Source organism: Marinobacterium lutimaris (assembly GCF_900108065.1).
Lineage (GTDB): Bacteria > Pseudomonadota > Gammaproteobacteria > Pseudomonadales > Balneatricaceae > Marinobacterium_D > Marinobacterium_D lutimaris.
On record NZ_FNVQ01000001.1, the window covers coordinates 1,254,937 to 1,370,279 of the forward strand.

The window sequence follows — 115,343 nt, forward strand, 5'->3', positions numbered from 1 at the left end:
GAGCAAACTCGGCATGTCGATATTGCTGATCACCCACGACCTGAACATCGTGCGTCGCCACGCTGATCGTGTCTGCGTCATGTACCAAGGCCGCATCGTCGAAGAGCAGCCCTGTCAGCAGCTGTTTAACTCTCCACAGCATCCCTACACGCGCAAACTACTTGATGCCGAACCCACCGGACGCCCGATTCCGCTTAACGATACACCAGCCCCCCTGCTCAGCAGCGATCACCTTCGGGTCTGGTTCCCAATCAAGAAAGGCTTTTTCAAACGCACTGTCGACCACTTCAAGGCGGTAGATGGTGTCAGCCTGAACATCGATCACGGCGAGACCCTTGGTATTGTTGGCGAGTCCGGCTCAGGCAAAACCACTCTCGCCCTGGCGCTGCTACGCCTTACTTCCTCTCAGGGGGCGATCGTTTTCAAGGATGAACCGATCGAGCACCTCAAGCAGAAACAGATCAAACCTCTGCGCCAACGGATGCAGATCGTGTTCCAGGACCCTTACGGAAGCCTTAGCCCGCGCATGTCGGTGGCAGAAATCATCGCCGAAGGACTACTCGTTCAGGGTATGGAGGATGCCGAAGCGAAAGAACAGCGCGTGATTCAGGTGCTTCGCGACGTAGGCCTGGACCCCGAGGTGCGCCACCGCTACCCCCACGAATTTTCCGGCGGACAGCGCCAGCGTATCGCCATAGCCCGCGCACTGATTCTGAAGCCGGAACTGATCGTGCTCGATGAACCTACATCGGCGCTGGATCGCACGGTGCAAAAACAGATCATCGAGCTGCTGCGCGACCTGCAGAAACGCTATCGTCTCAGCTACCTGTTTATCAGCCACGACCTGGCCGTCGTTCGCGCTCTCAGCCACCGGGTGGCGGTGATGCACAAGGGCCGCGTCGTCGAAAGCGGTCCCGCCGATGCCATCTTCGAGCAGGCTCAGCACCCCTACACCCAGCAGCTACTGGAAGCGGCCGGCATCGCTGGTTGATTCCTCCCCGATCACGGCGCGCAGGAGGCACAAAATCGCGCCGATTGGACCAGACATCGTGGTGACTTAATGCCACCGCGGGTGATCGCGACGGGACAACACAACCAAAAAAGCCGGCAATCAATGCCGGCTTTTTATTGCGCTTAAGGCGCGTATCAGTTGGTTTCGACTTCAGCCTGATCGCGCAGGTAATCCGTATGAGCACGGTAGACCTGCTGGCCGCGCTGGGTGGAGATCATCGAAGCCAGAGCTGCACGCTCCTCGTCGCTGAGCTCACCATCACCTGCGTGCACCGCGCGCACCGCCACTACGGAACGAGAACCGTCATCCATCGCTGCGATACCATAGCTGGACTCACCCTCTGCCGGCTTCGGCAGCGCGAAAGCCTGCTGCACCACGGCAGCCGGAAGGTTGCTGTCACCGCGACCAGCGGCCGCAACGGACTGCCATTCGCTGCCAGCTTCCAGATCGGCCAGTGTGCTGCCTGATTCCAGGCCAGCCATCAGGGTCTGTACACGCTCTTCAGCCTGCTGCTGAGCCTTATCGGTGCGAAGCTGCTGTTCCAGCTGATCACGCACCTCATCAAAGCCCAACTGACGCGGCTGCATGTGCTCATTCAGGTGAATAACAACGGTATGACCGGAGTCCAGCTCGATCGGGTCGCTGTTCAGATCTTCCTCCAGAACCGCTTCGCCGTAGGCCGCATCAACCACACGCTGTGAAGAGGTCACATCATCAGAACCACCGTTGCGACCAAAGGGCTGGGAAGTGCGGATCTCAAGCCCCAGCTCTTCTGACGCCGCCTGGAGATCGCTGCTGGAGAAGCTCAGATCAGCCAGGGTTTCGATTGCCGCGACGTAGTCCTGCTCCGCAGCCTCTTCGGCAACCTGCTCACGCAGATCATTCTCCGCTTCCGCCAGAGTCGGAGCAGAGGTTTCGCGGATGTTCTCAAGCTGAATCAGGTGGTAACCAAACTCGGTGCGCACCGGCTCGGAGACTTCACCCGGCTCCAGGTCAAACAGCGCATCTTCAAACGGACCGACGAAAACACCGCGACCGTTGTAACCCAGCTCGCCACCTTCCTGGGCAGAACCCAGGTCACCGGATTCACGTTTGGCCACTTCGGCAAAATCGGCACCGTCAACAATCTCCTGACGCAGCTCCTGGGCCTTGGCCAGGGCAGCATCTTCATCACGATCGGCAGTGATATCGATCAGGATATGGCGCGCATCACGCTCCTCATCAGCTTCGTAACCGGCCAGCATACGATCATAGGCAGCCTGGATATCGGCCTCGCTGACATCGTCCGGACGGGCGAAGTCTTCGCGACTCAGCTCCACGTAATTAACCGATACCTGCTCCTCGGTCATCAATGAGGCAGCCTGCTCGTCGTAAGCGGCCTGCAGCTCTTCATCGCTTACCTCGACGGAGGCCGGATCGACGCTGATGTTGAGGTAGTCGATATCGCGAGTCTGACGATCCAGGGATACCAGGCGTTCCAGCTCGCTCGGAGTGGAGAATTCAGACAGCATGAAGCCCATCTGTGCCTGTTGAATCAGCTGTTCCTTGCGGATCAGATCCCGGTACATCAACGGTGTGAAGCCTGCGCTGCGCAGCACGGCTTCAAACTGGTTGCGGTCGAATTTACCGTCAACCTGGAATTGCGGGGTTGAGACGATAATCTGGTCGATCATCTGCTCGGAGAGATGGAACCCCATCTCATCTGCATTCTGCAGCAGCACGGCGCGCTGAATCAGACCGTCCAACACCATCTGGCGCAGGAGTTTGTCATCGATAGCGGAGGGGTCTGCATTTTCACCCATCTGTGCGAGCAGCTGGCGGCGCTGAAGCTCCATCCCCTGAAACAGGTCCTGCTGGCTGATATCTTCGCCATTCACCTCGGCCGGAGCCGGCTCCTGGTTAGCGAGGCTGATCAGCGATTCCACGCCAAATAGCGCGAACGTGATCGCTATCAGGCCAACGATCACCTTGGCGATGATGCCCTTAGAATTTTCCCTGATGGTTTGAAGCATTGTCTGCGATAGCCCTAAATTTGGTGTCTTGGGGGAAGCTACGAATAGATCAACAGTCTCTCGGCGTTGCCTGCGGCACCCTGGCGTATAGAGTTTACTGCTCGCTACACCGTTCCGTTAGCACCACATGGCGCGTGTCGCAGCTTACAGGCTAACCTGCACTTTGTGTTGAACTTTTTTGAAGCAGGATACTACGCCTGCAAAAGTCCGCCCTGATAGCGGGAACGCCTGAAAGCCTTGGATGCTGTGGACTTATTCGTAGCTTCCCTTAAATCGATCAGCAAATCTGAAATAAGTTCTTAAAAAAAAAGCGCATTCAGGTTGAATGCGCTTTTTCGGATCTGGCGGAACGGACGGGACTCGAACCCGCGACCCCCTGCGTGACAGGCAGGTATTCTAACCAGCTGAACTACCGCTCCTGAACCTGATCAGCACTTTGAACGGCGCGTTTCTTAGTTAACGGCGTCCTTGAGAGCCTTACCAGGCTTGAAAGTCGGCAGAGTGGCAGCAGCGATCTCGATCGGTTTGCCGGTCTGCGGGTTGCGACCGGTACGTGCAGCGCGCTCCTTCACAGAAAATGTACCGAAACCTACCAGCGCAACTGATTCACCCTTCTGCAGAGCACCAGTCACAGCTTCCAGCGCTGCATCCAGCGCACGACCGGCAGCCGCTTTAGGAATATCGGCTGAATCGGCAATTGCGTCGATCAGTTCAGACTTATTCACATTGTTCCCCTTTTATGCATCGAGTCGTTATTTTGCTCTATGTAAAAAATACTTACCCAGCGTGTAGTCACGCACTTTATACCAACTGGCTGAAACGAGTGTCAACTGGCTGGAGCCCTTTTATTCCGGGGCCTCTGGCTAGTGCGTGCTCAATTGACCGGACTCATTCTTGCCGTTCTTCGGCTCGCCTGCAACCACTTTGTCCTCTTCTTCGGTAAGAGGTTTAGGCTGGTATGCCAGCGCAATATCCAGAACTTCATCAATCCACTGAACCGGCTTAATGTCGAGATCAGCTTTGATATTGTCGGGAATTTCCTTCAGATCGCGTTGATTCTCGTCAGGGATGATGACGGTTTTTATTCCGCCGCGGTGCGCCGCGAGCAGTTTTTCCTTCAAACCACCGATCGGCAGAACCTGGCCACGCAGGGTGATTTCACCGGTCATGGCGACATCTGCACGCACCGGAATCTGGGTCAGCGCTGACACCAGAGCGGTGCACATTCCGATACCCGCACTCGGACCATCCTTCGGTGTAGCACCCTCGGGCACGTGGATATGCAGGTCGTGCTTCTCATGGAAATCGGAACGGATACCCAGCGTACGGGCGCGACTTCTGACAACAGTCATCGCCGCCTGGATCGATTCCTTCATGACATCGCCCAGGGATCCCGTATGGATCAGACGGCCCTTGCCGGGCACCACGGCGGATTCGATGGTGAGGATATCCCCACCCACCTGGGTCCAGGCAAGGCCAGTTACATGACCGATCAGATCCTCTTCCTCGGCCATACCGAACTTGTGCTTGTGCACGCCGCAGTAATGTTCCAGGTTCTCGGAGCTGACGGTGACGCCACTCTCGCCACCCAGGGTGATCTCCTTGATCACCTTACGGCAAACCTTGGCGATCTCGCGCTCCAGCCCACGTACACCGGCTTCGCGGGTGTAGTAACGGATCATGTCGATAATCGCGGAGTCATCGATCTCCAGCTCTTTCGCCTTCAGACCGTTCTGCTTGATCTGTTTAGGCGTCAGGTATTTCCGCGCGATATTGAGCTTCTCATCCTCGGTGTAACCCGGGATGCGGATGATCTCCATACGATCGAGCAACGGACCCGGGATATTCATGGAGTTCGAGGTGCAGACAAACAGCACGTCGGACAGGTCGTAATCCACTTCCAGGTAGTGATCGTTAAAGGTGCTGTTCTGTTCCGGATCCAGAACCTCGAGCAGCGCAGACGCTGGATCACCACGATGATCCATACCCATCTTGTCGATCTCGTCGAGCAGGAACAGCGGGTTTTTGACGCCGATTTTGGAGATCTTCTGGATCAGTTTGCCAGGCATCGAACCGATGTAGGTACGACGGTGACCACGGATCTCAGCCTCATCGCGCACACCGCCGAGCGCCATACGTACATATTTGCGGTTGGTGGCACGAGCGATAGAGCGCCCCAGGGAGGTTTTACCCACACCCGGAGGGCCTACAAGGCAGAGAATCGGGCCGCGCAGTTTCTTCACGCGCTTCTGTACCGCCAGGTATTCGATGATACGCTGCTTCACCTCTTCGAGACCGTAGTGGTCTTCGTTAAGGATCTTCTCGGCGCGCTTCATATCCATGCGGACACGGGTTTTGCTGGTCCAGGGGATCTGCAACATCCAGTCGATGTAGCCGCGCACCACGGTAGCTTCCGCGCTCATCGGCGACATCATCTTGAGCTTGTTGAACTCGGCCAGCGTCTTATCAAGCGCCTCTTTCGGCATGCCAGCGCTTTCGATCTTGCGCTGCAGCTCGTCAAGGTCGCTACCGCCGGATTCGTCCATATCGCCGAGTTCTTTCTGAATAGCCTTCATCTGCTCATTCAGGTAGTACTCGCGCTGAGATTTTTCCATCTGTTTTTTGACGCGACCGCGGATCCGTTTTTCAACCTCAACCAGGTCGATCTCCGCTTCCATCAGCGACATCAGGTGTTCGAGACGCTGACGCGCGCCGAGCATCTCCAGCAGGTTCTGCTTCTCATCGAGTTTCAGCGCCATGTGGGCGGCGATGGTATCGGCCAGGCGGCTGACGTCTTCGATGTTCTGCAGTGAAGCCAGAACTTCGGACGGAATCTTTTTGTTGACCTGGATATAGCGCTCGAACTGATCCAGCGCGGTGCGCTTGTAGACATCAGTTTCAGAGGCGCTGATATTGTCGACCTCGAGAACTTCTACGCTCGCAGCGTAGTGATCTTCCTCGTCGGTCAGTTCAAGGATGCGCGCACGCTCCTCCCCTTCCACCAGCACCTTAACCGTGCCGTCCGGAAGCTTGAGCATCTGCAGCACGGTGGCAACGGTGCCGGTGCTGAACAGGTCATCAAAGCTGGGCTCATCTTCGGATGCGCTCCGCTGGGCGACCAGCAGAATCTGCTTGTCGCGCTCCATGGCAAGTTCGAGCGCCTGGATCGACTTTTCCCTGCCGACGAAGAGCGGAATAACCATGTTCGGGTATACCACCACGTCGCGCAACGGCAGTACGGGAAGCTCTACAGTCACCGCTTCGTTTGATTCATGTTGATCCATGATGAGTGCCTCTTAGCAGCGCATCGGGTTCTGCTCCGATGCTGGGTACGACTGGATTTAATGCATCTATGGGGGCCATCAACGGTATTACAACCGGTTAGAGCCAAATTGCTGTTTTCAGCGGGCGGGAGTGGAGTTTGTAAAAGTTATATCAGCTATCGAGGATGCCCACAAACAGGGGCGGACAGAATGTCGCAAAGGGGCAAGAAGACACGCCGGGAGCCAGAGCTTCCCGGCGCGGCAACGCATTACTTGTAGTAAGCGTTGGTGGTCTCGGTATGGTCGGTGACGTCGCGAACACCAGCAAGGCCAGGCACACGCTCCATCAGCGTTTTCTCGACACCATCTTTCAATGTCAGATCGACAGCGCTGCAACCCTGGCAGCCGCCGCCAAACTTGAGTATTGCGACCTGTCCCTGCTCTGCATCCACCAGCTCAACCAGCTTGACCTCACCGCCGTGTGCGGCCAGTCCCGGATTGATATCGGAATAGAGTACGTAATTGATCTGCTCATCGAGCGGGCTGTCCGATGATACCTTGGGCACTTTGGCGTTAGGCGCCTTGATGGTCAGCTGACCACCCATACGATCTTCGGCGAAGTCGATGGTAGCTTCTTCAAGGTAACGGATGCTGTTTTTCTCGATGTAGAAGCGCAGCAGCTCGAGATCATAGATTTCGTCTTCCGGGTTTACTTCATCCGGGCGACAGTAGGCCAGGCAGGTTTCCGCATAAGGCGTACCCGGCTGGGTAACGAAAAGGCGAACAGCGATGCCCTCCACGTTCTGCTTCGCCAGCAGCTCCGCGAGATAGGATTCAGCGCTTTTGGAAACATTAATATCCATCTTTAATAAAACCCTTAGGAACGGACGTTTACTTGCCTTCAGGATACAGTTTTTTAAATCCTGAGTAAATTGATTGGTTATTAACTGCTGCAGTGCAAACAACCTGTCTGATAGACTTATCTCCCCGCAGTAGGAGACGCGCTATGATGGAACACTCGGTTGTCTTTTCTTTTTTTCTAATCTTCAGTGGCGCGGCGGTTCTCGCCTCCATTGCGCTGTATACCCGACAACCGTTGCTGGTCGCTTACGTGGTGCTGGGCGCCGCTCTCGGCCCTTGGGGGCTTCAGGCGGTCTCCGACACCAACCTGCTCTCGGATATCTCCCACGTAGGGATCATCTTTCTGCTATTCCTGCTTGGCCTGGATATGCAGCCATCCCACCTGATTCATATGCTGCGCAAGGCAACACTGGTTGCCGTAATCAGCTCGCTGGCGTTTATGGCCATGGGATACGCAGTGGGCGTACTCTTTGGTTTCAGCCAGACGGAAGCGCTGGTGATTGGCGCCGCGGTGATGTTCTCCAGCACCATTATAGGTATCAAGCTGCTGCCCACCACCGTACTGCACCACCGCCACACCGGTGAGTTGGTGGTTGGTCTGCTGCTGTTGCAGGACGTGGTGGCGATTCTGGTTCTGCTGCTACTCAACAGTGGCTCAGGCGAGAGCCCTGCATTGAATTTCGCACGCTCCATGCTGGCACTGCCGCTGCTGGCAGGTTTTGCCTGGGGTTTCGTGCGCTGGGTTTTGCTGCCGCTGCTGCAGCGCTTCGACCGCTTCCACGAATATATCTTTCTGGTCGCCATCGGATGGTGTCTAGGGATGGCCGAAGGTGCGGTCTACCTCGGCCTTTCCGCTGAAATGGGCGCCTTTATCGCAGGCGTGTCACTGGCAACCAGCCCGATCTCACAATACATCGCTACCAGCCTGAAGCCGCTGCGCGACTTCTTTCTTATCCTGTTTTTCTTCTCGGTGGGCGCCAGCTTCAACCTTACCGTGATCGACGATATTCTATTGCCGGCCCTGGCGCTGACTGCGGCCGTGCTCGCGCTCAAGCCGCTGGTCTTCCGCCTGCTGCTGAAGACGATCAGCGAGCCGTCTGAAACCAGCTGGGAGATCGGTTTCCGTCTTGGCCAGATCAGCGAATTTTCTCTACTGATCGCTTACCTGGCGTTCGCCGGCGGCATGATCGGCACCGAGGCTTCCCATGTCATCCAGGCAACGGCGATCCTCAGCTTCTTGCTCTCCACCTACGTGGTGATCTTCCGCTACCCTTCGCCGATTGCCGTGTTCGATAGACTGCGCCGCGATTAACGCCACAGCCGGCCACAGGTCAGAAGCGGGTCCTGTCCCGCTCTGACCAGATCACCCGGGCCTGCTCGATCAACTGTGCAGGATTCTCCAGTTCGGCCGGGTTAAGCAGTCTCAACACCATGGCCAGGGTCGAAACCACCGCGCCCTCGCCGTAGCTGTGCTCAATCTCTCCGCGCCACAGCCTGAGCAAGTCCTTCGGATCCAGGCTCTCATCCTTCACCAGCCGCTGCGGGTAGATCCTTGGCCAGGTGCCCGTAGACAGTTCGCCATTGACGATCCAGTGCAGATCGCAGTCCGTGTCCGGTTTAATCTCCGCCTCTCCGCCGTCACCGCGTACGGTCACCGCCTGATGGGTGCCTAGTAGCTGGGCGGTTCGCTGATGCATCGGCGCATAGGGTGGATGAAAAACGCCATCCACGGTGACATCCGCCTCCAGCGGGTTGAGCATTCTGCACAGGGTATGAACGGGTGAGCGCAGCCCGAGGATGTTCCGCAGCTGGATAATCTCTCCGAGAGGCGGGCAGAGCTGATCGATCGACATAAACGCAAAACCGCGGCTTTCAAGCTCCTCACCCGCCTGCTGCCAGCTCTCACAGGAGGGCAGGCCAAACTGCGCCAGCATATCCTCGGTGTAGATTCGCCCCGCCGTATGGCCACGAGCGCCATGCATAAATACGGGAATGCCCTGTTCTGCCAGCAGCAGCGCCGAGAGTAAAAACCAAGGGAGATGGCGTTTTTTACCGGCATAGGATGCCCAGTCAACACGGGCTTGAATGCCAGCCAACGGCTGGTAACGTTCGCGTACCGCATCGGCAAAGCCGGCCAGCTCTTCGGGTGCTTCCTCTTTCACCCTCAGCAGCATCAAAAAAGCCCCCAACTGCTCAGGTCGCACCTCGCCATCCAGGATCATCCCCATGGCAGCCCGCGCCTCGGTACGATCCAGCGACCGGCTTCCCTTCTTTCCTTTACCGAGAATACGCACATACTGTGCGAACGGATGTTCCTGAGCCATAAAACCACTCCCAATCTGCCGGACTTATGCGGCAATGTGTAAATTGATTGCAGCCATTCTACACCAGCCGCCATAAACGGATCAGCCTGCGGTTCCGGCACAGCGGGCAAGTTGATAGAATTGCGCCCCTCTAAAACGGGTAGTTCTCATGAGTCGTAACCGCATCCGGTTTGGCGCGCCGTCTAAGCGCCAGAGCCGTCAGTCCATTCCTGATGATTTTGAAGCAGAGATCGAGAGTCTCAGTCTTGAGGGACGCGGCATCGCCCGCATCAGCGGCAAAACCTGCTTTGTCGCCGGGGCCCTGCCGGGCGAACGGGTCAAGGCAAGCATCACCGCGCGCCACAAGCGCTACGATGAAGCCTTGGTCGAGCAGGTACTGGTTGCCAGCGACGAAAGACGGACACCGCCCTGCCAGTACTATGATCGTTGCGGCGGCTGCCAGTTGCAGCACCTGGATCCGGAGCGCCAGCTGGCATACAAGCAGAGTCAGCTACTGGATCAGCTTAAGCGCTTCGCGGGCATCGAACCTCTTGCGGTCGAAACAGCGCTGACTTCTGCAGAACTCGGCTATCGCCGTACCGCCCGTATCGGGATCAATCAGCGTGCCGACGGCGAGGTATTGATCGGCTTCCGGCGCCAGGCCAGCAACAAGCTGCTGGATATTGAGCAGTGCCCAGTTCTCGACGCTCGCATTAACGCGCTACTTGTAACTCTGCGCGATGCTTTGAGCGGACTGGGCGATATCAAGCACCTGACCCACCTCGACATCGCCTGCGGTGAAACCTCTTCAGCGCTGACAGTGCGCGTTACCCGCAAGCTCAGCCAGCCCCAGAGCGACGCCATCGCCAGGGCCTGTGAGGCGCATGAGTTCCAGTTTTATGTCGAGGCTAACAACGGCCAGATCAGCGCCGCCGGTGATACAGCTGCAGCGTTGAGTTATCGCCTTCCCGAACAGAACCTGGACCTCGGCTTCGCTCCCGGCGACTTTCTGCAGGTCAACGCAGAGATCAATCGCCAGATGGTCGAGCGCGCGCTCGACTGGTTGTCACCTAAACAGGATGACCGAGTGCTGGATCTGTTCTGCGGCCTGGGCAACTTTACCCTGCCCCTGGCAAGACACGCAGGCCGGGTGGTTGGCGTCGAAGGCTCAGCAGCGATGGTGGAGCGCGCACGGGAAAACGCACAACGCAACGAGCTTGAGAATGCCGAGTTCTACAAAGGCGATCTGAGCAGCGATATCCGCGAAAGTTACTGGTATCGCGAAAGTCGTCAGAACGGTTTCGATGTGGTGCTGCTCGATCCGCCCCGCGCCGGCGCCGAGGCCTGCGTCCGTGAACTGGCGGATTATGGCGCCCGTGCGGTGCTCTACATCTCCTGCAATCCGGCAGCACTGGTGCGTGATGCCGAGCTGCTGAAAGACGCCGGCTACCGCATGACCCGTTTTTCTGTAATGGATATGTTCCCGAACACCGCGCATGTGGAATCGATGGCACTGTTCGAATGCTGAAACCACGCACACTCTTTGCCGATGACGAGATCGTCGTTATCGAAAAGCCCGCTAACCTGCTCTCGGTTCCCGGCAAAGGCCCCGAGGGGCAGGATTGCCTGTGGCGACGGGTACAGGAGGATTTTCCCACCGCCCGTATCGTCCACCGGCTGGATTACGCCACCTCCGGCGTGATGGTGCTGGCACTGAATGCCACCAGCCACCGCGCCCTGAGCATCCAGTTCCAGGACCGTAAGACGGAGAAGCGTTACCAGGCAATTGTCAGCGGCACTCCCGCAACGGAGTCTGGATCGGTAGATCTGCCGCTGCGCTGTGACTGGGAGCGCCGCCCACTGCAGATCGTCGACCATGAACAGGGCAAGGCAGCACTGACCCATTGGCGCGCCACCGGCAATAGCGAGCTTGGCACCCGAATAGAACTTCACCCGATCACCGGGCGCTCACACCAGTTGCGGGTTCACATGATGGCGATGGGACATCCGATTGTCGGCGATCAATTCTACGCGCCCGAAGCGGTGCGCGATGCCAGCCCACGACTGCTGTTACACGCCGAAATGCTGACCTTCGATCACCCGCTCAGTGGCGAGCGCCTCTGTATCGAAGCGCCCTGCCCGTTCTGAATCCTAGGAGTCGGGATTAGTCGTTCAAAATCCGTTTACACAACGCACCGGTTTACCGGCCTTGAACGCCTCAACGTTTTCAATCGCCTGGCGGATGATCGTTTCCCTCGCCTGCACACTGCCCCAGGCGCTGTGCGGGGTGACGATTAGATTGGGAATATCCCCGGCAAGCAGCACATTGCCGTTGCGCGGCGGCTCCTCAGTAAGCACATCGGTGGCAGCTCCGGCAATGACTCCCTGACGCAAGGCATCCGCCAGCGCAGACTCATTAACCACGCCACCACGGGCGGCATTGATCAGGAAAGCGCCCGGTTTCATCGCGGCAAGCTCCTTCTCACCCACCAGATCCCGGGTGGCGTCGGTCAGCGGACAATGCAGGCTAAGCACATCCGCCTCTTTAACGACGGTTTCAAAACTCACCCGGCCTTCGGAAATCTCTTCAGCTCCAGGCCTTGCCGCAACCAGCACCTTCATGCCGAAGCACTCAGCCAGCCGCGCCACTTCATGACCCAGGGCACCATAGCCAACGATACCAAGCGTACGGCCACGCATCTCGATAATCGGAAAATCCAGCAGACAGAACTGCTTGGCTTCGTTCCATTTACCGCCCTTCACCGCGCAATCGTAGTCCAGCAGCCGGGTATGCAACGCCAGCATCAGGGTAAGGGTGTGCTGCGCAACGGCGTTGATACCGTAACTCTGGGCATTGCAAACCGGAATATTGCGTTCACTAGCCGCGGTGATATCGACGTTATTGAAGCCGGTTGCCACCACGCAGATCAGCTTGATCGATGTGGCCGCCCTGATCTTGTCGGCATCGAGAACCACCTTGTTCAGGATAACCACGTCGAACCCTTCGATACGCTCAGCCACCTGTTCCGGCGCCGTTGTCGGATAAACCACCAGCTCATCAAAGCAGGCCTTCAGTTCAGAAAGGTCCAGATCGTCCAGAGTCACAAGATCAAGAAATACAGCTCGCATACAACAACACTCCAGTAAAACAAAAAAGGGCCGGGCACTCCGGCCCGACCCTTTTATCTTAACGCGCCTGAGCGCTCAATTGTCAGTGATCGATTTCGAATCGCGCACTCAGCTGCAGTGAGCGAGCTCTACCAGCTCGCGGATAGCTACGGCAAACACCGCACTGTCCGGCTTGCTAACCGCGTTCAAATCAGACAACACCTGGCTCCAGCGCTGCAGCAGCACCTCGTTGCTCTCGAGCCAGCCTTCGACACAGGCCCGGCTGGACAACAGCTGTGCTTCAGCCTCCTCCTGCTCGGCCTGCTGGGCACTGGCACGGTTAAGTACACTGACGGTAATCGCCCGTTGCTGAGTGTTTAACTCTTCGCGGAAACCATCCCTGGCCAGCGACTGCCAGTGTGTCTCCTGCTCCATCAGCTTGATCTGACGATCGACACTGTAGAGATCCAGCTCCTCCCCGATCAGGAAGTAGACATCGGCAACCCGATCCAGAGACTCCCCGGTCTGCTCCTCGGTGGCGATAATCCCCAGCAGGGTATAAAGACTGTCGAACGAAGCGGCCTGTACCGCAAGTTCAGCGGGAACCCCCGCCTGCTCGAGCTCGTTATACCGCGCCTGCCAGGCTTCCTTCGGTTCACCTGTCAGCCGCTCGGACAGCGACAGCGCCATGGACTCAACGCCTGGCCGGAAACGTTCGACCAGCGCCTGCGGATCGAGCTGCTGACGGTAGGCGTTCAGTAGCCAGTTAGCGGCACGACGCACCAGTCGCTGCAGATCACTCAGGATCCCCTGCAACATGGCTGCCGGCACCAGGTTGTCCAGCGACTCTACCTGCTCCCAGAGCTGGTCCATATTGAAGATATCCCGCGCGGTAATATAGGAAGCGGCAATATCCGCCATCCCCCTGCCGGTGGCCTGATGCATCCGCAGCGGGAAGGTGATCCCCATGCGGTTGATCATACCGTTGGCGGTCTGGGTAGCGACGATTTCCGCCTGCAGGCGATGGTTCTCGACCTCTTCGGCATAACGCTCAACCAGCGCTGCAGGGAAGGCAGTCTGGACCTCACGGGCGATATAGGGGTTCGACGGCAGCCAGCTGTCCGTCAGTACCTCCTTGAGCTCCGCCTTGACGTAAGAGATCAGTACCGACAGCTCGGGCCGGGTTAATGTTTTACCCTGCTCGGCGCGCGCCACGATCTCTTCATCGGAGGGGATAAACTCCAACGCACGCACCAGACGACCACGCCGCTCCAGTTCATTAATCTGGCGCCGGTAATCGTCCAGGGCACGGCCCACCTGGCCCTGACAGATACTGATCGCGAGCGCCTGGCTGTAGTTATTTTTCAGCACCAGCCTGGAGACCTCTTCGGTCATCTCCTTGAGGAAGGCGTTACGCTGTTTCACCGTCAGGTCGCCATTGCCGACCACGCTGTTAAGCAGGATCTTGATATTGACCTCGTGGTCCGAACAGTCCACGCCACCGGCATTGTCGATAAAGTCGGTGTTACAGGCACCGCCTTTCAGGGCGAACTCTATGCGGCCAAGCTGGGTGAAGCCCAGGTTACCGCCCTCGCCCAGTACACGGCAGCGCAATTCACGCCCATCGATACGCAGACCGTCATTAGCCTTGTCGCCCACATCGGCGTGGGATTCAAAGCTGGCTTTGACATAGGTGCCTATGCCGCCGTTCCAGATCAGATCCACCCGCGCCTTAAGCAACGCGGATATCAGATCGTTGGGTGCCAGCCTGTCTTCTGCGATATCGAAGCGTTTCTTCATCTCCGGCGTGATATCGATCCACTTGGCGGCTCGGGAGAATACCCCACCACCCTTGGAGATCAGCGACTCATCGTAATCGGACCAGCTCGAGCGTGGCAGCTCGAAAAGCCGCTTACGCTCAACGAAACTGGCTGCGGCATCCGGCGCCGGATCGATAAAGATATGCATGTGGTTAAAGGCGGCAACCATCTGGATATGCTCGGACATCAGCATGCCGTTACCAAATACATCACCACCCATATCGCCTATACCGACCACACTGAACGCCTGGGTCTGCGTATCGAGCCCAAGCTCTCGGAAGTGCAGCTTGACCGATTCCCAGGCGCCGCGCGCAGTGATACCCATTTTCTTGTGGTCATAACCCTGCGAGCCGCCGGAGGCGAAGGCATCACCCAGCCAGAAACCAAACTCTTCGGCGATACCGTTGGCGATATCAGAGAAGGTCGCCGTGCCCTTGTCGGCCGCAACCACCAGGTAGGGATCATCCTCGTCGTGACGAACCAGCTCCGGCGGTGGCGCCACCTCGCCATCGACAAAGTTATCGGTGACATCGAGCAGACCCCGGATAAAAGTCTTGTAGCAGGAGATCCCCTCCTCCATCACCGCTTCCCGGCTGGCATTGGCGGGCATCTGCTTAGCGACAAAGCCCCCTTTGGCGCCCACCGGCACAATCACCGCGTTCTTCACCTGCTGCGCCTTCACCAGACCCAGCACCTCGGTACGGTAATCCTCGCGCCGGTCTGACCAGCGCAAACCACCACGGGCGACCTTGCCGCCGCGCAGATGCACACCCTCAACCCGCGCAGAATAAACGAAGATCTCGAACATCGGCCGCGGCAGCGGGATATTGGCGATCTCGTGAGGATTGAGCTTGAACACCAGATAATCCTTGGGCTCACCCGCTGCGTCGTTCTGGAAATAATTGGTTCGCAGAGTCGCCCGAATCAGCTCCAGGTAACGGCGCAGGATCTTGTCATCGTTAAGGTGATCAACCTTTTCCAGCGCATCGATCACACTGCCGCCGATACGTTCGGCCAGCGCCTGAACCTTTGAGCTGCTCTGCCTGCCCGGTTCAAAGCGCGCGCGGAACAGCGCCACCAGCAGCCTGGTGATATAGAGGTGACGTGACAGGGTATCGGCAATATAGGGCTGGCTGAAGCCGAAGCGGATCTGCTGGTTGTAACGGGCATAGGCACGCAGCATCGCCACTTCGCGCCAGTTCAGCCGCGCCCCGATCACCAGACGGTTGAATTCGTCATTTTCGGCACGCCCGCTCCAGATATTGAAGAAGGCATCCTGGAACACCTGCTTCACCTCTTCGAGGTCGACGGTGTCTTCGCTGTTATACAGCAGGGTAAAGTCGTGAATCCAGAAATGATCACCATCACGCCTGCGCACCATGTAGGGATGCTCGCCAACAACGCGCATGCCAAGATTTTCCAGCACCGGAATGATGTCGGACAGCACCAGCGGCTCATTGCGGTTGAACAGCTTGAACTTGAGCAGATCCCGGGATTGCTCGATCTGGCGATAGAAGCTCATCGCGATACTCTTACCCGCATCAAGCTCTTCGATATGATCGATATCGAACACCGCGCTGGCCGGAGAGAAATGCTCCCTGTATGCAGAGGGAAACGCGGTTCGGTAGGCGTTGGCGAGATGGTTGCCGCGCTCCTCGCCGGAGGCATCCACCAGTACGGTGTGAAGCTCGTCGGACCAGGAGCGGGACAGTTCAGCGACTTCAGCCTCGAGCTCCTGAGGGTCGAACGCATTCATCGTCTCCGGGTCAACCGGCAATACAAAGTAAACGCGGGTCAACACCGACTCGCTGTAGTAAGTAGTGAACTCCGAGTCCAGCGCGCCGAGCCGCTCAACCAGCAGATCCTGCACCTGTGTACGCAACACGGTATTGAAGATGTCGCGCGGCACGTAATAAAGGAAGCTATAGAACTTGCCGCAGGAGTCGCGGCGGCAGAGCAACCGGACCTTGCGCCGCTCCTGCAGGTTAAACACGCCCATGGTGTTAACGAACAGCTCATCTTCACTGGAGAGCAGCAACTCATCCCGTGGCAGATCGTTAAGAATCTGACTCAGCGACTTGGCGCTGTGGCCTCCTGGGGTAAAACCCGCCCGCTCGAGAACCTGTGCGACGCGACGCCGCAACACCGGCACATTCGCCGGAGGTTCTGCGTACACCGGCGATGTATACAACCCATAGAAGCGGTGCTCGCCGGTCACCTCTCCCTGATCGTTAAACTGTTTTACGACCACCAGATCGCGATACGCCGGGCGATGCACTTGGGAACGGCGATAGTCCTTGGCGAACATCAGCGACTTATCGACCCGCACCGAGCAGCTGTCGGTTTCCTGTACTTCACGCTCGGGCGGAGCCAAACGGCACACACCCAATACCGATTCATCCACCGGCGCGGTGGTCAGCACATTGCCGGAGACCTCAAAGTTGATCTGCTCGTAGCCAAGGAAGGTAAAGCGATTCTGCAGCAGCCAACCGAGGAAAGCCTTCGCCTCTTCGACCTCGTCCTTATCAGGACCTTTAAGCTCGGCTCTCAGCGACTCGATTCGGGTACGCATGGCATCAAAGTCAGTCACCGCCGCACGTACCTGGGCGAGGACTTCAGCTAAGCTGTGCTCGATATCCTTCAGCTCTTCCTGATTACTGTGGCGATCGACTTCGATGTAGATCAGCGCCTCGCGGTTAGTTCCTTCGCCGCCGGCGGGCCTGACCTCAGCCTTGCGCGCGTCGCGCTGGATATTCAGCACACCGCTGTGAACGACGTGTATTGAGAGGCCACGCCGGTTGAGCTCCATACGCACGGAATCCACCAGGAACGGCATATCCCGATGACTGATTTCGATGACCGTATGTCCACAGTGCCAGCCATGACGCTCCAGATCCGGGTTAAAGACGTGGATCTTCTGGTCCTGACCATCCCACTCCTGCAGGTGCTCCCAGCAGGACAGGGTCGCGCCATAGAGGTTCTGTGGACTGCGCTCTGCCAGCTCTTCCAGCGGAGACACACGGTAATATTGGGTTACAAATTCCAGCACCTTCGCAGTATCTGCTTTGGGTATGCGGGCGGCTATGGTATCGCCCAGCTGCGAAAGGATCTTATTCTTCTGTTCGGTACGCCGTTCGGACATTTGCCTCTTCTCCATCAGGGCTCAGTGTTCCAATTCCCTTAAGGCTAGACCAGGGTGGATGGATTTGCGATGTCAAAATCAACTTATCCAGTTGTATTTTTTACCTTTAACAACTTAACCAGTTTAAATATGACATTCCAACCGCCGTACCAGGTCATTTACCGCAACTTTTGACGACAGGCACAAAAAAACCCGGCAATGCCGGGTTTTTTCCGAGTTTGATAACGCCTTATTCAGTTCAGTCGAACTGGATACCGAGACGCTGACCTACCTCTTCGTAGGCTTCGATAACACCGCCGAGGCCCTGACGGAAGCGGTCCTTATCCATTTTTTTACGGGTTTCCTTATCCCAGATACGGCAACCATCCGGAGAAAACTCATCGCCGAGTACCAGCTGTCCTTCGCTCATACCGAACTCAAGCTTGTAGTCCACCAGCAGCATATCGGCGTCGGAGAACAGCTTTTTCAGTACATCGTTGACCGCGAAGGTCAGTTCCTTGGCGCGCGCAACCTGCTCTTCGGTGGCCCAGCCAAAGGATTTGATATGGTAGTCATTGACCATCGGATCGCCCAGGGCGTCGTTCTTCAGGAAGAACTCGAAGGTCGGCGGGTTCAGATCCATGCCTTCCTGCACACCATAACGACGGCAGATAGAACCTGCTGCAACGTTACGTACCACGCACTCGACAGGAATCATCTCCAGGCGCTTAACCAGGCTCTCATTGTCAGACAGCAGCTTGACGAAATGGGTCGGGATACCCGCCTCAGCCAGCTTCTGCATGATAAATGCGTTGAACTTGTTGTTGACCATACCTTTACGGTCAAGCTGTTCTACTTTCTTACCGTCAAAAGCCGAGGTGTCGTTACGAAACTCCATGACCATCAGCTCAGGGTCGTCGGTGCGAAATACCGACTTGGCTTTACCGCTGTAAAGCTCTTCACGCTTTTCCATCAATCTCTCCAAAACACCCGAATTTCCGGGATTTGTTCCACCCAAGAGCCGCTTATCAGCTCTCAGGCAGGTTGTCTTTGATATTCCAGAGTATCTCTTCCGCCACCACGTTGGGTGCCTCCAGTCCCTGGTCAGTCAATACAGACAGGAATACACCGTTGCGGGTACGGTTCATTTTGAGCTGATAACGGCCGGTATGCTCAAAATTACCGGTTTCCTCATTGTAAGTACCGTTTTCGCTTCCGCCAAAGACATAGATGACCTTGCCGCCGAACCAGATCTTATAACCGTCCTGGTTTGCCGAGTTGTTCGGATCAGCGATATCAGCAGCCACATCCGCCTGTTCTTCACCGGAGGCGTTCGTCTTGCCGGAACTGTAACGTATAGCGTCTGGGGAATCGTCATCCGCCACCCCCAGGGCATCACCGAAGAGATCCATATTGAACTGGATATCCTCACGATCGGAGTTGAGCCATTCGAAGAAGCCCATACGCTCGGTATCATCCACCCGGGTCTGGGTGGTATAAGTCAGGTAAACCATACCGGTTTCCTGCGAACGCGTACCCACATCGATCTCGGAAGCATCAAGTGCTGCGTTCAATTGCGCCCAGGCGTTATCGATCGGCGTCCCCAGCTTCAGCACCGGATTGCCGCGGGAGTCACGACCCAACTGAGGGTCATCCTGGGTCTGCTGCTGCAGAGCCAGCAGGCTCTGGGAATCGGGCTCGGATGCCTCGCTCAGATAGCGCAGCATTTCGAACATCATGTCAGCCTTATATTCCACATCCTTCGACTGGGTATCCCAATCGATGCTGCTGACTTCCTGATCCAGCGGGAAGCCCACGTGCTGCATACGGATAGAAGTACGCTGGTAATCGTCTGGATCGGGACGCAGCGACAGACGCAACTTGTTGCGGCTGGGCCCATCGATATCCTGGAAGGTAAGACGCTTGATCCAGCTATCAATAAAACTGTAATCGGCGCCATCCAGAGTGATCCAGTCGGTTTCCATAACCCCCTGACGCGGATCGGACATGGCCAGGTCGATGTCGTTGAACGTCCAGAACTCCTGCATTTTTACCCAAACATCGGAGATCGGCTCGTCTACGACGATGACCCGCTGGCCATCTTCGCGACGCATATTCACCTTCTCGCTGCCAGATTCCAGATAGAAGAACTCAGGACGCGGCACTTCGAAATCACCCGGACGGGCAATCGCGGTATCACCAGCTTCGGGCACCACCAGTTGTTCCTGCATGGTGCGGGATTTCATGTCCGGCGGCAGCTCCAGGCGCTTGCCGGCCCGAGCCAGTTCATAATCCTGGCCACGGTCACGCACGATGGCGTTGTCACCGTAGATCGGGTTGTCATCGAGACTACTGCAACCACTCAGCACCGCGGCAACAGCCAACGCCATGAGTGTGTAGGAGTTTTTTCTGGTCATGTCCCTCTGCCTGTCAGATTACGCCACATTCGCGAAGCGCATTACGTACTTCCTCGTGATACTGCTCGGCGAGAATCGTCAACGGCAGACGAATACCGTTTTCGATCAAGCCCATTTCATGCATCGCCCACTTCACCGGAATCGGGTTGGCTTCAACGAACAGCTTGGTATGCAGCGGCATCAGCTTCTGCTGCAGTGCGCGCGCTTCTTCCGCCTTACCTTCCAGACCCAGCTGACATAGCTCAGCCATTTCGGCCGGCACCACGTTGGCAGTCACGGAAATATTGCCCTGACCACCGAGCAGAATCAGTTCGATAGCTGTGCCGTCATCGCCGGAGTAGACAGCAAAACCTTCATCGACACCGTCGATCAGAATCTTGGCGCGCTCCAGATCACCGGTCGCCTCTTTGATACCCACGATATTGGGGTGGCTCATCAGGCGGAAAACGGTTTCCGGCTTCATGTCGCAACCGGTACGGCCCGGTACGTTGTAAAGAATCTGCGGAATATCGACCGCGTCGGCAATGGCCTTGAAGTGCTGATACATCCCTTCCTGGGTCGGCTTATTGTAGTAAGGCGTCACCAGCAGGCTGTAGTCGGCACCGGCATCCTTGGCGCGACGGGTCAGTTCGATCGCTTCACGAGTAGAGTTTGCACCGGTACCGGCCACTACAGGAATACGGCCATCAACGCGTTTGATGGTGTGTTTGATCACTTCGAGGTGTTCGTCGTAGTCCAGGGTGGCGGATTCGCCGGTGGTGCCCACGGCACCGATCGCGGCGGTGCCCTTCTCGAGATGGAGATCGATCACCTTATCCAGCGCGTCCCAATCGACGTCACCGTTGGCATGCATAGGGGTCACGAGCGCTACAATACTGCCGCGAATCATTTCTCTCTCCATCTGAATTAAAGCCCGGCTATGGTACGTTTGCGCCACCGGGGTGAACAACCGCCGGCAGATTGTGATCGTACCGGCTTCTGATATCGTAAAAGCCGAATATTTTAAACGATTTGGCGACCGCTAGCGTAGAGGGTCGCAGCTTTTTTCACAACAGATACAACACACAAGGAGTCTTTCCATGCTTGAAGCAGGACAACCAGCCCCGGATTTCAATGCCGTGGACCAGAATGGAGACCCAATCAGCCTGAGCCAGTTCCGTGGCAAGAAGGTTGTGCTCTATTTTTATCCGCGCGATAACACCCCGGGCTGCACCGCCCAGGCCTGCGACCTGCGCGACAATTACGAGCGACTCCAGGCCGAGGGTTACCAGGTGATCGGCGTCAGCACCGACACCGAGAAAAAACACCAGAATTTCATCGCCAAGTACGATCTGCCCTTCCCTTTAATTGCCGATACGGATAACAGTGTTCACGAACTGTTCGGCACCTGGCAGCTGAAGAAAAACTACGGCAAGGAGTATATGGGCACTGTGCGCACCACTTTCCTGATTGACGAGCAGGGTACGATTACCGACGTCATCAAGAAGGTAAAAACCAAGGAACACACAGCGCAGATTCTTACGGACTGACCCCGCTTACCAGAGAACGCCGGGACTCAAGCCCCGGCGTTCTCCTCTTCGGCATGACTTATCGCGATCGGCCAGGCGTTGATTACCGCCTTGACCAGCGTTGCCAGAGGAATGGCGAAGAACAGACCCCAGAAGCCCCAGAGACTGCCGAACACCAGCACCGATACAATGATCGATACCGGGTGCAGGTTGACCGCCTCAGAGAACAGCAGCGGCACCAGAACGTTGCCGTCCAGCGCCTGAATCACCGCATAAGCGATCATCAGCCACATAAACTCGCTGGTCCAGCCCCACTGGAAAAATGCGATCAGCGCAATCGGCAGCGTCACCAGCGCCGCGCCGATATACGGAATCAACACCGATAGACCCACACCCAACGCCAGCAGAGCGGCATAGTTGATCCCCAGCAACACGAACACTACCCAGGTGACACCGCCGACGATAAGGATCTCAATCGCCTTGCCACGCACATAGTTGGCAATCTGAGCATCCATCTCATGCCAGATACCGGTCATCATCTGCCGCTTTGCCGGCATAAACGAGCTGAAGGTTGCCAGCATCGAATCGCCATCCTTAAGGAAGAAAAACACCAGGATCGGCACCAGCACCAGGTAGATCAGCATCGCCGCGATACTGGTCAGGGAGTTCAGCGAGAAGGTCACCACCCACTGCCCCAGCTGACTCAGTTCAGTAGCAGCCACTCCGATCATCTGGCGGATCTGCTCTTCGGAAACCAGGTTCGGATATTTCTCTGGCAAAAGAAGCAACAGGTTCTGCACCTGCACCACCATTCCCGGTAGTTCATTAAACAGATTCACCAGCTGACGCCAGGCGATCGGCATCACAAACAGCAGGAAGCCGGCCAGAAAACTGACGAACACCACGAACACCAGAATCACCGTCGGCAGGTGCGGCAGCCCACGATCCTGCAGCCAGGTGACAAGCCCTTGCATCAGAAATGCGATAATCAGGCTGGCAAATACAGGCGCCAGTGGCGCACCGAGAAATATAATGACCGCCAGCCCGCCAAGCAGCAGCAGGAACAGGAAAAGCGCTTCTTCATCCGAAAAATACTGGTCGATCCACTTGTTGAGAATTTTACGCATTCAGCGATTTGCTCCCTTTCTGCATCACCTTTCCTCGCCTTATGATATGGATATAACATTCGCCTTCTGTGAACGAATCCACCATTTCATGGTCGCTATTATCGACATAGACACGAAAGTCTCGAACAGATCCCGCATCGGTCGCGATCACTTTCAGCACCTCTCCCGGCGCCATCTGACTCAACGCCTGCTTGGCCTTGAGCAGCGGCAACGGACAGGAAAGACCGCTCGCGTCGAGCAGTTCGGTGATTTCCGTTTCAGTCGGCGTATGCTGCATGAACCCAATACCTCCAAAGACTACAGAGCTGTATGCGACGGACTTTATACCAGAAAATCAGACAGAAAAATGCATGGACACAGATAGGAGGACGGCTTCGGTGCGGCATTCTATGCTGCTGCCTTGGATTACTCCCCCTGCCCTTCGCGGCGCAGGCAGCGGATCCTTCACTCCCGATTCTGACCGATTCAACATCCAGCATCATCAGCCTGGAGGAAGAGCATAGACTGGGTCGCGCCTGGGCCCGGGTGCTGCGAGGCCAGGCGATGCTGCTTGACGACCCGATGGTCAAACAGTACCTGCAGGACCTGCTCTGGAAGATCGTCCCCAGCAGCGAACTGAGAGACAGACGCCTTGAGCTGATCGCCCTGGATAACGAAACCTTCAACGCCTTCGCTGTACCTGGCGGTATCGTGGGCGTTCACGGCGGCCTGATTACCGCCTCCGAGTCGGAAGCCGAACTCGCCTCGGTTCTGGCGCACGAGCTCGCGCATCTCAGCCAACGACACTACGCCCAGCAGCTCGAGGAGAGCCGCCGCAACCGCCCACTGGTACTTGCCGGCGTACTTGCAAGCATACTTCTGGGTGCGGCTAACGGTGAGGCCGGCAGCGCCGGCATAGCCTCTACGCTGGGCGGCTCCGCGTCAGCACAGCTGGCGTTCAGCCGCCGTAATGAGCAGGAAGCGGACCGGGTCGGCATGCAGACCCTGGTCAGAAGCGGCTTCGATCCTTACGCCATGCCGGAGATGTTCTCGCGACTGCAGAAAACCTATCGTTTCGCCGGCAACCGCGCGCCCGAATTTCTGCTCACCCACCCGGTAACCGAGTCACGTATCGCCGACTCCCTGAACCGCGCCTCCAACCTCAACCGGCCGGCCGACCAGGCCAACAGCCTTGATTACGACGTGGTCCGCACACGCCTGCTGGTGCACTACGGACAGGATATGAGCGGCTTGAACGCTCAGTTCAGCAATGACGCCAAGTCCTCCCCCCGCGCAACCTACGGTCTATTGCTGACCGCCATAGAGCTCAACAAGCCGCAACAGGCCCAGGCCGCCCTGGAGATGTTGCCGCGGCAGTGGCAACAGCACCTCTATGTAAAGCTGACCACGCTCGATTTTTACCTGCGCACCGAAAAAACCCAGGAAGCGCTGAAACTCGCGAAAGAGCTGCATGATCTCTACCCTGGCAGCATGCCCGCCACCTATTACTATGGCCTCACCCTGCGCCAGGCCAGGGATTTCCGCGGCGCTTCCAATGCCTTCAAGGAACTTACTTCAGACTACCCGGACGATGCCGCTTTCTGGTTTCAGCTATCCGAAACCCAGGGGCTTGAAGGAAACATCGGCGCGGTGCACCGCTCCCGTATCGAATACTTTCTGCTGACCGGCCGCATCGATCGGGCCCAGCGCCAACTGGAGTTCGCACGCCGTGAAAAAGGCCTCAGCCCAATAGATACTGCACGACTGGATCAGATGGAGGAAGAGATCAAAAGGGTCCGTCAGGAGATGGATGACACCCTCTCCTGAGCAGTGAAAGCGTATAAAAAGGCCGACATAGAGTCGGCCTTTTTATACATCAGAGGAAAGGGAAAGTGATCAGCTCGCCTGGAAATCAAGCATCCGCTGCAGCGGAATCTTCGCCTTTTCGATCAGCGCTTCGTCCACCAGCACCTCATCCTTACCCTCCTGCAGCGCCTGGAGAATGTTCTCCAGTCCGTTCATCGCCATCCAGGGACAGTGAGCGCAGCTACGACAAGTAGCACCGCTGCCACCGGTGGGTGCCTCGATAAAGGTTTTCTCCGGCGCTGCCTGCTGCATCTTGTAGAAGATACCGCGATCGGTAGCGACGATAAACATCGGATGCGGAAGCTCCTGCGCCGCCTTGATAAGCTGTGTCGTTGAACCCACGGCATCAGCCATATCAATCACCGATTCCGGGGACTCCGGATGAACCAGTATGCCGGCTTCAGGGTAAACCGCCTTCAGGTCACGCAACCCTTTCGCCTTGAACTCGTCATGAACGATACAGGCCGCATCCCATAGCAGCATATCGGCGTCAGTGTTCTTCTTGATGTACGCACCCAGGTGCTTGTCCGGCGCCCAGATAATTTTCTTGCCCTGGTCGGCTAGATGCTCAACCACCTGCAGACCAATGCTTGATGTCACCACCCAGTCTGCGCGCGCTTTCACCGCCGCAGAGGTGTTGGCGTAGACGACTACCTCGTGGTCTGGATGCGCATCACAGAACGCCGAAAACTCATCGACCGGACAGCCAAGATCCAGCGAGCAGGTCGCTTCCAGAGTAGGCATCAGGATGCGCTTTTCAGGACTCAGGATTTTAGCGGTCTCACCCATGAAGCGCACACCGGCGACGATCAGGGTTTTCGCTTTGTGACGCGCGCCAAACCGGGCCATTTCGAGCGAATCCGCAACGAAACCTCCGGTTTTTTCTGCCAGTTCCTGAACCAGCGGATCGGTGTAGTAATGGGCAACCAGGCAGGCATCCTTCTCTTCCAGAAGAGCCTTAATGCGCTGGGTGTAGTCTTCGATCTGCTCCGGGCTGAGTGCAGAAGGCAGGTGTTCCTGGGCGAAGTGTTCCTGCACCAGGATACGGTCATCGAGTTCCGGTTTCGTCAGCATATTTTCTGTTCTTAACTTGGTTACCAATGTCGACAGACTTGTTTTCAAGGCGCGAGATTATACCACAGCCCGAAAGGTAGACGTTGAGGAAACGATAATTTCCACCTAAGGCGGATGACACGTTCAGAATCTTGATGCAGCAAGCGGGAAAAGTGGTGGGTCGTATAGGATTCGAACCTATGACCAATTGGTTAAAAGCCAACTGCTCTACCAACTGAGCTAACGACCCGGAGTATAGTACAGGCAAACGGCCTGCATATATCGGAAAGGTGGTGGGTCGTATAGGATTCGAACCTATGACCAATTGGTTAAAAGCCAACTGCTCTACCAACTGAGCTAACGACCCGCCGTAGGGCTGCGCATTCTACGTAGCTTTCGCTGAAAGGCAACCCTAATTTTCGATTTTTTTACGCTTCTACGTAGCGAGTCGGATCGGGCACGCCCGCATCCTCAAACCCCTTGGCGCGCAAACGGCAGCTATCGCAGTGCCCGCAGGCCCTGCCCTCTTCGTCCGCCTGGTAGCAGGAAAGCGTTGCACTGTAGTCTACGCCCAGCGCCATACCCGCCTGAATGATCTCCGCCTTGGTCAGATCGATCAGCGGCGTTGCGATACGGATAGGCTCACCACTGACGCCATTCTTGGTCGCCAGATTGGCCATTTTCTCGAACGCTTCGATAAATTCGGGGCGACAATCCGGATAACCGGAGTAGTCCACGGCGTTTACACCGATAAAGATCGCTTCAGCATGCAGTACCTCGGCCCAACCCAACGCAAGCGAGAGAAACACCGTGTTACGCGCGGGCACATAGGTAACCGGAATGCCGTCATCATCCGCATCTTCAGGCACATCAATCGATTTATCGGTCAGTGCAGAGCCACCAAAATCTTCCAGATGGAGACGCAGCACCCGGTGCTCGGCCACATCAAGAGACGCCGCGATCTGGCGCGCCGCATTCAGCTCGGTCAGCGAACGCTGGCCATAATCGAAACTGAGCACGTGGCAGCTGTAACCTTCGGATTTGGCGATCGCCAGGGCGGTTGCAGAGTCGAGACCGCCGGAAAGCAGCACGACGGCACGTTTTTGTGCTTGGGTCATTAAATAATCCGTGTTCTGTGTAACCTGTTTAGCCTGTCTACCATAATTCGCTTACTGGAGATCTTACCCCAGGCTTATCTGTAGCAGGCTTACTGTAGGTAGTTTCGCGCGAGGCCCGCAGCGGAGCTCTGCGGATAGTCCTGAATCAGACGCTGGAATGCCCCCTGGGCCGACTCTTTTTTGCCGAGCCGATCCTGGACCACACCAAGCTTATACAGCGCATCAGGCACTTTCACGTGGCGCGGATAGTCATTCACCACATGATTAAACGAAGCCTGGGCTTCATCAAGGGACTGCTGGGCCAGTTGAATCTCGCCGATCCAGTAGTAGGCGTTGGCGACATGATCGCTATCGGGATAGTCATTGATAAACGCTTCAAACGCGCTTTGCGACTCCGCGAACTTGCGTTCACGCACCAATTGGAAAGCACTTTGATAGGCCTCCTGAGCGTTCCCGCTACTCGCCATCGAAGCCGAATCTGCACTAGTCTGAGGCGCGGTTGCAGCCGCTTCCGCCGGGGCTTCAGCGGCAGCACCGCTCCCCTCGGATGAAGTCGGCGCTACCATTGCAGCACCGCCAGCACCGGCGGTCGCACTGATAATCGCACTGAGTCGACGATCGGTATCGCGGTAGCGATCCAGCTGTTCCTGCTTCATCTTGTTGATCTGGTACTGCTGAGTCTCAACCTGACCACGCAGTTGCCGAACCTCTTCCTGAAGCTGCTGGACCATCATCAGAAGCTGGCTCTGACCGGACTGCAGCCCCTGCTGCATTCCGGCACCCGAGCGCACTTCCGTTACCGGAATCTGGGTGACTTCGGCAGCCACCGCTGACCCAGCCGCGAGGCTGAGGGTCAGAAGTGGCAGAACCTTTCTACGCAGTGAAAGCATCAGCGAGATACGTACTTGAGCTCAACACGACGATTCTGGGCCCAGGAAGCATCCCCACTACCCATTACTGCCGGCTTCTCTTCACCGTAGCTGATCGTTTCGATCTGGCTGGAAGAGGCACCGTTAACAACGAGCAGACGCTCTACCGCGTTGGCACGACGCTCGCCCAGCGCGATGTTGTACTCGCGGGTACCGCGCTCATCGGCATGTCCTTCCAGGCGCACGGATGCAGACGGGTTATTGGCCAGGTAGCGAGCATGAGCCTCCAGATCGGAGAAACCTGCCTGCTTCACGACCGACTGGTCGAAATCGAAGTAGAACACGGTCTGCAGCTGATCGATCGCGCCTGCGCTACCACCACTCACACCAGAACCATCAACACCGTATGAGCTTGCAGAACCAGAACCGTCCTGACCGCCCATCGAACCTTCACCGCCTTCGGTGGTGGTGCTGGTCGTACTACAACCTGCTGCCCAGATGACAGCGGCGCCAAGGGTGGCCGCTTTAAAAACGTTCAACGCTCGCATCGATTTCTCCTGCTTTATTTGGTCAACGATGTGATTTTTTGGTTACGCTAATCCCAGCGATTGCGCTTTGCAATAGAGCCGAGAAAAGATCTCTCGAGCTCTATAAAAACTGCCTCTTTTGCACGACAAGCGAAGAGGCTTTGCACCATTCTTAGTGCAGATAGGGGCTCCAGGCCGGCTCACGCACGTCTCCGCTACGGCTTGGCATACGGAAGCGGACCTGACCATCCAGGGAGACCGCCGACAGTACACCACGTCCGTTCTGCTTGGTTGCATAGATGATAATGCTGCCATTGGGCGCGATACTCGGAGACTCTTCCAGCCCCGCCTCAGTCAGGATATCCAGCCTGCCCGATTTCAGATCCTGAACCGCTATGGTGAAATTACCGCCGGTAGGACGATGCACCATGGCAAGGAAGCGACCGTCATCGGTGAGACGACCCCGTGCATTATAGTTGCCTTCCCAGGTCAGACGCTCAAGATTGCGACTTTCGAGGTCAAGACGGTAAATCTGTGGCTGGCCACCGCGATCAGAGGTAAACAGGATCGATTTTCCGTCCGGCGCCCAGGTCGGCTCGGTATCGATCGCATAATGATGGGTAACACGCTGCAACTGACGGCTGGCAAGGTTCAATACATAGATTTCAGGGTTACCATCCTTGGACAGCACCAACGCCAGTTGATTGCCATCCGGCGACCAGGCAGGTGCCCCGTTCAAGCCCGGGAAGGACTGAATCCGCTCCCGCTTGCCAGTGGTAAGATACTGCACATAGATCGCCGGGCGTCCCGATTCAAATGAGACGTACGCCAGTTTACGGCCATCACGAGACCAGCTTGGCGACATGATTGGCTCATTTGATTCCATGACAGTACGCGGGCGCGCCCCATCCCAGTCAGCCAGCTGCAGCTTGTAATTGTTTTGATCACCGTTGCGCTCCGCCTGGATATAGACGATACGGGTAGAGAACGCCCCCTTGAGCCCCGTCAGCGCCTCAAACACCTGATCCGAAATATAGTGCGCCGCATCTCGCAGCTGACCACTGCCGCTGTTGACGATATCGTTGGCAAGCGGGATACGCTGCTCCTTGAGCACGTCGTAGAGACCTACATCGATCTTTACCTGGCCATCAGCTGTCGGCTCAATCCGACCAGTGAGCAGGTAATCAGCGCCACTGACACGCCAGTCGCGGTAGTACACGTCACCTTCGCGGGTCGGGAAGCTAAGCATGCTCTCGCGCGGAAGCGTGGAGAAGAAACCACTGCGTCCCAGATCCTGCTCAACAATTTTTGCAACATCCTCAGACAGCGCGCCACTTCCGCTCCAGCCAAAGGGCACAACCGCCACAGGCGAGGGCTCGGAGACCCCCTGGGTTACCTCAACTACCAGCTCGGCGCGACTCGCCGTAGCCATCATCAGCAGGCAGAGTGAAATCAGTATCTGTCTCATCCGTTTACCACCTTAATCCTTCGGGCCTAAAAACCACACGGATAGATCTTAGTCGTCGTTCAAAAAGTATAGGGTCTACCTCGGCCACGCGGTCGAACCTCTCGGTCCGCTGGACCGCCTGCACCGCCGAACGATCAAATGCCGCGTCGCCACTGCTCTTCACAATGGACACCTGGTCTATTTCACCGTTCCCAAGCAACCTGATCGAAACTTCAGCCTCCATTCCGTTACGCGCAGTAGCCGGAATGCGCCAGTTACGTCTCAGCAACTCGTTGATGTAGCTCTGAATATCACCAACGACGGATTCAGCACGCTGAGCCGCCTGCTGCCGGGCCTGCTCTGCCTTTGCCGCCTGGGCTGCAGCCTCTTGCTCCGCACGTTTCTTGGCCTCAGCCTGAGCCCGCGCTTTCGCCTCGGCCTCGGCCTTTGCTTTGGCCTGAGCTTCAGCCTTCGCCTTTGCTTCTGCCTCTCGCTTAGCCTGAGCCTTACGCTCCGCCTCCTCGGCCGCTTTCTGTTTTGCCTGGGCTTCGGCTTTTTTCTTCGCCGCAAGTTCCGCTTTTTTTTGCTCCGCGTCTGCTTGCGCCTTACGTTCGGCCTCTGCTTTCGCCTTGGCCTGCTCTTCAGCCTTTACCTTCGCCTGACGATCCGCCTCTGCTTTTTGACGTGCCTGCTCCGCCTGACGAGCTTCTTCACGCTGCTGAGCACGCTCCTGTTCCTGACGGTCAGGCTGAGCCGGCGGCGGAGCACTCTGGGAGCTTTGCTGAGAGAGCGCCTCAAGGTCGATCATCTTCGCCTGGATATGGCGCGGCATGCTACGTTCGGGCTCAGCCTTACCCACCCAGTGGGTCAGCAAAGCCCCGAGTATCACCACATGCAGCAACGTCGCCAGTATCGTCGGCAGGATATATCCGCGAAACTCCACCAAGCTACTCCGTCACCAGCCCAACGCTCGACGCGCCTGCACCCTTGAGCAGTACCATCAACTGGACTACCGCATCGTAGCTGACGTTTTTATCGCCACGCACAAGCAGCAGCTTGTCGGGACTTACGCTCAACACCTTACCAACGCGTGCAGCAACCTCATCCGCAGTGATCGCCTCTGTCTCATCGGCACCACCCACGTTGATGTAATAAGCGCCATCGCGGTCCACCGAGACGATCAAAGGATCGGTATCTTCGGTATCCACCTGCTCGGCACTGGTCTGTGGCAGATCCACATCGACGCCCTGGGTCAGCATGGGAGCAGTGACCATGAAGATGATCAGCAGCACCATGGTAACGTCGATGTAGGGGACCACATTGATTTCAGCGTTGAGCTTTCGCTTTTTACGCACTCTCCTGATCATGCCCAGTCACCTCAGGCCGCAGAGTGAACGCGTCGATAGAGAATGCTGGTGAACTCATCAGCAAAGGTCTCGTAGCTGTTCATCAGCCATTCCGACTTGGCGGAAAAGCGGTTATAGGCGATAACAGCCGGGATCGCTGCGAACAGGCCCATGGCTGTAGCCACCAGCGCTTCAGAGATACCCGGAGCCACTGAGGCCAAGGTCGCCTGATGCACATTGGCCAGGCCACGGAAGGCGTTCATGATCCCCCAGACGGTACCAAACAGACCAATATAGGGACTGGTGGAGCCCACCGTCGCAAGAAACGGCAGGTGGCGCTCGAGGCGCTCTTCTTCACGAGCCAGAGATACGCGCATACTGCGCTGCACGCCGTTCATCACAACCTCGGGGTCTACACCAGGCTGCTTGGTCAGACGGGTAAATTCCTTGAGACCTGCGCGGAAGATATTTTCTGCACCGCAGGTCTGGTTAGGCGTGGCGTTTACTTCACGGAACAGATGACTCAGATCGACGCCGGACCAGAAGCGCTCCTCGAAGTCACGCAGCGAACCCTGCGCCCGACGCAATACCTGGCGACGCTGAAAGATCATCACCCATGACACAAAGGAGGCCAACAACAGCAACAGCATAACCAGCTGCACAACAAAGCTGGCGTTGAGCACCAACCCCCAAATAGACAGTTTGTCTTCCACTTACTGCTCCCGAGATAGAATCAATCAAACCCGTTAAATCAAAGACTTCACCAGATCGGCGGGCCAACGCCTGGGCTTGAAGCCCTGACTGTTGACGCAGGCGACCCGCACCCGCCCTTCGCACAGCAAATCGCCCGAACTGGCATCGACGACTCGCTGCTCGAAAAGAACACTGGCGCCACCCCGCTGTTCGATAGCGGTATGCACAATAAGTTCATCATCAAGTCGTGCTGGTTTTACATAACGCGCATCGATGCTGTGTACGACGAAAAGACAGTGATCAGAGGACAGACGCTGTTGGGAGTACCCCTGCTGGCGCAGGAGTTCGGTGCGGGCCCGCTCCATGAATTTCAGATAGTTTACATAGTAAACAATGCCGCCAAAATCCGTATCTTCGATATAGACACGCACGGGCCATTCGAATGCCATTTCAAGCCCCAACCGGTTGGTGAAGGGCTCACAATAGCAGGAGGAAAATTTTATACAAGCTGGTAAAAGAGGGACTTAGGCAACTCTGAGCCCTTAGTGAGAAAATATATTGTTTCCTCAATAACCATGAGCCAGACGTTTTATCTTAGCCCCGCAGGAAACACACAGATCCACCGCGGGATCAGCGCGCAGATGATTCATTTCGATCTCTTCACCGCAACCGATGCAGTAACCGTAAAGCCCGGTATGAATACGCTCAAGAGCCGCATCCACGCGATGGATATCGTGCTCGATCTGCTCAGCCAGGGCACCCGCATTAACGGCGGCCCGCCCATTGCCAATCATTGCCGGCTTGAGTGAACGCAGATCCCCTTCCAGCTCTGCTCTGAGCTGCTGCAGGACGATGCGCGGATTTTCGCGATTGGATAAAGTCACAGCCAGGCACCCATTGTTATCCGATATTCAACGGGATATTAGGCAAGGATCCTTTTTCTCTCCTTGATTAGCGTCAGGAATAAAGCGAGCGCGACAGGACTTTTTTTCAGCCCTGATCGCGATTGGGTCGGTCAATTCCAAAATGCAGGTAGGCGTGATCGGTGACAACCCTGCCCCGCGGGGTGCGCATAATGAAACCCTGCTGGATAAGAAACGGCTCCAGCACATCCTCAATGGTGTCACGCTCTTCGCTGATCGCTGCCGCCAGGTTATCGACACCCACCGGGCCACCGCCGAACTTTTCAATCATGGCCAGCAGCAGACGACGATCCATGTGATCAAAGCCGCGCTCGTCCACGTTTAGCATATTCAGCGCCAGATCAGCGATATCCCGGGTGATACGCCCTTCGCCCCTGACTTCTGCGTAATCGCGGGCGCGTCGCAGCAGGCGATTCGCAATTCGTGGAGTACCACGGGAACGACAGGCCACCTCCCGCGCACCCGCCTCCTCGATCGGCGTGCCGGAAAGCTCGGCGGAGCGCATGACGATGCGGGTCAAGTCATCAACGCTGTAGTATTCGAGGCGCTGCACGATGCCAAAGCGATCACGCAGCGGAGAGGTCAGAAGCCCCGCCCTGGTGGTGGCGCCAACTAGAGTGAACGGTGGCAGATCAATCTTGATCGAACGGGCCGCAGGGCCTTCACCGATCATGATATCGAGCTGATAGTCCTCCATCGCCGGATAGAGCACCTCTTCCACGTTGGGGCTGAGGCGATGAATCTCATCGATAAAGAGAACGTCGTTGGGCTCAAGATTGGTCAGCAGCGCCGCCACATCGCCCGCCTTTTCCAGCACCGGGCCCGAGGTGGTCTTTATCTGCGACCCCATCTCGTTGGCGACAATGTTCGCGAGGGTAGTTTTACCCAGCCCCGGCGGGCCGAAAATCAGCGTGTGATCCAGCGCTTCACTGCGGTTACGTGCCGCATGGATAAAGATCTCCATCTGTTCACGCACACGCGGCTGGCCATGATAGTCCTGGAGCATTTTCGGACGGATCGCCCGATCCTGAACCTCTTCAGACGGCTGCGCAACCGGGCTGATAAAGCGATCTTCTTCGATCTTCATGAACTACCTCTCAGCCACCGACCATGGACTTGAGCGCCGTGCGGATCAGCTCTTCGACACTAGCACCTTCACCCAGAGCGGATGCCGAGTTCTCAATAGCCTTGGTGGCCTGTGCCGGTTTGTAACCCAGAGCGATCAGCGCACTTTCCGCTTCCTGACGGTTATCGACAGGCTTAGACGCCACCATGCCACTTTCACTGGCAGCCAGCGCGAACTCCGTCATGGTCGGGATTTCAAGCCGGTCGAGCTTGTCCTTCATTTCCACGATAAGACGCTCAGCGGTCTTTTTACCGACGCCGGGGATACGCACCAGGGTTGCGCTGTCTTCGTTGTGTACACAACGGATAAACTCTTCGCTACTGGTGCCGGAAAGGATCGCCAGCGCCAGTTTCGGCCCAACGCCATTGGTCTTGATCAGGGCGCGGAACAGGATTCGCTCCTGCTGGTCGGCAAAGCCGTACAGCAGCTGCGCATCCTCACGGACCACCATATGGGTATAGAGAACCACGGACTGGCCCAGCGCCGGCAGCTTGTAGAAGGTATTCATCGACGCTTCGACCTCATAGCCGACGCCGTTCACATCCAGCAGCAGCTGCGGGGGTTGTTTCTCGGCCAGTTCGCCTGTTAATCGTCCTATCACGGTTCCCTATTCTCCATTTCTCTGGCCTCGTCCGGTGACTCCAGACGATGACCACGAACAATAAACTCCGGCAGCCTAAGACCGGCTACCAGCCCCGCCATGCGGGTTATAAAGATAATGACCATGGCGCTGATATCGAGCCAGGGGCTGGGCTCGTCCAACAACTGATACGCTCCCAGGTAGACCAGCGCCCCGAGCAGGGCCGAGGTAGCGTAAAGCTCGCCACCACGCTGCAGCACCAGCGGGATCTGACCGGTAAGCACATCGCGGATCATGCCGCCGGCCACCCCGGTAATCACCGCCATCATTACCGCCACCGCCTCCGGCGCACCGGCGGCCAGCGCTTTCTGCAGACCCAGGATGGCAAAAACAGAAAGCCCCATGGCATCCAGTACCAGCAGCGCCCTGCGCGGCGACGAGATATAGCGCGAGGCTATAAATGCAACCACGGCACTGACAATGGCGACATAAAGGTAGAGTGTATCTTCGACCCAGACCAGCGGATACAGATCGAGCGTGATATCACGAATGGTGCCACCACCAAGGGCGGTAACAAAACCAAGAACCACTACGCCGAGAATATCCAGACGTTTGCCAGGCGCAGCTATTGCGCCGGTCACGGCGAAGACTGCGACACCAATAAGATCAGCGATATATATAAACTCGGGATATTCCATTACTGCCAGCGCCCCCGAACCACCTTTCTCGCCCCGGCGGTCGCTATCTGCCGGTTTCGGTTATGAGCATGACAGAGCGCTATCGCCAGCGCATCGGCGGCATCCGCCTGCGGGCGTCCCGGCAGCTTGAGCAAGTGGGCAACCATGGTCTGCACCTGAACCTTATCGGCACCACCGTTGCCGACCACCGACTGTTTCACCAGGCGTGCCGCGTACTCTGCCACCGGCAAGCCTGCGTTGGCGCCAGCAACCATGGCGACGCCTCGCGCCTGCCCCAGCTTTAGCGCCGAATCGGCGTTACGCGACATGAACACCTGCTCGATCGCCATCTCCTGGGGTACGTACTTATCGATGATCGCACTGACACCGGCGTATACCTGCTGTAGCCGTTCGGCCAGCACATCCCCCTGGATTCGGATACAGCCACTGGTGACGTACTCATAGCGCGGCCCATCGACATTAATCACCCCGTAACCAGTGATACGCGAGCCCGGATCTATTCCCAATATCAGCATGCGATGCTCAATCCCTACATTGCAGCGATAATAACAAAAAAGCCGGAGCGCTGGCTCCGGCTTTATCGACGGGGCCAAGCCCCAACATAAGCCCGCAGGCAATCAGTCTTCCATCGCCTCTTCAGGGATGTCGGCGTTGTGATAGACGTTCTGGGAGTCGTCGAGATCTTCCAGGGTATCGATCAACTTCATCACCTTACGACCGGTCTCTTCATCGAGTGCTACGCTGGTCTGCGGAATCATACCGACTTCGGAGTGCACCGGCTCGAAACCTGCATCAACCAGGCCCTGCTTCACATCCATATAGTCGTTGGCTTCACAGTAAACATCGATGGAGCCATCATCATTGGTAACGACATCATCAGCACCCGCTTCAAGCGCCGCTTCCATGATTGCATCTTCATCAACGCCGGCTTCAAAGCTGAGCACGCCGCGCTTGTCGAACAGGTAGGACACGGAACCGTTGGTGCCGAGGTTACCGCCATGCTTGCTGAATGCCGCACGCACCTGGGATACGGTGCGGTTGACGTTATCGGTCATGCACTCAACCAGAATCGCCACACCGTTGCTGCCGTAACCTTCGTAGGTCAGCTCGTCGTAATTGTCGCCTTCACCACCACCGGCGCCACGCTGGATCGCCTTATCGATGGTGTCACGCTTCATGTTTGCACCCAGGGCCTTATCGACCGCTGCGCGCAAGCGCGGGTTATCTTCGGGGACGCCGCCACCCTCTTTCGCAGCTACGGTGAGCTCGCGAATCAGTTTGGTGAAGATTTTTCCGCGTTTGGCGTCCTGTGCCGCCTTACGGTGTTTGATATTGGCCCATTTAGAATGACCTGCCATACCACTTCCTCAATCTGACGGGACTGCCCTTAGGCAGTCCCGGAGTGTTGCTGGTTGTTACGATTCAAGCGCCCGATCAAGGCGCCTTGCGCAGCTTGATGTTGAGATCGCGCAGCTGGGCAGCGCTCACCTCTCCCGGCGCATCTGTCAGCAGACAGGCAGCACTCTGGGTTTTCGGGAACGCGATAACTTCACGAATAGAGCTGGAGCCGGTCATCAGCATGATCAGACGATCAAGGCCGAACGCCAGACCACCATGAGGCGGCGCACCGAACTTCAGGGCGTTAAGCAGGAAGCCAAACTTCTCTTCCGCTTCTTCGTCGGAAATGCCCAGCACCTTGAATACGGCTTTCTGCATCGCCTGATCGTGGATACGGACAGAACCACCGCCCAGCTCGGTACCGTTCAGCACCATGTCGTAGGCGCGGGACAGTTTACCTTCCGGCTTTTCGATCAGCTGTTCCGGTGAGCAGTTCGGTGCTGTGAACGGGTGGTGCAGCGCGGTCAGGCTGCCATCGTCCAGCTCTTCGAACATCGGGAAGTCGACCACCCACAGCGGCGCCCAGTTCTTCTCGATCATGTTCATGTCTTCGCCGACCTTGATACGCAGCGCGCCCAGGGCTTCGTTGACAACGTTCATCTTGTCAGCACCGAAGAAGACGATATCGCCGTTCTGGGCACCAAGGCGCTCCATGATCTTCAGCGCAACCTCCTCACCGAGGAATTTGACGATCGGAGACTGCAGGCCTTCGGCACCGCTTTCCAGGGCGTTAACCTTGATCCAGGCCAGACCCTTGGCGCCATAAATACCAACAAACTTGGTGTAGTCGTCGATGATCTTACGGGTCAGCTCAGCACCGCCCGGTACTTTCAGTGCGGCAACACGGCCTTTCGGATCCTTGGCGGGACCTGCGAACACCTTGAAGTCCACGTCGGCAACCAGGTCATTGACGTCAACCAGCTCCAGAGGAATACGCAGGTCCGGCTTGTCAGAACCGAAGCGGTGCATCGCTTCAGAGTACGGCATGGTCGGGAAGTCGCCGAGCTCGATATCCAGCAGTTCCTTGAACAGCTTCCGCACCATACCTTCGGCCAGACCCATGATCTCCTGCTCGCCGAGGAAAGAGGTCTCGATGTCGATCTGGGTGAATTCCGGCTGACGGTCAGCGCGCAGGTCTTCGTCACGGAAGCACTTGGCGATCTGGTAGTAGCGATCGAAGCCGGACACCATCAGCAGCTGTTTGAACAGCTGAGGCGACTGGGGCAGTGCGAAGAAGTTACCTTCGTGGGTGCGGCTCGGCACCAGGTAGTCACGGGCACCTTCCGGGGTCGCACGGGTCAGGATCGGTGTCTCGATATCAAGGAAACCGTTCTCTTCCAGGAAGTTACGCACCGCGTGAGTCACCTTGGAACGGAAACGCAGCTTCTGCTGGATTTCCGGACGACGCAGGTCGATGTAGCGATGACGCAGACGTACGTCTTCACCCACCTGCTGATGTTCATCAAGCTGGAACGGCGGGGTTTCAGACTTGTTGAGAATTCTCAGCTCTTTACCGAGTACTTCGATAGAGCCTGTCGGCATTTCCGCATTATCGGTGCCTGCCGGGCGGGAACGAACGGTGCCGTGAATCTCGATCACGAACTCGTTGCGCACGCTGTCGGCCAGATTGAAACTTTCTTCGCGATCGGGATCGAAAACGACCTGAGCGATACCCTCACGATCGCGGACATCAAGAAATATGACTCCACCGTGGTCACGACGGCGGTGAACCCACCCCATCAGGACCACATCTTCACCGATATGCTCTTTACGAAGATCGCCGCAATAATGGCTGCGCATAGTTACCCTATCCTGTTGTTGAACGTGTTCGCGCCCAGTCCGGGCGCCAGATCAAGACTACAGAGAAGCCTGAAAGACAATCGACAGCACGGCAAAACACCGGCTCCGATGCGGCTCCACTTATTTTAAAGGCGGGAAGTATACTCGATTTGACCAGCCCTGACAGGGCCCTAGGGGCCAAGGCAGGGCTTTTTTAGCGGCAAGCGCAGGCTGATATCAAGGCGATAGCAGCCTGATAACTCAACCCCCTCAGGAATGAGGACAGAAACTCAGCTCTTCGCTCATAAGACGACAAAGGCGCTCACGAATATCATTCAGCTGTTCATCGGTATAGGGAACCGCCGGCACCTTGCCCCACACCGGAGCCGGCCAGGCCGGATCATTCTCCTGACGCACAACGTGATGGATATGCAGCTGGGGCACCATGTTACCCAGCGCGGCAATATTCATCTTTTTCGCCTGAAACAGATCGGCGAGATTCTCCGCCAGAAAACCGGACTCCTTCATCAGCTCTGCCTGATCATCCAGCGAGAGATGATAGACCTCGGTGACATCGGCTCGCCGCGGCACCAGGATAAACCAGGGATAGTTTGCGTCATTCATTAACAGCAACTGACAAAGCGGAAAATCGCCCAGATTGATCGTATCGGCCTTAAGCTGCGGCGCCAGCTCAAATTCAAGCTCGAGTTCGTCCATAATGCTCCTTTCAGACACTGCTAGAAATGGTTAGGCTTTTCGCTTGAGCCATCCTTGCTCCTGCACATCAGGAACAAACACCACCCAGGAAATTATAGGTCACGATGCCGGATATCAGACTGCACAGCAAGATCGAAGAGATCCCGAAGGAAGACTGGAACGCACTCTGCGGCAACGATTACCCTTTTCTGCGTCACGAATTTCTCGACGCTCTGGAGCGCTCGGGCAGCGTTACCGCAAAGGCCGGCTGGCAACCGGTACACCTATCCATTTGGCAGGATGATGCACTGATCGGCGTCATGCCGCTCTACCTCAAGAGCCACTCCTGGGGCGAGTACGTGTTTGACTGGTCTTGGGCGGATGCCTGGTCGCGCAACGGGCTCGACTATTACCCAAAACTGCTGACCGCCATCCCTTTCACTCCAGCCACTGGACCTCGATTTGGCATAAAGCTGCCGGAGAATGAAAGCATCGCCCTGCTAAGCCAGGCTCTGCAGCAGATAGCAGAGAGGTTTGACGCCTCTGGCTGGCACGGTCTGTTTATCGAACCCAGGCTGAGAGAGACCTGCGAACAAAACGGTCTTATGACCCGCCTCGGTACCCAGTATCACTGGTTTAACCGCAACTACCAGTCGTTCGACCATTATCTGGAACACTTCACCTCACGCAAGCGCAAAAACCTGCGTAAAGAGCGAGAGAAGGTCGCGCGTCAGGGGGTTAGCCTGACAACCCTGGAAGGCAGTGAGATTACAGAAAGCCATCTGGACCAGTTCTACAACTTCTATCAACTCACTTACCTCAAACGAGGCCGACAGGGCTATCTGACGCGGGAGTTTTTCACCCTGCTGCGCGAATCCCTGCCCGAACATCTGGTGCTGGTGATAGCCGAACATGAGCAGCACCCTGTCGCGGGCGCACTATCCCTCAAGAGCAGCGACTGCCTGTACGGGCGCTACTGGGGCTGCCTTGATGAATTCGACAGCCTGCATTTCGAAACCTGCTACTACCAGGGCATCGACTACTGCATTCGCAAGGGCCTCCAGCGCTTCGACCCCGGCGCCCAGGGCGAGCACAAGATCCAGCGAGGCTTCGAGCCGGTCGAAACCTGGTCCGCTCACTGGCTCAGGGAAAGCGGTTTTCACCCGGCGCTGCGCAACTTCCTTGCCGAGGAGCAGGAACTACTCCGCGAAGAGATGCTCAGGCTTGCACAGGGACTTCCGTTCCGCCAAAGCGACAACTGAGCGATTGACCCAGATCAACACCCCGCCCCGGCCGCAAAAGCGACCAGCAACCAGGCCTGATGCACCCGCAAAACCACCAACCGTATGATACCGCGGAATTTTTCGAATCAGACCACGGCTATCACCGCATCTGCAGCATGAGACAAAACTAACCTCTGACCTATTTGAATGAAAATTCCTCTACGCAGAGCGCTAGCATGAGGTAGACACTGACCTAGACTAATTAACGCAGAGCAACGAATAACCCTAAAAAGCGCTCAGCGCAAAGGAGGTTTAACGATGTTGACCTATGAAGAGTGCCTTGCGATGTCAGATCTGACCGAAGAAGAGATCGATGCAATCGCGGTGCATGAGCATATGGATACCATGATTGCGATGGCACTGGGTCACTATCTTGTCACCCACGACGGTGAACAGAAGATCCGTCAGATTATTCTTGATGACATCAACGAAGCGCGGAAGGCCGGAGACCCGGCAAAAGAAAGACTGCTTCGGGGCGTATTACAGCACTTTATCACCACTCATCCGGCACACAGCCGGAGCGCGGTCGCCTGAACACACTTCAGGCTATACGCACGCCCCATTGCGGGGCGCGCGCCTTACTACAGCCAATAAAAAATCAGTGAACAGAGACCTCATACTTTTTCTGAATGGCGATCAGAGCAGGCTGGATATCCAGCGGCGCATACTTCATCGCCTCCTCAAACAACTCTTTATTCTCCTCAGACAGCCGCTCCTCTTCAGACATAGCTGAAAGTTTGCGCATGGCTTCCATAAACTTGGGGTGGGGAGTGGTTTCACTCATGATGCGGCCTCCTCGGCTGAGTTAAGGTCTGCGCGGCACCGACCAGCGGCACCCACACCCCTATTTTGCATATGCGTGCCTGCACAGCAATGGGGTTTTATTCATTTTTAACCGATAAAAAAGCTCAACTTTTAGAGAAACACTCGGAATCTACAGTCAACCACACTGCAGAACCCAAGACTAAAAAGCAAAAAGCCCCGCAATTGCGGGGCTTGGCGTCAGGATCTTCGCGGCTTATTTAGCAGCGGCTTTGGCTTCTTCAATCCAGCCATCGAAGACAGACTGGTTGGCCTTGATCCAGCTGGCAGCATGACGTTCCATCGCCTCGGGAGAGTCTTCTCCCTGAGTGATCATCATGTTCTGCGCACTAACCGCATTGATCGGCAACCTCATGATCTCAAACAGCTTCGCCGCAGCCGGGTTCTCTGATGCCCACTCCTTGTTGGCGACGATGCGCTCGGAGTTGATATCAAAGCCGTAGTTCTTGCCATTGGGCAACGCGGTATCAGTACCGTTCGGGTTAGCGGAGTAAGGGACCTCGAGCCATACCACATCCTTACCCGGTACGAGACGCCCAGATACCCAGTATGGCGTCCAGGTGTAATAGAAGATCGGCTCTCCGGCATCGTAACGCGCGATCGTATCTGAGATGATCGCCGCATACTGACCCTGGTTATGGTTGACGCTATCACGCAGACCGAACTCATCCAGCTGATATTCGATCACGCCTTCACAGCCCCAGCCAGCCTGACAGCCCGTCAGATCCGCCTTGCCATCGTTATTGGTATCGAAGATTTTGGCGATCTCGGGATCCTTGAAATCCTCGATATTATCGATGCCGTACTCTTCTGCGGTTTTCTTGTCGATCAGGTAGCCCTGAGCCGCGCCCTCGATGTACTTGCCTTTACGGAAGAAAACATCATCACCACCGGCGTTGTCGTACATCTGGTTATGCAGAGGATCCCAGTTGACCGCCATAAAGGTCGCGTCGCCATTGGCGATCGCGGTGTAACCGGCACTGTAATCTACCTCGCGAATCGGGGCAGCCTCGTAACCCAGCGCTTCCAGCGCCTTGTTAACGATCAGAGTCTGAAAGGTCTCTTCGGTGATGGTGCTCTGCACACCCTGAACCTCAACACCTTCACCCGGCAGCGACTCAGCCATAACTGCCGAGCTGACAGCCAGGGCCAGACCAGCAGCAATAAACTTCGCACTTCGCATAAATCCGCTCCTTAATTGGATTTTGACACAAATCGTTTGTACACCATCCCCACCGGGCCGCTCTCGTACCAGTGGCGCGTGCCACGGCTACGGGCATCCCGACCCAGGGACTGGGTCAAGCGATCAAGAATGATGGCAAGAATAACGATACCGACACCGCCCACAGTGGCGAGACCAATATCCAGGCGACCAATACCCCGCAGAACCATCAGGCCGAGACCGCCTACAGAGATCATCGAAGCGATGACCACCATCGACAGACACAGCATCAAGGTCTGGTTAACACCCGCCATAATGGTTGGCATCGCCAGGGGCAGCTGCACCCGGGTCAGCAATTGGCGTTTACTCACACCAAAGGAGTTGGCCGCTTCAATAAGATCACCCGGTACCTGGCGAATACCCAGATTGGTGAGACGGATTACCGGCGGCACCGAGAAAATAATGGTCACGACGACACCCGGTACATTACCGATACCGAACAGCATCACGATCGGCACCAGGTAAACAAAGGCCGGCGTGGTCTGCATCGCATCGAGAATAGGTCGTACTATTCCGTTAACCCGCTCACTGCGGGACATCCAGATACCGGTCGGAATACCGACCAGCGCACAGAAAAATACCGCCGTCAGCACCAGCGACAGCGTCGTCATCGCCTCCTGCCAGGCGCCAATAGCACCAATGATCGGCAAGCTGATCAGCGCGCCAATGGCCAGACGCCCGCTGGCAAGCTGCCAGGCGAGCAGCGTAAAAATCAGAATAATCAACGGGGCCGGCGCCGCAGTCAGCAGCCCGTCAACGCCGCTAAGCAGCGCATCGATCGGCATTTTGATAGCGGTAAAGAAGGGGCGAAAGTTACTCACCACCCAATCAAGACCGTTCTCGACCCAACCCTCCAGCGGAATCAGAGTTTCCTGGAAGGGATGCAGCCAGTCAAAGCTGGTGGGCTCGTCAATCGCCGACGTATTGGTGAGCCAATCCTGACCGCTGGTATCCGAAGCACCCCAGGGATCAGACTGCTCCGAGGCCGCCCCCCAGGGATCGCTGCTTTGATCGGATGCCGCACCCCAGGAATCCTGGGCCGGCGCACTCTGTTGCTGTTCACTCATCGCCTTCGCCCTCCCGATCCAGGGTTTCCAAAAGAACAGCCTTGCTGATCACTCCCAGGTATTTGCCATCTTCATCAACCACCGGCACGCTGCACGGCGCCTGCGCCACTGTACCGATCAGCTCGCCCACCGGCTGCTTTGCCGGCAGACTCGGAACATTCTCAAGGTAGGAGCTTTCGAGGTTGCCATCCTGCTTGAGCTGCTCGGTCATGGAGCTGACCGAAACGGCACCGATATAACGGCTTTCCCGATCCACCACATAACCGTATTCGCGATCGTTATCCTTAAGCAGCCGCAGTGCAGAGCGCAGCTGATTACCCGATTCCTTGCGAATAATCGTCGCCTGGCGTCGTTTGGCGATATCCTTGGCGCAGAACACGTTGCTCACATCGACGCCACGGAAGAAACTGCGCACATAATCGTTGGCTGGATTATTGAGAATCTCATCCGGCGTCCCTACCTGCACGACGACCCCGCCCTGCATGATGGCGATGCGATCGCCGATACGCATGGCTTCGTCCAGATCATGGGAAATAAATACAATGGTGCGTTTGTGCTGATGCTGGAGGGCGACAAGCTCATCCTGCATACCGGTGCGGATCAGCGGATCCAGCGCCGAAAACGCCTCATCCATCAGCAGGATATCCGGGTCGTTGGCGAGCGCGCGAGCCAGCCCTACGCGCTGCTGCATACCGCCCGAAAGCTCATCCGGATAGGAGTTGGCCTGAGCCTCAAGCCCCACCTGCTTGAGCGCATGCAGCGCTTTCTCATGCCACACGCTGACCGGTTCACCGGCTATCTCAAGCCCAAAGGCTGTGTTGTCGAGCACACTCATGTGCGGCATCAGAGCGAAGGACTGAAACACCATAGCGATCTTGCGGCGACGCACCTGCTGAAGCGCACGCTCATCGATGGCCGCGATATCCTCGCCGTCGATCAGCACCTGGCCGCGGGTTGGCTCGATAAGTCGGTTGAGAAGACGTACGAGAGTGGATTTACCGGAGCCTGAAAGCCCCATTACAACGAAGATTTCGCCTTCGTTGATGCTCAGGTTGGCATCGTGAACACCAACAGTCAGCCCTGTGCGGGCAAAAATCTCGTCTTTGGCGACACCCTGCTCCAGGAGCTTGAAGGCTTCGGAGGGCTCATCTCCGAATATTTTGTAAAGGTTCTTAACTTCCAGTTTGACAGTCATGCAATACCGATCAGGTTTCGAACAGATAAGTTGTCGCCCCGCACGCTGGCGACACCTGAATGCTTCCCTGCTTCGGGTGGTTGACCGACCTTACTGTCGTGAAAAATAGACCATCCGATCAGGAAGCCTTTTTCAAACTAACCGTTTATATCGAAAAGATAAAGATCGTATTGCGATTGATTTTTTTAGGTAAGCCGCTCAATGGCTGGTCGAGAGGATCGAAGAACTTCGAACATTGAGCCTCTCTCGACAACTATGCACCAAGATGCATCACGGCGTAACCACGCGCACCAAAACCCAGCAAAACAGCATATTAGATAGACGGGGATCAGAATTTGCTGCCAGCAGCCAGCTGATCACGAGCCTGGGTATCTGCGGGATCCTCCCCTAGCCAGTCACCTATCTGCCCCCGGACAAGCTGCTCCAATGCATCGATATGCGATACTTCGTCATTCAGTGCAGGAATGTACTGGTAATCCGTGCCACCCGCTTCCAGAAAATAATCTCGGTTTTCCACGCCGATCTCCTCGATGGTTTCCAGGCAGTCCGCAGAAAACCCCGGGCAGTAAATCTGCACCGAACGCACACCCTGTGCAGGTAGCGATTTCAGCGTTTCATCGGTATAAGGCTTGAGCCACTCTTCACGACCAAAACGGGACTGGAAAGTGGTCAAACAAAACGCCTCATCAACCCCGAGACGTTGCGCCAATAGACGAGAAGTAGCCCGACATTCACAGTAGTACGGGTCACCTGAGAGAAGATAGCGCTTAGGAACACCATGGTATGAAAGCAACAGCCGGTCGGGCTGCCCTTTCTCCGCCCAGTGTTTTTCGATCGCCTGCGCCATCGCCTCAATGTAGGGTGGAAAGTCATGGTAATGAGATACGAAACGCAGGTCAGGCAGCCAGCGACGGGCAGAAAAATCAGCAGCAAGGGCATCAAAGGTAGACCCGGAGGTAGCACCGCTGTACTGCGGATATAGAGGCAAAACCAGTAATTTACGCACGCCTCGATCCTGCATCGACTGCAGAACGCTGGCTATAGACGGATTACCGTAACGCATGGCGAAATCGACGATGACCGGCTTACCCGCAGCGCTGGAGAAGCGCACAGACAGCGCCTGTGCCTGATTACGGGTGTGCACCAGCAGTGGCGAGCCCTCATCGGTCCATACCTGGCGGTAAGCCTCAGCAGAGCGCTTGGGGCGGATATTAAGAATCACGCCATTAAGAATCAGCCACCAGATCGGACGCGGCACCTCAACGACACGCGGGTCCCAGAGAAACTCCTTGAGATAGCGGCGCAGCGCTGGCGTTGTCGGCTCATCGGGCGTGCCCAGGTTGGTCAGCAAAATGCCGATGCCATCTTGCTGCAGGTGTTCGAAATTCGTTGCCGACCGGTATTTCATTAGCTGACCTTCTCCGCATAACTCTCTGATAAAACTGCAGTAGCAGTGTACTCAAGAGGCTATACGTGGACCAGCACGAAGCGGCTCACCCCTGATTCTGCGCAACCAGCCTTGCCGGGTTTACCCCGCTGCTTTCAACCACTGACTCCGGATCCCGCGACAGGCGGATCGGCTTTTCATTTTCGTCAAAGAACAGCAGCAGAGCGCCCTCTGGCGTGAAGCGACTGGTGTATACATTCTCCAGCCGGTTCAGCAGCAGGCGCTCCTGCATCATGACCGGGTCGGCACAGATACGTCGCGTAACTTTAATCGACTGCAGCGCAAGCTCTTCGTTGCCGGTGAGCATATAGTCACCAAGAAAACGGTTGCAGCCCGCTAGACCACCGACGCGACTGCGGTCGTCAAAAGCGATAACCAGAGGTTTGGTAGTATCGATGGCGCGATCGCCAATAGACTGGATAAGCCAACGGCCGGACAGCGCGCCCGCTCGCTGGGAATAAAAGACTTCGACAACATCGGCAGAGGTCAAGGCTGACGGCTGATCGGCCACCTGATTCCCGCTGCACGCTGAAAGCACGACGCTCATCGTGAGTACTGAGATATACCCACACATCCTCCTGATCATCATTGTCACCTCCCTGCGACCGAGCTCCGTAAGTAACCACTAATATTATATCTAATTTACGTTTTTACCAGCCTGAACCTTGGTACAAGTAGAAACTCCGTAGCAGGCAAACAAAAACGGCCTCAAAAGAGGCCGTTACGTAGCAAATCTAAAGCGATATCAGATATCGATTACATCAAACTCTACCAGCGGGCTCACATCCGCTTCGTAATCGATGCCGTCGATACCAAAGCCGAACAGCTTCAGGAACTCGTCCTTATAAAGCGCGTAATCGGTCAGATCGAACAGATTCTCGGTGGTCACCTGCGGCCAGAGTTCGCGGCACGCCTGCTGAACCTCTTCACGCAGCTCCCAATCATCCATACGGAAGCGGTTACCTTCGTCCATCTGGGCCTCGGCGCCATACAGACCGGTGTTAAACAAACGATGCACCTGCTCCATGCAGCCTTCGTGCAGACCCTGCTCGCGCATAACGCGGAATACCATGGACAGGTACAGCGGCATTACCGGAATTGCAGAGCTCGCCTGAGTCACGACGGACTTGAGTACAGCCACGTTGGCCTGACCACCTTCGGCGCCCAGCATGGTGTTCAGCTCGCCTGCTGCACGATCGAGATCCTGCTTCGCCTTGCCCAGCGCACCGTGCCAGTAAATCGGCCAGGTGATATCGGTACCGATGTAGCTGTAGGCCACGGTTTTGCAACCCGGCGCCAGCACGTCAGCTTCTTTCAGAGCATTGAGCCAGAGTTCCCAGTCTTCGCCACCCATCACGGTAACGGTGTCTTCGACTTCCTGCTCGGTAGCCGGCTCGATTTCGGCTTCGATGATGCAATCTTTATTGGTGTCGATCGCCGTAGAGCGGTACGGCTCGCCGATCGGCTTCAGTGCGGAACGCACGACCTCACCGCTATCCGGCATTTTACGGACCGGTGACGCCAGGGAGTAAACCACCAGGTCAACCTGACCCAGGTCTTCCTTGATCAGGTCAACGACCTTCTGCTTGGCATCGTGGGAGAAGGCATCGCCGTTCAGACTCTTGGCATACAGCCCCTCTTCCTTGGCGAGACGATCAAAGGCAGCTGCGTTGTACCAACCGGCCGTACCGGTTTTCTTCTCGGTGCCCGGCTTTTCAAAGAACACACCGATGGTAGCGGCACCGCTGCCAAACGCCGCAGCGATACGGGACGACAGACCGTAACCGCTGGAGGAACCGATCACCAGCACCTTTTTCGGGCCGTTTTCGATGCTTCCCTGGGCACGCGTGTATTCGATCTGCTCGCGCACATTGGCTTCACAGCCGGTCGGGTGAGTGGTTGTACAGATAAAACCGCGGATTTTTGGTTTGATAATCATCGTCTATCTATCGGTGTCCGTCAGGTGAATTTCAGAGGCGCTAAGATAACCCATTTTAGCAGGCAACAACAGCAAGGCCCGGGATACCTGCGATACAGGTCATTTTGAGCGCTGAACGCAAGTCTAGAGCCGTAGCTGCTGGTAACGGGTAAAGCAGCGTTTCAGCGCCAGGTTCACGACGATCAATGTCCCCACAGCTGTTGCTCCCACCATCATCAGCATCACCAGAATCTGGTAGCGCACCGCCTGGGCTGGATCCACACCCGCCAGGATCTGGCCGCTCATCATCCCCGGCAGGGATACCAGCCCCACCGTCATCATTGCATTGACCGATGGAATCATACCGGCGCGTATCGCATCCCGCCGCAACCGCAGGCAGGACTCCTGCCAATTTCCACCAAGGCTGAGTATCAACTCAACCTCCGCCCTTTGCTCACGCAAGCTTTTGAATAGACGCTCCAGCGCAATTGAAATCGCATTCATTGCGTTGCCGGCGATCATCCCACCCAGCGGAATAAAGTACTGCGGCGTGTACCAGGGCTGTACCTGCACCACTGCGCTGGTGACAAAAAGGGTAATCAGTGTGAAGGTGACCGCCATGGATACAAAGGTGGGACCCAGGATCGCGACCTTCGACTCATCCACCCGGCCACGAATGGCATGAGCCGCCCAGAACAGCATCCAGAGATAGAGCAGCAGAATGAGCCAGGGATTGTGGAGATCGAACACGAACTGCAGCAGATAGCCCACCAAAGCCAGCTGCGCAAAGGTACGGATAGTCCCGACCAGCAGGTCACGCTCCATCTTAAGGCGGTAAAAAAGGGAGGCGCCGGCGGCGAGCAGAATAAACAGCAGCGATATCAGCAGCTGCCCCCAGCCGATTTCGACCACATTCATGCTGCCGGCTCCAGTCTGTTAGATACAAAACGGTAATGACGCCCCTGGAAACCCTCAAGCGGCTGATGACTGACAACCACCTGCGCCATCCCCTCGAGACTGGCCCGCTCCAGAAGCCGCGCAACCAGGGCGGCATTTTGCTCATCCAGCGCCGCTATCGGCTCATCGCAGAGCAGCACCTCAGGCTTTAGCAGCAGACGCTGCAACAGTGCGACGCGTGCCTTTTGCCCCGGAGACAGATTCCTGGCGTCGGTATCGAGCGAAATATTGAGATCCAGACTTTCAAGCTCCTCGCGCATCGCCTTATCACCGGGTAACGGCGCGCAACTCACCCGCAACGAAAAAGCCAGGCAGAGGTTATCGCGCACACTGCCTTCAAGCATCACTGGCGTCTGCGGCAGGTAAGCCACGCATCGACGCAACTGCGCCGGCGCCCAATCCGCCAGTAATTTCCCCTTAACGCTGATTTTTTCTTCACCGCCTGGCTCGAGCATGCACAGGTGGCGCAGCAGCGTCGACTTACCGCAACCCGAAGGCCCCGTCAGCAAAACGCGCTCACCCGTCTTAATAGAAAGATCCGTGGCTTCAAGCAGCAGAACTTCGCCCCGCTGCAATGTCAGTCCACGACAGCCGATTAATTCCATCCTTTTAACGCCCCCGAGCCCAATTACCGCCACCGTCTTCGCGGTTGCACAATGTTCGTTTACACTTTTACAAAAGCTGAAACAGTCGTTGGTTAAATTATGCTGTCTCAGCTGCTTACTTAACTTGACCCAACCCTGCCTGGACAAGGAAAACACTATGGACGATCTGCACGGATACTATCTCGAAGACCTGGAAGTCGGAATGAGCGCCTCTTTCGCAAAAACAATTTCGGAATCCGACGTTTACCTGTTCGCCGGCATCTCCGGCGATAACAACCCGATGCACGTCAACGAAGAATACGCCAGCCAGACCCCGTTCGGCGGCCGTATCGTCCACGGCATGTTCAGCGCCGCGCTGATTTCCACCGTAGCCGGCACCCGCCTGCCAGGCCCAGGCTGCATCTATGTGGATCAGCAGATCAAGTTCCGTGCGCCCGTTCATATCGGCGACACCGCCCGCGCTTCGATCACCGTTACCGAGATCAACGAGCGTCGCGCACGTATCATCTGCCGCACCGACGTCCATGTTGGCGACAAGCTGGTGGCAACCGGTGAAGCAACCTTCATGGTGGACCGCCGCCCGGTTCCGGCAGAGTAAATCTGCCGGCAACGACGAAAGTCTGCTTTGCTTCGCTGCAACAGGACTTTAAGATCCGCATGCGAAAATAATAAGAACACTCGAACAAATACGGATTTTCATGGAAAAGATTCTGGTAAGCGCCTGCCTGCTGGGCGCTGAAGTACGTTACGACGGTAAGCACAACCTCATCGACCACCCGGTGATCGCCCGCTGGAAACAGGAGGGCCGCCTGGTGGCTCTCTGCCCTGAGGTATTGGGCGGCCTGCCCACCCCAAGGCCTCCCGCCGAAGTTCAGTCCCGCTTTCCGCTTCTCGTCACCAGCCGGGACGGCGAAGATTTTACTCCGCAGTTTCTCTCCGGCGCTGAACAGGCTTCGGATATCGCCCGCGCCCAGGGCTGCTGCTGCGCGTTGATGAAGGCACGCAGCCCCTCCTGTGGCAACCGCTCCAGCTATGACGGCAGCTTTACCGGCCGCCTGATCAGTTCACCAGGCGTCACCGCCAACGAACTTATCCGCGAAGGCACCCCGGTTTTCAACGAAGAAGAGATCGAGCAGCTTATCAGCTTCATCGAGTCCCGTGAGCAGCATCTGGATGCAGAACCGGACCGGCTCCGCTATGCGACTTGTGACTGAGCCCCCTCACCCCTAAAATGAGGGCCATTTTTCAACGGGAACAAGCGGAATCATGCGAGCAAGTAACTATCTTATTGCCACACTGAAAGAGACTCCGGCGGATGCCGAGGTTATCAGCCATCAGCTGATGCTGCGCGCGGGCATGATCCGCAAACTGGCGGCTGGCCTTTACACCTGGCTGCCGATGGGACTGCGCACCCTGCGCAAGGTTGAGCGCGTGGTCCGCGAAGAGATGGACGCCGCCGGCGCCCAGGAAGTGCTGATGCCGGCAATTCAGCCCGCAGAGCTGTGGCAGGAATCAGGCCGGTGGGAACAGTACGGTCCCGAACTGCTGCGTGTCAGCGATCGCCACGACCGCGAATTCTGCGTTGGTCCGACCCACGAAGAAGTGATCACCGACATGATCCGTCGTGAGCTGCGCAGCTACAAACAGTTGCCGGCCAACTTCTACCAGATCCAGACCAAGTTCCGCGACGAGATCCGCCCCCGTTTCGGCGTAATGCGCTCCCGCGAGTTCATCATGAAGGACGCCTACTCCTTCCACGCCGACCGCGACTCCCTGCAGGAAACCTACGACAAGATGTACAACGCGTACATCCGCGTCTTTACCCGCCTGGGCATGGACTTCCGTCCGGTGCTGGCTGACACCGGCTCCATCGGCGGCAGCTCCTCCCACGAGTTCCACGTTCTGGCCGCTTCCGGCGAAGACGACATCGCCTTTTCCGACAGCAGCGACTACGCCGCCAACGTGGAACTGGCGGAAGGGCTGGCACTGGGCGAGCGCGCTGAAGCGACCCAGGAGATGCACCTGGTCGACACCCCGAACGCCAAGACCATCGCCCAGCTGGTCGAGCAGTTCAACCTGCCGATCGAGAAAACCGTCAAGACCCTGATCGTAGCCGCCAGCGAAGAGTGCGAAGCGGACTTCGTCGCCCTGCTGGTACGTGGCGACCACGAACTGAACGAACTCAAGGCGGAAAAACTGCCGCTGGTTGAATCTCCGCTGCGCATGGCCACCGAAGATGAGATCCGCCCGCTGCTCGGCGCAGGCCCTGGCTCCCTCGGCCCGTTGAACCTGCCGATTCCGTGCATCATCGACCGTAGCGTCGCCACCATGAGCGACTTCGGCGCCGGCGCCAACATCGAAGACAAGCACTACTTCGGCATCAACTGGGACCGCGATCTGCCCACTCCGGAAGTCGCCGACCTGCGTAATGTGGTCGAAGGTGATCCGAGCCCCTGCGGTAACGGCAAACTGTCGATCAAGCGCGGCATTGAAGTCGGTCACGTCTTCCAGCTGGGCAGCAAGTACTCGAAAGCGATGGAAGCCACCGTACTCGACGAAAACGGTAAAACCATCGAGATGGAAATGGGCTGTTACGGCATCGGTATCACCCGTGTGGTCGCCGCCGCCATCGAGCAGAACTACGACGACAAGGGTATCGTCTGGCCTCAGGCCCTGGCGCCCTTCTCTGTTGCGCTGGTACCGCTGAACTACGACAAGTCCGACGCCGTCAAAGCCAAGGCGGACGAGCTGTACGAAGCACTGACCAAAGCCGGTATCGATGTACTGCTGGATGACCGCAAGGAGCGTCCGGGCGTGAAATTCGCCGACATGGAGCTGATCGGTATTCCGCACCGCCTGGTGATCTCCGATCGCGGCCTGGGTAACGGCACCCTGGAATACAAGGCGCGTACCGACGCCGAGTCCCGCGACATCCAGGTCGACGAAGCACTGGAGTTTATCCGCTCCGCCCTCGCCTGATCTGGCTATAAGCAATACGAAAACGGCGCCCATCGAGCGCCGTTTTTTTGTTGGGCATCGTTAGGATATGAAGAGCACACGCGGTCAACCACCAAGCCTTAAATAACTACCCTGCCAGCGTCAATCGGCGCGGGGCGCACCTCCTACTGGTCGTAGCGGATAATAAAACCGTGAAAACAACGCATCGGCAGGGTTTCCTGCTCCAGCCTATCGACCTGGGCGTAATCCGGGCCTGTTCTGAGCTCAGCCAACACCTGCTCCACAACGCTTTGCTCACCACAGATCATCGCCTCTACAGAGCCATCAGGCAGGTTACGCACCCAGCCGGTCGCCCCCAAAACCTGCGCCTGCTGCTGGGTAAAACGCCGAAAACTGACTCCCTGAACCCGGCCACTGACTCGGACACGAGCACATAACTCAGACATTCTCTTTCTCCGCTTCGACCTGCTCCCTGGAGGCCTCGCGAGTGACACAACCAGCGCCGGAAAAAAGCGCAGTCAGGGTCAGGTCCAGCTGATGTTTGCGCTCTGTCTGCAGTTTTTCAAGACGTTTGCTAACCACCCCTTTCCATCCCTCGACCTCCCGGTCCAGCCCTGCAGGCAGCGGCCAGGGCAACAACGCCTGAAACTGCGCCAGGGTGATCGACGATAGATCACGGCTCAGCAGATAGTGTCCCTGCTCGGTGCGACGCAAAAGCCCGGCATCCATCAGAAGCTGCATATAGTCGTCCCAGCGTCCCTGATCCAGAGCCGCCACATCCTGCAGCAGTCGACTGTCTTCCAGCGGTTCTCCCATCTGTTGCGCTTGCCAAAGACGCTCCAGCACCTCCAGCAACGTGTAGAAATGCGGTTCGCGCCGGGTTCTGCGGCCCTGGTGATAGATCGTCAATGCACGGGACAATTCGGCACCGAGCAGGATGATGGTCCAGCAGATAAAGATCCAGACGAGAAACAGCGGTACCGCCGCGAACGCGCCATAGATCAATTCGTAGGAGGGAAACTGGGTAACAAAGAGCGCAAAGCCCCGCTTGGCCAACTCAAACATTACCGCTGCGGCAAGCCCGCCAAAGAATGCGTTTTTGAGCGGCACTCGGCAGTTAGGTACTGCGGCGTATAAAAGCGTGAAGGCACACATGGACAGCAGCGGCGGCACCAGCGACAAAAGTCTTGCCCGCCCTACCATCTCACTGGCGCTGTAGAAGAACGGCAGCGACGCAACATAGGAGGTCAGCAGCAGGCCAAGACCGATCAACACAGGCCCAAGGCTGAGTACGGCCCAGTACAACAGGAAACTGGACATACCCCGGCGGGGTTCGCTGACACGCCAGATACGGTTAAGCGCCGCCTCGATATTCTTCATCATCATGATCGAGGTAATGACCAGGAACACCACACCGATGGCGGTGAGCTTACGCGCCTGGGAGGTAAACCCCTGCAGGTACTCCTGCACCACATCACCGGTGGCCGGCACGAAATTCTGGAATATCCAGCCCTGCAGCTGCTCACCCAGGCCCTGGAACGAAGGCACCGCCGCCAGCATGGCGTAAGACACGGTCATCAGTGGCACCACCGCAAACAGCGTGGTGTAGGTTAGCGCCGCAGCATTGAGTATGCCCTGATTGCTCTGGTACTGACGCACCAGGTCGCGGACAAAAAGCAATGCAGTGGGCCATGGGCGTTTGATCATCTGTGATCCTTTAAAACCGGCGGGTTGCTTTGTAACCTACTGACAAGTCTATACAATAGGCTGCCAGAACTACCAATGAAAGACCTCCACGGAGCCCACATGGCGATCACTATCTATCACAACCCCCGCTGCTCAAAATCACGCGAAACTCTGCGGCTGCTGCAGGACAAGGGCATCGAACCCGAGGTTCGCGAATACCTCAAGGACGTTCCTTCCAGCGAGGAGCTGAAAGAGGTCCTGGGCAAACTCGGTATCGCTCCGCGTGACCTGCTGCGCAAGAAAGAAGCAGAATACAAGGAAGCGGGGCTGGATGACGCATCCGTTAGCGATGAGGCGGTCATTGAAGCGATGACTCAGTATCCGAAGCTGATCGAGCGCCCGATCGTGATCAACGGTGACCAGGCCCGTATCGGCCGTCCGCCGGAATCTGTTCTGGAGATTCTGGGTTGAGCGACGCCTACGTTCTCGTTCTCTATTACAGCCGCCACGGCGCCACCCGCACCCTGGCGCGACATATCGCCCGGGGTATCGAAGAAAGCGGCGTCCGCGCACTGTTGAGAACGGTACCGCCAGTATCCGCCCTCTGCGAAGCCGCGGCACCTGCGGTACCGGATGAGGGCGCGCCCTACTGCACCGAACAGGATCTGGCACAATGCTCTGGCCTGGCGCTTGGCAGCCCCACCCGCTTTGGCAATATGGCGGCGCCGATGAAGTACTTTATCGATTCCACCTCCAGCCTCTGGCTCTCAGGCGCGCTAATCGATAAGCCCGCCTGCGTGTTCTCCTCCAGCGCCTCCATGCACGGCGGCCAGGAAACCACGCTGCTGAGCATGATGCTGCCACTGTTGCACCACGGCTGTGTCTTGGCTGGCCTGCCCTATAGCGAGTCCGGCCTGAATGAAACCCAGGGCGGCGGCACACCCTATGGCGCTACTCATGTAGCCGGTAGCGATGGCAAACGCGCGGTAGACGACACCGAGCTTGCACTCTGCCTCGCGCAGGGACGTCGCCTGGGCAAGCTCGCCAAGACTCTCGCGCCAAGAACCTGAGGAAGCTCTTAACTCATGACCCTTGCCTGTAAAACCCGCGCCAGCCGCATACTGACACTGGCCAGTTACTTTGGCCTGCTGCTGCTGTTCACCCTCTGGTACATGCTTATTCTGCCGGCCCAGGCGGAACACCCCTGGGTGATCTGGCTGGTGCACGTAGTGCCCCTGGCAGCTTTTATGCCGGTGGTAATCAAGGGCTACCCTCGCGGCCATGCCTGGCTCTGCTTCGTGCTGCTGATCTATTTCACCGAGGCTGTACTTGCTTCGCTGGTGCCGGCTACCCGCTGGCTCGGCCTGATCGATGTAGCCCTGATTTGTACCCTGTTCACCAGCGCCATGATGTTCGCTCGCTGGCAGAGCCGCCTGACCAAGGCTCAACAACATGCAGCACAGGGCTGATCCGATTCGCCTGAGACGCGACTTCCCGATTCTTTCTTCGCGCGTCCACGGCAAGCCCCTGATCTACCTCGATAACGCGGCGACCACGCAGAAACCCCGCAGCGTTATCGACACCATCAGCAACTACTACAAACGCAGCAACGCCAACGTCCACCGTGCAGCTCACGCCCTGTCGGCAGACGCGACGCTGGCGTTTGAGCAGGTGCGTCAGGAGCTGGCTGACTGGATCGGCGCCACCAGCCAGAACGAAATCGTCTGGACCCGCGGTACCACCGAGGCGATCAATCTGGTCGCCTACAGTTTCCTCAAGCCGAGGCTCAAGCCCGGCTCGCGTATTCTGCTGCTGGAAACCGCTCACCACGCCAATATCGTGCCCTGGCAGCAGGTAGCAAGGGAAGCCGGCGCCGTTATCGACGTAATGCCCTGCGCTCAGGGTGAAATCGACCTGTCTCGTTTCGGCGAATTGCTCAGCCGCGGTCCCGCCATTGCCGCTATCAGCCACGTTTCCAATGCGCTGGGCAGCATCTACCCGATTAAAGCGATGTGCCGCATGGCAAGGGAAGCACAGGTCCCGGTGCTGATCGACGGCGCTCAGGGGCTGCCACACACGGACATTGATGTAGCGGATCTAGGCTGCGACTTCTACGCGTTCTCTGGCCATAAGCTGTTTGGGCCCACCGGCATCGGCGCACTCTGGGCACGTGAAGAGATCCTTGAGCAGATGCCACCCTGGCAAAGCGGCGGCGAGATGATTGAGCAGGTCAGTTTCGAAGAAACCCGGTTCGCCGGCCTGCCTTTCCGGTTTGAGGCCGGCACGCCAAATATTGCCGGCGTCATAGGGCTGGGAGCCGCCATCCGATATCTGCGAGAAACCGATCGTGCAGCCATGGAGCAGCACGAGCAAAACCTGCTCCGGCACGCTCTTGAGTGCTGCCAGCAGGTTCCGGGGTTTCGCTCACTGGCAGCCGGGCCAGATCAGGCGGCCCTGTTCTCCTTTCTGATCGATGGCCAGCACCCCCAGGATGTAGCGCTCTGGCTGGACCGGCAGGGAATCGCGGTGCGCGCAGGCCATCACTGCGCCATGCCGCTGATGAGCGCGCTCGGCATTCCTGGTTCGATCCGCGCTTCCTTCGCCTTCTACAACACCCTGGATGAAGCCGAGGCTCTGGCGTCCGCTTTGCAGCAACTGGTCGACCAGTCACGTAGCCAGGTGCACGGCGCCAGCGTGGCAAACCAGTGCCAAGGTGTTGACGAAACCCTGTTGCAAGAACTCCATGCTGCACCCGACTGGAACAGTCGTTACAGCATCCTGATGCAGATCGGCAGCGACTTGCCGCCACTACCCGGCAGCTGGAAAACGGATGAGTATCGCCTGCACGGCTGTGAAACCCGCGTCTGGATGGTAACAAAAGTCGATGAAGAGGGCCGGATGGCGTGTCTTGCGGACGCAGATGCGCGTATACTAAGAGCCCTCCTTGGCCTCCTACTACAAAATATCAATGGCCTGACCCCACAGGAAGTGCTTGAGCTGGATTTGCCTGAGCGGATTCGCGAACTCGATCTGGAACGAAACCTGAGCCCAAGTCGCGGCAATGGTCTGAACGCCATGATCGATGCACTCCTGAGTTTTGCTCGGTTGCAACACACTAACCCAACCAATCCCCAGCCTTGATCCGGGAAGTCATTATTCATGAATCTCAATGACCTCAGCCTGTTCATACGCGTTGTAGAAACCGGCAGTTTTACCTCTGCCGCCGAAACGCTGAACGTGCAGAAATCGACTATCAGCCGCCGTATTGCGCAGCTGGAAGATGGACTGGGTGTGCGCCTGATTCAGCGTACCACCCGTAAAATCAAACTCACCCTCGAAGGGCGCGAACTGTTCGAACGCAGCCGTGAACTGATCGGCCAGCTGGAAGTGGTGCGCGACGAGATCGCCGCCGACTCTCACGAGCTGCGCGGACGCCTGCGCATGACCATGCCCAGCGAACTGGGCACCATGTTGATGACCGAGGTTATCGCCAGCTTCATCCGTGAATATCCGTCCCTGGACGTGGATGTTGAACTGAGCACCCGTGCCGTAGATCTGATCGAAGAAGGTATGGACCTGGCGCTGCGTATGGGCCCCTTGCCCGACTCTTCGATGATTGCACGCCGTATCGCCAGCCTCAGCCGCGGTCTCTACGCGAGCCCCAAATACCTCGAAAAGAACGGCCAGCCGAAAACGCCGGAAGACCTGGCGCAGCACCAGTGCATCACCCTGGTAAAACCTTTCGATACCTGGCGCTTTATGGACTGGAACGATGGCGAGCCGGTGACCTACGGCGGCCAGCTGCGTACCAACAGCCTGAGCTTTGCCCGCGAAATGGCGGTGGAAGGCACCGGCATCTGCCGTATGCCGAGAGTCTTCCTCAACAACCAGGTGGAAGAAGGCAAGCTGGTTGAAGTGCTGACCGACTTCACCATGACGCCTACCGAGATCAACGCCGTTTATGCCAGCCGTCGCAACCTGACGCCAAGGGTACGCGCGTTCCTCGACCATATGACGGAAAGCCTGCAGAACCATCCCTGGATTTCCAACTGCACCAGCTGATGAGCGGAAGGGTTTAATCCCTTAGCGTCAAACGCCAGAATTCAGCCCGCCGCAGCCTTCGACCTGGACCTGCTCTTTGTCGAGCCACTGCGGCTGGTTGAGGCCTTGCGCTTCTGCCCCTTGCGTCTCGGCCTGCTGTTGGAAGGTACGCCCCTGAGACTTTCAGGCACGCTGCCGCCAAGCTCGTCGACCAACTCCCGCAGCGACACACCGAGCGCATCCATAAACTGGTCATAGCGCCCTTCTCGCCGCGCCATCGCATCCAGCGAAGACTCCCAGTGTGCGGTCAGATCAGGTTTGCTTACTCGCTCCGGCAAAGCGTCGATCAACCCTCGTCCTGCCTGGCTCGATTTGAGCGTTTTACCCTGACGCTGCAGATAACCCCGTTTGACCAGCAGCTCGATAATCCCCGCCCGGGTCGCCTCGGTGCCGAGACCATCGGTTTCACGCAGGATCTTTCGCAGGCTGTTATCGCTGACAAAGCGGGCAATCCCCGTCATCGCTGCCAGCAGCGTCGCATCGGTAAACGGCTTCGGCGGCTGCGTCTGCTTATCGATCACCTCGCCCTTCTCGCACAGCAGTTGATCGCCGACCTCAACACGCGGCAGCTCATCCGCTTCTTTCTCACCCTTACCAAGCAGCGCTTTCCAGCCTGCTTCCAGCGTCTGCCTGGATTTTGCGATAAACAGGCCGCTCTCGATGCGCAGTTGAAGCTCCGTATCGGCATAGCGCCAGTCCGGATAAAACTGCATCAGGTACTGACGTGCGACCAGGCCATAGACCTTGCGCTCATCGGCGGACAAGCGCTCCACCGGTACCGCCTTGGAGGTCGGAATAATCGCATGATGAGCCTCTACCTTTTTATCGTTCCAGGCGCGCCCACGACGGGAGGTATCCGCATTTTTAACCGCATCGTCCAGATTTGAATCGCTCTGACCGATGGCCCGCATCACCGCGGGTGCTTCACCATGATGCTCCTGCGGCAGATAGCGACAGTCAGAACGCGGATAGGTGATGGCGCGATGTTTTTCATACAGCGACTGACAGGCATCGAGCACCGCCTGGGCACTGAGCCCAAACGCCTTTGAGGCATCGATCTGCAGAGCCGACAGATTAAAAGGCAGAGGCGGCGGCTGCTTGCCGGGCGCACGCTTCGCCTGCTCCACCAGCGCCTCTTTGCCGCCGATCCGCTCGGCTACATTTTCAGCCAGCTTACGGCTGAGGATGCGGCCCTCGTCATCCTGCCAGCGAGCGCAAGCCTCGCTGGGCACCCAGGTGGCGGAAAAACGTTCGCCCGCCGGAGTCAGCAGATGCGCCTTAACCTCGTAAAAGGGTTTGCTGACGAACGCCTCTATCTCCCTGTCCCGGGTGACCACCAACCCCAGCACGGGGGTCTGCACCCGCCCCACCGATAGCAGACCGTCGTATCCGGCCTTACGCCCCTGCAGGGTCAGCGCGCGCGTCAGATTGATCCCGTAGAGCCAGTCGGCACGGGAACGCGCCAGCGCTGAAACAGAGAGGGGTACAAATTCGCTGTTGCTGCGTAACTTCGCCAGCGCCTTGCTCACCGCTGAAGGATTCAGATCGGAGATCAGCAGGCGCTGGATGCCGCGTTTTTTACTGTCGCTAACCTTGAGGTAATCGAACACCTCATCGACCAGCAGCTGCCCTTCGCGGTCACTATTACAAGTACTAATTTGTGAAAAAGTGTAAGACATTGATTTGGTTGATATTTCCATACTTTCACACTTTTAACGATTTTTCACAAATTTGCTGCTCATACCAGCCTAACGAGAAACCGTATCCATCGTCGTCTACATTCAAGACATCTTCAAAAAGTACCTGGCTTATTCTGCATTGTGGGATATTAAATGGCCTTTTATATCGTGTAACAGTCCAGCCTTCATTCTTTGCACGAAATAGAAGATGCTCAAAAATCTCAATGACCGCGTTACGAGAAAGATTTCTTTTATAATCGCCAACTCTTATACGTGCCAATATGATTTTAATACTTGACCAAAGAAGGCTGATCACTTGCCCTGTATTATAATACAAAAATGCTTCTCTTATAATAAGCTCAGTCTTTCTTCCAGTATAAATTTCTAGTTTATATTTATCAGAAGAAAACTCCAAAAATTGTAAGCAGTCATGTACCGCAATATCTACCAATAGATCCATCAAAGAGCCACTGTTCTCTTTGAAATTGTATGAAGATATTTTATGACTCAAAAAATTAGCATATTCGGTATAGCTGTCTACTTCGTCTGGCAATGAAATATTTACAGATCCAGCATATTGAAAGATTTCCGATTCATCATTACACACAAGATCATAAATTGGTTTGTACTTATAAATCTTATTTTCCAAAAATAGATAATTAAGTAACTTTCTATCCAACGATCTAGTGGGAGAAAACAAGCCACTTGGAGTAATTAGCAAACCCAGAAACAAAATAAGATTTTCATCCATTAGTGATTTAATCACGGAGTAAATCAGGATTGAATTTACCAGGTCTTTATCATCCTCCAACCTCAAATCAGACATAATAACCACCGAAAATGAGCGTTATAGTCCGTGGAACTATAAACGCCTAATGATGATAGTTCTACCTTTTGGGTAGAACTATCATGCGTGATGAGCGTTTGGTTGCTTTCGGGCAGCGTGTAAGAGCACTTAGGAAGGAAAAAGGCCTCTCACAGGAGGCCTTAGCGGCACTAGCTGATATCGATAGGAGCTATATGGGCCATATCGAACGTGGCGAGAAAAACATCACTCTCACAAAAATTTATCAAATAGCTGATGCTTTATGTATTTCTGTTACTGAGCTTTTTAATTAGATTTGAATATTATTCCTTGAGTAAATCAGTAACTCCCAATTTCTCTGCAAAACTTAAATTTCGCCTATGAGCTCGCTCTGCTATTGATGAGAGTTTTATTATTTCAACTTGCGCATTCGCAATGGTGTGCCGATTTTCATCCATTGTTGGGATAGTGACATTCGCCCTAATCCAGTCGCCGTTGACAGTTTTTTTGTAATCTCCATCTAGAGTCGCATAAGGGCTTATATTCTCACCTATCAAGTAACAATAGAATGATGTTACTTTTTTAACCCCGTAGTTAGCTATCAAGATACAGTATTTTGTCATTTGATTTAAATAATCAGATAAATCTGTATCAGGTTCCTTAAATTCAACGATCAAACATTTTTCTTCACCAGGGTTGAGATAGATATCTGGACGACCAGTCTTCTTAAAGCCAAGTTCTGTAACAACCTCATGGGGAACAGGCTTTAATAGAGCTTCTCCATTAATATCAGATATTTTGTCTATCTGAATATCAGAACATCCTTCGAAGTGAACAAATTCCTCACTAAGAATCCATAGATCATTTGTCGAATTTGTAGACTTTGATTTTCGTTTAAAAACCAAGTCATGAATCAGTCCTTCCTTATCTTTATTCTTCCGTCCTTGAACTGGTTTTTTTTGATAGTCTAGTTCTTCATCAAGAATTTTCTTAAGGATGTTAACTACCATCTCTCTTCTTATTACATATTTACTAAGCTCCTCTTTATTCTGGTCATCTACTAGTTTTGAAAGTTCTTTCGCTTTTTCTTTAATATCATTTTGATAGGTTTCGGATGTGGGGTTCATACTGACAAGCCCATCATATATTTTTTTAGCCCTATACCCAACCTCAGCTAACTCTTTCGCTTGACAGGCATATAATTTACTAGTGATAGTTTTTTCACTATCACTGATCCTAATGCCCGACTTTGATATCAAATGAAATGGGATCCCGTGAGCTTTAGCTATTCCTTGTACATTAGCTTGTGATGATTCTATGATTTCTGAAATAAAGTCATATATACTATTCAACTTTTCCGATATTCTATCAAGCAAAAGATCTTCAATAATTAACGGAGTGCTAAAATCAAAAAATAATCCTTCCGCTTGAGATCTAATTTCTTTCTTACTTGGGAAGGTAAATTCATCTACAGAATCGGTAACACTTTCAGGTTTATTAAATAGATCACCATAAAAGACAGATATATATCTTTTTCCGTCAAATGTATCTTTCTTATTGAACAAGTGATTTCCAATTGACTTAACTGGTATATCCTTGCTGCACAAATATACCTTATTCAAATTAAGATCAGTATCACTGAATTCAAAACAAGCCCAGTTCAATCGTTCATTTTCAGCTTCTACCTCTTCAAATCTTACTCTGGTTTTCCCACTTCCAGGTGGAACAACACTACAATATGGAATATCAATTACCCCCTCCCTGATTGGTTCAGGTAGGTTTTCTGGATTTATTTCTTTTTTATTTGTTTCTTTACCATCTTCAACGAAGCTTAAAGTAATAGACGGAGCACCTAAACCTTCCTTCGATTCCAAATAAATCCTAAGCAAGAAATGATGTACAAATGATTCAAAAACACTTTTAAAATTAGAGTCGACAAGAACAGATCGGTCAGGTTCACTAAGTATTGGCAGACATAGCTCAACTGATGTAAAGTATTTTTTCTCCTTTGAAACTTCTATAATCTCTTTAGATATAAAACGATCTTTATAACATTCTATATATCTATGCTTAAACTCTTCACTTTCAGAAAAGAAACTTGATATTTTCACTAAATCAAACCTATGAAAATATTGAAGTCTTCCACTGCCTCTATTACCAAAACCTTTACTTTTATCAAAAAATTCTACAAAGCGGTCATAACTATCAGAATAAAAGCCGCTTCCATTGTCTTCTACAATGATGCAGTCTAGCTCTTTAGATTCATCCAAATTTGTTTTATAAACAAATTTTACATTGACAAAGGCTTCAAAGGAATCATCACTCTCTTTTCTATAGACAATCGATTCTAATGAATTAGTAACAGCCTCAAAAATTGGTGAAAGTGGATTATTTGATTTTTTAATAATCCTCATGGCGCCATCTAAGTTGATATAAGCCTTACTATTCATAAAAATTCACCAATTTAATCATTACCGAGCTCCTTTCGAAATATAGCTTATGGGCTATATTACAGCTTACTTATTTCACGGTGACCTGACCGTTCATTAGCATGGGAAGAAGCCAATCGCGGAGCTTTATAAGCTCTCGATTTTCAATACTTCGCTCAAATATCATTTTATTGTACTTGGTTACTACCTCATCATATTTATTTAGCAAATCTGGTGTTGGATATGCTAGTTTCAGTGAGTGCAAATCATTTTTTGTAATAGAGCCGAACGTTGTACCTTCAGAATTTCGACGATCAAAAATCTTTTTAAAATATTTCATGACATAAAATAGAAACCCGTCTGATCCAGTCTTACTGTTTAATGCGGCTAAGCCGCGTCCAATACAGCAATCTGTGTTGGCAATATTCATATCACCAACAGGTGCCCGAACACTCAAAAGAATATCACCTTTCTTTGCCATGCGGCCTGGTTCCGTTGTGTATTGTCGGGTTGTAGGAAATAGCCAGCCAAAGTCTGTGGAACCTTGATAAAAAATAGTTCCAACACTCTCATAGTTATAGGAGCTCCCTTCTGGAGATTGACCCATAGTAATGTTAGCTATTTCAGACAGCGTTTTGTCACTCCAACCCACAGGTATTTCCCGCTTCAGGGTTAGGTTGTAAACCATTTTCCCGCCAGAAGTTTTGTATGGTTTTCCATTGGCATCAGGGAAGTCATACTGTACAAACCAGTAGTCGTAAAGGGTTTTGGCCATGGATTCCAACTCGGTATTGATGCGGTTGTTGAGTTCGATTTTTGTTTCGAGTGCATCAAGCAAATCAACGATTTTCTGTTGTACGGAAACAGTTGGGAGAGGAACCTTTACGTCGTATATCCTTTCAGGAGAAGTGTGCTTAACTTTTGAGCCAGATGAAGTGAGGCGAATCTGCTCTCGTACAGTCTTAGTCTTGAACAGATGATATACGTAATCTTTCAGTATCTTTTTCGAATCTGCAGTGATTAGCCCCAACCGTTGATTGTGCAAATAAATGCCTGATTCTGGAACTCTGGCACAACTCCCCAACAAACCGGCTGCTTGCTCAGTCATTGCAACAATTAGGTCACCAGCTTCATGTAGGTATTCTTCCGGAACTTCTCCAGTATAAAATTTCTCTTTCCCTGCCTGCCTCTTGAAACCACCTTTTTCATAAAAGTTTCCGGGCGTCAGCACAATATAGTCAGTCTTTTCATCCGAAAAGAATTCACTCTTAAATGGGAATCCATGCTTAATACTGATCTTCCCTTTTAAGTTAGAAAAGGGATAGTTACTCATACCTCAACCCCGCCAACTTATTTTTAATCTCTACTTCCAGATCACGTGATTGGTTAAACAGGCAATCCAGGTTAGTTGTAAAGCGTTGCAGCTTATCGGCAAACTGCTCTGGGGTAATATCGACATATTCGATTTTTAGATCGAAATACTGACCCGCGCTTAGGCTATAGTTCTTCGCTTCGATTTCGTCATAGCTGACCGCAACAGAAAAGTCTTCCATTGCCTTCTTGGCATTAAAGGTATCGATAATGCGAAGCTCTTCTTCCTGGCTAAGCACGGTTTTCTGGTTCTTACCGTCTCTGATTTTTTCGCCTAGGCTGGAGGCGTCAATCAGTACCACGTTATCTTTGTTGCTGTCATCCATAAACAGGATGGAGACATTGGTACCGGTAGTAGCAAAGATATTGGAGGGCATGGACACGACACCTGCCAGCATCTTGTGCTCTACCAGGTACGTACGAATGCCTTTGTCAATGCCCGATTGCGCGGTAATAAAGCCGGTAGGCACCACCACGGCCGCTTTGCCACCTTTTTTTAGTGAGTGGATGATGTGTTGCAAGAACAACTGGTAGATTTCCATCTTGTCCTTGGCTTTGGCTTTGATCTTGGGGATGCCCGCAAAGAAACGCTCTTTGTTTTCTTTGCTGTCCAGTTCATCGCGGAAGTCACTGAAGTCCATCTTGAACGGCGGATTGGAGACGATGTAGTCAAAACGCTTCAGGTCTTTGCCGTCCCGGTGATAGGGGTGCAGCACGGTGTTGCCCTGAATCACATTGGGGATGGAGTGCACCAGGTTGTTCAGGATCAAGTTAAGACGCAGCAGGTTTGAGGACTTTTGCGAGATGTCCTGGGTGTAGATGCTGCAACGGTTCTCACCTATGGCATGGGCTACGTTCATTAGCAGGGTGCCTGAACCTGCGGAAGGGTCGTAGCAACTAACGTTCTTGACTTTGCCTTGTTGCTCCGTGGGAACCAAAATAGCCGCCATAATGCGGGCCACGGCATGGGGCGTGTAGTACTCGGCGTATTTGCCGCCGGAGTTGCTGTTGTAGTCCTTGATCAGGTATTCAAAGATGGTGGCATAGAAGTCGAATTTCTGCGTAAAAATACGCTCGAAGCTGAATTCCACCAGTTTGTTAATGATGGCACGGCAGAAAGCATCGCGTTTGGATTCGTCGGCAATGTACTCGCTTATGCGGTCAAATAGAACTACCTTAGCACCACCGTCGGTCTTGACTGCAAACACGTCATTGTTGGTTTGTGCAATGTCACGCAGAGTATCATCAAACAGCTTGGCGAAGTCCGGTATGTTCTGCTGGCTGAACAGGTAGCTAATAAAGTGGTGAGGTTTCAAGCGTGCGGTATCACCACCCATTTGCAGCTGGAGCATTTCCAGCTCGTCTTCGCTCATGGCGACCAGGGCTTCTTCCCACTTTTCGGAGTTGGCGACCTTCTCGTCGATCTTCTTCGCCTCGTAGGCGAATTTATCGTTAAGGAACTTGTATAGAAAGGTTTGGGTGATGATTTTGAATTCATTACCGTCGTTACCCAAGCCATAGTGGGCACAGATGTTCTTCAGGCTATCGATCAGCGCCTTGGTTTTGTCTCTAAATTCAAGTTCTACCACGTACGTGCTCCGGTACTAAATTCTTTCAGGTATTCGCCGACAACCAGATGATTGATATAGCGAGAGGCGTCGGCATTGAGTTGTATTTTTTGCTCACCTTTGAAGCGCCTGATCACTAAAGGCATCATCTGGCGTTCAAAGTAGCTTTCGTTGTCCAGTATCTGGCTGTTGTTCAGTACCTGCTCATCGGCGTCCTGCTTTACTCCGGTAAGGGCTTCGAAGATCTTGCGCTCTGACTCACTGATGCCGCCACGTTCTTGCAGGCGTTTGTGGATGCGGGTGTATTTAGCATCGCCATGGTATTTTTGGCGAAGCTGGTTGTTCTCGCGATTCAGCTCTCTGACGCGCTCGTGGATCTTGTTGAGCGCATCGATGTTGGCCACCATTTCATCCTGGGTGACTTCGCTGAGATTCTTTTTCTTGAAGAGCCTTTCCAGCTCCTCTTTTAGAGTAACGAACTTGGGGTCTTGCTGATCAAAATTATTGGCCAAGGCTTCGCGGGTTTGGCGTAAGGTGTTTTTCAGTTTGTCGGCCAGCACCAGTTCTTCTTCGCCCACCTTGATGAATTTAAAGATGACATCCTCAAGGGCCACATTCAGTAAATTGTCTGTATCCGTGCCTTGTTCGATGCTCTCCTTGAGGTTGAGCAGATCCAGGTGGTTAGAGGTTTCCCGATAGAGGATGTTCAGTTTCGCGAAGTCCAGCTCATCTAGGATGCTGTACTCACCTTGCAGGCGGATGAGGTTGTAGAGGCTTTTCGCATCGCCCAGTGCTTTCTTCAGAGCCAGGATGGTTTCCCTCTCCTGAATCTGGCTTATCTGGTCGGTGAATACCTCGGCATTTTCGATGTCGAAGCGGAATAGAACATCCTTGATATGCTCGATTTCCTGCTTTATTTCCTCTTGGGATTTGAACAGGTTGGAGTAGTGCTCCATTTCATCGCCGAGTTCTAATTGCAGCTCGTCAAAATAGGCTTTGTTGGTCGCGTCAAACTCCTTGCGGATGTCGGCAAAATCCACCACATAGCCGTAGCGGAAATCCCTATAGGTGCGGTTTACCCGTGTTAAGGCTTGTAGCAGGTTGTGCTTGCGGATGACTCGGCCCAGATAAATTTTCTTTAGCCTTGGAGCATCAAACCCGGTAAGCAGCATGTTGAATACGAACAGGAAGTCTATTTTCCCGGCTTTGAAGTCTTCCACCCAATCCTTACGCTCTTCCTTGGTGCCTACATCATCCAGGATCAGCGCTGAGGTTCTGACCTTGTTGTTACCTTTCTTTGCAACCTTATACTCAGATTTGTTTTCAGCCACTCTGAGTAGTTCATAAACACTGTCATTGGCTCCTTCGAGGGCTATTGTATCTGCGTATTTTTCTTTAAAGAGTGTAGACATAGCTTTGGCCTGATCTGCGCTATCGCAGATCACCATGCCGCCTATGGTGGCATCATTCAGGGCACCCCGACTTTTTTCAAAGTCGGTGATAATGTAATCGAGCATGGGTTCGACAAAGCTCGTGTGGGCGTAGATAAGCTTGCGATCCACGTCACCCATTTTTACTTCCACTTCATCCAGGGCCTGTTGCAGCACCATCTTATAGTTGGTGGCGATCTCTTCCCGGATCAGACGCAAGGTATAGCCATCGGCAATGGAAGCGTTGTAATAGTATTTATGGATGTATTCTCCGAATAGCACTCGGGAGTTGTAATCGTCGCCTAACAGCGGCGTACCCGTGAGGCCAATTTTGATGGCATTGGTATCCGATTGGCTCAAGTTCGCCAGGAAGCTGCCCCTAGGGTTGTAGCTGCGGTGGACTTCATCCAGGAAGTACACGCGCTGGATGGCAACATCGTAGTCCCTGGTTGAGACGACATCCGGGTCGTCCTTAAACTTCTGGATGTTCACGACCGTGATTTCAGGCTTGCCGGAATGGTTGTGGATAGCCTGAGTTGCCTTAATGTCGCGGGTAAAGGCTTCACGGGAATTAACTGTGTGCACTGTCAGGCCGCGAGCGGTGAATTCCCTCTGAGCTTGTTGTAGCAAGTCCAGTCGATCGACAATGAAGTAGAACTTGGGAATGATCTGTTGCTTCTGGAAGTAGTCAGTTAGAAAGCGCACGTTGTAGAAAGTCAGCGCTGTTTTGCCGCTGCCCTGGGTGTGCCAGATGATCCCCTTCTTAACCCCTTCATCGAGCTTTCTTTCGATAGCCTTGGTCGCGAAAAGCTGCGGGTAGCGCATGATGTGCTTTTGCAACCCGTCTGTCTCTGACACATAGGCGAGCGCGTAACGCAGGATAAACGCAAGCCGGTCTCTGTTGACCAGGGAGGTGCAAATACGGTTGGTTGGCCGGTTCGGGTCTTTATTGACTATGAATTCGGGATTACTGCGAATGACTTCCAGGTTGTTGTCCTTTAACACCTTGAGCTCGTCATCATCCGATAGTGGCTTGAGCAGCGCCGTAAGGTTCAGAATCTCCTCCTCACGGAAGTAATTGAAGACCGGCTTCTGATAGGAGCTGCTGGCGTAGAACGCGCCCTGAACAGGTTCCGGGTCGCCGTCGTCATACTCCATATTGTTAGAGAAAATCATGAACTGAGTGATGTTAGCAAAGCGCTTGAACTTGGGGTTCTGGAAGCGCTTGTTGATGCGATCCCGCTCCGCCAATATGCCTTCACGGTTATTCGGCTTCTTCACTTCAATAAAGACCAGCGGCATGCCGTTTATCAGCAGGGTGACGTCTGGCCTAAACTCTTCATCGCCATTCTGGCAGGTCAGCTCGGTAACGACGTGGAAGCAGTTGTTGTCGAAGTTTTCGAAGTCGATCAGTTTGGTGTTGGAGCGGTCGCTTAGCCTTTCAAAGAAGGCGCGCCCCAGGTCTTCGTTGTCGAGCAGAAGTTTGATGTCTTCCAGGAGCCGGGAAACATCGTCCACCTCGATGCCGGGGTTGATTCGTGTGATTGCTGATGAGAACAGCTCAGGGAATATGTTGGTGTCAAGATCCCAACTCTGGCCCTTGAGCGAGAGATACTGATAGCCCAGCCTCATCAGATGGAGGATGGTCGGGATTTTTACTCGGGTGTCTTCGTTAAACTTCATAACGTTCCCTGTCTATTATTTTGTCAGTTCGAGCAGATCCCCTATCTGACATTCGAACAGCCGACATAGCTTTTCAATTGCTTCCAGATCTACTTTCTGTGCTGTCTCTTTGTAGAGCAAGGTGACCGTGGCCCTACTCAAACCAGTAGCTCTGGCGACATCAGCTATGCGCATCTTATGCTCACCCATCATGCGGGCAAGATGGCATCGAATCATGCTCGTAACCTCAGGCTTTGTCGTCCCATGCAAGTTGCACAAGAATACCATATGTAGTGAATTTCACTCACATTATGTAAGATGAACTTAAATTTTATACTGGTCCAATGATTCACCGACGCTCTCCCCTAGTGATGTGTAAGACTTGAGGAAGCCCAGTTTGAAACGGAAATAAACTGATGATCCAGACTCTTGCATCGAGCGGTCTGTCAGTGATATCGATAGATACGGAGAGGCCGGTTTAAAGTGGGTACGGCCAACATGATGTAACGCCCTTAGCGAAGATACCGGTAATGAGCAGCAAAGACCTTAAAGAGATACTGGAACGGCAAAAAGCCCTAAGTGACCAACTCCGGAATCCGCTGGCAGACCGGCTTGCAGAGCTGGAGTCCACGAACGTCATGCGCGCCTTCTCACAGCAATCAAATATCGCCCGGATGTTAGAGGAGCTAAACAAACCCGTTGCTTTCGAAGCATTAGAACGAGCGGCAGAGATCGCGAAAAGTCACGACTGTATACGTGACTACGGGAAAGAAGCTGAGCGTGCGACTCAATGGATTAAAGACCTGGAGGAACAAACAGCGGGCACCCGGCAGTGGCTCAAAGATTTAGAAACTCAGTACCGTCTTCCCGAACTTGATGAAGCGACACGCTTCCTGCGTGAGATCGAGAATAACAGCGCCTTTCGTGCAACGCAGGAACTGCATAAGCATTTCGAGCAAACACAACGCGCTATGGAAGCAATGCGCTCCCCATGGCTTGATATCAATAACAGCTTACGCTCGGTCAACGCATTCACAGAGCTACAGCTTCTCGGTCATACATTGCATTCTAACGCGCCGTCATACGGTGATACGGTATCAAATGCGCTCCGTATAGAGCTGGGCGACTGGAGAGATCAGATCACATGGCCGAACCAGATATTCACAGATCCGGTAGCGCGCTCCGATTTTTATGTAGAGCGCGGCTTCAACGGCGATCTCGCGGATTTTCCCCCGGAAGCTTTTGAGGAAAGCCTGACGCTGGCCGGTCTTAGTCAGGATAGCACCGAAAGTCCTAGCGGTGACGCCAATGACGATGAAGAAGGTTATCAGCGCACCAATGATGCACATGGCCAGTTGTTCCGGTTCGAAAGACAGGTCAGGGTATTCATCGCTAGCCGTATGACCGAGGCTTACGGCGAGAACTGGATCAAACAGCAGGTCCAGCCGGATATCCGTGCAAAATGGATAGACAAGCATGAAAAGGCACAAAGATGCGGGGAGCCATCTTTACCCCTGATCGCCTATGCCGACTTTACTGACTACGTGCTGGTCATCACGAAAAAAGATAACTGGAATACAGTCTTCCAGCATTATTTCATGCGCCCGGAGCTGGTCAGGGAATCTTTCCAACGGCTCCACCCGATCCGGCTCTGTACGATGCATGCACGGATCATCACGCAGGACGATGAGCTATATCTCCGTGCAGAAACGCTCAGAATTCTGAAGGCGATGGGGCTATCCTGAAAGGCCTCACACCCACCGAAAGTGAACTTTCAGGCAATTTTCAGGCCTTCGATGTTACGTACGGCACGCATCGGTGCTATTTCCTAAACTTTGACTCGCCAAACCAGTGTACTAATCGGGAGGCGACGCCATGAAAAAGCATACAACCGATGAGCAAAAGCTTTTTTATGCAGTCAGCATCACTGGCTGGGGCGCCTATGTGTGTTTCAACGAATATGCCTGGATCAATATCCTAGACACCGAACCATATCATGATCGTTACTATATTTGCCTGCACGGCTCTTTAGTCACGGCGACAACAAAGAAAGTGAAAACGGGACAGAAAGTCACAGTCGCCGTTCATCCTGCGGATTTCAAGGAATTTAACGTCGATCGGTACGGAGTTGAGCCGATCGGCGACATGGAAATTACAACTATGGCAAATGATGAAGGCAAGAAAGAAAAAATATTAGTGTTCCGCGTATCAGTGCCAGAAACGTCATTCAACCATATAAGGGCAGCGATGACCGGCAACCACACAGCAACAGTCAGCATGACCGGAACTGATCTCTATTACCGGAAAGGACAGATCTTCCATCTGGCCTTTCAGAGCACGTCAGAATGAATGTGTAACGTGATAAATAAGGCAGTCCACTTCGTTAAATATCATTCGAGGCCGAAGTTCTTTTTCATATCCTCCAGCTTTTTTTGCCTCACTTTATCATAAAATTCTCTTTTGGATTTTTCTTTTAGTACTACCATTTTCTCATATTCAGAAATATAATCTTCCAGCCAATCTCCGGGCACAAATCCTATTAGCCCACCAGTGGTATAAAACATCCCGGCTTCATCATGTACTCGAAAAATCTTGGTAGCCAATAAAAGTTCACCTTCGGCATTACGCAATATCAACTCATATGGATACCTGCTCTCCTCATTATAATCTATAAATCCTCTATCCTTTTCAATAGAGGTCAGAGAGTAGTTTTTTCCAAAGAGCGTAAAGGTCATCTCCTCTTTCTTCTCTTTTTCATTTTTCTGAGAAGATGGCTCTTCGATAGAAAATTTTCTATATTTAGGCCAATCCTCACGTTTAAAATGTACAGGATAAGGCCGAATTTCATCCCATATACCAAGTAGCTTCTTTTCCAGATCCAGACTTTTAGCGAGCTGTCTGCGTTCTGCCACAACTTTTTCTATATCGCTTTCACTTAATACAGGAGTAGCGTCTAAAAAATCGATCTGTTCACGCAAAACCTTTCGCAAATTTTCAATAGCGGCTTTAACTTTATCAGACGCATCATTATTGGCATTACTCATAGGGAACCCGTCCGCTTATTCCGATTTATATTAATCCTGAATTTCACCGATAAATTTTTCTGTTTTTACCACAGGCAAGGCAATGATAGTACGGCCCGTAGCGGCCACTACGCTCGGATACAATTCCTCCACAGCCGTCACAGCTTTCAGCATTCCCGTGGTACCACTGCCACAGGTTAAAGCTCTGGTACAAGGCAGAGAGCACTCCCAATGCAAGCAGCGCAAGGTAAGCCCAACGGTTAAAGGTTTCGATAGTCACGGCCAGTGCCGCCAGCATTGAAGAGTCGGCTAGTCGGTCCGGTAGCCAGGTGCCAAAGATCAAACGGACAACTACAGCACCGATAATGAAAAGCAAGGGAAACGCATATACGCGCAGCAGCATCATATTTCCCATACGACCTCCTGTCAGATGTTCCGTGGTTGATGCAATCTTGATCAGCTTATAGGACTCTTATCTGGAAAATATTTCAATAGATTAGGAATATTAGTCAGGTAGAGTTCTTGAACGGCTACGACGACAGAGCTGCACAAAACAACCCAATCAGTAGCATACGAGTATGCAACTATAAGCCAAACTCATCCTCAACTGACTACTGGCACTCTACACCAAGAGGTTTTTGGACTTTGCGCCACGACTGGGTCTTTTCGATTTTATCTTCCTTTGAACCTTCTTCTTACCCATGCCCCGCAAACCAGAGAAATTCTGGCTTTCAACCTCACCAATCAATGCCCTAAGGCCCTCGGTCAGAGGCTGCATGAAGTGCCCATAGCGCATCCGCTTCTCACTGATCGCCTCCAGCTGGGACTCCCAATGTGCGGTCATATCAGGAACGACCATCCTCTCCGGCAAACTATTCACGAGCTGCCTTCCGATCTCAGTTGAATGGATCTCTTTGCCTTTCTTGGTCAGAAACTGACGTTTGAACAACAGCTCGATGATCCCGGCACGAGTGGCCTCCGTCCCTAGACCGTCTGTATCTCTCAGAACTTTCTTGATCTCCTGGTCTGATACAAATCGAGCAATGCCTGTCATGGCAGCCAGCAGGGTTGCATCCGTAAAGCGCTTCGGCGGGCTAGTCCGCTTCTCGTCCAGCCGCCCTTCAGTGCAGGCTACAGAATCACCCGTTTTGACATTCGGCAATGCTACTGACAAGAACTCGCCATCTTGCTTTTCACTTCTCTGGGGCGGCAATAGAGCTTTCCAACCATCGGAAATGACAGACTTCTGCTTAGCGATAAACAAGCCGCCTTCAACCTCACTATCAATCTGATGCTCTGCATATTCAAAGGGTGGATAGAACTGCATCAGGTACTGCCGGGCAACAAGTTCGTAGATATTCTTCTCATCCTGTGACAGCCGATCAGAAGGCATTGACCTGGATGTCGGAATGATGGCGTGGTGCGCACCCACTTTGGAGTCATTCCATGCTTTGCTCCTCAATCCGAGGTCAGCGTTATTTACGGCATCAGCAAGCGTCGTTGTAGTTTTGGCAATCGACTGTGTTACGGTTTTACGCTCGTCATAGTGGCCGTTTGGCAGATAACGACAATCAGACCGTGGGTAAGTGATCAGCTTGTGACGCTCATATAACTGCTGGCATATATCTAAGGTCTTTTGAGCGTTAAGGTTGAAGCGTTTCGACGCATCAATCTGCAGAGCAGACAGGTTGTAGGGCAAGGGCGCAGGCTGTTTTTTCTTGTCACGTTTAACAGCTTTGATGCTGCCGTTTTTCCCCCTCACTTTATCTAGCACGACTTCTGCAAGCTTTCGTGAGAGCACACGGCCCTCTTCATCCATGTAAGGCTCGCACGCAGCGCTTGGTTTCCACTTTGCGATAAAGGACTCACCCGCTTGTGTTTGAAGCGTGATGAACACCTCATAGAAGGGCTTGGAGACGAAATTTTCTATTTCCTGGTCACGGTGTACTACCAAGCCCAAAACAGGTGTCTGTACACGCCCAATCGACAAAACGCCGTTATAGCCAGCACTTTGCCCTAGCAGGGTGCATAGCCGGGTCATATTGATACCGTACAACCAGTCCGCTCTGGCTCTTGCCAAGGCCGATGTCGCTAACGGAATGAAATCTGTGTTCTTGCGTAGGTCATTCAACGCTTTTTTAATCGCAGCGGGGTTCATGTCGTTGACGAGACAGCGCAGCGTAGATTCACGCTTCGCTTTACTGACGCCTGAGTAGTTAATCACTTCATCAACGAGAACCTGACCGACCCGGTCAGGGTCACCCATATTTACAAGCTGATCAGCTTCTTTGATGAGCTTCTTGACTGTATTGAACTGCTTTCGTGTTTGGCTTTTGACTTCCTGCTTCCACTCGGTGGGGATGATCGGCAAATGCTCCCTTCTCCACTTTTTGTACTCAGGGTCATAAGCCTCTGGTTCAGCCTGTTCCAGAAGGTGGCCAATGCACCAGGTCACAACATCGCCGTTAGCAACCTTGATAAAACCATCACCCTTTTGATGAGGCTTAGGGAGCACATCAGCAACTGCACGACCGACACTTGGTTTCTCGGCAATGTACAAAATCAACTCTTTTTACCTCGGTCCAGCTCTACTACCTTCACTTTTTTCACCTCAGTCTCAAGCGCATCAATCCTTTCAAGCGCCTCGTAAAGGGAAAACTCCAAATTCGCATTACGCGCTACCACCTGATCACAGAATTTCTTGATTTCGTCACGCTGCGACCTGTAACGCTCTTTCAACTCACGTTCTTTGTCTCTTTGAGCCCTGAGCTTATCTATAGATGTCTTGTTCGAGTTAGACGAATAGCCAGATTTCTGTGACTTGTGCTTTTCTATTTCATTCCTGGCTTTATCAACAAATTCAGCGTAGTAATAGATACCACCTGAACTAAGCCCTGCTTCTTTATTTATGCGGCTTAGGCTAATTTTTCCGTCATTTGGTGTCCGATCTGGCTTTCCATTTATCAATCGCTCCAGAGCAGATTCCAGACGTTGGACTGTAATATTGCCTCTTTCTGATAAGCCCACTTCGCTACTCATATATTAAATTCCTTTTCATTAAATATTTCGTAGTCGATACTGTGTTCAGAAAGAACTTTTTCGATAGATCTGATCTCATAATATATTTTTGAGATCACATTGGGCATATCAATACCGCTTGCCACCAAAGAATTATATTTAGCAATCAATTTTTCTTTTATTGGTATTAAAGATCTAGCCTTTTCTATAGTTACTACCTTGTATTGACAAACAGTCATATCGCAAATTCTATCACAACTTGGATTGGTGCAATATCCACCAGGATGTTCGACAATAGATAGGCGCCCTTCCTCTATCTGTTTCAGAATTTCTTCTTTACTAAGATATATTGTTGAGTCACCTTCAGCACGGAGATTTTTAATCCTTCTCCCTTCTGGACCCGCCAATGTTTCTGCCTCATTGTAAATATGATATAAAATATCCGCAGTATAATTTTTATTTTCTCCCGCTATTTCATCTTGCAAGTCAGAATCGATCATCATGTCGAAATAAGAAGCAATATTTGCCTGATTAGAATACCAGGAAGTCATTGCTATATTCATATGTTTAAACTGATGCTTTATATCTAATAACGATGCTAATTTATTACGAACCAAGTAGACCGCAAATGTACGACGGAAGCAATGAGGGTGGACTTCTAGTATATCTCCAACCTTAAGATCACCTCTTCGGGTAGGATTCAAAAGGTCGAACTCTTTTACATCATCAAAGCTTGCTCGGTAGCCTACCGAGTACACAAATGTTTTAAGAGATCCGGACATAGACTGCTTACCCGCCCTTGGCTTGTATCCACCAAGATAAGGTAGAGTTAGAAATAGGCTATTAACATCTCGTAGATACTTATTACGCTCGTCACGATGACGAATAGCATTTATCTTGCATTTCCAACCCTCACGAGCAAATTTAAAAGCATCCCAAAGTAACTCAATTGCTTTCTTAGTAATTGCTACAGTCACCCAAGACGTCTTTCTCTCAACGCCTCCAACATTGGGCTTGGTATGAATACCATTGAGAACGGATACTGTAATACCTGCATACTTCTTCTCTTGGTATGAATCGAGTCCAAAAGACTTAATTTCACCATCTCTGCACCCTGTAAAAGCAGCAATAACTATATAGCATGCACCTCTCAGCTTTGATAACCAATAGCCACCATAATCAAAATCAACATCTAGCCCTTTCAAAGAGTTTTTTATCTTTTTAATGGCATATTTTCTTCGCGTAAGATTACTAGAATACCTATTTGTTTCTATTATATCCTTATACTCATTTGTGAATTCATTATATGCCTCAGATATTTCATGTCTAAATGGATGTAATCTTTCAACAAGTTCAATCGCATTTTTGTAGTATGCTGATGCGATTTTTTCCGGCAGGCAAACCGCTTGAGAAACAGCATCACCATTTGGTGCCAAGTATATGGAAAGTTTTTCAAAGTTATCTATGCTCCGTTTTATAAATCCTGCTTTTTGAGCATGTGAAAAAAAGATAAGGTGATTCTTCCAAGTCTTATATTTTAACTTTCTATTCTTGGCCTCTTGCAAGAAAAGCCTATAGTTTCGATCATTATCAATGAACCCATAGTCATCACCACCACAACCCTTAATACAATGTTCAAAAATAGAAGCGCCTGAAAGTAAATTCTCTATTGCGCTTTTCTTTGATTTTAGGTTTATATCATTTATCACCTGAAAAACTATTTCTTTAGCACTGGATTTAAACTTACCAGAAAGCATAGTAAATGAAGCTGTAAAATCTATAGACCACAATACCCACTTATCTTCTGAGTAATAACTGTAAGGATTACCTTCAGTATCAAATGACACTGCCACGTCCTCACTGAAACCATCTACTTTAAGTGCTTCATCCATCAGTATGCACCTAGTAGAATATCAATATCTTCTATATCACTCCAAAGCGGATGCGGATCGTCCATATATTTCATATAAGCCTCATCATAAACTGCTTTATGAGCTGACTTTATTTTATCCATAATAACCTGGAGAGTATTGTAGACTCTACCCAATAAGCTGGTCGGTTTGGAGTTAACTGCTGGTCTATTCATGGACTCCAAAATCACATCATTGAAGGATAGCAATAGCCATACATCATCTACTTCCGCTACAACAGCATGATGTATACAGCCAAAACATTCCAAAAACTTATGACAAGCAACAAGCTCATCTTTGCTAGAAAGACCTTCCTTACGGAGCGCATTTTTTATTTTTATAGCCTTTTCTTCGAAGGCTCCACCACATCTCAAACCATTTGAAAGCTTTTTGAAGTTATTGCCTATATCACTCTCTTTGACGGGATCAGCAAAGATGAATGAGCTCTCTTCTACTGCTCTATCTAATGGCTTTCCTAACGCTGTTTGTTCTCGTACGTACAAAGCAGACGCTAACGAAAACTCAACAGATACTGAATCACCATCAGCATAGTGTTTTCCTGCAGTTTCTGCCGAATTATTTAACCCTTGAGCTACCATAAAGATACTTCCAGTAGCTCTCATAATAAGTGTTGCCTTAGTCTTCCTAAAACGCTGACTACTTAATGCCGGGATTCCATAATTAACAATAAATTTATTTATTTTGCTAATTTCCGAGCTTGTCATTTTTGAAGGAATATCATTAATTATATTCGAAAACAAATAACCATCTTCATATGAATTTAGCTTTTTGCTTATCTCTACCCATCGTTCGAAAAATGCTTTTGATCGATTCGTGAATCCAATGCTGACTTCGTTTTTCTTTCCTGCCTGACGTCCTTTAATAGTATTTAGTTTATACAGTCTTCGCATAACATCACTGAATGGATTTTCAGTTAAATCCGATATCTTTAAATCTAGCAGTGGGTTTGAATTAACACCAGTATAAAAACAAGTTATATAATATGCCGCCCTTACTAAATCGGCCTTCCAGACGCTATTGTTGGTTCCATAGGATACTGTTCTATTTGATATCTTCTCATCTGATATTGACCTATTCACTCCCTCTTTATTTGCCACTTCAAGTGGAAAGTGTTCTGGTGTGGTATCATTTTCCAAATGAGCTGAATAGTTATCGTATATTATAAAAAGTGCTCTTATGATATCTTTAAGTTCATCATCAGTATATGGTACGACATTCACTGTATCTTTAGGAAAAGAAATGAAAACATTTTTGCATTCATCATATAGCTTATAGTCGAACTCTAAAATCAAAGTTTTAATTGAATTCTGTCGCGACAGAATAGTCGCCCCCTTTTTTCCCGCATTATATTCCTCAATAAGAGTTCTTACATACATTGATATCGAATCATGGCAGAATGGCTGGTCGATTCCATCATCGTCAATTATTCTAATAAAGCGGACAAGCTCATGAAATATATTTATTTTCGTTCTATTTGATTTATCCATTGAGTGGATAATGTTACATATTTTTATAGCAAATTCTTTTCTTCTGGCATCAATAATGCCAGGCTGATTCTTTGGAATTACTGAACGTCTACCACTGATTGGTAAAACAGGACATCCTTTATATAGCAGCCTTTCAAAATCAGCCGTGCCATGACCATCCGTAATTATCCTTTCTTTTAAATTTATATTCGTGGTGTTTGAGTATTTTGAAATTTTGGCCGATGTTGTTTTTCTCTTATCATTTTTTATAAAGGCCATTATTATTCACCACTTTCTAAAACAATATCCAAAGCCAACTCATGCACTTCGTTTGCAGTCACGGTATGTTCACAAAGCTTAAGGTAACCAAGCAAGGTTGACCTTTGCTTATGTCCCATTACAGACTGCAAGTAATCGAGTGCTTTTCCTTCCTTAAGTCCAGAGTCCAGTAATTCCTTCAATCTCTCCACCGCATATGTGGAGCGCAAGTTATGGAACTTGTGCTTGAAGTTTGGATGCTCTGTCTTCACTGCATTTCTTATTTCTCCCCAGCGAGCATCAAGACTTTTAGATGAATACTGACTACCACTTTGGTTCAAAAGCAAAGGAGGATTATTGCCTTCGTCAGGGTTATTTTTTTCATAAACCTTTCTGCGCTGAATGTATCTGGGCGAATTTACGTACTCATGTAGCCTATTCATCAGCTCAGAAGGAATCTCTGCTATCCTTACGGTTCCGTTTTTGGTTACGACTCCTAATCGTGGATCAAGATTAAGACCATCTGTATTAATGAGATATTTTTTACTCAGTTGTTCAACATTAGGCTTATAGATAGAGTTTGCACGAAGAGTAACGACTTCCGAGCTTCTAAGCCCAGCATAACGACTTAATTCAACCGCTATCTGAAACTCATTTGATATCGAAACCTCTTTAAGCTCACCACCTCTATTGGAATAGCCAATGCCGAGTTCTTTGTAGTATTTTTCTACCAAGCCCCATTCCCGATAATTTATCGGCAGTAACTTACGTGACAAGCCGTTATAGCTAGTGTCATTTGGAAGCTTCAACCTCAAGTCAGTGGTGTCTACGTGAATAAACGCGTTCCGCATATACTCATGCGACCCTTGCTTACTGACTTTCACCACTTCATATTTGAATGGTGGGTTTTCAAACGCGTGCTTGCGAGCCAGGTAGAATTTATAAAAATTAATAACTACTCCCATGTAGCTGCTTGCGGTAGAACGCGCTATCTTTCCGCTTTTATAGGCCTCACGTAAATGTTTTCTAAAGCCATAGGTAGGCCTCAGCCTTAAGGGAACGGGCATGTCATCCCATGACATGCCAATGTCCTTCAAAAAGGTAAAGTAATGAAGCAAGGCCTGTGCTTGAGTATTAACGCTTTTCTTTCGGAGGTTGGCTTTAAGATGAATAAGCCAGATATTGGCGACTCTAATACTTGCGCCATTATCTTCGAATAGGAGGGGTAGTTTTCCTAAATTGCTGCCTGTGCCTTCGAAACGTATCGACAGTTCACCGGTAGTCGTATCGATATGGCGTTTAATCTGCTGATCTACAACGAAGTCTGGAACTTCCCAAAGTACGATACCCACACGTTCACCTGCGCTACAAATTTCACTATTTCATGGATTGTAAACGTAACAATCGCTTTCAATAGAAAAATCGTAACAGTGCACGGTCCGGGTCGCCGGCATGCACGATCTGATCGGCTTCCTTAACCAGCTTGCGCAACACGCTGAGCTGAGTGCGCACCTTGGGCCGCGGTTTCAACTGCCACTGATCCGGCACGATAGGCAGATGCTCATAACGCCATTGCTTAAATGCCGGATCATAACTTTCCGGTTCAGCCTGTTCCAGCAGATGCCCGATGCACCAGCTCACCACATCGCCGTTACCACAACGGATACAGCCATCGGCCTTGCTCTGCGGCTTAGGCAACACGGCGGCTATAGCTCGCGCAAGACTCGGTTTTTCAGCGATATAAAGTTTCATTGAGCGCTGCCAGCCCCTCTTCACAGCCGGTCAGATATGCATCGCCGAACAGGTTGTAATGGTTAAGATAATGATACAGGTTGTAGATGGCCCGTTTCAGCGGGTAGTCATCACCGCGCGGGCTGATGGCATCATAGGCGGCATAAAACGCACCAGAGAAACCGCCGAACATCTCGGTCATCGCCAGGTCCACATCCGGATCCGCATAGTAAACGGCGGGATCGATCAGCCAGACATTCTGCCCATTACGATCAAACAAGACATTGCCGCCCCAAAGGTCGCCGTGCACTAGCGCTGGCCCACGGGTGGTAGCGTTGAGAAACTCCTCGACCGCCTCCCGACAGCGCTCCAGCTCAGCCAGAAAGCGATCGCGAACCGCGCTGTCGGCTATGCGCCTGATCTGAAATCCGAGACGGTAATCGAGAAAGAACCGCCCCCAGTTTTCACTCTTAATGTTGGACTGGGGCGATAGGCCAATGAAGTTGCCGCTGGCCAGGCCATAATAGCCATGGCGCTGTGTGTGGATCTGAGCCAGGGACTCACCGAGCAGACGCATCTGCTGCTCGCTGGCTGATGCGCAATGGATCAGCTCCAGGCAGAGTCTGTCGCGCGTGATCTCCAGCCGAGCCGGTACACGCACTTTAACGATACTGGCGCGATTGAGCGCAGTCTCAAGCAGCTCAAGCCCTTTTGCCTCGCATATCAGGCTGTCTGAGCCCGGTAAGGGGTTGGTTTTGATAAAGCCTTGCATGGTGTCTCTTTACAGAACATTCTGGTGTCCGCCACCGCCGCTCTTGAGCATCAGCTCCAGTTGTTCATGCGGCACGGGGCGCCCATAAAGGTAACCCTGCGCCTGATCACAACCGAGGCCCAGCAGCAGCTCGGTCTGATTGTGAGTCTCCACCCCCTCTGCGATCAACCCCAGTTTCAGTTTTCCGGCCAGTGCGATGATCGCTTCGATGATCACTGCATCATCGGGATCCATCACCGAGTTGCGGACAAAAGACTGATCGATCTTCAGACGGGTCACGGGCAGCCGTTTAAGATAGGCCAGCGACGAGTAGCCCGTGCCAAAATCATCGATAGCAAGGCTGATCCCCATATCGCGCAACCGCTTCAGCATCGGCACAGACGCAGCCGGATCTTCCATGATAAAGCCTTCGGTCACCTCCAGCTCCAGCCACTCGGGCCGGCAGCCAGTCTCTTTCAGGACTGCAGCGATAACCCGGTCCAGACCCGGGTCGTGCAGCTGTCCGCCGGCCAGGTTTACCGACACCCGGCCGGGCTCGTATCCGGCACGAAACCAATCGGCCTGGGCACGACAGGCTTCACGCAGCACATATTCGCCGATATCGACAATCAGCCGCGATTCCTCAATCAGCGGAATAAACGCACCGGGCATCACCAGACCTTTTTCCGGATGCTGCCAGCGCACCAGTGCTTCGGTACCGGTCAGGCGGCCGCTGTTCATATCGACCTGGGGCTGGTAATAAACCACCAGCTCGCGGTTCTCGATGGCGCGTCTCAGCCCCGCTTCGGTTTCCATACGGTTGAACACTTTGTCACTCATGCTCTGATCGAACCGCTTGTATCGCCCGCCTCCCTTGCGCTTCGCTTCGTACATGGCGATATCAGCGTTGCGCACCAGGGTCTGGGCATCGAGCCCATCCTGGGGATAGAAGGTCACACCGATACTCGCGTTGACGTCAAGGTCGCGCTCGCCGTGGCGAACGGGAGCGCTGAGCGTCTGGATCAGCCGGTCGAGCAGTTCATACACCCGCGATTCCTCACCGCCGACCTCGCTAATCAGAATGAACTCGTCACCACCATGACGGAACAACCGGTCGCGGCCATCCACCTCCAGTTTGAGCCGCTGGGCGACGGTCTGCAGCAGCGCATCGCCGACCGAATGCCCGAGGCTGTCGTTGATCAGTTTGAAGCGGTCGAGGTCGATAAAGATCACCGCGAATACGCTGTTGCCGGTATGGTAACGGCCAATATATTCCAGCAGGCGCTGATCAAAATTAAAGCGGTTGGGCAGCCCGGTAAGCATGTCGTGGTTGGCTTCGTGGCGGAAGCGGTCGCGCTGCTTTTCAAGCTCCTGCTGCGCAGCCTTGAGCGCCTGGGTGCGATGATCGAAAGCACTGGCGAGCACATCCAGCTCATCGCCGGTACCGAGAGGACTGCAGGCACGATAAGGCACGGTACGTACACGCCGGTACAGCTCCAGAATCGGCCGCGCGATGCTCTGACCTATTGCAGCGGCCAACATCGCCGAGGCCAGCGTCAGCAACAAGCCGATGCCGATAAAGCGGGACAGAATCGTCCACTCGATGGAATCGAAACGCTGCTGGGGAAATCCAGCCTCCAGGCTAAGGTCGAGCCGGGCCAGCAGCGGGGTCTGCTCACTGGCGGAGAGACGGGTGGTGAGATAGTCGGTTTCGGCATTGTAATTCACACCAACCACCTGCTCACCGCCGCTGAACAGCTTGAGATAAGAGCTGTCTGTGCGCACCGCATGGCTGCGCACCAGTAGTACCAGATCAAACCCGACCACCAGTGCGCCCTGGGTAGTTTCGTAATAGCTGATCGGGGCAATGATCAGCAGCTGCCCTGTACCTGGCTCCATATAAACGGCGGTATTGCCCATCGCCAGCGCGGCGCGCAACTCCGGCGACTGGTTGAACTCCGGACGCCAGTCCTGTGCCTGATAAACCGGCCGGCCATCGTAATCCAGCAGCGCCAGGGTACTTAGTGAGGTGCCTTCGGCAAAATTTTCCACCAGTTTGGGCAGATCTTCTTGGCGTGCCCGCGTATCGATCAGCCCATTGATCATGAAGGGGTTATCGGCCAGACGCCGACTGGCCTCCACCAGGTAAGCGACCCGGTTTTCCAGCTGAATCTGGGATGAGCGCGCCGATTCCCATAGCATCTGCTGCGCCTGACGCCCCAGCTCCTGACGCATCATGTAAACCACCGCGAGGGTGATCACCACCATCGCCAGAGCAACAAAACCGGCCACTTTGAACACCAGACGGCGTTTAAGGCTGTGGGTCTGCTGAGGTGTACTGAGCACTTCGAACTGATGACTCACGGGGCGGCGTCTCCATCCGGCCGGCAGCTTCGCTGCGAAACGGCGTAGTCTGCAGCACTCAGCGCGCGGTGCTGAGTGGGTGTATAAACCGCTTCATAGCGACGAATAACGCCATTCACGGGCGGCAGCTCCTCAAGCTGGCTGATCAGGTTTTCACGGCTCAAGGGAAGCTCCTTGCTCACAAGCTGCTCCACCGATTTTGCCAGCAAAAGCGCCGCATCGTAACCACGGGCCAGGGCTGCTGGTATTTGGGGGGCCGCACCGTAATGTTCGATGTAATGCTGCTCCAACTGATCGTAGGCGCTTTGATCAAACCTTGTTCGCAGGCACTCCAGTGGCGCCTCCAGCGCAGGGCTGGTTTGCCATAGTGAGAGTATCGGCTGATTAGCATCCAGCGCCGCCAGTTGCTCCAGCGCCAGCGACTGCTCAGCGCGGCCCAGCGCCACCACAGAATAGTCACTGTTGTTCAGTAAGGTCTGCAGCTGCTCGCGGTCGATTTGCGTATCACCCAGGTTCACCGTGACCACGCCACCAAGCATAAGGTTTTGCTTACGCAGCTCCCGCTGCAGCTGCTCGGTCAGTTCAGCGCCGGCGGTGCTGTTTTCGGTGATCAGCCCCACCCGTCTGGCATCTTTGCCAACAGCCGTTGCAGCGATACGTTCAGCCAGATGATCGCTGGACATCCCAATCGAAAAAACACTGGCGTGGTCGCCCTGCTCAAACAAACGCGCTTCAACGACCCAGGGTAGCAGCACTGGTATCCCCACCTCGTCGATCAACGGTAACTGCTCCCTTAGCGTTGCGACACTGGTGCCCCCAAGTGCGGCGATAACCCGCGGGTTAGCGGCGAAGTTTTCCATATTGCGCCGTGCTCGGCTGGGCTGGCCGCTGTTATTCATAGCGACTGACGCAAGCTCCGGCACGCTTTGCAATGCAAGCTCAACTCCTCGCTTTATCTCAATCCCCACCTGGCCGCTGGCAAGGCTCAGGTCCATATCGATACCCACCAACCTAACCTCGTCTCCGGCATAACGCTGGCGTAGATACTCATCGCTGGGCGCGATCAGATCCGCACCGATCACTGGCTCGAACCGCTCTACCAGTGGCCGGAGCTGGTCACGAAAGCTCTGTCGCTGAGCCTCGTTCAGCCGCTCGATGCTGACGCCCGACTCGGCTATCTGCTGCAGTATGTCCTGCTCGCGGCGCTCGGTCTCATCGCGCTGCCACACGGTCTGTTCACGGGCGCTATCGATCAGCAGGCGTTGCAAACTTGCCGGCAACCGAGCGAAGCTCGATTCGCTGACCGATAAAACGTAGGCGAGATAGGCATGAGATGAAAGGATCAGGTGACTCTGTTCTTTGTGAATCCCCACGGCGACGATGGCCGCCAGCGGGTTTTCCTGGCCATCGACAACGCCATCACGCAACGCCGCGGGCACCTGGTGAAAATCGATCGGCACCGCCTCTGCGCCAAGCATCTCGAACTGCTCCTTCAGCAGTCGGCTTTTCATCACCCTAAAGCGCTTGCCGACGAACTGCTCAGGTGTCAGCAACGCCTCGTTGGCGGTAAACTGCTTGAACCCGTTGCCCCAGAAGGTCAGGCCCACCAGGCCGATGCGCGCCATCCTGCCCAGCAGGAGATTACCCGGCTCACCATCAAGCAGCGCATAGACATCATCCTGGGAGGGAAAATAGAACGGCAGGTCGGCATACTGCATCTCCGGCAGCGAGATGCTTAGCTTGGCCGTGGGCGTGAGCACCATATCCAGATCGCCACTGCGCGCCATCTCCAGCATATGGTGGTCATTACCCAGTGCCTGGTTGGGGTAGAGATCTATCAGCAGACGGCCGTCAGAGACGGTTTTTACCTGCTCTGCCAACCGCAATGCCGCAGCATGCATGACGCTGCCTTCAGGCATGTTGTAGCCAAGACGCAGATGGTACTGCATCGGCGTGGAGCGGGTCTCATCAGCTTCGGTGAGGGCCTGGCCTGAACCGGTGGGCCAGAGGATGAGTGCGCCAAGGCCAAGCAGTATCAGACTGCCGGTAAGCCAGAGCAGCAATCGGTTTAATGGCATAGCTGGGGATCCGCCAAAATAAGAACGATCTAATATATATAATGGGGGTCAAGACTAACATCCCTGTAAGATATAGGAATGTCCGAGATCAGCTTATTGGACGACGCCCTTATATCAGCCCCAGTGCTCCTCCTCATCGCTGAGTGAAAAGCGGGTATCACGGCCATCGGCGCCTAGCTGCCACACCTCCTCCGGCTCACCATCGGCGGCAAAACGCACCAGCCCCATGCCGGAGCGATTCACCAGGCGGCAACCCTCATCCGCTCCTTCGGGCCTTCTCGGCGATACTCTCATGCGACGCCTGCGGGTAAACCAGTTAAGCGGCGACCAGGGCGCATAAAGCCAGCGGTTAAGGCGATCAAATACCTTAAGCAGACGGTCCGGAAATTCGTTTTTCAAACCGCTGCTGGTGATCTGCCAGATTTTTGGGCCACCCTTGCGAAAGCGGATCTCGATATCGTAGACAAAGGAGTAGTGCACATCGCCCGAAAGAATGACGAAGTGCTTGGGCGTGCGGGTATGGCGGAAGATATTGAGCATCACGTTGGCAGCCCCTGGGTGGGCCATCCAGTTTTCCGCATCCACCATCAGCGGATGACCAAACCAGGTAAACACCTTCTGCACGGTTTCGATCAATTTCACACCGAATACCGGGGCCGCCGACACCAGCACCACCGCCTCCCGGTCCAGCAGTTGCTGCTGCAGCTCGGTCAGCGCCTCCCAGTCCATCAGCCCCGAGGGACTCGCCAGGTTGCTCTCCGCTCGCCAGCGCCGGGTGCGGGTATCGAGCACCAGCACCGCCGGATCCATTGGGATCAGGTAATCCCAGCCCTCAAAGCGGGTCAACGTCTCGATCAGCTCGTCATGAGGGCCCGGTCTTCGATCGCCTAACCATCGTTCCACCGACTCACCGAGATCTTTCTTCAGCGGGCCAGGGTTGTTGCCCAGCCCCTGACACAACAGGTAGGCGATCAGGGCGTTGCCGATAATCCGCCGCGAAAACGGATGGCCATAGGCGGATACCTCCCAGGCGGCAGAAAGGTTCCAGTCATCGGTGACATCATGATCGTCAAAGATCATGTAGGTGGGCAGATGGGCCATCACCCGTCTTACCCGGGGTAGCTGCTCGCGGAAGGCATCGATCACCTCTCGCTCCTGGTAATAGAGCGTCCTCTGCTGGTCATCAAGCCCATCCGGCAACGCCAGTTTCAGTTCGCTCCAGGCACAGGGCGACCAGGCCAGGCAGTAGGCGGCGATCATCTCGGCAAAGCTGATCAGATGGTTGTGCGCATTATCGGAGGTAAAGATCGGTTTCTTCACGCCGCTGAACAACGACCTGCGTGCGGTCTCCCCTGTTTTGCCTTCGGGCAGCAGGCGTTCGCGCTGGTAATAACAATGCTCGCTGCTGATCAGCTCTGAAGTATCCGCCACGCAGGCGTCTACAAATTGCTCATGCCAGAGCCCCAGGCGGTCGGATAGCTCATGACAGGCCACCAGCATGGGACCGGCGACGTCGTCGGCATAGATCTGATCGCCGCTAAGCATCATTACTGCCGGCCAACTCTCAGGTTCGTTGCGGTGCTGTTCCAGCCAGGTATCGGCGCGGGCCATGCCATCTGCGCCCGGATGATGAGGTTTACGGCAGGAACCGTGAAAGATCGCGCCCAGCCTTGATTTAACCTGAAACGAGGGAAGAGACTCGCCGGGATAAAGCAGCTCAGGGCCCCACTCCGCCAGAGAAACCCATCGATCCGCATCTTTATAGCTCAGGTCATATTCAATGGAGCTATCGAGAGGAAAATCACTATCGGGGGCTATATCGACCAGACGCAGCCAGCAGCGCTCACCAAGAGGCAGGGTCCATACATCCTCGCCACTGAGGTCCCGCTCCAATAGCGTTTGACCATCGCAGATAAGCTTAAGCCCCAGTGGGACCTCCGCCGTGGTGAGCAACCAGATAACCAGCCGGTCGGATTCGACACGGCGCAGGATCGGTCCGACCAAAATCGTCGGCAGTTCAGCATTCACATCACTCATCGGCACTCAGTATCCAGATACTCCCTGGGTGCCGCTGCGGGAGGCATCCCCTGACTGTTTTTACCAGTGTTCCTTTAGCGGTAGAACTGATCCAGCTTCAGCGGCCTGTCTTCGCCAAGCCAGATCGCACGGTCGCGATGATCCCGCAGATCATCACCCGTATCAGGATGTACGAACACATTGAGCCCCTTTCGGTTCAATGTCAGCCAACCAATAACCTCTCCAATCAGGCTGGTGGCGACGGTCAGCTGGCAGCTCCAGTCGGGGTGAGGGCCCACCGGTTTCTGGTGCATACGCCCCATGGGGATGCCAAATATTGCTACAGCCCCCTCGCAGAGTTCGCGGGCCTGCTCAAAGCTGTCTGCGTCGTAGTAAACGTGCGCGTGGTAAGAACGGATTACGGGCATTTCTGACATATTAACTCCTTGCATTACCCCGGGGATCTTACCTGAATCAGCCGATGAACGTGGTAAACTGCGCCCTTTTCAACCGGATGCGGGAAATTCAGTGCAGCAATTCGACGTGATTATTATCGGCGGTGGCGCCTCGGGGCTAATGTGTGCAGCAGTGGCTGGCTACCGTGGACGTTCGGTGCTGGTTATCGAGCACACCCGCAAGCTCGGGCGCAAGATCCTGATGTCCGGCGGCGGTCGCTGTAATTTCACCAATATCCATAACAGCGCTGCGAACTTTCTCTCGGGAAACCCGCACTTCAGCAAATCAGCCCTGAGCCGCTACCCGGCCGCCCAGTTTATCGAACTGGTGGAGCGTCACGGCGTTGAGTTTCATGAGAAGACCCTGGGCCAGCTGTTCTGTAACGAATCCAGCAAGGAGATCCTGCAGCTGCTGCTCACCGAGTGTGAGTGGGCCGGCGTGCAGCTGGTCACCGATACCCGGGTTGAAAGCGTTGAAGCACTGGAAAAAGGGTTTCATCTGAGCACCAGTGGCGGTGAACTCCAGTGTGAAAGCCTGGTGATCGCCACCGGCGGCCTGTCGATCCCCAATGGCGGTGCTACCGGTTTCGCCTACGATATCGCGCGCCAGTTCGGACTCAGCGTTGGGGAGGTCCGCGCCGCGCTGGTGCCCTTCACGCTGCAGCCCTATGACCTTGAGTACCTGAAGCCGCTTTCCGGTATCTCTCATGATGTCAGCGTCAGCTGCAACGGCGCCACCTTCCGCGAAGCGATGCTGTTCACCCATCGTGGCCTCAGCGGCCCGGCGATGCTGCAGATCTCCTCCTACTGGAACCCAGGAGACACCATCGAGATTAATCTCTTCCCCAATCTGGACCTGTTTGAGTGGCTGAAGCAGCAGCGTAATGACCATCCCAAGTCGGAGTTGCTGACACAGATGTCACACCTGATGAGCAAGCGTATGGCCCAGGCACTCTGCGAGCACTGGAAGTTCAGCGGCCATATGGCAGACCTTGGCAACAAACGCCTGGAAGAGATCGCCCAACAGTTGCACCACTGGACCATCAAACCCGGCGGCACCGAGGGCTATCGCACCGCGGAAGTCACCCTCGGCGGTATCGATACCGATGGTGTCTCATCGAAAACCATGGAAGCCAAAACCCAACCGGGCCTGTTCTTTATCGGCGAGTGTCTCGATGTAACCGGCCACCTGGGCGGACATAACTTCCAGTGGGCCTGGGCATCCGGTGTGGCGGCTGGGCAGGTGGTTTAACCCTGCTCTACCGCTTGATACAAAAAAGGCCGATGGCGTAACACCATCGGCCTTTTTTGTATCGCCAGACTTAATCCGTGGCGAGGCTGGTACGCTGCGTACAGCGATGTTCCAGATGCCCCTGGACCAGCATCGCGACCAGGATAACCATCCCTGTACCACGAGCAGCCAATACGAACAGATCGGTATTGGTCGCCAGTTCCGGCCAGGCGATCAGCACCGCTGCCACCACATAAAGCGAGCGCTGAGCTGTGCTGAGCGTACTGCCTAACCAACCCGAGAATCCCACCCCCATGGAGAAGGTCGCCAGGGTGGTCAGTGCGATCGCAACGGCAATGCTGATGCCATCGCCAATCAGCAGGATCCCCGGCATGGTGACGAACAGGAAAGGGATCAGCAGTTTTACAAAGCCAAGACGCATTGCCTCCACGGCAGTCTCGTTTGGTTTGGCGCCGGAGATGGTCGATGCCGCATAGGCCGCCAGTGCCACCGGTGGTGTAATCGCCGAAACCAGGCCGAAGTAGAAGATGAACATATGGGCGGACAGCACGTTCATGCCCAGCTGAGTCATCGCCGGCGCTACCAGCACCGCCAGCAGCAGGTACGCCGCCGAGGTGGGCAGACCCATGCCGAGAATAAACGATGCCAGCGCGGTCAACAGCAGCACCGCCCAGAGGTTTCCGCCACCGATCTCGATAATCAGGCCCGAAACCATCAGCCCCATACCGGTGAGGTTAAGGATGCCGATGATTACACCCGCAGAGGCCACCGCCGCTACGATCGGCAGCGTATTGATCAGCGTATCCTTACAGCACTCCACCAGATCCACAGGGCCGACACGGGTCAGCTTGCTCCAGGGGCTGATCAACAGGCCGACGACGATACCGAGCACCGCCGCCTGGGTCGGCGACTTACCGGCGATCATCAGGCCGATCAGCGCAATCAACGGCGCCAGCAGATAACCACGGCTACGCAGCGTCTCGCCCAGCAGTTTCAGGCCGGCTGCAGTATCACGTTCCAGCCCCAGGCGCCCCGCTTCCAGTCGTACCGCCAACATCAATGCGAAGAGATAAAGCAATGCCGGCACCAGCGCCGCCAGCGCGACCTCGGCGTAGGGAATACCGATCATCTCTGCCATCAGGAAGGCCGCAGCGCCCATCACCGGCGGCATAATCTGCCCCGCGGAGGATGCCGCCGCTTCAATGGCGCCAGCCAGCTTCGGGCTGTAACCCACCTTTTTCATCAGCGGAATGGTAAAGGTGCCGGTGGTGACCACGTTCGCCACTGCACTGCCGTTCAGAGAACCCAGCAAGGCACTGGAGAGCGCGGCTGACAAACCGGGGCCGCCCTGTACACGACCGGTAAGGCCGCGTGCGATATCGACAAATACCGACCCCGTGCCGATTTTGGTCAGCAGCGTACCAAACAGGCCGAAAAGAAAAATGTATTCAACGGCTACGCCCATGGGGACGCCATAGACCCCTTCCGTGGACAGCATCAGTGTTGAGGTGAGCCGGTCCAGGCCGTAGCCACCGTGGCCATATTTACCGGGGATCAGGTAACCGAACCAGGCGTACAGAAACGCCAGTGCCATCAGCACCACCAGCGCCCAACCCACGGCGATGCGCACGAACAGGAACACCACGCTGATCAGCGCCAGGAAAACCCAGGTATCCTCGGGGACCGACATGGCGCCGCGCATGATGATATCCATGTAGCTGTGCCAAAGGTACGGCCCCGGAATCAAAGCGATAAACGCCAGAATATAAAGTGGAATCCGTGCCCAGCGCCCCATCTGCAGGGCGTAATAGATTAGACCGGCACAGGCCACCAGGGAGAAAAAGCTCGAGCGCAGCAGCAGCGCGGTGATACCGCCATAGTAAGCGCCATAAAGCACCAGCGCCGCCACGGCTGTAGCGAGCAGACAAAACAAACCGGAAAATACGCCACGCTCAATGGAGCCCCCCTGGGGGGACTCCAGCAGCAGGCGCGACAGATTAAACTGCGCCATCACAGCCCCCTGTTATTGAGCTGACTGATCGAAGTACTTCTGTGCACCGGGGTGCAGCGGGATCGGCGTCTGCGTCGCGGTTTCCGGCTGAATCTCTTTCGCCAGAGGATGCACCTGCTGCAGCTCCTCCAGGTTGGAGAAGATGGCGTTGGTGATATCGTAGATTTTGCTCTGATCGGCACTGCCGCTGGCAAACAGGACCGCCGGATCGTTGATCACGCTGACCGCTTCGGTCTGATCGGAATAGGTACCGGCTTTCAGGGTGTAGGACTGGTAGAACGGATATTTCTCGATCAGGCCAGAGAGGACGTCCGCATCGGCAGAGAGCAGACGCATATCGGTCTGTGAATCCAGGTCGATCAGAGAGGCGGTCGGCGCACCGGCCAGCACAACTGCGGCATCAACCTGCCCATCGTTCAGCGCTTTGACACCCTCGGTGTAGGAGAGGAAACGCGGCGTAATATCGTCAAACACGCCATAAGCCTGCAACAAACGGGTCGCCAATACTGCAGCGTTACTTCCCGGCGGGCCGATGCTGACGCGTTTGCCCTTCAGATCGTCAAAGGATTCGACACCTGTCCCATCCACGGTAGCAACCTGCAGCACGGCAGGATAGAGATAAGCGATAGCGGCCACATCCAGCGCACCACGCGCCTCGAACGGGCCTTCGCCATGCTTGGCTTCATAGAGTGTGGAGGAGGATGAGAAACCGAGCTGCATCTGCCCGGCGGCAACACGATGGTTGTTTTCCACCGACGCGCCGGTCACTTCAGCGCGGGCGGTCACACCGTCCAGATGCTTGTTGATCACTTCAGAGATACCGGCACCGATCACATAGAAAAGGCCGCCGGTGCCGCCGGTACCGATAGAGATACGATCATCGGCAGAGACTACGCCTGCTGACAGGCTGAGGGAAAGCACTGTCGCGGTCATTACGCGTTTCAACATGGTTAGCTCCAATTTTGCTTATTGTTGTCGCGGGTCTCAAGTCAGAGAACAAGGGGGTATGAGACCCGCGCTCATCAAATTATTGGTGCAACCTTTCACGAACCTTTCACGGATTATTTAGCGGCGATTTTTTTCTACGCGCTTTTCGGTGGGGGCTTCTGGGTATCGATCTTATGGAGCGCTGTCAGTCGCCGGTTTCTGCTGCGGGTAGACTGCAGCCCGCCACTCATTAAGCAACAGCCGGCGCTTTTCCGCATCGGTCTGCAGCAACAACTGCAGGCTTAGAGGGATCGGCCTGAAGATGCCGTGGCTCTTCTCACGCAGGAACGCAAAGGTATCACTGCTGCCCGCTTCACTGATAACCGGGATCAAGCCGGTCTGCTCACCCAGCCTCGCCTGACCTGAGGTCGACAGCAGGTCATCGAGAAAACGCCGGGCCGCTTCCGGATGCTGCGCCGATTTCGGAATCAACGCGGTGCGCATCAGGACCGAGGTATAGTCCGCGGGCATCACCGTGGTTATCCAGGGATAGCGGTTTGAGAAGTCGAAGGCGTAGGAACCCACCAGGTTATAGGCGATAAATATCTCCCCCTTAAGCAACGCCTGCAGTACAGATTCGCTGTCCGGGTAAAGACGTAGGTGAGCATTACCAAAGGTTTCCAGCAGCTGTCCGTAAGTACGCGACTGCCGGCTGTCATGCGCCCAGGTAAGGTAGCCCAGCCCCACGGTTTCGATATCGGTCATGCCAATTTTGCCATCCACCAGCGGGCCCTTGGCACGGATCAGCTGCAGCAGCTGGTCCCGGCTTTGCGGCAATTCGGCCCCAGCCAGCAGATCCCGATTGATGACCATAACGATGGGTTCAAAAGCATATGCAAACAGCTCATCGCGCCACTGAGCCCATTCCGGAAGTTCACGGATAACGTCGGAGCGATAAGGCTGAGCGTAACCGTCGTTCACCAGCTTGAGCTGCTGCTCCATGGCCGAACTCAGGATCAGATCAGGCGATGGGATCTCATCATCGGTATCGGCATCTGCATCAAAAGTCACCGGCACCAGCTCATTGCTCATACGCTCGGTATAACTGACGACCAGTCCCTCACGTTCGGCAAAGGTCTGCAGAAACGGAGCAAACCTGGCAACGGGAGCAACGCCGGAGATAATCAGGTCGGGAGGAGCGTCGACGTTGGCCCGCTTGAATACCTCGGTGGTAGCGGCCTGCACGCCGCCGATAGCGGCCAGACATAAGCCAAGCAGCAATGAGGTCAGCGCTTTCAATGAATGGCCTCCCCGTTGAATCGCACCCGCACAACCAGACCCTGAGGTTGATTGTCATGCAGCTCCAGTTCGGCTCCATGATACTGAGCCACCTCCCGGGCGATGCTCAGGCCCAGCCCGCTGCCCGGTTGATCTATATTGCGGCTGCGATAAAAGCGTTCGAAGACACGGGGTTTCTCCTCATCACTGATGCCCGGCCCCTGGTCGCTGACCTCGAGCTCCGCACCGGCGCCAACCTCTGTCAGGCGAAGTGTCACCAGACTGCCGGCGGGGCTGTACTTGACTGCGTTTTCAACCAGGTTGCGAATCATCTGCTCAAGCGCAAAGGCGTCTCCGGTGACGCTTACATCCTCGTCGCCCTCGTAAACCAGCTCGACCCCACGATCCAGCCCCCAGATCACCAGTGAACGACATACCTCGGTGGCGATCTGCCGCAGGGATACCTTCACCCGCGGCTGGCTTTGAAAACGGTGAGTCAGGTTGGCGTGCTGCAGCAGTTGATTGACGGTTCGTGTCAGGCTCTCGCTGCACTCCAGCACATGACTCAACTGCCGCTGGCGGATCTCGGGGTCTGGCTCATCCAGGGCGTTCTGCGCCTGGGAGTGCAGCCCCGCCAGCGGCGTACGGATCTGATGCGCCGCCTCAGCGGTAAATCGCTTGAGCTGATCCAGAGAGATCTGCAGCTGCGCCATGAAGTAATTAAGGGTGTCGAGCAGTGGCGCTATCTCCCTAGGCACATCATTTCCCAGGGGCTGTAGATCCGTGGGCGAACGCTCGGCGATAGCATGCTGCAGACGATTAAGCGGTCTTAACACGCGCCAGATTCCCAGCATCAAAAGCGCGAGCGTGAGCACAAAAAAAAGTGCAACAAACTGCAGGACAAACCAGCCCACTTCATCGGCAAGCGCCTTTCTTGCCTTCAGCGTCTGGCCAACCACGATGTAAACGGTTTCAGCGTTATCCGCCTCGATCAGCCGCTTGGCGACACCGAGAAAACGCACCATTTCGCCACGGTAATCGACATCGTAAAGCGTGGGTTGAAACTGCCCTTCCCGGTCGCGCGCTTCAAGCAAAGTATCGAAAGGAACGGAAGGCAGATCCGCGTAGCCGGTCACTATCCGTTTACCACTATCGATGATGGCGTAAAAAGCGCGATCCCGCGGTGCCATCGCCAGCATGTCGAATGCCGACGCGGGCAGGTCCGCCACCACACGGCCATCGAGCATATGGATATTCTCGGAGATCTGCAGCGCGGCGCCGCGCAGCAACCGGTCGTAGGAGAGCCTGGCCGCCCGATCCGCATAAAGGTGTGCAGACCAGAGCGCGGCGCCACCCACCACAACCAGCACCATGGAGGTCATCAGCAACATCTGGCGACGGATAGAGCCGCGGCGCTCACTCATTTGGATTGTTCTAGCAGGTAACCCAGACCGCGAATGGTACGGATCTGGATATCGCTCCCCTGCAGCAGCTTGCGTACACGGGTCACGTAGATCTCAATAACGCTGGGGTTGGGGTGCTCGTCAAAGCTGTAGATATGCTCCAGCAGCGCCTCTTTACTCCAAACCCTTTTGGGCTCGTTCATAAAGATCTCCAGCAGGCGAAACTCTCGTGATTTCAACTCTACCGGTTCACCCGCTACGCTGAGGCTGCACGCACGGCGGTCCAGCACCACATTACCGAAGCTGACCTCGTCCCTTGCCTGCCCCTGGTTGCGTCGCAACAGGGCGCGCATGCGGGCTTCCAGCTCTCCAAAATCGAAAGGTTTGGTCAGGTAGTCATCGGCGCCGGCATCCAGCAGCTGGATGCGATCTTCGATCTGATCGCGGGCGGTCAACACCAGTACCGGCGTGGTGTCATTCTGCCGACGCAGACTGTTCAGCACCGCTTCGCCGCTGGTACCCGGCAGGTTAAGGTCGAGCAGCACCAGGTCGTAGGGCTGAAGCTTAATCAGCGAAACGGCTTCGGCACCGCTCCTGGCCAGATCCACGCCCTGCCCGCTGCGCCGCAGGCGCTGGGTAAGCGACTCTCCCAGAATGATGTCATCTTCTACGACCAGTAAACGCATGAACCCTGATCCGCCTCGCAACACTGAAGTAGGCGCAGGGTAAGCGAAAGCATTGAAAGGTTACAAATCCAAAATCCGTCGAGATCATTAGTTTAGCGCGGGATACAACGGAAAAAGCCGCCAGACTGGACTGGCGGCACAGAGGCCTCGCGGCTGCGCAACGCCGCACTTACTCCCTCTATCAGAGCAGATGCCGCGCCAGGAACATCAGGCGCAGGCGTTCCGCCAGTTCGATCTCGAGATGCTTGATATCTTCATCATCGGTAGGTGCCGGCATATCCCATTCAACCACTTCAGTGTCCGTAAAATACTCATCCAGTTTTGCGCCTATAGCGGGCGACGCGTGAGTTTTATCGCTCAGCACTACGATCAACCCTATCCCTTCAGCCGATAAATCGGCGAGCTCCGCCACCACCTTTGGCGCCGCCCCTGTCAGATTAACTATCGTACTCTCAACCTCGGGAGTCATTGGCAAGGCGTCCAACCCCGCACAGAAGGCTTCAACCTTCGGTGCTGCAATACTCTCGGCAAGCGCTGCGGCCAAAGGTGCACGTACAGAGTTGTGACGACAGAAAAACAGGATTCTTAACACGCTGGGCATGGTTGACTCTCTTATCGGGAATTTCAGAAAACTACAGTCCGTTTTCCGCCTTACACGCTCTGGCTGAAGCTATATGCAGCCCTCTATGCGCTTTCTATGCCGCTTTTTATGCGGTCATGCCAGACGCGCTATCAGCTGTTTACTGGCTACGCGTTTCATTTTCGTGACTGCGCTCAAAACGATGACCGCTATCGCTTAGCCGTCAGCCTGGCGTCTGGATAACCAACCGCACCCAGCGCTCGCCAGTGAACTCCACCGGAAAACCGACCCACTCCCGGAACTCTCTGAGCGTGCAGCTGCCCGTGGCATAACTGCCGTCACCTGCCACGGTCTTGAAAACCAGCCGCTCACGCTCACTGGCCATATTTTCGGGCCCATCGAGGATCTGGCGGATCGCCCATTTTTCGCCGTACAAGCCATTGCTGTAATAACGCCCCACTTCCAGGCTGATCGGCTCCTGCCGCGACTGCGCCGCATGCTCAACCGCCAGGTCAAACAGCTGCGCGAGCTCCTCGGAAGTGACATCAACATAGGAGTCGAGCTTTTCCATCGCTGCGGCCAGATCTTCATGTGTCAGCATGCTGCTCTGCCGATCCATCACCGGTACACCGGCATTCGCGGGCCGCCGCGCCAAGACCGCCGGATAACGGCGCCAGTGGAACAGCGCGTTAAACAGCACCGCGACGCTGAGCATGCAGATTAGGTTCAAAAGCACCGGCGTAAACAGGTAAGCGTATCCGAGCGCGTGAACCGACTCCCCGCCTACGACTGCGGTCAACGCTGTTGCGCCACCCGGTGGATGGATACAGCGCAGATAGTGCATCGCGGCGACAGCCAGGCCCACCGCCAGCGCCGGCGTCATTGGATGATCCGGTAACAAAATCTGACAGCTGACGCCGATGGCACCAGAAACCAGGTGACCTACCAAAACCGCCCAGGGTTGAGACAAGGCGCCATGGGGTACGGCAAATAGCAGTACCGCAGTAGCTCCCATGGACGCGACCATCAACGCGCCGCTGTGCGATTCGAGGTACCAGTGGGAGATGTAATAAACCAGCACGATACTGAGCATGGCGCCAAGACCGGAGATCAACTTCTCCGTATGACTGGTGTTGTTGTCGCCAAGACCCAGAAGGGCTCTCAGGCTCCATTCATTTCGCTCAGACTTCACGCTTCATCTTCTCCACATCGATACCCAGTCGTTTCATCAGCCGGTTAAAGTTGCCGGGGTCCAGCCCCAGTACCTTGGCTGTCGCCGTTCGGTTGTATGCTTTGTCACGCAGAGCCCTGGTGATCAGCTCGCTCTGAAAGCGATCCGTGGCCTCGCGCAGATTCTGCTGTTCTCCCAACACAGCGGTTTGCATTGGAATCACGCCCTCGCTCCCGGCGCTTTCGCTGAACTCATCCGCAGCCGGCAACGCCAACAGATCGGCACCCAGGGATAGCACGCCGCCGGTCTGACGACGGGTTGCGGAAAGACGCAACACCGCCCGACTTATAAGGTGCTCAAGCTCGCGCACATTTCCCGGCCAGCTGTAACCGAGCAGTGCGGTGCGCGCACTTTGTGCCAGACGCAGAGAGCCAAGCCCGAGCTTGCGCCGGTTAAACTCCAGAAAGTGCCCCGCCAGCAGCAGAATATCCCGGCCCCGCTCGCGCAGTGGCGGTACCTGAACCGGATACACACTGAGACGATGGTAGAGATCGGCACGAAAACGACCGCTGGCGACTTCCTGTTTGAGATCGCGATTGGTCGCGGCAACAACCCGCACATCAACCTGGTGATAGCTATCGCTACCAAGACGTTGCACCTCGCCCGCCTGCAGGGCTCGAAGCAGTTTGGGCTGCATCGCCAGCGGCAGTTCGCCGACCTCATCGAGGAACAGCGTGCCGCCATCGGCCAGTTCAAACTTTCCGGTTCTGGCCCCCGTGGCACCAGAAAACGCGCCCCTGGTGTGACCAAAGAGTTCACTTTCGATCAGGCTTTCCGGCAAGGCCGCGCAGTTCACATAGACCAACGGCGCCTCCGCCCTGGCCGAGCCCGCATGCAGATGGCGGGCGACCAGCTCTTTACCCGTCCCGGTTTCACCGCTGATCAGCACCGCCAGATCGGAATTCGCCACCAGGTCCAGTTCGTCAAGCAGCGCTTTGATCGCCAGGCTCTCACCAACCATTTCGCTGCGTCCGATATCGGCTGCCAGCAGGCGGGCCACCTCGTTCTCTTTGCGAACCTGCACCTCCAGTGACTGGATCAGCGCGGCTACGCGGATCGATGCTTCCGCCAAACGCACAAAGGCTCTGAGTTCCAGCGGATCGATCCTGTCGAAAACACCGGGACTCAGGGAATCCAGCGTCAAAACACCCCAGGGCTGATCGTCGATATACAGCGCCACGCCCATGCAGTCGTGCACATGCAGCGTCGTATTGGGCGCATCGATCAAGCCATCGTAGGGATCCGGCAGCTCCGAATCCGCCTCAAAGCGAACCAATTCGCGACTTAGCAGGATACGCGCCAGACGTGGGTGCTCTTCCACCATAAAAGAGCGCCCCAGCGTATCTTCCGACAAACCACTGATAGCGAGCGGATGCAGCACCGAACCACGCAGTTGCAGCAGCGCTACGGCATCACAGGGAAAAAGTTGATCTATCGACGCTAACAAACGCTGAAAACGTGTTTCAGCAGGCATTTGTTGCGACAGGTCGGCGACAATGGAAATCATCGACTCGGCTACAGAAAATGATGTCATTACGACTTCCATATTGTTCTTTTAACAATTTTTTTAACAAGTCATATCAACAATATATTCATAAGATGCGCGTGATATCAATGAATGAAAAGCTGGCACGATATCCGCTATCTAGCCTCTGACCGACAACGGCCTCAGTGCCTTATACCCTCAGGAGAGATCTATGCTGTCAGAGCAGTCCAGAGCGATCATCGACGCCACGCTACCGGCGGTGAAAGAAAACGCGCGCAACATCACCGAGGTGTTCTACCCACTGATGTTCCAGCGCTACCCTCAGGTCAAAGCCTATTTCAATGAAGCCCACCAGGCTCAGGGCACACAGCGCCAGGCCCTGGCCAATGCCGTGGTCGCCTACGCCAGTAATCTGGACCGGCTGGAACTGCTCGGTGACGCGGTCTCGCTGATCGTGCATAAGCACGCCTCCCTGAACATTCTGCCGGAGCACTACCCCATCGTCGGCGAATGTCTGCTGGCGGCGATCAAAGAAGTGTTTGGCGATGTAGCCACCGATGAGGTACTCAACGCCTGGGGCGAGGCCTACCAGCAGCTGGCAGATATTCTTATCGGTGCCGAAGAGAGTGTTTACCGGGCTAATGAACAGCAGCCGGGTGGCTGGCGTGGCGAGCGCAAATTCCGTCTGATCAGAAAAGAAAAGGAGAGCGAGGTGATCACCTCTTTCTACTTTGAAGCCGCCAACGGCGATGCCATCGCCTCCTTCAAACCGGGCCAGTACATCACCCTGATTCTCGAGATCGACGGTGAAACCACCCGCCGTAACTACTCCCTGTCCGACAGTCCGGACCGGCCCCATTACCGCATCAGCGTTAAACGCGAAGCGGATGGCCGTGTTTCCAACCACCTTCACGACAACCTCAATATCGGCGATTGCGTTCGCCTGACGCCACCCTGCGGCGACTTTGTGCTCAGCGACAGTGACAAGCCGCTGGTGCTGCTGTCCGGCGGTGTTGGCCTTACGCCGACAATGAGCATGCTGCGCCCGGCTTTGAACTCCGGCCGCGAGGTGCATTTCATTCACGGCGCGCTGAACAGTGCCACCCATGCGTTCAAGAGTGCAGTGGATCAGCTGGGTGAAGAGTTCGATAACCTGCGGATCAGTTACTGCTACAGCGAACCGCTGCCGCAAGACCGGGAGATAGCGACCGGACTGCTCGATCAGGCCCGGCTCCAGTCGCTGCTGCCGCTGGAACAAGACCCGGATATTTACTTCCTCGGGCCACGCCCGTTTATGCAGTCCTGTTACCGCAGCCTCAGTGCACTATGCGTTCCGGCGGAACGAATGCGTTACGAGTTTTTCGGCCCGCTGGAAACGTTTGACGCCCCCGCCTTCTGATAACCAACCGAGGTCCAGTGAGTCCTCAGCCGGTGGCGCCGCTGCCAGCGTTAAAAATTATTCGCTGCGCCGCCGGCATGGTTCATTCTATTGCCCAATCCAATACCCACACAGAGCCTCTTCTCCCTGCCGCTACAGCGCTGGGTTTTATCCGTGGTACATTTAGCGGCAACAACAGTGCCTCAACGAGGTCACAGCATGCAGATTGTCTACCAGGCGCAGGATATCGCCGAAGCCCATATTGTCGCCGGGATGCTTCGCGCCAGCGGCATTCAAGCCCATGTGGCCGGGCATTATCTGCAGGGCGCTTTTGGCGAAGTCGGCACCTTCAACCTGGCTCAGGTGAAAGTGGACGAGCGCGACTTCCTCGACGCCCGCATACTGATCGATGAATACGAACACAACAACCGCGATCATAACGACAGCAATGAGGAGCCGTATGGATCTTAATCTCAAGGGTAAGGTGGTCATGGTTGCCGCCGCCAGCAAGGGCATGGGTTACGCCACCGCACTGGAATGCGCACGCGAAGGCGCCATCGTTTCTATGGCAAGCCGCGACAAGGACGCTATCGAAGCCGCCGCCGAAGCGATCCGTCAGGAGACCGGCGCCCAGGTAAAAGCCTACGCCTTTGATGCGAAAGACAGCGCCAGCATTGCCCATTGGGCCGAAGCCACCCTGAACGAGCTGGGTCCCGTTAAAGGCCTGCTGGTCAACGCCGGCGGCCCGCCCACCGGCCAGTTCGACAGCTTCAGCGATGATGACTGGCAGGACGCCTTTGAGCTGACGCTGATGAGTTCGGTGCGGATGATACGTGCGGTTCTGCCGAGCATGCGCGAATCCGGCGGCGGCTCGATTCTGGCGATCACCTCCTCTTCGGTGAAAGAGCCGATCGATATCCTGCTGCTCTCCAACGTGATGCGTTCCGGCGTGACCTCGCTGTTCAAGTCTCTGTCACAGCAGTTGGGTCCGGACAATATCCGCTTTAACACCATGATCCCCGGTAAGATCGATACCGACCGCCTGCGCGGCACGATCAAGGCGCAATCCGCCAAGCGTGGAATTTCCGAGGAGGAGCTGAGCAAAGAGATGTCAGCGACCCTGCCGCTGCAGCGCTTTGGTAGCGCCGAAGACGCCGGCAAGGCCTGCGCATTCCTGCTCTCTGACGCATCCAGCTATATCACCGGCGTATCGCTCGCCGTGGATGGCGGCCTGATCAAGACCGTCTGGTAAGCCCGCAAGCAGCATGGAGACTTCCGTGCTGCTTCTTCCCTGCGCTTCACACCGCTGAATTCTATGTCCATGACCAGCCCCAAACTCCAACGCCTCGGCAGCGCGAACCCGCGCCTCTGCGTTTACATCCCCCATCTGCCTGAAGCCCTTGAGGCCTGCGCTGCCAGTGGCGACGTTGCTACTCTGCTGGCCCACAACTCGAACCACTGGCGCAAGATCGTGACGCTCAGCGCCAAGATCGCATCCCCCGATGACGACTGGAGAACATTTCGCGATCAGCAGTTCTTCCGCCAGGTCGCCCTGGTGTTTTCTGCAAGTATCGAAGTGGGTGCCTGCTGGCACTGGATAGGCGGCAAAGACAACCAAGCCCGCTTTGGCCTGGACAGTGCGGACTGGGCTCCCCTGGCAGGAACAGACGACCTATTTATCGACGCCGAGAGAAAACTCCTGCTGACGCCCTATCCCGATTACCGCCAGTTGAGCAACCAAAAAGTTGAGCTGATTCGTCAAGCATTGCAACAACTTGGCTTTTACGGCGTACGTTAAAACGCTCAAAACGGCCCTCAACGCTTTAACCTTAAAAATAAAACAGTATTTTGTTGACTCCACACAGCTCACCTGTAGACTCAACGACGCTAGCAAGTCAGTTCCGAATTATGTAACACCCTTGACGTCCTGCTTCTGTAGTCCGTCCTGTTCTCATAAGTTCGACAACTTCCCAGCACCTCCGCCAGAGACTCAGGTCGAAGGCACACACTTATTTGAAAAACAGGATTTAAGACTATGTCTACCGTAACCGGCACCGTTAAGTGGTTCAACGAAACTAAAGGCTTCGGCTTCATCTCCCAGGAAAACGGCCCTGACGTGTTCGCACACTTCAGCGCTATCCAGGGCAACGGTTTCAAAACCCTGGCTGAAGGCCAGCAGGTTGAGTTCACCGTTACTCAGGGCCAGAAAGGTCCTCAGGCTGAGAACATCGTTGCTCTGTAAGTAACGTTGGCCGTCTGCTAAGACGGTGAAGCTAAAAAGAAGGAAGGCTAAGGCCTTCCTTTTTTTGTGCCTGCTCGCCAGTGATTGAAAAACATTCACTCACTGTTACTTTAGTGCGACAGTTGAATCGTTTACTATCAAGGCAGATGTTGCTTGGGCCGCGACATCAAGAACCAAAATTCACACCGCTGGAGTATCAACCATGGATATTGCAGGCACTGCCACCAGTCTCAGTCAGCTGGACATGGCAACCCAACACGCAACAAAAATGACCAAGATGGCTAACGACCAGATGGACATGCAGGGTCAGCAGGTGATGCAACTGCTGCAGTCGACAACCGTAAGGCCGGTCGACCCTTCCAGCCCGCTTGGCCAGAATATCGATATCGAAGTCTGATTAGATCTAATCAGTCTCAGCGCGCCGGCACCTTGAAACGCTCTCCCCTGTAGTTGAACACGACTCCGCGGGGAATGATCGCTTCGATATTCAGGTTCGGCGCGACACGCTGCCCTTCCCGCATCATCCTGTCATTCAGCTTTACCATCCTGCCCGAACGGCTTTCTGAATAGATATGCACGCTGAACTTGAGTTCAGGAATTTCACGCTGGGTTGCTACGGGTAACTGGCGCAGGTAAGGCAGATCGGCGTAGGGATCAGCCGCCCTCTCCGTCACCTGAGGCTCTGGGCTAACCTTGCTGACAGCGTTATTCGCAGGCTGCTTGACTGCACGGGGAGCGGGCGGAGCTTCGGTGGCAGTGGCTCGCGGCTGGCTTTGTGGCGGATTGATAATTAATTTGACCCCACGCATATCCGGTTCGCTGTCTTGCACGACGGCACCGGCCGGGGCGGTGAACACTGCGGATTGCGACGCGTCAGACGCGGTTGCCGAGACCTCAGCAGGGGCTTGCGACCCAGGGTAGTTGGATACAAACCACCCCGCTGCGGCAATAATTGCGAAAGCCAGAATATAACCTAGCCTGCGCCGCGACCATCTATGCTGCGGAGAAGCAGTGACCGGCGCTTCCAGGTTTGTCGGCGCGCTTACCGGTTTTAACTGACTGCGCTGCTGCTCAGAGTCCTTGAGTGCCTGCAGGATATAGGACATCTCAGCGCCCCTCCCCAGCCAGCCTCGGTTGATCATCCAGTGCGGCGTTATTCATCTGGATCAGTGTGCGCGGGCCCGCCACGCCATCCACATTAAGGCCGTGACCGGCCTGAAAGTCCCTCACCAGCGCAATCAATCCCGGTCCGTATGCCTTGCGAGGCTCGGTGGTGAGCACCTGCTTGCTGATTCTTGCCAGTTGCTTATCCAGCCAGGCGACTTCGTCTCCATAGGCGCCCGGCCATATCGGCGCGACATACCCGGGCGGTGGCCGCCACAGCAGTGTAAATTCTCCCAGCCAGCCTGACTCCAGATCCTCTGTTGGCAGCTGCAGCTCTGTGCCGGACAGATAGATCCGCGCCAGGTTCTCATCCAGCGACAGTATCAACGCCTCATAAGTGCGGCCATCATGGCCAATCCGCGCCACAACGGGCCGGTCGATCTGTTTAAGCAGTTCCAGGTCACCATTCAGCGTCAGACAGGCAAGATCATGGAAAGCGGCAAAATCGCAAACGACAGGCTGCTGCCTGGGGTCATATTCGATGCCCCAGAGGCTGAACAGTCTCCGGTAGGCTTTAACCAGCGCAAGGTCTCTGTCCTGCTGTTCGGGCCAGATAACCTCCGCCGCTGCGCTGACGTCACTGCCTGAGGGTTTAGTCTGGGCAACACCTGCCGGCTCGCTTTGAAGTAACTGCAACGAAGCCAGCGATATATCGGACAACGGGCTGGTGTTTACCATCGCTTCCGGCACTACGCTTGCGTCTGCCGTCGCTGGAACGCCAGCCGCTGTTGCCGGTAATTGATCCAGGGTAATCGGTCGTTCACGCGCCACCGGTGTAGCTTCAACCACCGCCGGCTCGGCCTGCGCTTCATCGACAGTGTCGTCGAACAGGCTGCGCACCGATGCGCTGAGATCTGAAACACTTCCCTGCTGAAACAGCACCGATAACGCGAAACCCGTTCCCCAGGCCATCAGGCCGATCACCACGGCTGCTGCCAGAATCACGCGTTTGCTCTGCCCCGCCGGCAACGTTAAAGGCAACTCATCACCGAGCACTTCGGCAGCCGCCTTCTTCAGAGTTTCCGGTGTCACTTCGTTCTGCTTCTGCACATAAGTACCGAGCAGCGCCCTGTCACTGATCAGGTTGATAAGACGCGGTACACCTGCTGAAAGACGATACAGCTGTTTCAGCACCGGCTCAGGGAAGACCGGCCTGTTCAGACCAGCCACCGATAGACGGTGCTGCATGTAGAGAGGAAGATCCTGCGCCGACAGAGGCCCCAGATGAAAGCGCGCCGTGATGCGCTGCGACAGCTGGCGAAGATCCTCCCGCGCCAGCATCTCCAGTAACTCGGGCTGCCCCACCAGAATCACGTTAAGCAGTTTGTGTTCGCTGGTTTCCAGGTTGGTCAGAAGGCGCACCTGCTCAAGCAGTTCCACCGACAGCTGCTGAGCCTCATCGATGAGCAAAACCGTCTTGCGCCCTTGTGCATAACGGTTCAGCAGCTCTGCATAGATAGCATCTACCTGGGATTTCACCGTCAGCCTTTCGCTTGACCGATCAATACCGAGCTCATCGGAGATAGTCTCCAGCAGCTCAGGCACGGTGAGGCGTGGATTAAGAATCAATGCTACATCGGAGGATTGGTCTGAAAGTTGTTCCAGCAACTGCCGGGCGACGGTGGTTTTCCCGGTGCCGACCTCTCCGGTGAGCAAGACAAAGCCACCATCGATGCTGATGCCGTAAAGCAGATGGGCAAGCGCTTCCTGGTGCTGGTCACTCATAAACAGGTAGCGGGGATTAGGCGCTATCGAGAAGGGCGACTCGCTTAAGCCGAAATAGTTACAGTACATAACAAGTGCCAATCGCTTGACTCAATTACTGTTCACTATAGTCATCAATTCACGGTATTGAGTCCCAATAACGGTACATCAGGCCGATGAAATATTTGCACTGGAGATCAAATTCACGTGCAAACTTGTCTCTTTTACACATCAGGTGACAACTATACTTCCCAGCATACACATCGTGTCGAATGCACGTCAGTTTTCGCATTATCTGGACACAACGCTATGGAAACTTATAAGACGAGGGAACACCCGAGGCCACAAGCGAAAAGGAAAGCACTGTTTTTAAACTTGGAACCCGGCACCGCAATAGCGGATGAACTGGCACGGCTTAATGGCTGGATATTACACGAAGTTAACAGCCTGGAGCAGGCCGACAAGGCGCTTTTACAGCAGAATTATTTCGTTGGTATCGCCCATTTCGACTGGTCAGATCCGCTGACCCACCAGGAGTTTTCAACCTTCTTTCAGCAGCATAATCAAATTGCGTGGATCGCGTTAATCCGACCGGAGTATCTGCGCGATATCGCGTTACGCCGCGCACTTTTTGAGAACTTTTATGACTATTTCTCACTCCCGCTCGGCGACAATATAATCAACCTGGAAACGGTGCTTGGTCATGCCTACGGTATCTATCACCTGCAACAACTGGAAAGCGATGACCCCGGTATCAATGATGAATTCCAGATGGTCGGCACCAGCCAGGAGATGCTGTCCATTTTTGACCAGGTGAGAAAAGTCGCCAAAACCGATGCGGCCGTTCTGATCACCGGTGAAAGTGGTACCGGCAAGGAACTGATCGCCCGGGCCATTCACCAGCGATCCAAGCGTGGCGCCTACCCTTTTGTCGCTGTTAACTGCGGTTCACTACCGGAAACACTGATTCACTCTGAACTATTCGGCTACGAGAAAGGCGCTTTCACGGGCGCCGCGCAGCGACGCCTGGGCCGAATAGAAGCGGCAGACCAGGGCTCACTGTTTCTTGATGAGATCGGCGACCTGGACCTTAACCTCCAGGCACACCTGCTGCGCTTTCTGCAGGAAGGCACCATCGAACGCCTCGGCAACAACACACCGATGCAGGTGGACGTGCGAGTGATCGCTGCCACCAATATCGATCTCGTCAAGGCGGTCGAGCAAGGCCGCTTCCGTGAAGACCTGTTCTATCGCCTTAGCGTGCTGAATATCGACCTTCCCCCGCTGCGTAACCGCGGCGAAGACAAGGAGCTACTGGCCCGCTTCTTCTTTAAAAAATTTTCCAGCGATCATAACGGTCAGCTGCGCGGATTCACCGACGAGGCGATCAATGCGATCATCCACCACTCTTGGCCCGGTAATGTGCGCGAGCTAATCAACCGCGTGCGCCGCGGCATGATCATGAGCGATAACAAACTGATTACGCCGCAGGATTTGAACCTCTCACCCGGTCTGGCGGAAAAATCTGAGCCGATAAGAACCCTGAGCGAAGCGCGCTCAGAGGCGGAGAAACGCGCCATTTCCGCTACGTTACACCGGTTTGATCACAACATATCACGGGCAGCCAAAGCCCTTGGGGTCTCCCGCGTGACACTATACCGCATGATGGAAAAGCATCATCTCCATGACAAGAGTTCGGACAACCAGCCAGCAAATCAGATCTAAGTCCAAGCATCAACTCTACTGTTTATCACCCTTTACATCGGCCCATCGGCAACCGCAGGCCTAGTCTCCCCCTTTGCAGTTTTCTCATTATATTTCAGATAGATAAAATGAATGGCCCGTATACTGCTTAGTCTTAAGACAATAAAGGGTATGCCAATGAAGAAAACACGCAGGCGGATTCTTCTGAATCACCGTCTCATACAACAGGAGTACTCAAGAAAGGTCGAGGAGCCCGAAACGCTGGCCAAGAGCTACGAGTGGGGTAACCACGCGCCACCAGACAACCTTGAACACCCCCATCTTTGGCGACGCCAGAAACCCGCGTTCAGCCGTATTGATTCAGAGGATAGCACCAAACACATCACCCTCTGGGACGAGATCTGGGAGACTCTTTAACCCCCCCTGCAGCACTGACACTGCCAACGCTCAACAGCCTCCTTACTTGTTACCAAGATCTTGGTCCTCACAAAGCCCCTGATTTCTCCACTCATCCTAAATTTTATATTTCTTATAGCAAATTGATCTATAAAATATACATAGCGTCCGATGCTATAAAAGTGTAAATATAAATTTACATAATTATTAATATTAGTCTCTTATCTAAAACACCAAGTTATTATAGGTTAATAAAATTTTTATTTTTGTTACATTAAATTTACACCGTCTAATAAATACCTGACAGTATGTAAACATTAATTAACAACCAACCACTTAATTTTTAATTTACCCGAAATTCCTGCCCATCCATCGATACTTAACGTAACACATCCGGCCTGATATGATCGCCCCACATTCTGGTTGTTAAGAATATTAAACATAACAACCGAATCATTTGTCGTGTGAATTCTAAATCTGTATCAGACGGTTAAAAAATACCAACCCAAACAGATAATTGTTTAGCACGGCTTACAGATATAAAACGGTGTGTTTACACAAAAAAGCTGGTTCAAAAACTGATCCTCTGTCGAAAGGGCTAAACCCGAGTAATCGGGTGGCGCAAAGTTACGGGTCCGTTCACGGATACCACCGCGAGGTGGGGTTCGTGGAGGGATCGCCGGACTGCCAACATAGAGAAACCTGTTCGTCGCTTAGGGTCATTGCTGAATTTATTTGTATCAGGAGAAATCCCTAATGCGTCTGACCCGACCTGCGCTTACTCGTACCCTGCTGTCTGTTTCCCTTGCTACCGCCCTCGGTGGATTTACGCTGCCGAGTATCGCTGCCAGCACCCATACTCATGGCCAGCAGCAGTCGGAATCGAACAGATCACGTCAGGCGATGGAACACACACAGGCGCTGATGACGCTGCAGAAACGCTGGGCAAATGCCAAGGGCGCCGATAAATCCCGCGCGCTCTCTCAAATGCTCGACAAAGCCGCTGCACGCCGCGAACTTCTCGAACAGATAGTAACTACAGACCCAGCCACCGTTCTGCGCGTGGCCATTCCTTCAGAGATTCAGTCGGGCATGCCTGCAGAGGTGCGTGCAAAACTGGAGCAGCGCCTGGAGCTGAGCGGTCAGCTCGATGTCTTCTACGAAGACCATGAAGATGGCAGCCACCGTCTACGCCATGTATTGAACACTGACTTCGGCGAAAAGTTCGAAATGCACTTTGCCGGTACAGCCCCCGAAGTGTCCAAGGGAACTGCGGCAACCGTTTATGGCGTTCTGTTTGCGAATGACTCCGACGATGACAACAGCCAGGGCGATCTCGTACTGAGCTCAGATAACCTCATGCTGGCAGCAGGCAGCACCAGTAATGCCAATCTGGGCGGCACCGCTCAGGCCGGCTGGACCTTTGGCGAACAACCCACACTCGTTATCAACGTGAACTTCGCCGATAACGCCACCCAGCCCTGGACCCGGGCGCAGGCGCAGAACACGGTGTTCGAGTCGGTCAACGACTTTATCCGCGAAAACTCCTCCGATCAGACCTGGCTCAGCGGCGATGTAACCCCCTGGCTCAACCTGCCGATCAATGGCGCCAGCTGCGACACCACTGCCATCGTCACTGCGGCAGACAACGCTGCGGCAGCTGCCGGCTATGATCTTTCCCGCTACAAGCGTCTGATCTACGCTATGCCGTACAGCTCCAGCTGTGGCTTCAGCGGCGTGGGTTCCGTGGGCGGCTGGCCATCAACCACCGTTATAAACGGCTCCATGAGCCTTTATACAGTCGCCCACGAACTCGGGCATAACCTGGGGCTGTACCACTCCCATGCGCTGGAGTGCGGTTCTGCGGTAACCGGCTCCGGATGCTCAACCGATGAATACGGTGACAGCACAGACATCATGGGACGCGTCACCAGCCACTACACCACTTTCCAGAAAGAGCGACTGGGCTGGCTGGACGACTCCAGCATCCAGACTGTTACCCAAAGCGGTGTCTATTCACTGGAACCCTATGCGGGCAGTCAGGGAAGTGCCCCCAAGGCGTTGAAGGTGCAGAACGGTATCGATGCTGCTACTGGTCTGCCGCTCTATTACTACCTGGAGTATCGATTTGCCACCGGCTTTGACTCTGGTCTTAGCAGTGTCGGCAACATTCAGGATGGCGTCGTCGTGCACACCGGTGTCGAGAGCCGCGGTAACACCAGCTATCTGTTGGATATGACTCCGGGCAGTGGTTCATCCAGCTATTCCGATCCCCGCGATGCGGCCCTGGTCACCGGTAACAGTTTTAACAGTGGCGACCTGACCCTGGCGACTGAATGGGTAGACGGTCAGACCGCGGGTATCAATATACAGCTCGACGGAACCGTAGCGACCTGTAGCCGCGCCAATCCTGGGCTGAGTCTTACTCCGGGCGAAAGTGAATGGTTGCCGGCCGGCTCAACTGTCACCTACACCCTGACACTGACCAACCGTGACAGCAGCGTCTGCGGAGCCAACAGCTTCAGCCTCGGCAAGAGCGCTCCCACCGGCTGGAGCAGCACTCTGGGCAATACGACCCTGACCCTGGCTCCGGGTGAAAGCGCCAGTACCACGCTGACGGTTACCTCAAGCACCAGTGCTACCGACGGATTCTATGCAGTGAACACCAGCGCTACCTCGGGCTCTTTCACCGCCAGTGACGAAGTAACCTATGTGGTCGACAATCCGGTGATCGCAACCAACAGCGCACCTGTCGCGAATAACGACAGCGCCAGCACCGACTATGAAACGGCGGTCAGCATCAACGTGCTGGCAAACGATACTGATGCCGACGGCGATACTCTCAGCATCTCGTCAGTCAGTGGTGGCAACGGTAGCGCGGTAGTTAACGCAGACGGCACTCTGACCTTTACGCCGTCAACAGGCTTCAGCGGTACCACGAGTATCAGCTACACCATCACCGATGGTAAGGCTAGCGACAGCGCCACAGTCAGTATCAACGTGGCTTCCGCGCCAGTTGCAGCCAACCTTGCGCCCATCGCCAAAGACGATAGCGCGATTACCGATGCAGGCAGCGCTGTAACGATCAACGTGCTGGCCAACGACTCTGACCCGGATGGCGATGCCCTCAACCTGGTGACCGTCAGCGAAGGTGGTAAGGGCTCGGTCAGAATCAATGCCGATGGCACTCTGACCTTCACACCCGCGAAGAACTTCAAGAACTTTGACAGTTTCAGCTACACCATCAGCGATGGTTCCCTGACCGCCACCGCAACAGTTACCGTAACCCTGGCTACAGACACAAGCTCAGGGGACAGCACTACCGACACCACCAGCCCTACCGGTGGCAAGGGAAACGGTCGTAACAAGTAACCGGGAAATCAGGTTCGGGAATCTTAGGATAAGAAACCCTTGTACCAAGACAAAACGCAAAACGGCGGGCCTCGGCCCGCCGTCTGCTGTTAATCACTGTCCATTACTCAGCGCACTTCCTCTCTAGGGTGCCGGCGGACAGAGTTCATTGTTGTTATAGGCATCAAGCACGCCGGCCAGGTAGTTGGCCTCCTGTGCTGCAGGCCCACCTTTCAGGTACTTGCCAGTAGCATCGAACCCGATGCTTTCAAGCAGATCCTGAGCATCACTTACCGCATCCAGAAGTTCCGGACAGTATGCAGCATTGGAGTCCAGGTTCAGGATTGCAGCCATCAGCTGAGCGGCCATGCCGTAGGCAGGATCGCCAGCCATTTTCTTGCCACTGTCGAAGTCGCGCTTATCGAGGATCGATACGCCGAGCTCACAGCTATCCACCACGAAGCCTGTGTCGAGATCGCCATAGAGCGGGATCGGCAGGTGATGATCCAGCGAGTTGTACTCGTCCAGCGTACCGTCTGCGATATCGGCCAGGTACTTGTCGTACTGACCACCGTTAGTGCAGCTGCTCCAGTTTTTCCAGTAGCCGATAGTCCTTGCGTCACCTCCCGGAGGCGGCACGTTATCGACCTTGAAGTGCAGTGTTTCCCCAGCACTGATGCTGAAGTCTGCACATTCGGTGCTGTTATCCAGCGGATCCGGGTTGTACCAAACCAGCGGACTGATCGCACCGTTTTCTACGGTACCGGTATTTTCCCAACCGACTGTCAGGTCAACCTCACAGAATGCGTAGTTGCCCGGCAGCAGCTTGGCCATACCGTCGACATTGACACAGATCTCCGGATAGCCACCGACACAGCTGAATACAGCCTCGCCGGTCACAGGATCGGAGCTTGCGGTTGCCACGGTAGTGCCACCACTGCGGATCTGGAAGCTGAACGGAGCGTAGGAACCGTTAGGCTCTACGCCGGATACAGTCTTCAGCAGATCAGCCATACCACGCTTGGTGTTGGTGAAGGTACAGTCGATATACTCACCAGGCTGTACGTTGAACTGGACAGACGAGGTCTGATAGAAAATACCTGTGTTTTCGACCTTGGTCTCAACACAACTGATATTTGTCAGATCCCAGCCATCCGGCACAATTTCGGTGCTGGTGTAAAGCGCGTTCGGTTCCACTTCCGTGTAGCCTACAGCCGGAATGGACTCACCATCCCCGATGAAGCCGTTCAGATAACCGTTGAACTCAAAGGTCTGCGGATCGGCATCAGGAACAGTTTCCTTGTGCAGGCGGATGTAACCCTGGCGCGTATTGGTGAAGTAGCAGGATACGGTTTCACCGTTATCGATGCTGACAATCACTTCGCCGGTATTGACATTAACCTCTGTCAAGTTTCCGTCGATGCTGGTTTCATCAATACAGAAGAGATCGGTCAGTTTCCAGCCCGCGGGGATAGTCTCGCTAAAGCTGTAGAAGCCCGGCTCCAGACCGTTGAACTGAGCATCTCCATCCGTGGTGTATGCATCTTCAACAGTGGTGACGATATCAAACGGCGCAAGGTCGTTGGTATCGTAATCGAAGGTACCGACATCACCGATGGTCTGCTTGTAGACGATCAGGTTACCCGGTGCCGCCAGCTTGGTGTTAACGAAGGTACACTCGACGGTTTCACCCGGATCGAGCTCGATGGTTGCCAACCTGATACTCGGGTCGGTATCCACGCTGCTGTTGGCTGTTGGGTCGTCACAGAACACGTCCGTGAAGCCCCAGAGCAACGGCGGTACAGCTTCGGTCACATCGTAGGTTCCCGGGAAGAGGTTTTCGAAAGTGTTCGATTCCTCAGCACCGGAAAGAGCATCGCTGAAGCTCCAAGACTGAGCCGCCAACAGCGTATCGAAATCACCGACGGAGCTGTCGAAAGCGAAGCTGCCGCTGAGATCAAGCGCATTGTTGCCCTCAACCCGCTTGGTGATAATGATGGTGGCCAGTTTCGTGTTCTCGAAAGTACACAGGAACTGGTAGTTGGCATCTTCAGGCAGGTTTACCTCAAAGCCACAGGTACCGGCCTCAAGATTGACACTCTCACCGAGGATGTCGGTCAGCTGCCAGCCAGCCTTTTCGGTTTCAGTCACTTCGTATACGCCTTCGAACAGGTCAGCGACGAACACCGCGTCACCATTCGAATCGGATACTGCGGTTACTCCATTCACCGGCAGTCCCGGGCCTTTGAGAGTGAACTCAAAGCCAGACGGGTCATGGCCTGCAGGCACAGTGACCTTAATTACCTTGGCAGATGCAGGTACCGCTACGTTCTGGAAGTAGACATCGCCACCACAGTCCGGGAGGACAATGGTTTTGTACTCTGTATCCGGATCAAGCAGGAAGCCACCGCTACCACCGACCTCGATGACACTGTATTCGACGCCCGGATCCAGCCCTTCCACTGTGGCAGAACCGCTGGTTTCACCAGCCTCGATAGTAATGGCCACGTCGTCACCGCCTGAAACGATTCCTCCCGGTCCATAAACATCGAAGTAGAAGGTGGCAGATTCAACCCCATCGAGAATATCCTTATCGATCGATTTATGGATGGTCAGATCAACCGTCGGTACATCGGAGAACAGGATCGCCGCGTTTTTGCTGATCTCGAGTACACCTGATACCAGAGTAGCCACATCAGGCAACTGGCCATTGGTGTTACGCGGTTCATCCAGATGGATGGTCTTATCGAACTCGACGTAACCATCACCGCTCTGTTCACTGGACACCCAGGTCACCGCTGCTGTGGTTACATCACCCAGCACATAACCACCCTGGAAGCTGCCATCGCCATCAACTCCATCCACAGAGAAGCTGTAGCCGGTACCGGTGATCGGTCCTTCAACGTCGGTAATAACCGCAGTTTCGTTGTTGGATGTGCCGCTCGGCTGAACGTCGGTGGATGCGGTCGCATCGGTGTCGCCCGGTACGATATCGCCACCCACCTTGTAGGTAGCAACTGCGTAGTCGTTCAAACCGCTGACATTGGCCGGCGCATTGAACTGATGGGTCAACAACAGCGTTGTAGATCCAGCCGGTACCAAAACGTCAATGGCACTAGCGGTATCCAATGCCACCTCTCCGGCACCTATATCACCATAGATCGTATCGTCAACGCTGACGTGTACATCCAGGTGCGCCGGGTTATGAGCATAGATATTGGTGACGACAGTGACCATCCCCGGGGCTCCGGGCAGGCGTTGCCATTCGATACGAATGGTGGAAGTTTCCGTCATCGGATCATCGCGCAGACAGCTATCACCAAACTCCAGTGTGCTCGGGTTTGCTGTCTTGGTCAGGTTCCAGGTGAAGTTAGTATCCTGCTGCGCGCTCATATCCTTGCTCAGTTCCTGCGGCAGGATGTCCGCTACGGGCAGCTGAATACGCTTCTGACCAATGTTTGAGTTATCACCGTCTTCGTTCCAGAGGTTAGACTGAAGCGAAGAACCGCTAAACTCGCTGGCTCCAAGGGATAAACGCTGTGCGTAGTCATACACGCAGGTTTCCCCGGCTACCATCGTCGCCGTAATCTGGCGATAGATAGTTTGGAAAGCACCACCGGCACCACCACCTTCCGCCGTGATCATCACGGGGCTGGAGAGAACCGCGGCACAGCTACCATCAGATAGACTCGGATTGAGTGTCAGCGCTGTGATGTCATCCCAACCGATAGTACTGGCACCGTTAGGCTTGTAGTCCCCTGATACCAGGAAGTCGAAGGTCTGGTTTGCACCGCCATTGTGTAAAGTTACGCGGTGGGGTACATAGTCCAGTTCGTTCCATAATTTACCCAGGTTACCTGTCGTATATCCCTCATCGGTACAGGTATAAGTTGTTTGATCATACGTAGCGCCGGTTTCCAGTCGGCACCCCTCTAGGGTAAAACCTATTTGCACGGGATAGGTCGCGTGGGCCTGCATAGACAAAGCCATCAGTAACGCGAATAACAGTGATGGCAAAAGTGTAACTGCTCGCCACGGTACGCATCCCTCGTGATTATTGGACCACATGGCCCTCCTCCTCTGGCTGTATCCTTATTCTTATGATTCAGCCAATCGTTAGGTTGCCCCCGTCTACGCTTGGTGACCGATGGCGCGGCTTTGGCTCGCGGATCTCCTGTATTCCATCGGTAGCCAGGTGGGGCCTTGGCATTAACTCCGGTGAGTCTCGTCTCCCCTTGACCCACCGCTGGCCCCACACGCAAACGGCGGCGGATATTGCATATCAGACACGACCTTCCGGGATTTCCGGCTGTAAACATTGAAGGGTCTGCTGCTATGCATGCACCAAAGCCGTTTTGTGCCCTAATTAATTCAAAGAGCATGCCTAAACCGTATGTATATGTTTTATAAGGAGTTCTAAGATTTAAGCCGGGGCAGGAAGAGCAAAACTGTAATATTCGCGGGGTGAGACCTGAGGAGAAAGTTTTTAAGATTTTGATTTTTAAGGATTTCTAGGCCAATCTCTCGCTGTAACGCTTAGTTTACGACTATCCACCCTTGTTTCAGGGTTACAAAAGAACTCGTGTTATCAAGGACTTGGAGAG

Annotated in this window: 99 protein-coding genes, 3 tRNA genes, 1 pseudogene and 1 riboswitch (1 of these 104 running past the window's edge); of the genes and pseudogenes, 29 read left to right on the forward strand and 74 right to left on the reverse strand. The window is 54.4% G+C overall.

The window, feature by feature from the left end; translation table 11 throughout:
• A protein-coding gene (locus C4S72_RS05550; protein WP_104002034.1) for an ABC transporter ATP-binding protein crosses the window boundary here: on the forward strand, nt 1-991 show its 3' portion. The gene continues 608 nt to the left of window position 1, outside the view; 991 of the gene's 1,599 nt are visible here — the last part of the coding sequence; the start codon falls outside the window, past its left edge; its stop codon occupies nt 989-991.
• 155 nt (nt 992-1,146) lie between these two features.
• On the opposite strand, the gene C4S72_RS05555 is transcribed toward C4S72_RS05550, so the two are convergent.
• The 5 genes from C4S72_RS05555 to nfuA all read right to left on the reverse strand — a co-directional run bounded on the left by C4S72_RS05555 (nt 1,147) and on the right by nfuA (nt 7,150).
• Entirely contained in the window at nt 1,147-3,024 is a 1,878-nt protein-coding gene (locus C4S72_RS05555) for a SurA N-terminal domain-containing protein (RefSeq protein ID WP_104002035.1), read from the reverse strand.
• A 342-nt stretch (nt 3,025-3,366) separates the two neighbouring features.
• A tRNA-Asp gene (locus C4S72_RS05560) sits at nt 3,367-3,443 on the reverse strand.
• A gap of 33 nt (nt 3,444-3,476) precedes the next feature.
• A complete protein-coding gene (locus tag C4S72_RS05565; protein WP_104002036.1) occupies nt 3,477-3,749 on the reverse strand; it encodes an HU family DNA-binding protein in 273 nt (90 codons plus the stop codon).
• Between the two features lie 138 nt (nt 3,750-3,887).
• Nucleotides 3,888-6,308 (reverse strand): endopeptidase La, encoded by a 2,421-nt coding sequence (lon, locus tag C4S72_RS05570; protein ID WP_104002037.1) that lies wholly within the window; start codon nt 6,306-6,308, stop codon nt 3,888-3,890.
• A 248-nt stretch (nt 6,309-6,556) separates the two neighbouring features.
• Nucleotides 6,557-7,150 carry a Fe-S biogenesis protein NfuA gene (nfuA, locus tag C4S72_RS05575; protein ID WP_104002038.1) on the reverse strand — a complete coding sequence of 198 codons (594 nt, stop codon included), beginning with the start codon at nt 7,148-7,150 and terminating at the stop codon, nt 6,557-6,559.
• Nucleotides 7,151-7,293: 143 nt separating this feature from the next.
• Here nfuA and C4S72_RS05580 point away from each other — a divergent pair, with 143 nt between their 5' ends.
• Nucleotides 7,294-8,460: a cation:proton antiporter domain-containing protein gene (locus C4S72_RS05580; protein ID WP_104002039.1), complete on the forward strand. Its 1,167-nt coding sequence runs from the start codon at nt 7,294-7,296 to the stop codon at nt 8,458-8,460.
• Nucleotides 8,461-8,479: 19 nt separating this feature from the next.
• Here C4S72_RS05580 and C4S72_RS05585 read toward each other — a convergent pair whose 3' ends face one another.
• Nucleotides 8,480-9,472: a glycosyl transferase family protein gene (locus C4S72_RS05585; protein WP_104002040.1), complete on the reverse strand. Its 993-nt coding sequence runs from the start codon at nt 9,470-9,472 to the stop codon at nt 8,480-8,482.
• Between the two features lie 148 nt (nt 9,473-9,620).
• On the opposite strand from C4S72_RS05585, the gene rlmD reads away from it, so the two are divergent.
• Nucleotides 9,621-10,979, forward strand: coding sequence for a 23S rRNA (uracil(1939)-C(5))-methyltransferase RlmD (rlmD, locus tag C4S72_RS05590; protein WP_104002041.1), 1,359 nt, complete (start codon nt 9,621-9,623; stop codon nt 10,977-10,979).
• Entirely contained in the window at nt 10,973-11,599 is a 627-nt protein-coding gene (locus C4S72_RS05595) for a pseudouridine synthase (RefSeq protein ID WP_104002042.1), read from the forward strand. The genes rlmD and C4S72_RS05595 overlap by 7 nt, the downstream gene beginning before the upstream one ends.
• A gap of 24 nt (nt 11,600-11,623) precedes the next feature.
• On the opposite strand, the gene C4S72_RS05600 is transcribed toward C4S72_RS05595, so the two are convergent.
• The 5 genes from C4S72_RS05600 to dapA all read right to left on the reverse strand — a co-directional run bounded on the left by C4S72_RS05600 (nt 11,624) and on the right by dapA (nt 20,806).
• Nucleotides 11,624-12,580 carry a 2-hydroxyacid dehydrogenase gene (locus C4S72_RS05600; RefSeq protein WP_104002043.1) on the reverse strand — a complete coding sequence of 319 codons (957 nt, stop codon included), beginning with the start codon at nt 12,578-12,580 and terminating at the stop codon, nt 11,624-11,626.
• 108 nt (nt 12,581-12,688) lie between these two features.
• On the reverse strand, nt 12,689-17,521 hold the full coding sequence (locus C4S72_RS05605; protein ID WP_104002044.1) for an NAD-glutamate dehydrogenase: 4,833 nt from the start codon (nt 17,519-17,521) through the stop codon (nt 12,689-12,691).
• A 238-nt stretch (nt 17,522-17,759) separates the two neighbouring features.
• Nucleotides 17,760-18,473, reverse strand: a complete 714-nt coding sequence (purC, locus tag C4S72_RS05610) for a phosphoribosylaminoimidazolesuccinocarboxamide synthase (protein WP_104002045.1) — start codon at nt 18,471-18,473, stop codon at nt 17,760-17,762.
• Nucleotides 18,474-18,528: 55 nt separating this feature from the next.
• Nucleotides 18,529-19,917 (reverse strand): outer membrane protein assembly factor BamC, encoded by a 1,389-nt coding sequence (gene bamC / locus C4S72_RS05615; RefSeq protein ID WP_104002046.1) that lies wholly within the window; start codon nt 19,915-19,917, stop codon nt 18,529-18,531.
• A 13-nt stretch (nt 19,918-19,930) separates the two neighbouring features.
• Nucleotides 19,931-20,806, reverse strand: a complete 876-nt coding sequence (gene dapA, locus C4S72_RS05620) for a 4-hydroxy-tetrahydrodipicolinate synthase (protein WP_104002047.1) — start codon at nt 20,804-20,806, stop codon at nt 19,931-19,933.
• A gap of 190 nt (nt 20,807-20,996) precedes the next feature.
• On the opposite strand from dapA, the gene bcp reads away from it, so the two are divergent.
• Entirely contained in the window at nt 20,997-21,446 is a 450-nt protein-coding gene (gene bcp, locus C4S72_RS05625; protein ID WP_104002048.1) for a thioredoxin-dependent thiol peroxidase, read from the forward strand.
• 26 nt (nt 21,447-21,472) lie between these two features.
• Here bcp and C4S72_RS05630 read toward each other — a convergent pair whose 3' ends face one another.
• Both C4S72_RS05630 and C4S72_RS05635 read right to left on the reverse strand, forming a co-directional pair.
• Nucleotides 21,473-22,552, reverse strand: coding sequence for an AI-2E family transporter (locus C4S72_RS05630; protein ID WP_104002049.1), 1,080 nt, complete (start codon nt 22,550-22,552; stop codon nt 21,473-21,475).
• Nucleotides 22,545-22,829 carry a sulfurtransferase TusA family protein gene (locus C4S72_RS05635; protein WP_104002050.1) on the reverse strand — a complete coding sequence of 95 codons (285 nt, stop codon included), beginning with the start codon at nt 22,827-22,829 and terminating at the stop codon, nt 22,545-22,547. Before C4S72_RS05635 ends, C4S72_RS05630 begins: the two co-directional genes overlap by 8 nt.
• 266 nt (nt 22,830-23,095) lie before the next feature.
• Between C4S72_RS05635 and C4S72_RS05640 the strand changes: the two genes are divergently transcribed.
• A complete protein-coding gene (locus tag C4S72_RS05640; protein WP_235009057.1) occupies nt 23,096-24,358 on the forward strand; it encodes a M48 family metalloprotease in 1,263 nt (420 codons plus the stop codon).
• A 69-nt stretch (nt 24,359-24,427) separates the two neighbouring features.
• Here the strand turns inward: C4S72_RS05640 and nadA are convergent, their stop codons facing one another.
• The 19 genes from nadA to C4S72_RS05735 all read right to left on the reverse strand — a co-directional run bounded on the left by nadA (nt 24,428) and on the right by C4S72_RS05735 (nt 38,671).
• Nucleotides 24,428-25,471: a quinolinate synthase NadA gene (nadA, locus tag C4S72_RS05645; protein ID WP_104002052.1), complete on the reverse strand. Its 1,044-nt coding sequence runs from the start codon at nt 25,469-25,471 to the stop codon at nt 24,428-24,430.
• Nucleotides 25,472-25,624: 153 nt separating this feature from the next.
• Nucleotides 25,625-25,700 (reverse strand) — tRNA-Lys (locus C4S72_RS05650).
• Between the two features lie 41 nt (nt 25,701-25,741).
• Nucleotides 25,742-25,817: transfer RNA gene (locus tag C4S72_RS05655), tRNA-Lys, on the reverse strand.
• A gap of 61 nt (nt 25,818-25,878) precedes the next feature.
• Nucleotides 25,879-26,568 (reverse strand): 7-cyano-7-deazaguanine synthase QueC, encoded by a 690-nt coding sequence (gene queC, locus C4S72_RS05660; RefSeq protein WP_104002053.1) that lies wholly within the window; start codon nt 26,566-26,568, stop codon nt 25,879-25,881.
• Between the two features lie 89 nt (nt 26,569-26,657).
• Nucleotides 26,658-27,458: a tol-pal system protein YbgF gene (gene ybgF, locus C4S72_RS05665; RefSeq protein WP_104002054.1), complete on the reverse strand. Its 801-nt coding sequence runs from the start codon at nt 27,456-27,458 to the stop codon at nt 26,658-26,660.
• Nucleotides 27,458-27,985 carry a peptidoglycan-associated lipoprotein Pal gene (pal, locus tag C4S72_RS05670; RefSeq protein WP_104002055.1) on the reverse strand — a complete coding sequence of 176 codons (528 nt, stop codon included), beginning with the start codon at nt 27,983-27,985 and terminating at the stop codon, nt 27,458-27,460. Before pal ends, ybgF begins: the two co-directional genes overlap by 1 nt.
• A gap of 151 nt (nt 27,986-28,136) precedes the next feature.
• Nucleotides 28,137-29,432: a Tol-Pal system beta propeller repeat protein TolB gene (gene tolB, locus C4S72_RS05675; protein WP_104002056.1), complete on the reverse strand. Its 1,296-nt coding sequence runs from the start codon at nt 29,430-29,432 to the stop codon at nt 28,137-28,139.
• 4 nt (nt 29,433-29,436) lie between these two features.
• Nucleotides 29,437-30,354 carry a cell envelope integrity protein TolA gene (tolA, locus tag C4S72_RS05680; protein ID WP_160115449.1) on the reverse strand — a complete coding sequence of 306 codons (918 nt, stop codon included), beginning with the start codon at nt 30,352-30,354 and terminating at the stop codon, nt 29,437-29,439.
• A gap of 4 nt (nt 30,355-30,358) precedes the next feature.
• Complete coding sequence (gene tolR, locus C4S72_RS05685) at nt 30,359-30,778, reverse strand: protein TolR (RefSeq protein WP_104002058.1); 420 nt, start codon at nt 30,776-30,778, stop codon at nt 30,359-30,361.
• A gap of 11 nt (nt 30,779-30,789) precedes the next feature.
• Nucleotides 30,790-31,470 (reverse strand): protein TolQ, encoded by a 681-nt coding sequence (gene tolQ / locus C4S72_RS05690; protein ID WP_104002059.1) that lies wholly within the window; start codon nt 31,468-31,470, stop codon nt 30,790-30,792.
• Between the two features lie 33 nt (nt 31,471-31,503).
• Nucleotides 31,504-31,899, reverse strand: coding sequence for a tol-pal system-associated acyl-CoA thioesterase (gene ybgC, locus C4S72_RS05695; protein ID WP_104002060.1), 396 nt, complete (start codon nt 31,897-31,899; stop codon nt 31,504-31,506).
• 117 nt (nt 31,900-32,016) lie between these two features.
• The gene (locus C4S72_RS05700) at nt 32,017-32,334 is read right to left on the reverse strand and encodes a TraR/DksA family transcriptional regulator (protein ID WP_104002061.1); all 318 of its coding nucleotides are present in this window, start codon (nt 32,332-32,334) and stop codon (nt 32,017-32,019) included.
• A 106-nt stretch (nt 32,335-32,440) separates the two neighbouring features.
• Entirely contained in the window at nt 32,441-33,460 is a 1,020-nt protein-coding gene (gene ruvB, locus C4S72_RS05705) for a Holliday junction branch migration DNA helicase RuvB (RefSeq protein ID WP_104002062.1), read from the reverse strand.
• A gap of 10 nt (nt 33,461-33,470) precedes the next feature.
• Nucleotides 33,471-34,100, reverse strand: coding sequence for a Holliday junction branch migration protein RuvA (gene ruvA / locus C4S72_RS05710; RefSeq protein WP_104002063.1), 630 nt, complete (start codon nt 34,098-34,100; stop codon nt 33,471-33,473).
• Nucleotides 34,097-34,777, reverse strand: coding sequence for a trimeric intracellular cation channel family protein (locus tag C4S72_RS05715; RefSeq protein WP_104002064.1), 681 nt, complete (start codon nt 34,775-34,777; stop codon nt 34,097-34,099). Before C4S72_RS05715 ends, ruvA begins: the two co-directional genes overlap by 4 nt.
• Nucleotides 34,777-35,292, reverse strand: a complete 516-nt coding sequence (gene ruvC, locus C4S72_RS05720; protein WP_104002065.1) for a crossover junction endodeoxyribonuclease RuvC — start codon at nt 35,290-35,292, stop codon at nt 34,777-34,779. Before ruvC ends, C4S72_RS05715 begins: the two co-directional genes overlap by 1 nt.
• A 102-nt stretch (nt 35,293-35,394) precedes the next feature.
• Entirely contained in the window at nt 35,395-36,135 is a 741-nt protein-coding gene (locus C4S72_RS05725; RefSeq protein WP_104002066.1) for a YebC/PmpR family DNA-binding transcriptional regulator, read from the reverse strand.
• Between the two features lie 76 nt (nt 36,136-36,211).
• Nucleotides 36,212-37,975, reverse strand: a complete 1,764-nt coding sequence (aspS, locus tag C4S72_RS05730; protein ID WP_104002067.1) for an aspartate--tRNA ligase — start codon at nt 37,973-37,975, stop codon at nt 36,212-36,214.
• Nucleotides 37,976-38,224: 249 nt separating this feature from the next.
• Nucleotides 38,225-38,671 carry an HIT domain-containing protein gene (locus C4S72_RS05735; protein WP_104002068.1) on the reverse strand — a complete coding sequence of 149 codons (447 nt, stop codon included), beginning with the start codon at nt 38,669-38,671 and terminating at the stop codon, nt 38,225-38,227.
• A 104-nt stretch (nt 38,672-38,775) separates the two neighbouring features.
• Between C4S72_RS05735 and C4S72_RS05740 the strand changes: the two genes are divergently transcribed.
• Nucleotides 38,776-39,912: a GNAT family N-acetyltransferase gene (locus C4S72_RS05740; RefSeq protein ID WP_104002069.1), complete on the forward strand. Its 1,137-nt coding sequence runs from the start codon at nt 38,776-38,778 to the stop codon at nt 39,910-39,912.
• Nucleotides 39,913-40,191: 279 nt separating this feature from the next.
• A complete protein-coding gene (locus tag C4S72_RS05745; protein ID WP_104002070.1) occupies nt 40,192-40,467 on the forward strand; it encodes a hypothetical protein in 276 nt (91 codons plus the stop codon).
• Nucleotides 40,468-40,531: 64 nt separating this feature from the next.
• On the opposite strand, the gene C4S72_RS05750 is transcribed toward C4S72_RS05745, so the two are convergent.
• The 9 genes from C4S72_RS05750 to C4S72_RS05790 form a co-directional block, all read right to left on the reverse strand.
• The gene (locus tag C4S72_RS05750) at nt 40,532-40,717 is read right to left on the reverse strand and encodes a hypothetical protein (RefSeq protein ID WP_104002071.1); all 186 of its coding nucleotides are present in this window, start codon (nt 40,715-40,717) and stop codon (nt 40,532-40,534) included.
• A gap of 234 nt (nt 40,718-40,951) precedes the next feature.
• The gene (gene proX, locus C4S72_RS05755; RefSeq protein WP_104002072.1) at nt 40,952-41,938 is read right to left on the reverse strand and encodes a glycine betaine/L-proline ABC transporter substrate-binding protein ProX; all 987 of its coding nucleotides are present in this window, start codon (nt 41,936-41,938) and stop codon (nt 40,952-40,954) included.
• Nucleotides 41,939-41,949: 11 nt separating this feature from the next.
• The gene (gene proW / locus C4S72_RS05760) at nt 41,950-43,044 is read right to left on the reverse strand and encodes a glycine betaine/L-proline ABC transporter permease ProW (RefSeq protein ID WP_104002073.1); all 1,095 of its coding nucleotides are present in this window, start codon (nt 43,042-43,044) and stop codon (nt 41,950-41,952) included.
• Nucleotides 43,037-44,239, reverse strand: a complete 1,203-nt coding sequence (gene proV / locus C4S72_RS05765; protein ID WP_104002074.1) for a glycine betaine/L-proline ABC transporter ATP-binding protein ProV — start codon at nt 44,237-44,239, stop codon at nt 43,037-43,039. Before proV ends, proW begins: the two co-directional genes overlap by 8 nt.
• A gap of 328 nt (nt 44,240-44,567) precedes the next feature.
• Nucleotides 44,568-45,647: a ferrochelatase gene (gene hemH, locus C4S72_RS05770; RefSeq protein WP_104002075.1), complete on the reverse strand. Its 1,080-nt coding sequence runs from the start codon at nt 45,645-45,647 to the stop codon at nt 44,568-44,570.
• A gap of 85 nt (nt 45,648-45,732) precedes the next feature.
• Complete coding sequence (locus C4S72_RS05775; protein WP_104002076.1) at nt 45,733-46,275, reverse strand: META domain-containing protein; 543 nt, start codon at nt 46,273-46,275, stop codon at nt 45,733-45,735.
• Nucleotides 46,276-46,431: 156 nt separating this feature from the next.
• Nucleotides 46,432-47,625 carry an enoyl-ACP reductase FabV gene (gene fabV / locus C4S72_RS05780; RefSeq protein ID WP_104002077.1) on the reverse strand — a complete coding sequence of 398 codons (1,194 nt, stop codon included), beginning with the start codon at nt 47,623-47,625 and terminating at the stop codon, nt 46,432-46,434.
• A gap of 123 nt (nt 47,626-47,748) precedes the next feature.
• On the reverse strand, nt 47,749-48,522 hold the full coding sequence (locus C4S72_RS05785; protein WP_104002078.1) for an ABC transporter permease: 774 nt from the start codon (nt 48,520-48,522) through the stop codon (nt 47,749-47,751).
• Nucleotides 48,519-49,166: an ABC transporter ATP-binding protein gene (locus tag C4S72_RS05790; protein ID WP_104002079.1), complete on the reverse strand. Its 648-nt coding sequence runs from the start codon at nt 49,164-49,166 to the stop codon at nt 48,519-48,521. Before C4S72_RS05790 ends, C4S72_RS05785 begins: the two co-directional genes overlap by 4 nt.
• A 157-nt stretch (nt 49,167-49,323) precedes the next feature.
• Here C4S72_RS05790 and C4S72_RS05795 point away from each other — a divergent pair, with 157 nt between their 5' ends.
• The 3 genes from C4S72_RS05795 to C4S72_RS05805 all read left to right on the forward strand — a co-directional run bounded on the left by C4S72_RS05795 (nt 49,324) and on the right by C4S72_RS05805 (nt 52,145).
• Nucleotides 49,324-49,764, forward strand: a complete 441-nt coding sequence (locus C4S72_RS05795) for a MaoC family dehydratase (protein ID WP_104002080.1) — start codon at nt 49,324-49,326, stop codon at nt 49,762-49,764.
• A 100-nt stretch (nt 49,765-49,864) separates the two neighbouring features.
• Nucleotides 49,865-50,380, forward strand: coding sequence for a DUF523 domain-containing protein (locus tag C4S72_RS05800; RefSeq protein WP_104002081.1), 516 nt, complete (start codon nt 49,865-49,867; stop codon nt 50,378-50,380).
• Nucleotides 50,381-50,432: 52 nt separating this feature from the next.
• A complete protein-coding gene (locus C4S72_RS05805; protein WP_104002082.1) occupies nt 50,433-52,145 on the forward strand; it encodes a proline--tRNA ligase in 1,713 nt (570 codons plus the stop codon).
• 143 nt (nt 52,146-52,288) lie between these two features.
• On the opposite strand, the gene C4S72_RS05810 is transcribed toward C4S72_RS05805, so the two are convergent.
• Together C4S72_RS05810 and C4S72_RS05815 are read right to left on the reverse strand one after the other, a co-directional pair.
• A complete protein-coding gene (locus C4S72_RS05810; protein ID WP_104002083.1) occupies nt 52,289-52,570 on the reverse strand; it encodes an acylphosphatase in 282 nt (93 codons plus the stop codon).
• The gene (locus C4S72_RS05815; protein ID WP_104002084.1) at nt 52,563-53,831 is read right to left on the reverse strand and encodes a virulence factor BrkB family protein; all 1,269 of its coding nucleotides are present in this window, start codon (nt 53,829-53,831) and stop codon (nt 52,563-52,565) included. The genes C4S72_RS05810 and C4S72_RS05815 overlap by 8 nt, the downstream gene beginning before the upstream one ends.
• Before the next feature lie 99 nt (nt 53,832-53,930).
• Here C4S72_RS05815 and arsC point away from each other — a divergent pair, with 99 nt between their 5' ends.
• From arsC to C4S72_RS05840, 5 genes are read left to right on the forward strand one after another with little or no spacing between them, the layout of a single operon-like run.
• A complete protein-coding gene (gene arsC, locus C4S72_RS05820) occupies nt 53,931-54,281 on the forward strand; it encodes an arsenate reductase (glutaredoxin) (RefSeq protein ID WP_104002085.1) in 351 nt (116 codons plus the stop codon).
• Nucleotides 54,278-54,880: an NAD(P)H:quinone oxidoreductase gene (wrbA, locus tag C4S72_RS05825; protein WP_104002086.1), complete on the forward strand. Its 603-nt coding sequence runs from the start codon at nt 54,278-54,280 to the stop codon at nt 54,878-54,880. Before arsC ends, wrbA begins: the two co-directional genes overlap by 4 nt.
• A 15-nt stretch (nt 54,881-54,895) precedes the next feature.
• Nucleotides 54,896-55,279: a DUF2069 domain-containing protein gene (locus C4S72_RS05830; RefSeq protein WP_104002087.1), complete on the forward strand. Its 384-nt coding sequence runs from the start codon at nt 54,896-54,898 to the stop codon at nt 55,277-55,279.
• Complete coding sequence (locus tag C4S72_RS05835; RefSeq protein WP_104002088.1) at nt 55,263-56,951, forward strand: SufS family cysteine desulfurase; 1,689 nt, start codon at nt 55,263-55,265, stop codon at nt 56,949-56,951. Before C4S72_RS05830 ends, C4S72_RS05835 begins: the two co-directional genes overlap by 17 nt.
• Before the next feature lie 18 nt (nt 56,952-56,969).
• Nucleotides 56,970-57,872, forward strand: coding sequence for a LysR family transcriptional regulator (locus tag C4S72_RS05840; RefSeq protein WP_104002089.1), 903 nt, complete (start codon nt 56,970-56,972; stop codon nt 57,870-57,872).
• A gap of 41 nt (nt 57,873-57,913) precedes the next feature.
• Here C4S72_RS05840 and C4S72_RS05845 read toward each other — a convergent pair whose 3' ends face one another.
• Nucleotides 57,914-59,611 (reverse strand): DNA topoisomerase III, encoded by a 1,698-nt coding sequence (locus tag C4S72_RS05845; protein WP_104002090.1) that lies wholly within the window; start codon nt 59,609-59,611, stop codon nt 57,914-57,916.
• A gap of 4 nt (nt 59,612-59,615) precedes the next feature.
• Nucleotides 59,616-60,416: a hypothetical protein gene (locus tag C4S72_RS05850; RefSeq protein WP_104002091.1), complete on the reverse strand. Its 801-nt coding sequence runs from the start codon at nt 60,414-60,416 to the stop codon at nt 59,616-59,618.
• An 83-nt stretch (nt 60,417-60,499) separates the two neighbouring features.
• Here C4S72_RS05850 and C4S72_RS05855 point away from each other — a divergent pair, with 83 nt between their 5' ends.
• On the forward strand, nt 60,500-60,709 hold the full coding sequence (locus tag C4S72_RS05855; RefSeq protein ID WP_104002092.1) for a helix-turn-helix domain-containing protein: 210 nt from the start codon (nt 60,500-60,502) through the stop codon (nt 60,707-60,709).
• Nucleotides 60,710-60,718: 9 nt separating this feature from the next.
• Here the strand turns inward: C4S72_RS05855 and C4S72_RS05860 are convergent, their stop codons facing one another.
• The 5 genes from C4S72_RS05860 to C4S72_RS05880 all read right to left on the reverse strand — a co-directional run bounded on the left by C4S72_RS05860 (nt 60,719) and on the right by C4S72_RS05880 (nt 69,143).
• Nucleotides 60,719-62,845 (reverse strand): hypothetical protein, encoded by a 2,127-nt coding sequence (locus C4S72_RS05860; RefSeq protein WP_104002093.1) that lies wholly within the window; start codon nt 62,843-62,845, stop codon nt 60,719-60,721.
• Nucleotides 62,846-62,915: 70 nt separating this feature from the next.
• On the reverse strand, nt 62,916-64,157 hold the full coding sequence (locus tag C4S72_RS05865) for a restriction endonuclease subunit S (protein ID WP_104002094.1): 1,242 nt from the start codon (nt 64,155-64,157) through the stop codon (nt 62,916-62,918).
• Entirely contained in the window at nt 64,150-65,784 is a 1,635-nt protein-coding gene (locus C4S72_RS05870) for an HsdM family class I SAM-dependent methyltransferase (RefSeq protein WP_104002095.1), read from the reverse strand. The genes C4S72_RS05865 and C4S72_RS05870 overlap by 8 nt, the downstream gene beginning before the upstream one ends.
• Nucleotides 65,778-68,876 (reverse strand): type I restriction endonuclease subunit R, encoded by a 3,099-nt coding sequence (locus tag C4S72_RS05875; RefSeq protein WP_104002096.1) that lies wholly within the window; start codon nt 68,874-68,876, stop codon nt 65,778-65,780. Before C4S72_RS05875 ends, C4S72_RS05870 begins: the two co-directional genes overlap by 7 nt.
• Nucleotides 68,877-68,891: 15 nt before the next feature.
• A complete protein-coding gene (locus C4S72_RS05880; protein WP_456085539.1) occupies nt 68,892-69,143 on the reverse strand; it encodes a helix-turn-helix domain-containing protein in 252 nt (83 codons plus the stop codon).
• A 242-nt stretch (nt 69,144-69,385) separates the two neighbouring features.
• Between C4S72_RS05880 and C4S72_RS05885 the strand changes: the two genes are divergently transcribed.
• Entirely contained in the window at nt 69,386-70,600 is a 1,215-nt protein-coding gene (locus C4S72_RS05885; RefSeq protein ID WP_104002098.1) for a Swt1 family HEPN domain-containing protein, read from the forward strand.
• Nucleotides 70,601-70,730: 130 nt separating this feature from the next.
• Entirely contained in the window at nt 70,731-71,204 is a 474-nt protein-coding gene (locus C4S72_RS05890; RefSeq protein ID WP_104002099.1) for a hypothetical protein, read from the forward strand.
• A 41-nt stretch (nt 71,205-71,245) separates the two neighbouring features.
• Here the strand turns inward: C4S72_RS05890 and C4S72_RS05895 are convergent, their stop codons facing one another.
• The 13 genes and pseudogenes from C4S72_RS05895 to C4S72_RS05955 form a co-directional block, all read right to left on the reverse strand.
• Complete coding sequence (locus C4S72_RS05895; RefSeq protein WP_104002100.1) at nt 71,246-71,899, reverse strand: hypothetical protein; 654 nt, start codon at nt 71,897-71,899, stop codon at nt 71,246-71,248.
• Between the two features lie 43 nt (nt 71,900-71,942).
• Complete coding sequence (locus C4S72_RS05900; protein WP_104002101.1) at nt 71,943-72,293, reverse strand: hypothetical protein; 351 nt, start codon at nt 72,291-72,293, stop codon at nt 71,943-71,945.
• Nucleotides 72,294-72,500: 207 nt separating this feature from the next.
• Nucleotides 72,501-74,438 carry a DNA topoisomerase III gene (locus tag C4S72_RS05905; protein ID WP_235009058.1) on the reverse strand — a complete coding sequence of 646 codons (1,938 nt, stop codon included), beginning with the start codon at nt 74,436-74,438 and terminating at the stop codon, nt 72,501-72,503.
• 2 nt (nt 74,439-74,440) lie between these two features.
• Nucleotides 74,441-74,917, reverse strand: coding sequence for a hypothetical protein (locus C4S72_RS05910; RefSeq protein ID WP_104002103.1), 477 nt, complete (start codon nt 74,915-74,917; stop codon nt 74,441-74,443).
• Nucleotides 74,914-76,788 carry a site-specific integrase gene (locus C4S72_RS05915; protein WP_104002104.1) on the reverse strand — a complete coding sequence of 625 codons (1,875 nt, stop codon included), beginning with the start codon at nt 76,786-76,788 and terminating at the stop codon, nt 74,914-74,916. The genes C4S72_RS05910 and C4S72_RS05915 overlap by 4 nt, the downstream gene beginning before the upstream one ends.
• On the reverse strand, nt 76,788-78,572 hold the full coding sequence (locus tag C4S72_RS05920; protein ID WP_146071863.1) for a site-specific integrase: 1,785 nt from the start codon (nt 78,570-78,572) through the stop codon (nt 76,788-76,790). The genes C4S72_RS05915 and C4S72_RS05920 overlap by 1 nt, the downstream gene beginning before the upstream one ends.
• Before the next feature lie 2 nt (nt 78,573-78,574).
• On the reverse strand, nt 78,575-79,903 hold the full coding sequence (locus C4S72_RS05925; protein ID WP_104002106.1) for a site-specific integrase: 1,329 nt from the start codon (nt 79,901-79,903) through the stop codon (nt 78,575-78,577).
• Nucleotides 79,904-79,985: 82 nt separating this feature from the next.
• Nucleotides 79,986-80,303 (reverse strand): annotated as a pseudogene (locus C4S72_RS05930) (toprim domain-containing protein); the annotation flags it as partial.
• Nucleotides 80,284-81,054 (reverse strand): fructosamine kinase family protein, encoded by a 771-nt coding sequence (locus C4S72_RS05935; protein WP_104002108.1) that lies wholly within the window; start codon nt 81,052-81,054, stop codon nt 80,284-80,286. The pseudogene C4S72_RS05930 and the gene C4S72_RS05935, both read right to left, overlap by 20 nt.
• Nucleotides 81,055-81,063: 9 nt before the next feature.
• Nucleotides 81,064-83,397: a putative bifunctional diguanylate cyclase/phosphodiesterase gene (locus tag C4S72_RS05940; RefSeq protein ID WP_104002109.1), complete on the reverse strand. Its 2,334-nt coding sequence runs from the start codon at nt 83,395-83,397 to the stop codon at nt 81,064-81,066.
• Nucleotides 83,394-85,475 (reverse strand): DctP family TRAP transporter solute-binding subunit, encoded by a 2,082-nt coding sequence (locus C4S72_RS05945; RefSeq protein ID WP_104002110.1) that lies wholly within the window; start codon nt 85,473-85,475, stop codon nt 83,394-83,396. The genes C4S72_RS05940 and C4S72_RS05945 overlap by 4 nt, the downstream gene beginning before the upstream one ends.
• Nucleotides 85,476-85,589: 114 nt before the next feature.
• Nucleotides 85,590-87,512: an alkaline phosphatase D family protein gene (locus C4S72_RS05950; protein ID WP_104002111.1), complete on the reverse strand. Its 1,923-nt coding sequence runs from the start codon at nt 87,510-87,512 to the stop codon at nt 85,590-85,592.
• 74 nt (nt 87,513-87,586) lie between these two features.
• The gene (locus tag C4S72_RS05955; RefSeq protein WP_456085540.1) at nt 87,587-87,928 is read right to left on the reverse strand and encodes a DOPA 4,5-dioxygenase family protein; all 342 of its coding nucleotides are present in this window, start codon (nt 87,926-87,928) and stop codon (nt 87,587-87,589) included.
• Nucleotides 87,929-88,019: 91 nt separating this feature from the next.
• Between C4S72_RS05955 and C4S72_RS05960 the strand changes: the two genes are divergently transcribed.
• Nucleotides 88,020-89,198: a BaiN/RdsA family NAD(P)/FAD-dependent oxidoreductase gene (locus tag C4S72_RS05960; protein ID WP_104002112.1), complete on the forward strand. Its 1,179-nt coding sequence runs from the start codon at nt 88,020-88,022 to the stop codon at nt 89,196-89,198.
• Nucleotides 89,199-89,268: 70 nt separating this feature from the next.
• Here C4S72_RS05960 and C4S72_RS05965 read toward each other — a convergent pair whose 3' ends face one another.
• The 8 genes from C4S72_RS05965 to norR all read right to left on the reverse strand — a co-directional run bounded on the left by C4S72_RS05965 (nt 89,269) and on the right by norR (nt 98,848).
• Nucleotides 89,269-91,209 carry a TRAP transporter permease gene (locus tag C4S72_RS05965; protein WP_104002113.1) on the reverse strand — a complete coding sequence of 647 codons (1,941 nt, stop codon included), beginning with the start codon at nt 91,207-91,209 and terminating at the stop codon, nt 89,269-89,271.
• A 12-nt stretch (nt 91,210-91,221) separates the two neighbouring features.
• On the reverse strand, nt 91,222-92,157 hold the full coding sequence (locus tag C4S72_RS05970; protein ID WP_104002114.1) for a TAXI family TRAP transporter solute-binding subunit: 936 nt from the start codon (nt 92,155-92,157) through the stop codon (nt 91,222-91,224).
• Between the two features lie 171 nt (nt 92,158-92,328).
• A complete protein-coding gene (locus C4S72_RS05975) occupies nt 92,329-93,435 on the reverse strand; it encodes an ABC transporter substrate-binding protein (RefSeq protein WP_160115450.1) in 1,107 nt (368 codons plus the stop codon).
• Nucleotides 93,432-94,838 carry a sensor histidine kinase gene (locus C4S72_RS05980; protein ID WP_104002116.1) on the reverse strand — a complete coding sequence of 469 codons (1,407 nt, stop codon included), beginning with the start codon at nt 94,836-94,838 and terminating at the stop codon, nt 93,432-93,434. Before C4S72_RS05980 ends, C4S72_RS05975 begins: the two co-directional genes overlap by 4 nt.
• On the reverse strand, nt 94,835-95,503 hold the full coding sequence (locus C4S72_RS05985; RefSeq protein ID WP_104002117.1) for a response regulator transcription factor: 669 nt from the start codon (nt 95,501-95,503) through the stop codon (nt 94,835-94,837). The genes C4S72_RS05980 and C4S72_RS05985 overlap by 4 nt, the downstream gene beginning before the upstream one ends.
• A 181-nt stretch (nt 95,504-95,684) precedes the next feature.
• Nucleotides 95,685-96,104: a hypothetical protein gene (locus C4S72_RS05990; RefSeq protein WP_104002118.1), complete on the reverse strand. Its 420-nt coding sequence runs from the start codon at nt 96,102-96,104 to the stop codon at nt 95,685-95,687.
• A 202-nt stretch (nt 96,105-96,306) separates the two neighbouring features.
• Nucleotides 96,307-97,275 carry an HPP family protein gene (locus C4S72_RS05995; protein ID WP_235009059.1) on the reverse strand — a complete coding sequence of 323 codons (969 nt, stop codon included), beginning with the start codon at nt 97,273-97,275 and terminating at the stop codon, nt 96,307-96,309.
• Nucleotides 97,265-98,848, reverse strand: coding sequence for a nitric oxide reductase transcriptional regulator NorR (gene norR / locus C4S72_RS06000; RefSeq protein ID WP_104002119.1), 1,584 nt, complete (start codon nt 98,846-98,848; stop codon nt 97,265-97,267). The genes C4S72_RS05995 and norR overlap by 11 nt, the downstream gene beginning before the upstream one ends.
• 163 nt (nt 98,849-99,011) lie before the next feature.
• On the opposite strand from norR, the gene hmpA reads away from it, so the two are divergent.
• From hmpA to C4S72_RS06030, 6 genes are all read left to right on the forward strand, one after another.
• Nucleotides 99,012-100,199: an NO-inducible flavohemoprotein gene (gene hmpA, locus C4S72_RS06005; protein WP_104002120.1), complete on the forward strand. Its 1,188-nt coding sequence runs from the start codon at nt 99,012-99,014 to the stop codon at nt 100,197-100,199.
• 198 nt (nt 100,200-100,397) lie between these two features.
• The gene (locus C4S72_RS06010; RefSeq protein WP_104002121.1) at nt 100,398-100,649 is read left to right on the forward strand and encodes a putative signal transducing protein; all 252 of its coding nucleotides are present in this window, start codon (nt 100,398-100,400) and stop codon (nt 100,647-100,649) included.
• Nucleotides 100,639-101,430, forward strand: a complete 792-nt coding sequence (locus C4S72_RS06015; RefSeq protein WP_104002122.1) for an SDR family oxidoreductase — start codon at nt 100,639-100,641, stop codon at nt 101,428-101,430. Before C4S72_RS06010 ends, C4S72_RS06015 begins: the two co-directional genes overlap by 11 nt.
• 69 nt (nt 101,431-101,499) lie before the next feature.
• Nucleotides 101,500-101,976, forward strand: coding sequence for a DUF6942 family protein (locus tag C4S72_RS06020; RefSeq protein WP_104003068.1), 477 nt, complete (start codon nt 101,500-101,502; stop codon nt 101,974-101,976).
• A 237-nt stretch (nt 101,977-102,213) separates the two neighbouring features.
• Nucleotides 102,214-102,420: a transcription antiterminator/RNA stability regulator CspE gene (gene cspE / locus C4S72_RS06025; protein WP_104002123.1), complete on the forward strand. Its 207-nt coding sequence runs from the start codon at nt 102,214-102,216 to the stop codon at nt 102,418-102,420.
• Nucleotides 102,421-102,622: 202 nt separating this feature from the next.
• Nucleotides 102,623-102,817, forward strand: coding sequence for a putative motility protein (locus C4S72_RS06030; protein ID WP_104002124.1), 195 nt, complete (start codon nt 102,623-102,625; stop codon nt 102,815-102,817).
• A 16-nt stretch (nt 102,818-102,833) separates the two neighbouring features.
• On the opposite strand, the gene C4S72_RS06035 is transcribed toward C4S72_RS06030, so the two are convergent.
• Both C4S72_RS06035 and C4S72_RS06040 read right to left on the reverse strand, forming a co-directional pair.
• Complete coding sequence (locus tag C4S72_RS06035; protein WP_160115451.1) at nt 102,834-103,526, reverse strand: general secretion pathway protein GspB; 693 nt, start codon at nt 103,524-103,526, stop codon at nt 102,834-102,836.
• Between the two features lies 1 nt (nt 103,527).
• A complete protein-coding gene (locus C4S72_RS06040) occupies nt 103,528-105,378 on the reverse strand; it encodes an ExeA family protein (protein ID WP_104002126.1) in 1,851 nt (616 codons plus the stop codon).
• A 117-nt stretch (nt 105,379-105,495) separates the two neighbouring features.
• Here C4S72_RS06040 and C4S72_RS06045 point away from each other — a divergent pair, with 117 nt between their 5' ends.
• From C4S72_RS06045 to C4S72_RS06055, 3 genes are all read left to right on the forward strand, one after another.
• Nucleotides 105,496-107,013 (forward strand): sigma-54 dependent transcriptional regulator, encoded by a 1,518-nt coding sequence (locus C4S72_RS06045; protein WP_235009060.1) that lies wholly within the window; start codon nt 105,496-105,498, stop codon nt 107,011-107,013.
• 156 nt (nt 107,014-107,169) lie between these two features.
• The gene (locus C4S72_RS06050) at nt 107,170-107,409 is read left to right on the forward strand and encodes a hypothetical protein (protein WP_146071864.1); all 240 of its coding nucleotides are present in this window, start codon (nt 107,170-107,172) and stop codon (nt 107,407-107,409) included.
• Nucleotides 107,410-107,974: 565 nt separating this feature from the next.
• Nucleotides 107,975-108,080, forward strand: a riboswitch (cyclic di-GMP riboswitch).
• Nucleotides 108,081-108,144: 64 nt separating this feature from the next.
• A complete protein-coding gene (locus C4S72_RS06055) occupies nt 108,145-110,760 on the forward strand; it encodes an Ig-like domain-containing protein (protein ID WP_104002129.1) in 2,616 nt (871 codons plus the stop codon).
• Between the two features lie 123 nt (nt 110,761-110,883).
• Here the strand turns inward: C4S72_RS06055 and C4S72_RS06060 are convergent, their stop codons facing one another.
• On the reverse strand, nt 110,884-114,729 hold the full coding sequence (locus tag C4S72_RS06060; protein WP_160115452.1) for an MSCRAMM family protein: 3,846 nt from the start codon (nt 114,727-114,729) through the stop codon (nt 110,884-110,886).
• Nucleotides 114,730-115,343 lie beyond the last annotated feature (614 nt).

What these genes read in the sequence shown, in the direction of transcription:
- C4S72_RS05555 (WP_104002035.1), bottom strand. Translation starts at nt 3,024, where the DNA reads ATGCTTCAAACCATCAGGGAAAATTCTAAGGGCATCATCGCCAAGGTG.
- lon (WP_104002037.1), bottom strand. Translation starts at nt 6,308, where the DNA reads ATGGATCAACATGAATCAAACGAAGCGGTGACTGTAGAGCTTCCCGTA.
- nfuA (WP_104002038.1), bottom strand. Translation starts at nt 7,150, where the DNA reads ATGGATATTAATGTTTCCAAAAGCGCTGAATCCTATCTCGCGGAGCTG.
- C4S72_RS05580 (WP_104002039.1), top strand. Translation starts at nt 7,294, where the DNA reads ATGATGGAACACTCGGTTGTCTTTTCTTTTTTTCTAATCTTCAGTGGC.
- C4S72_RS05585 (WP_104002040.1), bottom strand. Translation starts at nt 9,472, where the DNA reads ATGGCTCAGGAACATCCGTTCGCACAGTATGTGCGTATTCTCGGTAAA.
- rlmD (WP_104002041.1), top strand. Translation starts at nt 9,621, where the DNA reads ATGAGTCGTAACCGCATCCGGTTTGGCGCGCCGTCTAAGCGCCAGAGC.
- C4S72_RS05595 (WP_104002042.1), top strand. Translation starts at nt 10,973, where the DNA reads ATGCTGAAACCACGCACACTCTTTGCCGATGACGAGATCGTCGTTATC.
- C4S72_RS05600 (WP_104002043.1), bottom strand. Translation starts at nt 12,580, where the DNA reads ATGCGAGCTGTATTTCTTGATCTTGTGACTCTGGACGATCTGGACCTT.
- C4S72_RS05605 (WP_104002044.1), bottom strand. Translation starts at nt 17,521, where the DNA reads ATGTCCGAACGGCGTACCGAACAGAAGAATAAGATCCTTTCGCAGCTG.
- purC (WP_104002045.1), bottom strand. Translation starts at nt 18,473, where the DNA reads ATGGAAAAGCGTGAAGAGCTTTACAGCGGTAAAGCCAAGTCGGTATTT.
- bamC (WP_104002046.1), bottom strand. Translation starts at nt 19,917, where the DNA reads ATGACCAGAAAAAACTCCTACACACTCATGGCGTTGGCTGTTGCCGCG.
- dapA (WP_104002047.1), bottom strand. Translation starts at nt 20,806, where the DNA reads ATGATTCGCGGCAGTATTGTAGCGCTCGTGACCCCTATGCATGCCAAC.
- bcp (WP_104002048.1), top strand. Translation starts at nt 20,997, where the DNA reads ATGCTTGAAGCAGGACAACCAGCCCCGGATTTCAATGCCGTGGACCAG.
- C4S72_RS05630 (WP_104002049.1), bottom strand. Translation starts at nt 22,552, where the DNA reads ATGCGTAAAATTCTCAACAAGTGGATCGACCAGTATTTTTCGGATGAA.
- C4S72_RS05635 (WP_104002050.1), bottom strand. Translation starts at nt 22,829, where the DNA reads ATGCAGCATACGCCGACTGAAACGGAAATCACCGAACTGCTCGACGCG.
- C4S72_RS05640 (WP_235009057.1), top strand. Translation starts at nt 23,096, where the DNA reads ATGCTGCTTGACGACCCGATGGTCAAACAGTACCTGCAGGACCTGCTC.
- nadA (WP_104002052.1), bottom strand. Translation starts at nt 25,471, where the DNA reads ATGCTGACGAAACCGGAACTCGATGACCGTATCCTGGTGCAGGAACAC.
- queC (WP_104002053.1), bottom strand. Translation starts at nt 26,568, where the DNA reads ATGACCCAAGCACAAAAACGTGCCGTCGTGCTGCTTTCCGGCGGTCTC.
- ybgF (WP_104002054.1), bottom strand. Translation starts at nt 27,458, where the DNA reads ATGCTTTCACTGCGTAGAAAGGTTCTGCCACTTCTGACCCTCAGCCTC.
- pal (WP_104002055.1), bottom strand. Translation starts at nt 27,985, where the DNA reads ATGCGAGCGTTGAACGTTTTTAAAGCGGCCACCCTTGGCGCCGCTGTC.
- tolB (WP_104002056.1), bottom strand. Translation starts at nt 29,432, where the DNA reads ATGAGACAGATACTGATTTCACTCTGCCTGCTGATGATGGCTACGGCG.
- tolR (WP_104002058.1), bottom strand. Translation starts at nt 30,778, where the DNA reads ATGATCAGGAGAGTGCGTAAAAAGCGAAAGCTCAACGCTGAAATCAAT.
- ybgC (WP_104002060.1), bottom strand. Translation starts at nt 31,899, where the DNA reads ATGGCATTCGAATGGCCCGTGCGTGTCTATATCGAAGATACGGATTTT.
- ruvB (WP_104002062.1), bottom strand. Translation starts at nt 33,460, where the DNA reads ATGAAGATCGAAGAAGATCGCTTTATCAGCCCGGTTGCGCAGCCGTCT.
- C4S72_RS05715 (WP_104002064.1), bottom strand. Translation starts at nt 34,777, where the DNA reads ATGGAATATCCCGAGTTTATATATATCGCTGATCTTATTGGTGTCGCA.
- ruvC (WP_104002065.1), bottom strand. Translation starts at nt 35,292, where the DNA reads ATGCTGATATTGGGAATAGATCCGGGCTCGCGTATCACTGGTTACGGG.
- C4S72_RS05725 (WP_104002066.1), bottom strand. Translation starts at nt 36,135, where the DNA reads ATGGCAGGTCATTCTAAATGGGCCAATATCAAACACCGTAAGGCGGCA.
- aspS (WP_104002067.1), bottom strand. Translation starts at nt 37,975, where the DNA reads ATGCGCAGCCATTATTGCGGCGATCTTCGTAAAGAGCATATCGGTGAA.
- C4S72_RS05735 (WP_104002068.1), bottom strand. Translation starts at nt 38,671, where the DNA reads ATGGACGAACTCGAGCTTGAATTTGAGCTGGCGCCGCAGCTTAAGGCC.
- C4S72_RS05740 (WP_104002069.1), top strand. Translation starts at nt 38,776, where the DNA reads ATGCCGGATATCAGACTGCACAGCAAGATCGAAGAGATCCCGAAGGAA.
- C4S72_RS05745 (WP_104002070.1), top strand. Translation starts at nt 40,192, where the DNA reads ATGTTGACCTATGAAGAGTGCCTTGCGATGTCAGATCTGACCGAAGAA.
- C4S72_RS05750 (WP_104002071.1), bottom strand. Translation starts at nt 40,717, where the DNA reads ATGAGTGAAACCACTCCCCACCCCAAGTTTATGGAAGCCATGCGCAAA.
- proX (WP_104002072.1), bottom strand. Translation starts at nt 41,938, where the DNA reads ATGCGAAGTGCGAAGTTTATTGCTGCTGGTCTGGCCCTGGCTGTCAGC.
- proW (WP_104002073.1), bottom strand. Translation starts at nt 43,044, where the DNA reads ATGAGTGAACAGCAACAGAGTGCGCCGGCCCAGGATTCCTGGGGTGCG.
- proV (WP_104002074.1), bottom strand. Translation starts at nt 44,239, where the DNA reads ATGACTGTCAAACTGGAAGTTAAGAACCTTTACAAAATATTCGGAGAT.
- hemH (WP_104002075.1), bottom strand. Translation starts at nt 45,647, where the DNA reads ATGAAATACCGGTCGGCAACGAATTTCGAACACCTGCAGCAAGATGGC.
- C4S72_RS05775 (WP_104002076.1), bottom strand. Translation starts at nt 46,275, where the DNA reads ATGATGATCAGGAGGATGTGTGGGTATATCTCAGTACTCACGATGAGC.
- fabV (WP_104002077.1), bottom strand. Translation starts at nt 47,625, where the DNA reads ATGATTATCAAACCAAAAATCCGCGGTTTTATCTGTACAACCACTCAC.
- C4S72_RS05785 (WP_104002078.1), bottom strand. Translation starts at nt 48,522, where the DNA reads ATGAATGTGGTCGAAATCGGCTGGGGGCAGCTGCTGATATCGCTGCTG.
- C4S72_RS05790 (WP_104002079.1), bottom strand. Translation starts at nt 49,166, where the DNA reads ATGGAATTAATCGGCTGTCGTGGACTGACATTGCAGCGGGGCGAAGTT.
- C4S72_RS05795 (WP_104002080.1), top strand. Translation starts at nt 49,324, where the DNA reads ATGGACGATCTGCACGGATACTATCTCGAAGACCTGGAAGTCGGAATG.
- C4S72_RS05800 (WP_104002081.1), top strand. Translation starts at nt 49,865, where the DNA reads ATGGAAAAGATTCTGGTAAGCGCCTGCCTGCTGGGCGCTGAAGTACGT.
- C4S72_RS05805 (WP_104002082.1), top strand. Translation starts at nt 50,433, where the DNA reads ATGCGAGCAAGTAACTATCTTATTGCCACACTGAAAGAGACTCCGGCG.
- C4S72_RS05810 (WP_104002083.1), bottom strand. Translation starts at nt 52,570, where the DNA reads ATGTCTGAGTTATGTGCTCGTGTCCGAGTCAGTGGCCGGGTTCAGGGA.
- C4S72_RS05815 (WP_104002084.1), bottom strand. Translation starts at nt 53,831, where the DNA reads ATGATCAAACGCCCATGGCCCACTGCATTGCTTTTTGTCCGCGACCTG.
- arsC (WP_104002085.1), top strand. Translation starts at nt 53,931, where the DNA reads ATGGCGATCACTATCTATCACAACCCCCGCTGCTCAAAATCACGCGAA.
- C4S72_RS05830 (WP_104002087.1), top strand. Translation starts at nt 54,896, where the DNA reads ATGACCCTTGCCTGTAAAACCCGCGCCAGCCGCATACTGACACTGGCC.
- C4S72_RS05835 (WP_104002088.1), top strand. Translation starts at nt 55,263, where the DNA reads ATGCAGCACAGGGCTGATCCGATTCGCCTGAGACGCGACTTCCCGATT.
- C4S72_RS05840 (WP_104002089.1), top strand. Translation starts at nt 56,970, where the DNA reads ATGAATCTCAATGACCTCAGCCTGTTCATACGCGTTGTAGAAACCGGC.
- C4S72_RS05845 (WP_104002090.1), bottom strand. Translation starts at nt 59,611, where the DNA reads ATGGAAATATCAACCAAATCAATGTCTTACACTTTTTCACAAATTAGT.
- C4S72_RS05850 (WP_104002091.1), bottom strand. Translation starts at nt 60,416, where the DNA reads ATGTCTGATTTGAGGTTGGAGGATGATAAAGACCTGGTAAATTCAATC.
- C4S72_RS05855 (WP_104002092.1), top strand. Translation starts at nt 60,500, where the DNA reads ATGCGTGATGAGCGTTTGGTTGCTTTCGGGCAGCGTGTAAGAGCACTT.
- C4S72_RS05860 (WP_104002093.1), bottom strand. Translation starts at nt 62,845, where the DNA reads ATGAATAGTAAGGCTTATATCAACTTAGATGGCGCCATGAGGATTATT.
- C4S72_RS05865 (WP_104002094.1), bottom strand. Translation starts at nt 64,157, where the DNA reads ATGAGTAACTATCCCTTTTCTAACTTAAAAGGGAAGATCAGTATTAAG.
- C4S72_RS05875 (WP_104002096.1), bottom strand. Translation starts at nt 68,876, where the DNA reads ATGAAGTTTAACGAAGACACCCGAGTAAAAATCCCGACCATCCTCCAT.
- C4S72_RS05880 (WP_456085539.1), bottom strand. Translation starts at nt 69,143, where the DNA reads ATGGTATTCTTGTGCAACTTGCATGGGACGACAAAGCCTGAGGTTACG.
- C4S72_RS05885 (WP_104002098.1), top strand. Translation starts at nt 69,386, where the DNA reads ATGAGCAGCAAAGACCTTAAAGAGATACTGGAACGGCAAAAAGCCCTA.
- C4S72_RS05890 (WP_104002099.1), top strand. Translation starts at nt 70,731, where the DNA reads ATGAAAAAGCATACAACCGATGAGCAAAAGCTTTTTTATGCAGTCAGC.
- C4S72_RS05895 (WP_104002100.1), bottom strand. Translation starts at nt 71,899, where the DNA reads ATGAGTAATGCCAATAATGATGCGTCTGATAAAGTTAAAGCCGCTATT.
- C4S72_RS05900 (WP_104002101.1), bottom strand. Translation starts at nt 72,293, where the DNA reads ATGGGAAATATGATGCTGCTGCGCGTATATGCGTTTCCCTTGCTTTTC.
- C4S72_RS05910 (WP_104002103.1), bottom strand. Translation starts at nt 74,917, where the DNA reads ATGAGTAGCGAAGTGGGCTTATCAGAAAGAGGCAATATTACAGTCCAA.
- C4S72_RS05915 (WP_104002104.1), bottom strand. Translation starts at nt 76,788, where the DNA reads ATGGATGAAGCACTTAAAGTAGATGGTTTCAGTGAGGACGTGGCAGTG.
- C4S72_RS05920 (WP_146071863.1), bottom strand. Translation starts at nt 78,572, where the DNA reads ATGGCCTTTATAAAAAATGATAAGAGAAAAACAACATCGGCCAAAATT.
- C4S72_RS05935 (WP_104002108.1), bottom strand. Translation starts at nt 81,054, where the DNA reads ATGCAAGGCTTTATCAAAACCAACCCCTTACCGGGCTCAGACAGCCTG.
- C4S72_RS05945 (WP_104002110.1), bottom strand. Translation starts at nt 85,475, where the DNA reads ATGCCATTAAACCGATTGCTGCTCTGGCTTACCGGCAGTCTGATACTG.
- C4S72_RS05950 (WP_104002111.1), bottom strand. Translation starts at nt 87,512, where the DNA reads ATGAGTGATGTGAATGCTGAACTGCCGACGATTTTGGTCGGACCGATC.
- C4S72_RS05955 (WP_456085540.1), bottom strand. Translation starts at nt 87,928, where the DNA reads ATGTCAGAAATGCCCGTAATCCGTTCTTACCACGCGCACGTTTACTAC.
- C4S72_RS05965 (WP_104002113.1), bottom strand. Translation starts at nt 91,209, where the DNA reads ATGGCGCAGTTTAATCTGTCGCGCCTGCTGCTGGAGTCCCCCCAGGGG.
- C4S72_RS05970 (WP_104002114.1), bottom strand. Translation starts at nt 92,157, where the DNA reads ATGTTGAAACGCGTAATGACCGCGACAGTGCTTTCCCTCAGCCTGTCA.
- C4S72_RS05980 (WP_104002116.1), bottom strand. Translation starts at nt 94,838, where the DNA reads ATGAGTGAGCGCCGCGGCTCTATCCGTCGCCAGATGTTGCTGATGACC.
- C4S72_RS05985 (WP_104002117.1), bottom strand. Translation starts at nt 95,503, where the DNA reads ATGCGTTTACTGGTCGTAGAAGATGACATCATTCTGGGAGAGTCGCTT.
- C4S72_RS05990 (WP_104002118.1), bottom strand. Translation starts at nt 96,104, where the DNA reads ATGCCCAGCGTGTTAAGAATCCTGTTTTTCTGTCGTCACAACTCTGTA.
- norR (WP_104002119.1), bottom strand. Translation starts at nt 98,848, where the DNA reads ATGACATCATTTTCTGTAGCCGAGTCGATGATTTCCATTGTCGCCGAC.
- hmpA (WP_104002120.1), top strand. Translation starts at nt 99,012, where the DNA reads ATGCTGTCAGAGCAGTCCAGAGCGATCATCGACGCCACGCTACCGGCG.
- C4S72_RS06010 (WP_104002121.1), top strand. Translation starts at nt 100,398, where the DNA reads ATGCAGATTGTCTACCAGGCGCAGGATATCGCCGAAGCCCATATTGTC.
- C4S72_RS06015 (WP_104002122.1), top strand. Translation starts at nt 100,639, where the DNA reads ATGGATCTTAATCTCAAGGGTAAGGTGGTCATGGTTGCCGCCGCCAGC.
- C4S72_RS06020 (WP_104003068.1), top strand. Translation starts at nt 101,500, where the DNA reads ATGACCAGCCCCAAACTCCAACGCCTCGGCAGCGCGAACCCGCGCCTC.
- cspE (WP_104002123.1), top strand. Translation starts at nt 102,214, where the DNA reads ATGTCTACCGTAACCGGCACCGTTAAGTGGTTCAACGAAACTAAAGGC.
- C4S72_RS06030 (WP_104002124.1), top strand. Translation starts at nt 102,623, where the DNA reads ATGGATATTGCAGGCACTGCCACCAGTCTCAGTCAGCTGGACATGGCA.
- C4S72_RS06035 (WP_160115451.1), bottom strand. Translation starts at nt 103,526, where the DNA reads ATGTCCTATATCCTGCAGGCACTCAAGGACTCTGAGCAGCAGCGCAGT.
- C4S72_RS06040 (WP_104002126.1), bottom strand. Translation starts at nt 105,378, where the DNA reads ATGTACTGTAACTATTTCGGCTTAAGCGAGTCGCCCTTCTCGATAGCG.
- C4S72_RS06050 (WP_146071864.1), top strand. Translation starts at nt 107,170, where the DNA reads ATGAAGAAAACACGCAGGCGGATTCTTCTGAATCACCGTCTCATACAA.
- C4S72_RS06055 (WP_104002129.1), top strand. Translation starts at nt 108,145, where the DNA reads ATGCGTCTGACCCGACCTGCGCTTACTCGTACCCTGCTGTCTGTTTCC.
- C4S72_RS06060 (WP_160115452.1), bottom strand. Translation starts at nt 114,729, where the DNA reads ATGGCTTTGTCTATGCAGGCCCACGCGACCTATCCCGTGCAAATAGGT.